109 protein-coding genes and 2 tRNA genes (1 of these 111 running past the window's edge) are annotated in these 111,737 nt (G+C 60.3%); 65 read left to right on the top strand and 46 right to left on the bottom strand.

Translation table 11 applies throughout. From position 1 onward, the window contains the following. From Q0887_RS11240 to Q0887_RS11255, 4 genes are all read right to left on the bottom strand, one after another. The coding region (locus Q0887_RS11240) for a hypothetical protein (RefSeq protein WP_299195381.1) at positions 1-339 on the bottom strand (339 nt) is incomplete at its 3' end. Continuing rightward, complete coding sequence (gene pgmG, locus Q0887_RS11245) at positions 329-1,777, bottom strand: phosphoglucomutase/phosphomannomutase PgmG (RefSeq protein ID WP_299195384.1); 1,449 nt, start codon at positions 1,775-1,777, stop codon at positions 329-331. The genes Q0887_RS11240 and pgmG, both read right to left, overlap by 11 nt. Positions 1,778-1,854: 77 nt before the next feature. Then, entirely contained in the window at positions 1,855-2,169 is a 315-nt protein-coding gene (locus Q0887_RS11250) for a molecular chaperone DnaJ (protein ID WP_299195386.1), read from the bottom strand. 3 nt (positions 2,170-2,172) lie between these two features. Further along, complete coding sequence (locus Q0887_RS11255) at positions 2,173-2,982, bottom strand: division plane positioning ATPase MipZ (protein ID WP_299195389.1); 810 nt, start codon at positions 2,980-2,982, stop codon at positions 2,173-2,175. Positions 2,983-3,100: 118 nt separating this feature from the next. Between Q0887_RS11255 and panC the strand changes: the two genes are divergently transcribed. The 4 genes from panC to Q0887_RS11275 all read left to right on the top strand — a co-directional run bounded on the left by panC (position 3,101) and on the right by Q0887_RS11275 (position 6,590). Beyond that, on the top strand, positions 3,101-3,967 hold the full coding sequence (panC, locus tag Q0887_RS11260; RefSeq protein ID WP_299195392.1) for a pantoate--beta-alanine ligase: 867 nt from the start codon (positions 3,101-3,103) through the stop codon (positions 3,965-3,967). Between the two features lie 22 nt (positions 3,968-3,989). Then, positions 3,990-5,042 carry a DUF475 domain-containing protein gene (locus Q0887_RS11265; RefSeq protein ID WP_299195394.1) on the top strand — a complete coding sequence of 351 codons (1,053 nt, stop codon included), beginning with the start codon at positions 3,990-3,992 and terminating at the stop codon, positions 5,040-5,042. Positions 5,043-5,084: 42 nt separating this feature from the next. Beyond that, positions 5,085-5,158, top strand: a tRNA-Gly gene (locus Q0887_RS11270). 202 nt (positions 5,159-5,360) lie between these two features. Then, the gene (locus Q0887_RS11275; protein ID WP_299195396.1) at positions 5,361-6,590 is read left to right on the top strand and encodes an integrase arm-type DNA-binding domain-containing protein; all 1,230 of its coding nucleotides are present in this window, start codon (positions 5,361-5,363) and stop codon (positions 6,588-6,590) included. A 582-nt stretch (positions 6,591-7,172) separates the two neighbouring features. Here the strand turns inward: Q0887_RS11275 and Q0887_RS11280 are convergent. After that, entirely contained in the window at positions 7,173-8,546 is a 1,374-nt protein-coding gene (locus Q0887_RS11280; RefSeq protein WP_299195399.1) for a methyl-accepting chemotaxis protein, read from the bottom strand. Between the two features lie 140 nt (positions 8,547-8,686). After that, positions 8,687-9,325, bottom strand: a complete 639-nt coding sequence (locus tag Q0887_RS11285; protein WP_299195402.1) for a TetR/AcrR family transcriptional regulator — start codon at positions 9,323-9,325, stop codon at positions 8,687-8,689. Positions 9,326-9,508: 183 nt separating this feature from the next. Here Q0887_RS11285 and Q0887_RS11290 point away from each other — a divergent pair, with 183 nt between their 5' ends. The 3 genes from Q0887_RS11290 to Q0887_RS11300 are packed head-to-tail and all read left to right on the top strand — an operon-like array spanning position 9,509 to position 11,961. Beyond that, the gene (locus Q0887_RS11290) at positions 9,509-10,774 is read left to right on the top strand and encodes a cytochrome P450 (RefSeq protein WP_299195405.1); all 1,266 of its coding nucleotides are present in this window, start codon (positions 9,509-9,511) and stop codon (positions 10,772-10,774) included. Between the two features lie 10 nt (positions 10,775-10,784). Continuing rightward, the gene (locus Q0887_RS11295; protein WP_299195408.1) at positions 10,785-11,108 is read left to right on the top strand and encodes a 2Fe-2S iron-sulfur cluster-binding protein; all 324 of its coding nucleotides are present in this window, start codon (positions 10,785-10,787) and stop codon (positions 11,106-11,108) included. Continuing rightward, complete coding sequence (locus Q0887_RS11300; protein WP_299195410.1) at positions 11,080-11,961, top strand: acyl-CoA thioesterase domain-containing protein; 882 nt, start codon at positions 11,080-11,082, stop codon at positions 11,959-11,961. The genes Q0887_RS11295 and Q0887_RS11300 overlap by 29 nt, the downstream gene beginning before the upstream one ends. Positions 11,962-12,120: 159 nt before the next feature. Here the strand turns inward: Q0887_RS11300 and Q0887_RS11305 are convergent, their stop codons facing one another. Next, the gene (locus tag Q0887_RS11305; protein WP_299195413.1) at positions 12,121-12,594 is read right to left on the bottom strand and encodes a MarR family transcriptional regulator; all 474 of its coding nucleotides are present in this window, start codon (positions 12,592-12,594) and stop codon (positions 12,121-12,123) included. Positions 12,595-12,672: 78 nt separating this feature from the next. Here Q0887_RS11305 and Q0887_RS11310 point away from each other — a divergent pair, with 78 nt between their 5' ends. The 4 genes from Q0887_RS11310 to Q0887_RS11325 all read left to right on the top strand — a co-directional run bounded on the left by Q0887_RS11310 (position 12,673) and on the right by Q0887_RS11325 (position 18,191). Continuing rightward, positions 12,673-13,560: an alpha/beta hydrolase gene (locus tag Q0887_RS11310; RefSeq protein WP_299195416.1), complete on the top strand. Its 888-nt coding sequence runs from the start codon at positions 12,673-12,675 to the stop codon at positions 13,558-13,560. Continuing rightward, positions 13,557-13,970, top strand: coding sequence for a hotdog fold thioesterase (locus Q0887_RS11315; RefSeq protein ID WP_299195418.1), 414 nt, complete (start codon positions 13,557-13,559; stop codon positions 13,968-13,970). The genes Q0887_RS11310 and Q0887_RS11315 overlap by 4 nt, the downstream gene beginning before the upstream one ends. A gap of 77 nt (positions 13,971-14,047) precedes the next feature. Continuing rightward, positions 14,048-15,076, top strand: coding sequence for an efflux RND transporter periplasmic adaptor subunit (locus Q0887_RS11320; RefSeq protein WP_299195421.1), 1,029 nt, complete (start codon positions 14,048-14,050; stop codon positions 15,074-15,076). Position 15,077: 1 nt separating this feature from the next. Further along, positions 15,078-18,191: an efflux RND transporter permease subunit gene (locus Q0887_RS11325; protein ID WP_299195424.1), complete on the top strand. Its 3,114-nt coding sequence runs from the start codon at positions 15,078-15,080 to the stop codon at positions 18,189-18,191. Between the two features lie 171 nt (positions 18,192-18,362). Here the strand turns inward: Q0887_RS11325 and Q0887_RS11330 are convergent, their stop codons facing one another. Beyond that, the gene (locus tag Q0887_RS11330) at positions 18,363-18,995 is read right to left on the bottom strand and encodes a tyrosine-type recombinase/integrase (protein WP_299195427.1); all 633 of its coding nucleotides are present in this window, start codon (positions 18,993-18,995) and stop codon (positions 18,363-18,365) included. 715 nt (positions 18,996-19,710) lie between these two features. On the opposite strand from Q0887_RS11330, the gene cysD reads away from it, so the two are divergent. The 3 genes from cysD to Q0887_RS11345 are packed head-to-tail and all read left to right on the top strand — an operon-like array spanning position 19,711 to position 23,281. After that, complete coding sequence (gene cysD, locus Q0887_RS11335; RefSeq protein WP_299195429.1) at positions 19,711-20,622, top strand: sulfate adenylyltransferase subunit CysD; 912 nt, start codon at positions 19,711-19,713, stop codon at positions 20,620-20,622. Further along, on the top strand, positions 20,622-22,532 hold the full coding sequence (cysN, locus tag Q0887_RS11340; RefSeq protein ID WP_299195432.1) for a sulfate adenylyltransferase subunit CysN: 1,911 nt from the start codon (positions 20,622-20,624) through the stop codon (positions 22,530-22,532). Before cysD ends, cysN begins: the two co-directional genes overlap by 1 nt. Further along, the gene (locus Q0887_RS11345) at positions 22,529-23,281 is read left to right on the top strand and encodes a 3'(2'),5'-bisphosphate nucleotidase CysQ (RefSeq protein ID WP_299195435.1); all 753 of its coding nucleotides are present in this window, start codon (positions 22,529-22,531) and stop codon (positions 23,279-23,281) included. The genes cysN and Q0887_RS11345 overlap by 4 nt, the downstream gene beginning before the upstream one ends. Here the strand turns inward: Q0887_RS11345 and Q0887_RS11350 are convergent. The 8 genes from Q0887_RS11350 to pepN form a co-directional block, all read right to left on the bottom strand. Continuing rightward, on the bottom strand, positions 23,261-23,878 hold the full coding sequence (locus Q0887_RS11350) for an OmpA family protein (protein ID WP_299195437.1): 618 nt from the start codon (positions 23,876-23,878) through the stop codon (positions 23,261-23,263). The two genes, Q0887_RS11345 and Q0887_RS11350, sit on opposite strands and share 21 nt — an antisense overlap. A gap of 17 nt (positions 23,879-23,895) precedes the next feature. Further along, positions 23,896-25,764 carry a sodium:proton antiporter gene (locus tag Q0887_RS11355; protein ID WP_299195439.1) on the bottom strand — a complete coding sequence of 623 codons (1,869 nt, stop codon included), beginning with the start codon at positions 25,762-25,764 and terminating at the stop codon, positions 23,896-23,898. 78 nt (positions 25,765-25,842) lie between these two features. Beyond that, positions 25,843-26,379 (bottom strand): adenine phosphoribosyltransferase, encoded by a 537-nt coding sequence (locus tag Q0887_RS11360; RefSeq protein ID WP_299196736.1) that lies wholly within the window; start codon positions 26,377-26,379, stop codon positions 25,843-25,845. A gap of 119 nt (positions 26,380-26,498) precedes the next feature. Then, entirely contained in the window at positions 26,499-27,347 is an 849-nt protein-coding gene (locus Q0887_RS11365) for a cytochrome c1 (protein ID WP_299195441.1), read from the bottom strand. Positions 27,348-27,395: 48 nt separating this feature from the next. Then, positions 27,396-28,694, bottom strand: a complete 1,299-nt coding sequence (locus tag Q0887_RS11370) for a cytochrome b/b6 (RefSeq protein WP_299195443.1) — start codon at positions 28,692-28,694, stop codon at positions 27,396-27,398. Between the two features lie 60 nt (positions 28,695-28,754). Next, positions 28,755-29,318 carry a ubiquinol-cytochrome c reductase iron-sulfur subunit gene (gene petA / locus Q0887_RS11375; protein ID WP_299195445.1) on the bottom strand — a complete coding sequence of 188 codons (564 nt, stop codon included), beginning with the start codon at positions 29,316-29,318 and terminating at the stop codon, positions 28,755-28,757. 243 nt (positions 29,319-29,561) lie between these two features. After that, a complete protein-coding gene (gene pgeF / locus Q0887_RS11380) occupies positions 29,562-30,347 on the bottom strand; it encodes a peptidoglycan editing factor PgeF (protein WP_299195447.1) in 786 nt (261 codons plus the stop codon). Beyond that, positions 30,340-32,973, bottom strand: coding sequence for an aminopeptidase N (pepN, locus tag Q0887_RS11385; RefSeq protein ID WP_299195449.1), 2,634 nt, complete (start codon positions 32,971-32,973; stop codon positions 30,340-30,342). Before pepN ends, pgeF begins: the two co-directional genes overlap by 8 nt. A 53-nt stretch (positions 32,974-33,026) precedes the next feature. Between pepN and Q0887_RS11390 the strand changes: the two genes are divergently transcribed. Further along, positions 33,027-33,809 (top strand): SDR family NAD(P)-dependent oxidoreductase, encoded by a 783-nt coding sequence (locus Q0887_RS11390; protein WP_299195451.1) that lies wholly within the window; start codon positions 33,027-33,029, stop codon positions 33,807-33,809. Here Q0887_RS11390 and Q0887_RS11395 read toward each other — a convergent pair. Both Q0887_RS11395 and Q0887_RS11400 read right to left on the bottom strand, forming a co-directional pair. After that, entirely contained in the window at positions 33,792-34,691 is a 900-nt protein-coding gene (locus Q0887_RS11395; protein ID WP_299196737.1) for a DMT family transporter, read from the bottom strand. The two genes, Q0887_RS11390 and Q0887_RS11395, sit on opposite strands and share 18 nt — an antisense overlap. Positions 34,692-34,708: 17 nt before the next feature. Beyond that, complete coding sequence (locus tag Q0887_RS11400; RefSeq protein WP_299195453.1) at positions 34,709-35,719, bottom strand: beta-eliminating lyase-related protein; 1,011 nt, start codon at positions 35,717-35,719, stop codon at positions 34,709-34,711. 50 nt (positions 35,720-35,769) lie between these two features. Here Q0887_RS11400 and Q0887_RS11405 point away from each other — a divergent pair, with 50 nt between their 5' ends. Next, complete coding sequence (locus Q0887_RS11405) at positions 35,770-36,075, top strand: GNAT family N-acetyltransferase (RefSeq protein WP_299195455.1); 306 nt, start codon at positions 35,770-35,772, stop codon at positions 36,073-36,075. On the opposite strand, the gene Q0887_RS11410 is transcribed toward Q0887_RS11405, so the two are convergent. Genes Q0887_RS11410 through Q0887_RS11420 form a run of 3 tightly spaced genes read right to left on the bottom strand, consistent with a single transcriptional unit; the run spans position 36,072 to position 39,535 of the window. Next, a complete protein-coding gene (locus Q0887_RS11410; RefSeq protein ID WP_299195457.1) occupies positions 36,072-37,610 on the bottom strand; it encodes a PH domain-containing protein in 1,539 nt (512 codons plus the stop codon). The genes Q0887_RS11405 and Q0887_RS11410 overlap by 4 nt on opposite strands. Then, the gene (locus Q0887_RS11415) at positions 37,607-38,329 is read right to left on the bottom strand and encodes a PH domain-containing protein (RefSeq protein ID WP_299195459.1); all 723 of its coding nucleotides are present in this window, start codon (positions 38,327-38,329) and stop codon (positions 37,607-37,609) included. The genes Q0887_RS11410 and Q0887_RS11415 overlap by 4 nt, the downstream gene beginning before the upstream one ends. A 36-nt stretch (positions 38,330-38,365) precedes the next feature. After that, positions 38,366-39,535, bottom strand: coding sequence for an acyl-CoA dehydrogenase family protein (locus Q0887_RS11420; protein WP_299195461.1), 1,170 nt, complete (start codon positions 39,533-39,535; stop codon positions 38,366-38,368). Between the two features lie 111 nt (positions 39,536-39,646). Here Q0887_RS11420 and Q0887_RS11425 point away from each other — a divergent pair, with 111 nt between their 5' ends. Both Q0887_RS11425 and Q0887_RS11430 read left to right on the top strand, forming a co-directional pair. Beyond that, positions 39,647-40,294, top strand: a complete 648-nt coding sequence (locus Q0887_RS11425; protein WP_299195463.1) for a glutathione S-transferase family protein — start codon at positions 39,647-39,649, stop codon at positions 40,292-40,294. Continuing rightward, positions 40,294-41,073, top strand: a complete 780-nt coding sequence (locus Q0887_RS11430; protein ID WP_299195465.1) for an SDR family oxidoreductase — start codon at positions 40,294-40,296, stop codon at positions 41,071-41,073. Before Q0887_RS11425 ends, Q0887_RS11430 begins: the two co-directional genes overlap by 1 nt. Positions 41,074-41,081: 8 nt before the next feature. On the opposite strand, the gene Q0887_RS11435 is transcribed toward Q0887_RS11430, so the two are convergent. Together Q0887_RS11435 and Q0887_RS11440 are read right to left on the bottom strand one after the other, a co-directional pair. Next, positions 41,082-42,401 (bottom strand): MFS transporter, encoded by a 1,320-nt coding sequence (locus Q0887_RS11435; protein ID WP_299195467.1) that lies wholly within the window; start codon positions 42,399-42,401, stop codon positions 41,082-41,084. Next, positions 42,373-43,152, bottom strand: a complete 780-nt coding sequence (locus tag Q0887_RS11440; RefSeq protein ID WP_299195469.1) for an SDR family oxidoreductase — start codon at positions 43,150-43,152, stop codon at positions 42,373-42,375. The genes Q0887_RS11435 and Q0887_RS11440 overlap by 29 nt, the downstream gene beginning before the upstream one ends. 134 nt (positions 43,153-43,286) lie before the next feature. Between Q0887_RS11440 and Q0887_RS11445 the strand changes: the two genes are divergently transcribed. The 3 genes from Q0887_RS11445 (at position 43,287) to Q0887_RS11455 (ending at position 48,710) form a co-directional block, all read left to right on the top strand. Further along, the gene (locus Q0887_RS11445; RefSeq protein ID WP_299195472.1) at positions 43,287-44,600 is read left to right on the top strand and encodes an SRPBCC family protein; all 1,314 of its coding nucleotides are present in this window, start codon (positions 43,287-43,289) and stop codon (positions 44,598-44,600) included. Between the two features lie 273 nt (positions 44,601-44,873). Next, on the top strand, positions 44,874-47,348 hold the full coding sequence (locus tag Q0887_RS11450; protein ID WP_299195474.1) for a TonB-dependent receptor: 2,475 nt from the start codon (positions 44,874-44,876) through the stop codon (positions 47,346-47,348). A 132-nt stretch (positions 47,349-47,480) separates the two neighbouring features. After that, positions 47,481-48,710 carry an aromatic ring-hydroxylating dioxygenase subunit alpha gene (locus Q0887_RS11455; RefSeq protein WP_299195476.1) on the top strand — a complete coding sequence of 410 codons (1,230 nt, stop codon included), beginning with the start codon at positions 47,481-47,483 and terminating at the stop codon, positions 48,708-48,710. 6 nt (positions 48,711-48,716) lie between these two features. Here the strand turns inward: Q0887_RS11455 and Q0887_RS11460 are convergent, their stop codons facing one another. Genes Q0887_RS11460 through Q0887_RS11470 form a run of 3 tightly spaced genes read right to left on the bottom strand, consistent with a single transcriptional unit; the run spans position 48,717 to position 50,920 of the window. Next, positions 48,717-49,487, bottom strand: coding sequence for a glucose 1-dehydrogenase (locus tag Q0887_RS11460; RefSeq protein ID WP_299195478.1), 771 nt, complete (start codon positions 49,485-49,487; stop codon positions 48,717-48,719). Then, positions 49,488-49,973, bottom strand: a complete 486-nt coding sequence (locus Q0887_RS11465; RefSeq protein WP_299195480.1) for a nuclear transport factor 2 family protein — start codon at positions 49,971-49,973, stop codon at positions 49,488-49,490. Beyond that, positions 49,973-50,920 carry an NmrA family NAD(P)-binding protein gene (locus Q0887_RS11470; protein WP_299195482.1) on the bottom strand — a complete coding sequence of 316 codons (948 nt, stop codon included), beginning with the start codon at positions 50,918-50,920 and terminating at the stop codon, positions 49,973-49,975. The genes Q0887_RS11465 and Q0887_RS11470 overlap by 1 nt, the downstream gene beginning before the upstream one ends. A 126-nt stretch (positions 50,921-51,046) precedes the next feature. Between Q0887_RS11470 and Q0887_RS11475 the strand changes: the two genes are divergently transcribed. Further along, complete coding sequence (locus Q0887_RS11475) at positions 51,047-52,048, top strand: NADP-dependent oxidoreductase (RefSeq protein ID WP_299195484.1); 1,002 nt, start codon at positions 51,047-51,049, stop codon at positions 52,046-52,048. Continuing rightward, entirely contained in the window at positions 52,045-52,596 is a 552-nt protein-coding gene (locus Q0887_RS11480) for a nuclear transport factor 2 family protein (RefSeq protein WP_299195486.1), read from the top strand. Before Q0887_RS11475 ends, Q0887_RS11480 begins: the two co-directional genes overlap by 4 nt. A 103-nt stretch (positions 52,597-52,699) precedes the next feature. On the opposite strand, the gene Q0887_RS11485 is transcribed toward Q0887_RS11480, so the two are convergent. Next, positions 52,700-53,116, bottom strand: coding sequence for a PaaI family thioesterase (locus Q0887_RS11485; RefSeq protein WP_299195488.1), 417 nt, complete (start codon positions 53,114-53,116; stop codon positions 52,700-52,702). 89 nt (positions 53,117-53,205) lie between these two features. Here Q0887_RS11485 and Q0887_RS11490 point away from each other — a divergent pair, with 89 nt between their 5' ends. Together Q0887_RS11490 and Q0887_RS11495 are read left to right on the top strand one after the other, a co-directional pair. Continuing rightward, positions 53,206-54,786: a fatty acid--CoA ligase gene (locus Q0887_RS11490; RefSeq protein WP_299195489.1), complete on the top strand. Its 1,581-nt coding sequence runs from the start codon at positions 53,206-53,208 to the stop codon at positions 54,784-54,786. Between the two features lie 86 nt (positions 54,787-54,872). Next, positions 54,873-55,265: a DoxX family protein gene (locus Q0887_RS11495; RefSeq protein WP_299195491.1), complete on the top strand. Its 393-nt coding sequence runs from the start codon at positions 54,873-54,875 to the stop codon at positions 55,263-55,265. A 77-nt stretch (positions 55,266-55,342) separates the two neighbouring features. On the opposite strand, the gene Q0887_RS11500 is transcribed toward Q0887_RS11495, so the two are convergent. Then, entirely contained in the window at positions 55,343-55,867 is a 525-nt protein-coding gene (locus Q0887_RS11500) for a nuclear transport factor 2 family protein (protein WP_299195492.1), read from the bottom strand. Positions 55,868-55,960: 93 nt separating this feature from the next. Between Q0887_RS11500 and Q0887_RS11505 the strand changes: the two genes are divergently transcribed. Continuing rightward, complete coding sequence (locus Q0887_RS11505; RefSeq protein WP_299195494.1) at positions 55,961-57,226, top strand: cytochrome P450; 1,266 nt, start codon at positions 55,961-55,963, stop codon at positions 57,224-57,226. A 105-nt stretch (positions 57,227-57,331) separates the two neighbouring features. Here Q0887_RS11505 and Q0887_RS11510 read toward each other — a convergent pair whose 3' ends face one another. Then, positions 57,332-58,951: an FAD-dependent oxidoreductase gene (locus Q0887_RS11510; RefSeq protein WP_299195496.1), complete on the bottom strand. Its 1,620-nt coding sequence runs from the start codon at positions 58,949-58,951 to the stop codon at positions 57,332-57,334. Positions 58,952-59,054: 103 nt separating this feature from the next. Here Q0887_RS11510 and Q0887_RS11515 point away from each other — a divergent pair, with 103 nt between their 5' ends. The 3 genes from Q0887_RS11515 to Q0887_RS11525 all read left to right on the top strand — a co-directional run bounded on the left by Q0887_RS11515 (position 59,055) and on the right by Q0887_RS11525 (position 60,755). Further along, positions 59,055-59,843 (top strand): SDR family NAD(P)-dependent oxidoreductase, encoded by a 789-nt coding sequence (locus Q0887_RS11515; RefSeq protein WP_299195498.1) that lies wholly within the window; start codon positions 59,055-59,057, stop codon positions 59,841-59,843. Positions 59,844-60,013: 170 nt separating this feature from the next. After that, a complete protein-coding gene (locus Q0887_RS11520; RefSeq protein ID WP_299195499.1) occupies positions 60,014-60,313 on the top strand; it encodes a hypothetical protein in 300 nt (99 codons plus the stop codon). Positions 60,314-60,395: 82 nt separating this feature from the next. Continuing rightward, positions 60,396-60,755, top strand: coding sequence for an STAS/SEC14 domain-containing protein (locus Q0887_RS11525; protein WP_299195501.1), 360 nt, complete (start codon positions 60,396-60,398; stop codon positions 60,753-60,755). A 3-nt stretch (positions 60,756-60,758) separates the two neighbouring features. On the opposite strand, the gene Q0887_RS11530 is transcribed toward Q0887_RS11525, so the two are convergent. Continuing rightward, a complete protein-coding gene (locus tag Q0887_RS11530; RefSeq protein WP_299195503.1) occupies positions 60,759-61,568 on the bottom strand; it encodes an SDR family oxidoreductase in 810 nt (269 codons plus the stop codon). 120 nt (positions 61,569-61,688) lie between these two features. Here Q0887_RS11530 and Q0887_RS11535 point away from each other — a divergent pair, with 120 nt between their 5' ends. Next, positions 61,689-62,102: a nuclear transport factor 2 family protein gene (locus tag Q0887_RS11535; protein ID WP_299195505.1), complete on the top strand. Its 414-nt coding sequence runs from the start codon at positions 61,689-61,691 to the stop codon at positions 62,100-62,102. A 19-nt stretch (positions 62,103-62,121) separates the two neighbouring features. Beyond that, positions 62,122-62,463: a putative quinol monooxygenase gene (locus Q0887_RS11540; protein WP_299195507.1), complete on the top strand. Its 342-nt coding sequence runs from the start codon at positions 62,122-62,124 to the stop codon at positions 62,461-62,463. A gap of 25 nt (positions 62,464-62,488) precedes the next feature. On the opposite strand, the gene Q0887_RS11545 is transcribed toward Q0887_RS11540, so the two are convergent. Further along, positions 62,489-63,490: an NADP-dependent oxidoreductase gene (locus Q0887_RS11545; protein WP_299195509.1), complete on the bottom strand. Its 1,002-nt coding sequence runs from the start codon at positions 63,488-63,490 to the stop codon at positions 62,489-62,491. A 117-nt stretch (positions 63,491-63,607) separates the two neighbouring features. Between Q0887_RS11545 and Q0887_RS11550 the strand changes: the two genes are divergently transcribed. The 13 genes from Q0887_RS11550 to Q0887_RS11610 all read left to right on the top strand — a co-directional run bounded on the left by Q0887_RS11550 (position 63,608) and on the right by Q0887_RS11610 (position 76,298). Beyond that, positions 63,608-65,758 carry a molybdopterin-dependent oxidoreductase gene (locus Q0887_RS11550; RefSeq protein WP_299195511.1) on the top strand — a complete coding sequence of 717 codons (2,151 nt, stop codon included), beginning with the start codon at positions 63,608-63,610 and terminating at the stop codon, positions 65,756-65,758. Between the two features lie 30 nt (positions 65,759-65,788). After that, positions 65,789-66,802 carry an NADP-dependent oxidoreductase gene (locus Q0887_RS11555; RefSeq protein ID WP_299195513.1) on the top strand — a complete coding sequence of 338 codons (1,014 nt, stop codon included), beginning with the start codon at positions 65,789-65,791 and terminating at the stop codon, positions 66,800-66,802. After that, positions 66,799-67,575 (top strand): ThuA domain-containing protein, encoded by a 777-nt coding sequence (locus tag Q0887_RS11560; RefSeq protein WP_299195515.1) that lies wholly within the window; start codon positions 66,799-66,801, stop codon positions 67,573-67,575. Before Q0887_RS11555 ends, Q0887_RS11560 begins: the two co-directional genes overlap by 4 nt. Further along, positions 67,572-67,952: a limonene-1,2-epoxide hydrolase family protein gene (locus Q0887_RS11565; RefSeq protein WP_299195517.1), complete on the top strand. Its 381-nt coding sequence runs from the start codon at positions 67,572-67,574 to the stop codon at positions 67,950-67,952. The genes Q0887_RS11560 and Q0887_RS11565 overlap by 4 nt, the downstream gene beginning before the upstream one ends. Positions 67,953-68,058: 106 nt before the next feature. After that, positions 68,059-69,309 carry a cytochrome P450 gene (locus tag Q0887_RS11570; protein WP_299195519.1) on the top strand — a complete coding sequence of 417 codons (1,251 nt, stop codon included), beginning with the start codon at positions 68,059-68,061 and terminating at the stop codon, positions 69,307-69,309. Between the two features lie 9 nt (positions 69,310-69,318). Further along, positions 69,319-70,407 carry an acyl-CoA dehydrogenase family protein gene (locus Q0887_RS11575; protein ID WP_299195521.1) on the top strand — a complete coding sequence of 363 codons (1,089 nt, stop codon included), beginning with the start codon at positions 69,319-69,321 and terminating at the stop codon, positions 70,405-70,407. A gap of 11 nt (positions 70,408-70,418) precedes the next feature. After that, on the top strand, positions 70,419-70,841 hold the full coding sequence (locus tag Q0887_RS11580; RefSeq protein WP_299195523.1) for an OB-fold domain-containing protein: 423 nt from the start codon (positions 70,419-70,421) through the stop codon (positions 70,839-70,841). After that, the gene (locus tag Q0887_RS11585) at positions 70,838-72,010 is read left to right on the top strand and encodes a thiolase family protein (RefSeq protein ID WP_299195525.1); all 1,173 of its coding nucleotides are present in this window, start codon (positions 70,838-70,840) and stop codon (positions 72,008-72,010) included. Before Q0887_RS11580 ends, Q0887_RS11585 begins: the two co-directional genes overlap by 4 nt. Positions 72,011-72,019: 9 nt before the next feature. Next, the gene (locus tag Q0887_RS11590; RefSeq protein WP_299195527.1) at positions 72,020-72,781 is read left to right on the top strand and encodes a glucose 1-dehydrogenase; all 762 of its coding nucleotides are present in this window, start codon (positions 72,020-72,022) and stop codon (positions 72,779-72,781) included. Positions 72,782-72,883: 102 nt separating this feature from the next. Further along, a complete protein-coding gene (locus tag Q0887_RS11595; RefSeq protein ID WP_299195529.1) occupies positions 72,884-73,639 on the top strand; it encodes a ThuA domain-containing protein in 756 nt (251 codons plus the stop codon). 2 nt (positions 73,640-73,641) lie between these two features. Further along, the gene (locus Q0887_RS11600; RefSeq protein ID WP_299195531.1) at positions 73,642-74,850 is read left to right on the top strand and encodes an acyl-CoA dehydrogenase family protein; all 1,209 of its coding nucleotides are present in this window, start codon (positions 73,642-73,644) and stop codon (positions 74,848-74,850) included. A gap of 42 nt (positions 74,851-74,892) precedes the next feature. Further along, the gene (locus tag Q0887_RS11605; RefSeq protein WP_299195533.1) at positions 74,893-75,795 is read left to right on the top strand and encodes an SDR family oxidoreductase; all 903 of its coding nucleotides are present in this window, start codon (positions 74,893-74,895) and stop codon (positions 75,793-75,795) included. Between the two features lie 26 nt (positions 75,796-75,821). After that, a complete protein-coding gene (locus Q0887_RS11610) occupies positions 75,822-76,298 on the top strand; it encodes a hypothetical protein (protein ID WP_299195535.1) in 477 nt (158 codons plus the stop codon). Positions 76,299-76,303: 5 nt separating this feature from the next. Here the strand turns inward: Q0887_RS11610 and Q0887_RS11615 are convergent, their stop codons facing one another. Continuing rightward, complete coding sequence (locus Q0887_RS11615; RefSeq protein ID WP_299195537.1) at positions 76,304-77,917, bottom strand: AMP-binding protein; 1,614 nt, start codon at positions 77,915-77,917, stop codon at positions 76,304-76,306. Positions 77,918-78,048: 131 nt separating this feature from the next. Here Q0887_RS11615 and Q0887_RS11620 point away from each other — a divergent pair, with 131 nt between their 5' ends. Further along, positions 78,049-78,858 carry a LuxR C-terminal-related transcriptional regulator gene (locus tag Q0887_RS11620; RefSeq protein WP_299195538.1) on the top strand — a complete coding sequence of 270 codons (810 nt, stop codon included), beginning with the start codon at positions 78,049-78,051 and terminating at the stop codon, positions 78,856-78,858. Positions 78,859-79,146: 288 nt separating this feature from the next. Here Q0887_RS11620 and Q0887_RS11625 read toward each other — a convergent pair whose 3' ends face one another. Then, positions 79,147-79,683 carry a VOC family protein gene (locus tag Q0887_RS11625; RefSeq protein WP_299195540.1) on the bottom strand — a complete coding sequence of 179 codons (537 nt, stop codon included), beginning with the start codon at positions 79,681-79,683 and terminating at the stop codon, positions 79,147-79,149. Between the two features lie 108 nt (positions 79,684-79,791). On the opposite strand from Q0887_RS11625, the gene Q0887_RS11630 reads away from it, so the two are divergent. Genes Q0887_RS11630 through Q0887_RS11640 form a run of 3 tightly spaced genes read left to right on the top strand, consistent with a single transcriptional unit; the run spans position 79,792 to position 82,451 of the window. Then, positions 79,792-81,219 (top strand): aromatic ring-hydroxylating dioxygenase subunit alpha, encoded by a 1,428-nt coding sequence (locus Q0887_RS11630; RefSeq protein ID WP_299195543.1) that lies wholly within the window; start codon positions 79,792-79,794, stop codon positions 81,217-81,219. A 9-nt stretch (positions 81,220-81,228) separates the two neighbouring features. Then, complete coding sequence (locus tag Q0887_RS11635) at positions 81,229-81,981, top strand: SDR family NAD(P)-dependent oxidoreductase (RefSeq protein WP_299195546.1); 753 nt, start codon at positions 81,229-81,231, stop codon at positions 81,979-81,981. 38 nt (positions 81,982-82,019) lie between these two features. Continuing rightward, positions 82,020-82,451 (top strand): hypothetical protein, encoded by a 432-nt coding sequence (locus Q0887_RS11640; protein WP_299195549.1) that lies wholly within the window; start codon positions 82,020-82,022, stop codon positions 82,449-82,451. Here Q0887_RS11640 and Q0887_RS11645 read toward each other — a convergent pair. From Q0887_RS11645 to Q0887_RS11675, 7 genes are all read right to left on the bottom strand, one after another. Further along, complete coding sequence (locus tag Q0887_RS11645) at positions 82,448-83,368, bottom strand: NmrA family NAD(P)-binding protein (RefSeq protein ID WP_299195552.1); 921 nt, start codon at positions 83,366-83,368, stop codon at positions 82,448-82,450. The two genes, Q0887_RS11640 and Q0887_RS11645, sit on opposite strands and share 4 nt — an antisense overlap. A gap of 254 nt (positions 83,369-83,622) precedes the next feature. Continuing rightward, positions 83,623-84,009, bottom strand: coding sequence for a nuclear transport factor 2 family protein (locus tag Q0887_RS11650; RefSeq protein ID WP_299195555.1), 387 nt, complete (start codon positions 84,007-84,009; stop codon positions 83,623-83,625). A gap of 10 nt (positions 84,010-84,019) precedes the next feature. Beyond that, entirely contained in the window at positions 84,020-84,250 is a 231-nt protein-coding gene (locus Q0887_RS11655; protein ID WP_299195557.1) for a lipoyl domain-containing protein, read from the bottom strand. Next, complete coding sequence (locus Q0887_RS11660; protein WP_299195560.1) at positions 84,251-85,237, bottom strand: pyruvate dehydrogenase complex E1 component subunit beta; 987 nt, start codon at positions 85,235-85,237, stop codon at positions 84,251-84,253. It lies immediately after the preceding gene. Further along, entirely contained in the window at positions 85,237-86,205 is a 969-nt protein-coding gene (locus tag Q0887_RS11665) for a thiamine pyrophosphate-dependent dehydrogenase E1 component subunit alpha (protein WP_299195562.1), read from the bottom strand. The genes Q0887_RS11660 and Q0887_RS11665 overlap by 1 nt, the downstream gene beginning before the upstream one ends. 32 nt (positions 86,206-86,237) lie before the next feature. After that, positions 86,238-87,002, bottom strand: coding sequence for an SDR family oxidoreductase (locus Q0887_RS11670; protein ID WP_299195564.1), 765 nt, complete (start codon positions 87,000-87,002; stop codon positions 86,238-86,240). A gap of 349 nt (positions 87,003-87,351) precedes the next feature. Then, positions 87,352-87,426 (bottom strand) — tRNA-Thr (locus Q0887_RS11675). A gap of 90 nt (positions 87,427-87,516) precedes the next feature. Between Q0887_RS11675 and Q0887_RS11680 the strand changes: the two genes are divergently transcribed. The 11 genes from Q0887_RS11680 to Q0887_RS11730 are packed head-to-tail and all read left to right on the top strand — an operon-like array spanning position 87,517 to position 97,707. Further along, entirely contained in the window at positions 87,517-87,663 is a 147-nt protein-coding gene (locus tag Q0887_RS11680) for a hypothetical protein (RefSeq protein WP_299195567.1), read from the top strand. Between the two features lie 56 nt (positions 87,664-87,719). After that, positions 87,720-88,406: a 2,3-diphosphoglycerate-dependent phosphoglycerate mutase gene (gene gpmA, locus Q0887_RS11685; RefSeq protein ID WP_299195569.1), complete on the top strand. Its 687-nt coding sequence runs from the start codon at positions 87,720-87,722 to the stop codon at positions 88,404-88,406. 9 nt (positions 88,407-88,415) lie between these two features. After that, complete coding sequence (gene purE, locus Q0887_RS11690) at positions 88,416-88,898, top strand: 5-(carboxyamino)imidazole ribonucleotide mutase (RefSeq protein WP_299195571.1); 483 nt, start codon at positions 88,416-88,418, stop codon at positions 88,896-88,898. Beyond that, positions 88,898-89,992, top strand: coding sequence for a 5-(carboxyamino)imidazole ribonucleotide synthase (locus Q0887_RS11695; protein WP_299195573.1), 1,095 nt, complete (start codon positions 88,898-88,900; stop codon positions 89,990-89,992). The genes purE and Q0887_RS11695 overlap by 1 nt, the downstream gene beginning before the upstream one ends. Then, the gene (locus Q0887_RS11700; protein ID WP_299195576.1) at positions 89,989-90,510 is read left to right on the top strand and encodes a dihydrofolate reductase; all 522 of its coding nucleotides are present in this window, start codon (positions 89,989-89,991) and stop codon (positions 90,508-90,510) included. The genes Q0887_RS11695 and Q0887_RS11700 overlap by 4 nt, the downstream gene beginning before the upstream one ends. Next, entirely contained in the window at positions 90,510-91,718 is a 1,209-nt protein-coding gene (locus Q0887_RS11705; protein ID WP_299196738.1) for a dipeptidase, read from the top strand. Before Q0887_RS11700 ends, Q0887_RS11705 begins: the two co-directional genes overlap by 1 nt. Then, positions 91,718-92,641 (top strand): bifunctional riboflavin kinase/FAD synthetase, encoded by a 924-nt coding sequence (locus tag Q0887_RS11710; RefSeq protein WP_299195579.1) that lies wholly within the window; start codon positions 91,718-91,720, stop codon positions 92,639-92,641. Before Q0887_RS11705 ends, Q0887_RS11710 begins: the two co-directional genes overlap by 1 nt. Further along, positions 92,638-93,690 (top strand): glycerophosphodiester phosphodiesterase family protein, encoded by a 1,053-nt coding sequence (locus tag Q0887_RS11715; protein ID WP_299195581.1) that lies wholly within the window; start codon positions 92,638-92,640, stop codon positions 93,688-93,690. The genes Q0887_RS11710 and Q0887_RS11715 overlap by 4 nt, the downstream gene beginning before the upstream one ends. Positions 93,691-93,731: 41 nt before the next feature. Then, positions 93,732-96,752 carry an isoleucine--tRNA ligase gene (locus tag Q0887_RS11720; protein ID WP_299195585.1) on the top strand — a complete coding sequence of 1,007 codons (3,021 nt, stop codon included), beginning with the start codon at positions 93,732-93,734 and terminating at the stop codon, positions 96,750-96,752. Beyond that, the gene (gene lspA, locus Q0887_RS11725) at positions 96,749-97,294 is read left to right on the top strand and encodes a signal peptidase II (RefSeq protein WP_299195588.1); all 546 of its coding nucleotides are present in this window, start codon (positions 96,749-96,751) and stop codon (positions 97,292-97,294) included. The genes Q0887_RS11720 and lspA overlap by 4 nt, the downstream gene beginning before the upstream one ends. Positions 97,295-97,296: 2 nt before the next feature. Continuing rightward, positions 97,297-97,707, top strand: a complete 411-nt coding sequence (locus Q0887_RS11730; protein ID WP_299195590.1) for a DUF3035 domain-containing protein — start codon at positions 97,297-97,299, stop codon at positions 97,705-97,707. Positions 97,708-97,827: 120 nt separating this feature from the next. Here Q0887_RS11730 and Q0887_RS11735 read toward each other — a convergent pair whose 3' ends face one another. Further along, positions 97,828-99,141, bottom strand: a complete 1,314-nt coding sequence (locus Q0887_RS11735; RefSeq protein WP_299195594.1) for a hemolysin family protein — start codon at positions 99,139-99,141, stop codon at positions 97,828-97,830. A gap of 195 nt (positions 99,142-99,336) precedes the next feature. Between Q0887_RS11735 and Q0887_RS11740 the strand changes: the two genes are divergently transcribed. Further along, positions 99,337-100,032, top strand: coding sequence for an OmpA family protein (locus tag Q0887_RS11740; RefSeq protein WP_299195597.1), 696 nt, complete (start codon positions 99,337-99,339; stop codon positions 100,030-100,032). A 52-nt stretch (positions 100,033-100,084) separates the two neighbouring features. Here the strand turns inward: Q0887_RS11740 and Q0887_RS11745 are convergent, their stop codons facing one another. Next, a complete protein-coding gene (locus Q0887_RS11745) occupies positions 100,085-100,870 on the bottom strand; it encodes a 3'(2'),5'-bisphosphate nucleotidase CysQ (RefSeq protein ID WP_299195600.1) in 786 nt (261 codons plus the stop codon). A 127-nt stretch (positions 100,871-100,997) separates the two neighbouring features. Here Q0887_RS11745 and sucC point away from each other — a divergent pair, with 127 nt between their 5' ends. Then, positions 100,998-102,212: an ADP-forming succinate--CoA ligase subunit beta gene (gene sucC / locus Q0887_RS11750; RefSeq protein WP_299195603.1), complete on the top strand. Its 1,215-nt coding sequence runs from the start codon at positions 100,998-101,000 to the stop codon at positions 102,210-102,212. On the opposite strand, the gene Q0887_RS11755 is transcribed toward sucC, so the two are convergent. Then, positions 102,209-103,108, bottom strand: a complete 900-nt coding sequence (locus tag Q0887_RS11755; protein ID WP_299195606.1) for a DUF6265 family protein — start codon at positions 103,106-103,108, stop codon at positions 102,209-102,211. The genes sucC and Q0887_RS11755 overlap by 4 nt on opposite strands. 152 nt (positions 103,109-103,260) lie before the next feature. Here Q0887_RS11755 and Q0887_RS11760 point away from each other — a divergent pair, with 152 nt between their 5' ends. From Q0887_RS11760 to Q0887_RS11775, 4 genes are all read left to right on the top strand, one after another. Beyond that, complete coding sequence (locus tag Q0887_RS11760) at positions 103,261-104,007, top strand: electron transfer flavoprotein subunit beta/FixA family protein (protein WP_299195609.1); 747 nt, start codon at positions 103,261-103,263, stop codon at positions 104,005-104,007. Positions 104,008-104,036: 29 nt separating this feature from the next. Further along, positions 104,037-104,969, top strand: coding sequence for an electron transfer flavoprotein subunit alpha/FixB family protein (locus tag Q0887_RS11765; RefSeq protein ID WP_299195611.1), 933 nt, complete (start codon positions 104,037-104,039; stop codon positions 104,967-104,969). Between the two features lie 69 nt (positions 104,970-105,038). Next, positions 105,039-105,947 (top strand): energy transducer TonB, encoded by a 909-nt coding sequence (locus Q0887_RS11770; protein ID WP_299195613.1) that lies wholly within the window; start codon positions 105,039-105,041, stop codon positions 105,945-105,947. Positions 105,948-105,981: 34 nt separating this feature from the next. Continuing rightward, complete coding sequence (locus Q0887_RS11775; protein WP_299195615.1) at positions 105,982-106,866, top strand: TonB family protein; 885 nt, start codon at positions 105,982-105,984, stop codon at positions 106,864-106,866. Positions 106,867-106,871: 5 nt separating this feature from the next. Here Q0887_RS11775 and Q0887_RS11780 read toward each other — a convergent pair whose 3' ends face one another. The 3 genes from Q0887_RS11780 to Q0887_RS11790 all read right to left on the bottom strand — a co-directional run. Continuing rightward, a complete protein-coding gene (locus tag Q0887_RS11780; RefSeq protein ID WP_299195617.1) occupies positions 106,872-107,357 on the bottom strand; it encodes a flagellar biosynthesis repressor FlbT in 486 nt (161 codons plus the stop codon). A gap of 75 nt (positions 107,358-107,432) precedes the next feature. Then, positions 107,433-108,653 (bottom strand): DUF445 domain-containing protein, encoded by a 1,221-nt coding sequence (locus tag Q0887_RS11785; protein WP_299196739.1) that lies wholly within the window; start codon positions 108,651-108,653, stop codon positions 107,433-107,435. Between the two features lie 160 nt (positions 108,654-108,813). After that, positions 108,814-111,737: the 3' portion of an efflux RND transporter permease subunit gene (locus tag Q0887_RS11790; protein ID WP_299195620.1), read on the bottom strand. 619 nt of this gene lie beyond the right edge of the window; only the last 2,924 of its 3,543 coding nucleotides appear in the window; its start codon lies beyond the right edge, outside the window; the stop codon is at positions 108,814-108,816.

Below are 111,737 nucleotides of genomic sequence, written 5' to 3' on the forward strand. Positions count from 1 at the left end.
TTCGGGTTCGGGTTCGGGTTCGGGTTCGGGTTCGGGTTCGGGTTCGGGTTCGGGTTCGGGTTCGGGTTCGGGTTCGGCAGTTGGCTGGACTTGAGGAGGTTCGGGATCAAGCGTCGTCTCGCAGGCCCCGCCTTCGCGCGCCAGTTGACGCTGCATTTCCGAGGCCAGAAACAGCGCCTTGCCGCGCGCCGAAGTCAATTCGGCAAAGGCCGAGATCCGCGCTGCCCCCGCATCCAGTTCGGCCTTGCGCGCCTCATAGGCGGCATGGATAGCCGCCTTGTCCGAGGTCTCGGCAAGGCCCAGCGCGGACCAGGGCCAGTCTTGCGGATTAATGTCCAACGCTCTCCCCGCGTTCCAATCCGGACAGCGCAAGCTGCTCGTCGATCTGTGCGAGCAGCCGCTCCAGACCCTCTGGCGTTTCGCTTTCAGCGCGTGCGACCAGCACGTCCTGCGTGTTCGAGGCGCGCAGCAGCCACCAGCCGTCTTTTGTGTTTACGCGCACGCCGTCAGTGGCGTTGACCTCTTCGACCTCGGGGCCGGGATTGGTGGTCAAGCGCTCGCTGACTTCAGCGATGGCGGCAAATTTGCGCGCCTCATCAACCTGAAAACGCATTTCGGGCGTGTTGAGCATATCAGGCATGTCGGAACGGAGCTGCGTCACCGATTTGCCCAGCCGCGCCGATGCCGCGAGCAAGCGAACCCCTGCGTAAAGCGCGTCGTCAAACCCGTAATAGGTGTCGGCAAAAAACACATGCCCGCTCATTTCACCTGCTAGCGGCGAGGCGGTTTCCTTCATTTTGGACTTAATTAGCGAGTGGCCGGTCTTCCACATCAAAGGTTTACCGCCATGCGCCGTCACATGGTCAAAAAGCGCGCGGCTTGCCTTCACATCGGCGATAATCGTCGCGCCAGCGTACTTGGACTCTGCGCCGCTAAGTAGATCCTCGGCATAGATCATTAGCAATTGATCGCCCCAGATTACCCGGCCCTCGCCATCAATCGCACCGATCCGGTCGCCGTCTCCGTCAAAAGCCACTCCGAAGTCGAGTCGCTTCTCAGCGACCAGCGCGCGCAGGTCTGCAAGGTTCTCTTCAACGGTCGGATCAGGATGGTGATTGGGAAAATGTCCATCAACTTCAGTGAAAAGCAGATGATGCTCGCCCGGAAGGCGCGCCGCCAGCGCTTCAAGCGCGGGACCGGCAGCGCCGTTCCCGGCGTCCCAACCGACCTTGAGGTCGGAGAGCGCGGCACTGTCGATACCGGCCAGCCCCTCGAGCATACGCTCGACATACTCGCCCAGAATGTCGAGCGAGGCGGTCGAGCCGGCTCCGTCCTCCCAGTCTCCCGTAGCGCCAATCTGGCCGAGGAGCTGGATGTCAGCGCCGAAAAAGGGACGGCCCTGAAACACCATTTTGAAGCCGTTATAATTGGGGGGATTGTGGCTGCCAGTTATCTGAATGCCGCCCTGTACATCTTCGCGTGAGGCTTCCGCGAAATAGAGCATCGGGGTCGCGCCCATGCCAATCCGCAGGACATTGCATCCGCTTGCAGTAAGCCCCTCGACCAGCGCGTGTTCGAGCATGGGCGAACTGACCCGCCCGTCATATCCGACTGCGACTGTCGGGACTCCCTCCGCCCCGGCCTCCGCCTCTGCCCGGCGCAGCAAAGTGCCAAAGCCGCGCCCGATTGCGCGCGCATCATCCGCGCCCAATGTCTCGCCGATGATCCCGCGAATATCGTATTCGCGCAGCACGGTGGGGTCGAAATTGTGAGCCATTCTACTTCCTAAATCTCAATCGCAGATTTCACAGAGCGCATGGAGCCAAAACGCGAATATCCCGCGAAACCGCTATCCTAGTCACTGTCCGAAGGCAGATCGGCAACCCGTGCGGGCAATTCCTCGAGCAACAGGTCGCGCGCGTCATTGGCGTCGTGCACCTGGCTGTTGGTGCCGCCCTTGTCGGGATGCACCATCGCGACAAGGCGTTTGTGCGCCGCCAGGATCTGCTCGCGGGTCGCACCCTGTTCCACCCTCAGCAATTTGCGCGCATTGAAGATCGCCTGATCGCGGGTCGGCCGCGCGGTGAGCGCATGCCACGGCCATTGGCCAAAGGCCCAGCGGAACATCAGGCAACCAGCGGTCAACAGGAATGCAATTTTCAGCAACATGGTTCAGCTAAGCTCCAATGACGGTTGGGACTTCACGAATTCGGGCAGTTTGAGCGCCTTTAGCAAAGAGCGCAATTCCTGCCGCGCAACCAGATGGCTGGTGCCCAAATCGCCCAGATGCCCTTTGTCGAGCAAGGTCAGGCCGGACGGGAACAATTCGCGGTAGATCACGCGTTCCGACAGGCCGTGGGTGACGCGAAAGCCCACCCGCTTTGCCATTTCGGTGAGCGCTTTCTCGATGCGAGCCATGTTACGCGCCTCGGTATAGCCGGTGCGGTTGCGCACGACGATCCAGTCCATTTCGGGGCGCGAACCTTCGATTGTCGCGCGGCTGCGTTTGAGCCGTGCCTCCCAGATCAGCTCTGCAAAGAACGACAGTTTCTGGACCTTGAAGCTTTCCGGATCTACCTGCCCGATCAGATCGAAATCGACAAAGCTGTCATTCATCGGTGTCACCAGCGTATCGGCATTCTCGACTGCGCAGCGGGCCAGCGGATCATCGCGGCCCGGATTGTCGAAAATCAGGAAGTCACAATCGCTTTCCAGCCGCTCAATCGCGACGATGAGCGCCTGCTCGCTGCGGCCCTTGAACACTTCGCAAGCCGGTGTCGGCAGAGTGATGCCGCGCCGCTCCATCGTACGCAGGCGGTTCTCCATATAGCGATGCGTGGTACGCTGGCGCGGATCGAGGTCGAGCACTGTCACCCGCGCGCCCATATAGGAAAGCGCGACCGCAATATGCACCGCAGTTGTCGACTTTCCCGTACCGCCCTTTTCATTGGCGAAGACAATACGATGGGCGGAGCTGGTCATCAGGGTGTTTCTCTGCGTTTGCGGGTGTGTTGGCGAATGGCAGTCAACCGGCTATCGGGCAACGTGCAATCGGCGGACAAATCGCCGAAACGGCAGTTTTATCCAAGGGGAAACACCCGTGCAAACAGCACATACACTCGATGTGTTGAGAAAACTGGTCGCCAGCTTGCGCGAAGATGGAAGCGGTGAGCGCGCGACTATAGGCCTCGTGCCGACAATGGGCGCGCTGCATGAAGGGCATTTGACGCTGGTGCGCCGTGCGCGCGAGCGTTGCGATCACGTCGTCGCCTCGATCTTCGTCAACCCGACCCAGTTCGGCGAAGGCGAAGACCTCGACGCCTATCCGCGCCAGCTCGAAGAGGACGCCGCGATGCTGCAGCGCGAAGGCTGCTCCCTGCTCTGGGCACCCACAGTTGAGGCGATGTATCCGCAAGGCTTCGTCACCAACATTTCTGTCAGCAAAGTGAGCGAGGGCTATTGCGGCGCTGACCGGCCCGGCCATTTCGATGGCGTGGCAACGGTGGTGTGTAAGCTCTTCAACCAGGTTCAGCCCGACATGGCGTTCTTCGGTGAGAAGGACTTCCAACAGCTTGCTGTTATCCGCGCGATGGCGCGTGATCTCGACCTCACTCTCCCGCATGTCCACCAGATCATTGGCGTGCCAACCGTGCGCGAGGCAGACGGGCTCGCCATGTCCAGCCGCAACCGGTACCTATCGAGTGAGCATCGCGCCGCCGCCGCCACGCTGCCGCGCGCGATGAAGGAGGCCATCGCGCGGATTGAGGACGGGCAGGAAGTGCCCCCCACCCTCGCCGCGCTAGAGGACGAACTTCTGAGCGCAGGCTTTGACAGCGTCGATTATGCCGCGCTCGCCGATGCATCTTCCCTTGCTCCGATTGACACACTATCTGGAGCCGCAGCCCGGCTGCTGGTGGCGGCCAGGATCGGCGGCACGCGGCTGATCGACAATATGGCGGCCGGCTGATCGCCCAAGGGAAATACGCGCGATGTTAAAGCATTTCTGGGGCTCGCTCCTGTTTACCGCCGTCTGCCTTGCGCTGGGCGGCTGGTATGGCTGGACAGTACACGGCACGTTTGACGGCATGCTTTCGGTGCTGTGGATCTGCGCGGTCCTTGCAGTGCTCGAAGTCTCGCTGAGTTTTGACAATGCGGCGGTCAATGCCTCGGTTCTCAAAGATATGGACCCGGTTTGGCAGCAGCGATTCCTCACCTGGGGTATTGCCATCGCTGTGTTCGGGATGCGGATAGTATTTCCGATTGTGATCGTCATGGTCGCAGCCTCGCTCGGCCCCGTGGATGCGGTGCGCCTCGCGCTCAGCGATCCGGGCGAATACCAGCGCATCGTCAGCGATGCGCATATCGGATTGATGGGATTTGGCGGCGCGTTTCTCGGCATGGTTGGGCTCAAATTCTTCTTCGACGCCGACAAACACCTGAACTGGATCGAGACCATCGAGCGCCCGCTTGCCAAGGTTGCGAATATCGAGGCGATTTCCATCGGGCTGGTGCTGCTCGCCACATGGGCAACCTCCACCATGCTAGCCGACAGCGACGCGCTGACCTTCATCATTGCGGCGATTGGCGGTTTGCTGACTTATCTCTTCGTCGAAATCGTCAATCACGTCCTCGAACCGCCCACCCCTTCCTCCGGCGATGTTGCCAGAGCGGGCTTCGGCGCGTTTCTCTATCTCGAAGTGCTTGATGCGAGCTTTTCGTTTGACGGCGTCATCGGAGCCTTCGCGCTCACCAACAACCTCATCATCATCGCCATCGGCCTCGGCATCGGGGCGATGTTTGTGCGCTCGATGACGATCTTCCTGGTGCGCAAAGGCACGATGAGCGAATATCGCTATCTCGAACACGGCGCATTCTACGCGATCCTTGCGCTGTCGGTGATCATGTACATCAACACCTTCGCCCATATTCCCGAGGTCATCACCGGCCTGATCGGTGCTGTGCTGATCGGCCTTGCGTTCTGGGCGTCAGTGCGCGCGAACCGGGCGGATGCAAAGGGCGGATCAGGGCAAGCTGCTGCTTGACGAAAGCCAAGCATTGGTGGCAATGGCGCTGCTTCAGAGCGGGCGGGTATAGCATAGTGGTAATGCTCCAGCCTTCCAAGCTGGCTAGAGGGGTTCGATTCCCCTTACCCGCTCCAGCCCTGCCTTCCCAAAACATCCCAGAAACGCTATAAAACCCTTGGAAACCTTACGGTTTCTGGTGTTCGGTTTTCCTGCATCAGCCCGCTTAGTCTCGCTAAATCTCGCTGATTTGGGGGCCACATTGGGGGCCACACAGGTTTCCGCCAATTCGAGTGGCCCCCAATCTGGGGGCCACGTATTGGGTAAGGGTCTGAAATTATGGCACTAACAGATGTTGCAGTTCGCAAGGCTAGGCCGAAGGCGAAAGCCTACAAAATGGGCGATTCGTTAGGGCTCTTTCTTTTGGTTCAGCCAAGTGGCGGCAGATTGTGGCGGCTGAAGTACCGCATTGATGGGCGCGAGAAGAAGCTGGGGCTCGGGACCTACCCGGAAATTGGGCTCGCAGAGGCCCGCAGTAGGCGCGATGCGGCGCGAGAGCAGCTGGCGCAGGGCAAGGACCCATCTCGCGAAAAACAGCGTGAGAAGGCACGTAAGAAGCTCGGTGCGGAGAATACCTTTGCGTCCATCGCCGCTGAGTTCTGTGAGAAGCGCAAACATGATGGCTCACGAGCTTGGGCACCAGCCACGGCGAAGCGCTGCGAATACCTACTATCGGTCCTCAACAGCTCGATAGGCAATCTGCCGATTGCTGATATCGAGCCTGCCGACATCCTCATAGCCGTTCGCCGGATCGAGAGTAAGGGCAAGCTGGAAAGCGCGAAGCGAACCTTGCAGCTGGCAGGTTCGGTCTTCCGCTACGCGGTCGCTACAGCGCGCCTCAAGTCCGATCCGACACGCGACTTGAGAGGCGCGCTGATGAACCCGACCGTGACTCATTATGGAGCGGTGCTTGATCCAACAGGTGCCGGTGAGCTGCTCAGGGCTATCGATGGCTATGAAGGCCAACCTATCACCAAGCTGGCGATGCAGCTTGCTCCGCATGTGTTCGTAAGGCCGGGCGAGCTCCGCCATGCCGAGTGGAGCGAAATCGACTTCGATAAGGCTCTGTGGACGATCCCGGCGAGTAAGACGAAGATGCGTAAGGATCACCTTGTCCCGCTGTCACGCCAAGCCCTTGCGATTCTGGAAGAGGCCTACCGATTGACAGGCCCCGACGGCTATGTGTTTCCGTCAGTCCGAACCCGCAGGCGACCAATGAGCGACAACACCATCAACGCTGGATTGCGCCGCTTGGGCTACACTACCGACGAAATGACCGCCCACGGCTTCCGCGCGATGGCGTCCACCTTGCTGAACGAAAGCGGCAAGTGGAACCCCGACGCAATCGAGCGCGCACTGGCGCATGGCGACAGCGACAAGGTCCGCGCCGCCTACCATCGTGGAGCGCACTGGAAAGAACGGGTGAAAATGATGAAATGGTGGAGCGACTACCTCGATCAGCTCCGCGAAGGCGCGCAAGTGGTGCCGATCAAGACAGCGAAAGGCTGACGGATCGCGCCAAAAATTGCAACTCTTCTACGACCCGTAAGAACAAGGAGAAATATCCCGTGATTACCGATGGTTATCGCATAGTGAGTGGTCTGCGGTTCGGCGCAAACCCGCTCAACTCGCAGGTGGGTTGATTCCGCCCAAACACTATTTCAAAGCAAAACCAATGACTTATCTCCCGAAATCGCGGGGTAGGGTGTGCTCCTGTTTCCAGCGGCACCGTAGGTCCAGTGTTGCTAGACGCAAGATGCTTGGATCTCAATGCGATCCTGCAGGCTGAACCTCAGCCCAGCTGGCGTTGGAGGCTGATACTGGGCCGTTAGCGGAAGGTCCGGTCCCGGCGATCTGAACTTAGAAAGCCGACATTGCACCTGCGACCCAATTGCGGCCACGCGGAAATATTTCTCAATTCGGATGCTTTATTGGAACCTCAATGACACCATCATTCGATTGAATATGTGCTCTGCTGAAAAGACGAGGCGTTTACGGAGCCTCAGCGGCAATCGTCCGAACTAAATTGCTGATTTCAAGTTGCTAGAATTTCGGCGTCGTTGTCGCCGGACTTGGTTGAGACTCCTCGACCTATCCTGCCCGGATATGAGCTAGAAATCCGTTAGCTTTCTCGCGCAGGTCTACCGCCTGAGTATCAAGACGCTCTGCCGAACCAGAAACTTCGTTCGCCGCTTGCTCGGTCGTCTCGCTCGTCTTGCGAACTTCACCGAGAACCTCCGAAGCGGTGTTAGACGCCCGCGCCGCCATGTCGATGCTTCGTGCCAATTCTTTTCCGGCAACGCTTTGTTGATCCACCGCAGCTGCAATGGCCGTGGCGCCTTTTTCGAGATCCACGATTTTGTCTGCAATCATCTCCAGTGCAGCGACACTGGCATCGGTTGAACTGCGCATACCTTGTACCTGAGCGGTGACTCGCTCGGTCGCTGCGGCTGTTTGGGTTGCCAATTCTTTCACCTCACTGGCAACAACCGCGAAACCGCGCCCCGCCTCTCCGCCCCGGGCCGCCTCGATAGAGGCGTTCAAGGCGAGGAGATTGGTCCGCTGGGCAATGCTGCTGATCAGGTCGATAATCTCTTCTACGTGCGCTGCCGATGATGAAAGACCTTTGATTGTTTCATCGGCCTTTTCTGCGGATCGGCTCGCATCGCGTGCGAATTCAGCCGACGTTTCAGCCTGACGGCTGATTTCTCCCATCGACATTGCAAATTCATCAGATGCGGCGGCAGCGGTGGTTGCGCCTTGCATACCCTCGTCCATCGACTTGGTAGCGGAATCGACCTGCGTAAGGGTTTGATCGGCGGACGCTGCCATTTCATTAGCGGTTTGCTGCAATTCTCCTGATGCGACAGCGACAACATCGACAACACCGCCAATCGACTCCTCAAACTGATCCGCAAGCCTGAGAAGTTCCTCTTTGCGCGTATCCTCCGCAGCCTTTCGAGCGGCTTCCTGTTCTGCTCTTGCCGCTTCTTTTTCGGCGTTGAGCGTTTCAACCTTCATTTCAGCGGCGACGAAGGATTCAAGCGCGCGGGCCATCTGGCCAATCTCGTCTTCGCGGCTTGTCTCTCTGACGTTTATATTGCGCTCGCCGAACGATACGCTTTCCATATCCTCTGCCATACTGACGAACGGGTATACGATCCGGCTCAGAATGAATGAAACCGCGCTTAGACACGAGAAGGCGAAAGCCACTGTAACGATAACAATCGCGACCGCAAAATATGTTGAATATTGCGGGTTCATGAGGCCGATTACAGCGATCAAAGCGACCAAAACAAGGCCCCCAACACCAAGCGCCGTGGCAATTTTGGTTTTGATCGCAAACGGTTTGGACATGTACCATTGGTCGACCCGCGCGACCCATCCTGTCGCAGTGAATTCGCTTTCCGCAGCAGAAGTATCTCTGCTTTGTGCAGATAACTCCGATTGCGGCGTCATATCCATCTTGCCCTCCAGCACACCCGTCTCAAACTCGCTCCCCTGCAGTATGAGGGGGTTTGGTTAATTTGTCGTTTCCAAAGTAGACAATCGGAGGGCTGTGTTTGGTAATCGGCCCGGGCTCTCTTCTGTCCAATACAGATTGGCTATTTTATCTGCACATTCATCGCACTGCGGACAAATTGCATCGTAAATGTCTTCATCGCGCTTTTGCTAACCTTCGAAAACTGCATCAATGCCAAGGTATGGCCCCCGCCGATATACAGGCGCGCTGCCGCCATCGTGTTCAATTCACGCGGTAAAGTCCCTTCTCGTTTTCCTCGCGCGAACACGGCTTTGGCGTAGAAATGGAATTGGTCCAAGAGTTCCAAATATCGCGGCCAAACGTCTTGCCGGACGCCGGTACTCCAATCCAGCCAAACTCTGATAAGGTCCGGATTGGCAGAGGCCTCGGCGGCAAAGCGTGTGGCAAGGCGATCTAGCGTAACCTCCACCGAATCGCGTCCGGCCAAGCATGATTCAACCAGCTCCAGCAGATGCGCCTCGACAGCATTCAGAACCGCAAGCTGCAGATCTTCCCTTCGGCGAAAATAAGCATGGACCGTGGAAACTGACGTCCCCGCGCGGTCTGCCACATGAGCGTGGGTTGCTCGCGAAATTCCGTGATCAGCAAAGGCAGTTATTGCACATTGCAACAGCTGCTCCTTTCGCTTTTCAGGTGATAGCCGCTTGCTCCTCTTTCGATCGTTCTTGAAATTCGCCTGTGTGCTCTGGTCGTTACCCACCAACTACTCCGGATCAAATTATTTTGGGACAGTACGTTACTGTGCCCGAAGATAGCAAGGCACCCTTAGGCCAATGCTCGCTGAGCCTACGTCTTATTGACATTTTACTCATTAACGCTGACAAGTTCCTCAACACAGTCGGCACCCGGGATAATTTCCCGACTTTAGGATCGAGGAAAGCCAATGTTACAGACCGCCCAACAAAACCCAGTCGAAGATGTGCCGCTGCCGTCTATCGACGTGAGCAATCCCGACCTGTTTCGCGCTGATACGGTTGGCGAATATTTTAAGCGCCTGCGCGCAGAGGATCCGGTTCACTACTGCGCTGACAGCGCGTTTGGCCCCTATTGGTCGATCACAAAATATAAAGACATTATGCATGTTGATACCCACCATGACATCTTTTCGTCTGCCGCGGGCCTTGGTGGCATCATCATCGATGACAATATTCAGAAAGGTGGTGATGAGGGGGGGCTTGATCTGCCAAACTTCATCGCGATGGACCGCCCACGTCATGATGAACAACGTAAGGCGGTTAGCCCGATCGTAGCACCCGGCAACCTCGCCCTTTTAGAGGGTACTATTCGTGAGCGCGTTGGGACCGTGCTGGACGGCTTGCCAATTGATGAAGAGTTCGATTGGGTTGATCGAGTCTCAATCGAAATTACCACGCAAATGCTGGCTACTCTGTTTGACTTCCCATTCGATGATCGCCGTAAGCTGACCCGCTGGTCAGACGTAACTACCGCTGCACCTGGCGGGGGCCTGATTGATTCATGGGAGCAGCGCACGACTGAATTAATGGAATGCGCGCAGTATTTTCAAACCCTGTGGAATGAACGAGTAAACGCGGATCCGGGCAATGACCTGATCTCCATGTTGGCCCATTCCCCAGCGACCCGAGATATGACCCCGGAGGAGTATCTTGGAAACGTATTGCTGCTGATCGTAGGTGGTAATGACACAACCCGTAATTCGATGACCGGCGGCGTTCTCGCGCTGCATCAGAACCCAGATCAAATGGCCAAGCTGAAGGCCTCTCCAGGGCTAATCGATAAAATGGTGCCTGAAATTATTCGCTGGCAGACACCCTTGGCGCACATGCGCCGAACAGCGAAAGAGGATTCGGTTGTTGGCGGCAAAACTATCCGCAAAGGTGACAAGGTAGTCATGTGGTATTTCTCTGGGAACCGTGATGACGAAGTAATCGATCAACCCGATGAATTCATCATCGATCGTCCAAATCCTCGTCAGCACTTGTCTTTCGGTTTCGGCATCCACCGCTGCGTTGGCAACCGGTTGGCCGAAATGCAACTTAGAATTTTGTGGGAGGAGATACTCAATCGCTTTGACCGCATTGAAGTGATCGGTGAGCCCGAGCGTGTTCAATCGAATTTCGTCCGAGGTTACGCAAAAATGATGGTCCGCGTTCACGAGCGAAAAGGGTAAAGGAATACCAATGCCAGTAGTGAAGTTTATTACCGCTCAAGGTGACGACCATCTTGTCAATGTAGAAGCTAATTTGTCTGTAATGGAGGCCGCCCGAAACAATGGGGTTCCGGGCATCGATGGTGACTGCGGCGGATGTGCAGCTTGCGGCACCTGCCACGTTCATATCGATGCAGCATGGATTGAAAAAACAGGCCATGCGGCAGAAGGTAGCGAAGCCGACATGCTCGAATTCGTAGAAGAAGCAAACGGTCTCAGCCGTCTGGCTTGCCAAGTGGAAGTTACGGAGGATCTCGACGGCCTTATTGTACGATTACCTCTTGCTCAGCATTGATCTGGAATCAATGGCCGGGCAATCTAAATCTCCAAACCAGTTAACTGATGACCCTTTAGTTCGACTTGTAACTCCTTACCAATTGACGCTGGGTATGGAGGTATTGGAAAGCGAAAATGGGCGTTCGATGAGCCGCATGAAGGCCAATCGACGGATTGCGAAAACACTGGATGATCCGCGCCCTGATCCACTAGCTCTCATGGGCTTTATCGACCAAGGTCTATCTCAATCCCTGCAAGGAATGATTGCCCCCGGGATCGGGCTTTCAACTTTTGATTTGCGGATCGGACTCTCATCAGCGGCGGCGATGGGGGACAAGCTGACGCTGACCGCTGAAACCGTGATGGTAGGTAATGCATCTGCGACTGTCACTGGAACTTTGACCAATTCGGCCAACGATATCGTCGGTGTCTCAACGGGGCTATTTCGATTAGGGAGCTACCCAGGAGGGGCTCCGGCTGACCATAATTTAGCTGGCACCTTCGACCCTCAAGATATGCCTGGACCAATGACGCGTAGTTTGGGACTATCGGGCGCAGCAAATTCTCCGCAGATTACCGCGGGAAACCGAGCTATCTTGGGGTGGGAAAGCGGAAATATTGTGCATGGCGGCGTTGTTGCTGCCGCATTGATGGCGGCATGCCAAGGCCGGGTAGCAGACGGTAAGAATTCAAACGGGCAGCAGCTAGAATCGATAGATATTCGTTACTTGCGCCCTGCAATCGGTTCGCGCGATCTATTGACGAGCAGCCATTTTGAACGTGAAGGCAATGCAGCAAGCTTTGTGCGCGCAACGTGCTTTCACGGGCCTGACAAACCGTTGGCAACTGCCATAGCGACATTTGTCCGTTAGCGTATAAGCATTTGCTCTGAGGCGAGGCAGCGGGTTTTGAAAGCCGACAGGCAGCTAGATAGTGTCAGGAGCCGAAAGCACCGCTTCCGCTAACAACCCAGAAGCATAAGTTCACGTAGGCCAGCCCCGCTGGTGGCCACGAACCCTGCCAACCAACGCCTAATCGATATCAAGGTTATCACGCATCTTTGCTAGGGCTTTACCGAAGCGCTCCAGATCATTGAGACCTAAACCAGAGAGCAGTCGTTCGTAGGTAGCGTCTGCCTCTTTGCGCAATGCTGGCAATAACTCGATTGCAGCAGGCAGCAGGTGTACATGCCACACGCGCCGATCATTCTGCGCACTTCGTCGTTCGACTAGCTCCATTTTCTCAAGCCTATCGATTGCCTGACCAATGCTGGCGCGTTCGAGGTCGAGCCGCTTTGCCAGCTGGGTCTGGGTCATTCCGGGTGTCCGGTAAACATAGGCCAAAGTGCGCCATTGCGTGCGAGTGAGGCCAAACTGCTCGACTGAAAAATCAAAGTTGCGCCGCAATCGCGAGGTTACATCCTCTAGCAGAAATACGAAACGATCTGTGTCAGTCAGGAAGCTTTCTGCGGCTGCGTCGGCGTCTTGGTCCAATTTGATTTCCATGCGGGCGACCATACCACCTCATTTAGAAAAATAAAATTCTTTACTGTAAAGTGCATTACAATATAGCGGCTGGCAGTTATGCTGGACAAAGTGCAAACCATTAGAGGCCATGAGTCGATCAAGCTCGCCGCCGAAGTCTCAGGAAGCGCAAGTGCGCCCCCGGTCTTGCTTGCGCATGGCGGTGGACAAACCCGCCGCGCTTGGAAGCGTGTCACCGGCGAACTTGCCTCTGCTGGTTTCCGGGTCATTGCTATTGATTTGCGCGGTCATGGCGACAGCGATTGGTCTCAAGACGGCTCCTATGACCTGCGCGATTTCGCGTCTGACCTCGTTGCTGTAACGTCCCAGCTTGATTGCAAGCCTGCGGTTGTCGGTGCGTCGCTTGGCGGGCTTGCAGGAATGATTGCTGAGGGTGAACTTGCTTCGGGCAGCTTCGCCTCACTCACTCTTGTGGACATAGCGCCCCGGATGGAGCCAAGCGGGGTCATGCGCGTGGTTGGCTTCATGGAGAAGCATATTGATCGCGGGTTTGCGTCCCCGGAAGAAGCGGCAGAAATTATCGCCAGCTACATGCCGCATCGCCAGAAGCGCGGGGCTGGAGGAAACCTTAAACACTATCTGCGGCAAAAAGCCGATGGCCGTTTTTATTGGCATTGGGACCCGCAGTTCATCCGCAACATAATGAACGAAAAGCGATTGGATCCGGGGCATCAAGAAAGACAATTTGAAGGGTTGAGCAAGGCGGCTGCAAATCTGTCACTTCCGCTCCATCTCGTTCGCGGAGGATCGAGCGACCTCGTCTCCGAGGATTCAGTCGCGCACCTGAGAAAAATGGTTCCCCATGCCGAATACACGGACATTGCCGGCGCAACGCACATGGTTGTCGGAGATTCCAACGATGCGTTTTCGGCTGCAATTGTCGACTTTCTCCAACGCCATCATGGCATGGAGGCAAAGGCGACATGACCAAGGAGCCAGTCATTATCGAGCGCGAACAGCTGGAAGAGATGCTGCGCATCGCACCATTTCACCAATGGCTAGGCGTCGAGATCAAGTCATATTCAGCCGATCAGCTTCAGCTCCTAATGCCATGGCGCAATGAGATTGTTTCCAACCCAGTGTTAGGCGCTGCTCACGGGGGTGTTCTGGCGGCTCTTATCGATCTTACCGGACTTTACACTCTCCTTGCGATGGGGGCGAAGGTCAAAGCCACCGCCGATCTCAGGGTTGATTATCATCGCCCTGCCACATCAGGGCCGCTCATTGCGACCGGACGTGTTGTAAAGATTGGGCGGCAGATATCTGTTGCAGACACACACATTACTGGCCCTGACGGCAAGCTCGTAGCAAGTGGCCGAGGTGCCTATACATGCTGAAGTGCGGAGCCCTGTCTTGGCTGGCAATCTGCGCAGTTGCTTTGGCAGCGTGTTCAGACAACTCGGAAACTGTCGATGTGACCGAACCCGCACAATTAGAGCCACGCCAAGTCGAAACGATCATCGTAAGGCCTGAACTCTTGGCTGAGCCGGTAAAGGCGTTTGGCACCATCGCGGCAAAGCAGCGCAGCGCAATTGGTGCATTGGCCGAGGGGCCTGTCGAACGGATATTCGTCAAAGTCGGCGACCGAGTAACACGCGGGCAACCTCTCTTACGGATTCGTCAGGCTGATTATCAAAGGCGCGTCGCAGAAGCTCAGGCGGCAGTTGATCTAACCGAAGCACAGGCGATTGAGGCAGAGCGCCGATATGACCGCGTGATTGCGTTGGCCCCCAGAGGCTTCGTTTCAAAAGCGCAAGTCGACGCTGCCGAAACCGAACTGGCCGTCGCCCGTGCGCAGAAGACCCAAGCCGAGGCCGTTCTTGGAACGGCAAGGCAGGCGCTTAGCGATACGATCACGCGCGCACCTTATGACGGCGTTGTAACCGCAAGACTGGTGGATGAGGGCGTCTATCTCAACAACCGGTTTTCGATGGGCGGGCAATCGGCGGCGCTTGAATTGCAAGAGCTGGGGACTGTCGCTGCTATCGTAAATGCACCGCAGGAATATGTGGACTCATTCCGTCGTAACATGCCCGCTCGCGTGTTTATCGAAGGGTTCGATGAGCCGTTCGATAGCATCGTTTACATCATCAATGATCGCGTCGATCCGGAGAGCCGAATGGTTGAACTGCGGCTTCCGATCAGCAACCCGAATTATCGGATTAGCTCCGGACTAGCTGCGCGCGCTCAAATTGAGGTCCCGCCCGAGCTGTCGATCATACTGCAAAGAACCGCAATTCAAGGCGATAACGCCTCTGCCAATGTTCTGGTGGTCGAGGATGGAAAGGCGCAGCGCCGCGAGATAACCTACGACAGTATCGACCTCGACAGAGTTCGCGTTCGATCGGGATTGAGCGAGGGAGATGAGGTCATACTCAACCCTCCGGCATCCTTGCGCGCTGGCGAGCCAGTCAAGTCGCGCCGCACCGCGAGCGAAAACTAGTATGTGGTTGGCCGACGTTTCAATCCGGCGGCCCGTCTTTGCGACGATGCTCATCGCATCGCTCGTGGTCCTCGGCATTGTCTCATTTGGCCGTCTAGGCGTCGATCTCTTTCCCGAAGTCGAATTTCCTTATGTGTCTGTTACCACCGCTCTGCCCGGCGCTTCTCCGGGAACGGTTGAGACAGAAGTCACCGACATTATCGAGGAGCAGCTCAACACAATATCCGGCCTCAAACAGATGCGATCCATCAGCGCCGAAGGTGTCAGCATCGTCAATCTTGAGTTCGAACTGGAGGAAGATGCGGACCTGAAAGCGCAGGAAGTTCGCGACAAAATCTCTCGCCTCGGTGGCGACCTGCCCGCCGATGCCGAGCCTCCGGTAATCGAAAAAGTTGATCCTGACGCAGCACCAATCCTTTCTGTTCTCCTTTCGGGGGACTTGCCGATCCGTGATTTGACCACCTTCGCCGACGAGGTGGTCAAAGAGCGATTGCAGCGCGTGCCGGGCGTTGGTTCCGTCGAACTGGTTGGGGGGCGCGAGCGCGAGATGCGCATATGGCTTGATCCATCAGCAATGCGAGCCCGCGGGGTCACGGCGGATGATGTACTGTCTGCAATCCAGCGCGAAAACGCAGAGCTGCCGGGCGGGCGGCTGGTTACCGATGGGCGGACCCGGCAATTCGGTATTCGCACATTGGCCGAGGCGGCAAATGCGGCAGAGTTTGCAGCGATCCCTGTCGCCTATCGGCCCAATGGGCAAACGGTGCGGATTGGCGATATCGGGCGCGTAGAAGACGCGGTCGAAGACGAAAACAGCTACGCCCAGCTCGACGGCGAACTTGGCGTGGTGCTCGAAGTGCGTAAGCAGAGCGGCGAAAACACAGTCGCCGTCGCCGAACAGATACGAGCCGAAATTGAGGACATTCAAACCGACGCATCCGAAGGCGTAAACTTTGTCATCGCGCGGGATACCTCGCGGTTTATCGAACAGGCGATTGGGGATGTTCTGTTCGACCTATTTATCGCAGTGCTGTTGGTCGTGGCAGTTACTTTCCTGTTTCTGCTAAGTTGGCGTGCGACGATCATTGTTCTGCTCGCCATCCCGACTTCAATCGTTGCGACCTTTGTTGCATTTGCAGCGTTCGATTTCACCATCAACATGGTGACACTGCTGGCGCTAACGGTCGCGATCGGCCTGTTGGTCGATGATGCGATTGTTGTGGTCGAGGCGGTACAAAATGACGTCGACGAAGGGGTTGAGCCAACAGAGGCAGCGCATTCAGCGACCAAACGCGTGGCGCTGGCAGTCTTGGCCGGAACATTCGCAACGCTGGCGGTGTTTGTGCCGATCGCGTTCATGGAAGGTATCGTCGGTCGCTTCTTCTTCCAATACGGACTTGCAATCGTCTTTTCGGTCAGCGTGTCGATGCTGGTCGCCTTCACGCTGACACCGGCCATGTCGGCTCGGCTACTGCGTCCCGAACATGCCGATAGTGGCTGGCTGGGTAGGATTGAAAACTTCCATGTCGGGATGCGTAAACGCTATGAACAGCTGGTTGGATGGGCGATAGACCGGCGTTATCTGGTGCTCGGAGGCGCGCTCGCCAGCGTGTTTATCGGCGGCCTGTTCGCCTCCCAAGTTCCCAGCACCTTCATGTCGACAACGGATCGCTCTGAATTTCTTGTAACGGTCAAACTGCCACTCGGAACGGGTATTGCGGGTGCGAAGGAAGCTGCGCAGCAAGTCGACATTGCCTTACGAGAGCACCCAGAGGTCGAACTGGTATTTGTGAGTGCAGGCAGCGGAAGCAACCCGAAGGTGCATGAACTCGATATCTATGTTGGCCTCACGCACAAACGCTCCCGTGATCTGTCACAAGATGATCTGATGACATTTGCACGCGACGCGCTTAGCGAAAATGTGCCGAGCGCGCGCGAGATTGCCGTCGAAGAGGTCCCTTGGGTTTCCGGGGCTGGTGTTGGACAGGTCGCCATTGAGCTTATCATCACGGGACGGGATTCAGCCGCAATCAACGACTATGCACAATTGCTCACAGGCGAACTTGCTGCTCAACCCAATTTTGTCGATGTGCGATCAACCTACGAAGGTGGGCGTCCAGAATTGCAAATTGTGGTCGACCGCGACCGCGCGGCAGATTTAGGCATTTCTGCCCGTAGTTTGGCCGCTGCATCCCGCACCCTTATCGGCGGCAGCGATGCGGGGACATTCAACGATAATGAGCGGCGCTACGACGTGCGGGTCCGTCTTGATGAAAGCGCGAGACAAAGCCTTTCCGATGTCGAAATTTTGCCATTGCGAACGGGGCAAGGAACACTGGTCGACCTTGCATCGGTCGCCACAGTTGAGGTGAACCAGAGCGCAGCAGAAATTGAGCGGATCGATCGGTCTCGCCAGATTTCAGTATTGGCAAACACAGCGCCCGGTGTGCCTTTGAGCGTCGCCGTTTCACAGGTTGAAGATTTGCTGGCGGCTAACCCATCGCCCTCTGGAGTGGCCACCCAAATGGAGGGTACCGCACGCCGCTTAGCCGAAACGAGCGAGGCCATCATCTTTGCCTTCGGACTAGCGCTTGTGGCGCTCTACATTGTATTGGCGAGCCAGTTCAACAGCTTCGGTCAGCCGATAATTATCATGCTAACCGCGCCGCTATCATTCTCCGGCGCTTATTTTCTGATGTGGGCAACGGGCGAAGAGATGAGCCTCTTTGCCCAAATTGGAATGATCGCGCTGATGGGTATCGTGATGAAAAACGGTATCCTGTTGGTCGATCTTGCCAATCAGTATCGCGACCGAGGCGACGAGGCCGGTGCTGCGATGCGCAGCGCTGCCCCAGAGCGGTTGCGGCCCGTGCTGATGACAGCGCTGGCCGCAGTCTTCGGAATGTTACCTGTGGCGCTCGCGCAATCCGATGCCGCCGAATGGCGCAACGCAATGGGGTTCATAATCATCGGAGGCCTAACGACCTCGACTTTCCTCACATTGCTCGTCGTACCAGCAGCGTACGCGGCGGCTTCGGACCTCAGCAGCGGAGCAACCAAGCTACGCGTAAAACTAACGAAGCTTTGGTTCATCAGTTCAAGCAATGGGGCCTAGTCACGGACCGCATTGGTTTGTCCGCCTGTACGATTGCCTGAATTGAGATAGCGAATTTGAATGCCCGCAAATGTTTCAGCGAGGCGAACGGTCGTGAGCACAAAGCGGAATTGTCTGCTTCCCACTCCATTTGCGGACGCCAGCCCGATTTCGACTGGCGTCCAACAGCGGTCAAATTTCCGTCTTCTCCGCTAGCGTGAGCGCGTCTTCGATGTCCACGCCAAGATAGCGAACAGTATTCTCAATTTTCGAATGACCCAACAGTATCTGGATTGCTCGTATATTGCCTGTCGCTTTGTAGATAATCGAAGCCTTAGTTCGCCGCAGTGAGTGCGGGCCGTATTCCTCTGGCCGAAGTCCAATAGTCTCAACCCACTCATCTACTAGTCTGGCATATTGACGGGTGCTCAAATGATTTGAGTGGTCGATCCGACTTGGAAACACATATTCCTCAATAGAACCGCCTCGGCGTTCAAGCCACGCGAAAAGACTGTCACGTGCATCCGCCGCGATTTCAATCTGAACGGGCCGCCCTGTTTTGCACTGTGTGATTGCGGCCCGCGTTCGAACGTCAGGCCCACTGACCAGATCCCCAATCTTGAGCTCAACGAGGTCACACCCCCTCAACTTGCTATCGATTGCTAAATCAAAGAGAGCCCGATCACGAATGCGCTGCTCGCGGGCGAGAAAGAACCGGATGGCCCATATCTGTTTCTGTTTGAACGGCCTCTTAGGCCCGATCTTCGCCCCAAAGTTCCAAGGGACGCGGTTTTGGGTTGCAGGATCGAATTGTGAATAAGTCATCTTCATTCTTCTTGGCCGGAATGGCCGCAAAGAATGTCCGCTTTCGGCAACTAAGACTTGGCATCGCTATGTCTGAAACTGGGGCGCAAAGCGGTCATTTGCTGCGCTCAATCGCCGCGCGGCTGTTTCACGGCAGGTGCCGTCCGCAGTGGCTGAGCCGAGAAATCCGCGAACAATTGGTAAACCGCGCGCGGATGGAAATCTGGCGAGCACACCGTACCCCGCGAATTCGGGATGTAAGCTTATGATAATTAATGAAAAAAATGTTTTGGGCGGAAACAACCCGTCTACGAGTTGAGCGGGTTTGCGCTGAGCCGCAGACAACTCAAAGTCCCATAAACACATGAAACTGAATGATAAATTTCGGCTAACGCGCGAGTTGTTTGCGATCCGCGGGATTTCTAATCCTATTGTGCCGTAAGGCCGCGCTCCACTCACATACGAGTTGCCCATCGGAGCGGTGACAATCCGCAGTTTGCAGGCTAACTACGAAGGCCTGAAAAGGACGCAACCGTCCCTCTCAATCCCGGGTTTTTCCACAGAAGCGCAGGCATGTGGGGGCCAGATTGGGGGCCTTTTATTTCTCGAGCTTTGAAAAACAAAATAGGTTCAATTGCTTGTTCGGCCTATTGGCTTCCCCTTACCGCTCCAAACTTCACACCTCCCAATCTTTTCTTGGCTTGTGATCTGGCGCATAGGCGTTAGCTGCAATCCCATGCGTACGCTTACCCATCTGGAACGGCTTGAAGCCGAGAGCATCCACATCTTCCGCGAGGTCGTGGCCGAGGCTGAGAACCCGGTCATGCTCTATTCTGTTGGCAAAGACAGCGCGGTGATGCTGCACATCGCCAAGAAGGCGTTCTACCCCTCGCCGCCGCCCTTCCCGCTGCTCCATGTCGATACGACCTGGAAGTTCCGCGACATGTACGACCTGCGCGAAAAGAGCGCGAAGGATGCGGGGATGGAACTGCTCGTCCATCGCAATCCCGAAGCCGAAGAAATGGGCCTCAACCCGTTCGACCACGGCCCTTTGCACACCGATATGTGGAAGACCGAGGGGCTGAAGCAGGCGCTCGACAAGCACAGTTTCGACGTCGCCTTTGGTGGCGCGCGGCGTGACGAAGAGAAATCGCGCGCGAAAGAACGCGTCTTTTCGTTCCGCACGGCCAGCCATGGCTGGGACCCGAAGAACCAGCGGCCCGAATTGTGGAACCTCTACAATGCGCGCAAGACCAAAGGTGAAAGCATCCGCGTCTTCCCGCTCTCGAACTGGACCGAGCTCGACATCTGGCAATATATCCAGCTGCAAAATATCGAGATCGTGCCGCTCTATTATTCGGCGCGGCGCCCGACCTTCGAATATGAAGGCGGGCTGTTCATGGCGGACGATATTGACCGGCTCGAAAAGGTCATGGGCAAGCGCCCCGAAATTACCGAACGATCAATCCGCTTCCGCACGCTCGGCTGCTTTCCGCTAACGGGCGCGGTCGAAAGCGAGGCGGCGACTCTTTCCGAAATCATTCAGGAAATGCTGCTCACCACGACCAGCGAGCGTGAAGGCCGCGTGATCGACAAGGATGGGGGCAACGCCTCGATGGAGAAGAAGAAGCAGGAAGGGTATTTCTGATGACCGACTCCAGCTTCAAAACCGACGCGCTGATCGCTGAAGATATCGACGCCTATCTCGACGCGCATCAGCACAAGAGCCTGCTCCGCTTCATCACCTGCGGCAGCGTGGATGATGGCAAATCGACCCTGATCGGGCGGCTGCTCTACGATTCGAAGATGATCTTCGAGGATCAGCTCGCCGCGCTCGAAAGCGACAGTGCGAAGCACGGCACGCAGGGCGAAGAAATCGACTTCGCCCTGCTGGTCGATGGCCTTGCCGCAGAGCGCGAACAGGGCATCACGATCGACGTCGCCTATCGCTTTTTCTCGACTGAAAAGCGCAAATTCATCGTCGCCGACACGCCCGGGCATGAACAATATACGCGCAATATGGTCACCGGCGCTTCAACCGCCGATCTAGCCGTGATCCTTGTCGATGCCCGCAAAGGCGTGCTGCAGCAGACGCGGCGGCATTCCTATCTGGCCCACTTGCTCGGCATCAGACATCTGGTTCTGGCGGTGAACAAGATGGATCTGGTCGGTTACGACCAAGGTGTGTTCGACGCGATTGTTGCCGAATACTCCGCCTTCGCCGAAGAAATCGGCATTGAAGGCTTCACCCCGATCCCGATTTCGGGCTTCAAGGGTGACAACATCACTTCTGCCCCATCGGCAAACACGCCATGGTTCAAGGGCCCCGCGCTGATCGAACATCTCGAAACGGTCGAGCTCGCGAACACGGCAGCGCAGGAGCGGAGCTTCCGCATGCCGGTGCAATGGGTCAATCGTCCCAATCTCGACTTCCGGGGTTTTGCGGGTCTGGTCAGCGACGGCACGATTCGGCCGGGCGACACAGTGCGCGTGGTTCCTGCGGGCAAGACCAGCACGGTCAAGAGCATCACCACCTTTGACGGCGAACTCGACGAAGCGGTCGCGGGCCAATCGGTCACGATCTCGCTGGCCGACGAAGTTGATTGTTCGCGCGGCGATGTGATTGCAGCGGCTGACGATCCGCCCGAAGCGTCCGATCAATTCTGCGCGACCATTGTGTGGATGGACGAGACCGCGATGAAGCCGGGGCGCGGATATTGGCTCAAGCTCGGCAGCCAGATGGTCACCGCAACGGTCCAGCCGCCCAAATACGAGGTGGATATGGGCAGCCTCGATCACCTCGCAGCCAAGACGCTGGAACTCAATTCCATTGGCGTCGCCGAATTTTCGACCGACCGTCCGATTACCTTCGAACCCTATGCCAAGAGCCGGCAGCTCGGCGGGTTCATCCTGATCGACAAGTTCACCAATGCGACTGTGGGCGCTGGCATGATCGAATTCTCGCTCCGCCGCGCGCAGAATGTCCATTGGCAACCGACCACGATTACCCGCGACGATCACGCCGCGCTCAAGAACCAGCGCCCGCGTGTTCTGTGGTTCACCGGACTTTCCGGCTCGGGCAAATCGACCATCGCCAACGAGGTTGAGAAACAGCTCGCGCTGATGAACCGCCACACCTTCCTGCTCGACGGCGACAATGTACGCCACGGGCTCAACAAGGATCTGGGCTTTACCGAGACCGACCGGATCGAAAATATCCGCCGCATCGGCGAGGTTGCCAAGCTGATGGCGGATGCGGGTCTGGTGGTGCTGACCGCCTTTATCAGTCCCTTTCGCGCCGAGCGGCAGATGGTGCGAGAGATGCTGCCCGAGGGTGAGTTTATCGAGATCTTCGTCGATACCCCGCTCGAAGTGGCCGAGAGCCGCGATGTAAAAGGCCTCTACAAAAAGGCCCGCAGCGGGGAGCTGAAGAACTTCACCGGAATCGACAGCCCCTATGAAGCTCCTGAAAGCCCCGAAATCCGCGTCAACACAGTGGATATGACGCCAGTTGAGGCTGCGGAATACATCATCAGCCAGATATTGCCGCTCAAGTGAATGTAGCCGACCTCAACGACGCCGAACTGGCAGCGCACCTTGCCGGAATCGCAGGGCGCATCCTTATCGATGTGCGCGATGCGGGTGTGCTTACGGGCAAGGCGCTGGGCAATGCCGGCGATGCGACCGCGAACCAGTTTCTCTGCCACGCGCTTCGCGCAGCACGCCCCGATGACGGCTTGCTCTCTGAAGAGGAAAAGGACGACACCGCACGCCTTGCGCAAAGCCGCGTGTGGATCGTCGATCCGGTGGATGGCACGCGCGAATATGGCGAGAAACGCAGCGATTGGGCAGTGCATGTCGGGCTGTCGGTTGACGGGGCCGCGACCACCGGAGCAGTTGCGCTGCCCGGCCTTGATGGCGGGATCGTCCTTCATACAGGCGCGGTAAAACCGCTACCTGCAGCGGCGAGCAAACCCCGCTTCCTCGTGAGCCGAACGCGCCCTGCGAAAGAGGCGCTTGCTGTTTGCGAGGCGCTGGGCGGAGAGCTTGTTGCGATGGGCAGCGCAGGCGCCAAAGCGATGGCCGTGGTGCGCGGAGAGGCTGAGATCTACCTCCATTCGGGCGGGCAATATGAGTGGGATAGCTGCGCCCCGGTCGCGGTGGCTGAGGCGCATGGATTGCACTGTTCGCGCATCGACGGATCACCGATCCGCTACAACCAGGCGGACACCTATCTGCCCGACCTGCTGATCTGCCGGCCCGAATATGCGGATCGCGTGCTGGAGCTAGTCGCCACTCTCGGTTGACGTCTCGGTTGGGGCTTGGGCCTCCACTGCTTCCTGCGCGGGAGGCACAATCAGAATTTCGACCCGGCGGTTGAGCGCGCGCCCTTCTTCGTTGGGGGAACCATCGGGCAGCGCATTTGGCTCGACCGGATTCTGCTCACCAAACACGATCACGTCGATACGGGTCGAATCGATGCCTGCTGCGACCATCCATTCGGCCACGGCTAATCCGCGCGCTTCAGATGCGCGTGAATTGACAGCGTCGCTACCCCCCGCATCGCTATGCGCTCGCAGGACGATCGGACCGCCGAGTACGATCTGGTCGGAGGCGAGAACTTCGCGCAGGCCCGCCAGCGCAGCTTCGTCCAGCTCGCTCCCGCCTTCGGGGAAGCCGATAGTGACATTGAGCGGTTCGAGCGGGGTACCGATCGCAAGCTCCTGTTCGGCCTCGACATCGGGCCGCAGGATCGAAACCGCCTCGCTTGGCCCACCGGATGGTGTCGCGCCAGCCTCCGGATCAGGCGTGGCTGCTCCTTCATCCTGCTTCACATCGCAGGCCGAAAGAGCAAAAAGTGCTCCTGTCAGAGCCAGTGCGGTGATGAAACGAGGTCTATGCATATTGCTCTCTTCGGTAATCAGGTTGTTTGCGGTTTGGGGGGAGCCGGTCTGGCCCGAACTGTGTCTTCTGCCGCTTGCACTTTGGGCGGGGCAAAGGTGATGATCGTATCGCCCGCGCGTGGCACCGGGCGCACCGCATGAGTGAAGAAGCGCAATGTTCCGCTCTCGCGCACCAGCAACAGCATCGTCGCGCTGTCTGGCAGTTTCTCCTGCGCGTCTTCGAAGTCGAACTCATCGGAGAGCTTGGTTTTCTTGAACATCCAGCCCTGTTGCTGGCGGGTGTTCACATCCGAAACGCCCAACCCTTCTTCAAACAAAGCGCGCCCGCGAATGCTTTCCGGCAAGGAATGGCGGTCTTCTTCGTCCGAAACCTCACCCAGTTGATAGACCATGTCGCGGCCAATCTCATGCGCGAACTCGTTGCAGACGAGCGCGTTGTAAGCCTCGTTCTCGCTCGCGGCGACCAGCACCTGGAATGGAGCAAGGTCGAGATTGTGCTCGGTCGCCTCGTTGAGGATTTCTCCGTGATAGAAGGGCAGACCTTCGCGCCGCGCCGCGCCAAGTCTCTGCCAGCTTTGGTCGACGATCATCACTGGCGTCTTGACCGCCTCCATCTGCTTGGCGAGTGCGATGGTCCACGGGGTCGAGCCCACGATCAGCAGGCCGGGGCGAGAGGTGCCTTTAACGCCCAGCAATTGGGCCGCAATTCCGATGGTAAAGCCATGCGCGATCACCGTAACGACCACGACCGCAAAGCTAAGCCCGATCAGCAGCTGCCCGCCCTCGATCCCCAGATCGCCGAGTCGCAATGCGAACAGGCCGGAAATTGCCACCAGCACGATCCCGCGCGGGGCGATCCAGGCGACAAACAGCCGCTCATTCCACGGCACATCGGTGCCGAGCAGGCTGATGAGCACAGTTGCGGGTCGGACCACGAACAACAACGCAAGCAGGAACAGCATAAAGCGCTGCCCCACCGGCTGCATCGGATTGAGATAGCTGATGTCCTGCGGCGACAGGCTGGAGGCCAGCAGAATGAAAATGCCCGAGACGAGCAGGACCGCGATGTTTTCCTTGAACGGATGGATCGAACGCATGCTCGAAACGTCGCGATTGGCGAGCGTGATGCCCATAACTGTCACGGCCACAAGGCCGGCCTCGTGCTCGATCTGGTTGCTGAACACGAACACCGCGATGACGACAGTGAACAGCACTGGCACTTTCAGATATTCAGGGATCGCGCCGCGCGGGAAGAGATAGGCGATGGCGCGCGCGGCCGCATAGCCAACCAGCCCCGCCAGCACAGCAGCGATGATCAGCGGCGGAACCACATCGACAAGCGAGGCGCCCGGATTGTCCTGCACGAAACGGAAATATTCATAGGCGATCACCGCGCACAAAGCGCCGGTGGGATCGTTGACGATACCTTCCCATTTCAGGATCGAATTGGGGCGCGTCTGGATATTGGCCTGACGCAGCAACGGGATCACCACCGTTGGCCCAGTGACAATCAGGATACCGCCAAACAGCACCGCGACCGGCCAGACCAGCCCTGCAATATAGAACCCCGCCAGCGTACCCAGCGCCCAGCCGACGAGGACGCCAACCGTGGCAAGCCGCATCACCGCCTTGCCCGAATGTCGCAATTCACGCAGGTCGAGGCTCAGGCCTCCTTCGAACAGGATCAGCGCCACGCCGACGCTGATCATCGGGTCGAGCAATTCTCCGAACGCCGCCTCGGGGTCGATCATCCCGGTGATCGGCCCGGCGATGAAACCCGCCGCCAGCATCAGCACAATTGCAGGCCAGCCGGTGCGCCACGCGATCCACTGCGCCCCGATACCCAGAGCGCCGACTGCAGCGATAACAAGTGTTTGCGACGTCATACCTGTCCCAATTGGCTCTATTTCAGCTGCGCGCATTCAGATAGCGCAAGCGGCGAGCCTGTTGGAGTCAGGCCTAGCCTATTCGCCCTCAAAGTCCATCAGCAAGCCAACTTCGACCCCTGCATCGCGCAATTTCGCAGCGCCACCCAGATCGGGAAGGTCGATGACAAACAGCGCATGACCGATCTGGGCTCCAGCACGGCGCAGCAGCTCGGTCGCCGCGAGCGCAGTTCCTCCAGTGGCGATCAAATCGTCCACGATCACAACGTTCTCGCCTTCACGCACTGCACCGGGGTCCATTTCGAGCCGGTCGGTCCCGTATTCGAGCGCATAGTCGATCCCGATTGTCTCGATCGGCAGCTTGCCCGGTTTGCGCACAGGGACAAAGCCGACGCCAAGCTCGACCGCGACAGCCGCGCCAAAGATAAAGCCGCGCGCTTCCATGCCGGCGATTTTCTGTGCGCCTTTCGCACGCGCCATATCCGCGAGGTGACGTACGCTGGCCGCGAAGCCTTCGCCGTGGCCAATCAAGGTGGTGATGTCGCGGAACTGGATGCCCGGTTTGGGAAAGTCCGGCACAGTGCGGATTAGCGATTTGAGCTCGTCTGGTGTCATCACGTCATGCTTCTCCGTCACGCTGCGTCCTTCGTCAAATGCAGAGCGCCCCGCCATCGATGATGATGACGGGGCGCTCTTTGTATTGCGGTGCGGTCAAAAACCTCCGCGAGGGCGGCTTAGTCCTTCTTTGACTTCAACTCGGCCCAGATCTGCTTTTTCGACAAATAAGCGAGACCCGTCGCGAACAGCAGGAAGAGGATCACAAACCAACCCATCTGCTTACGGTGGATCAGCGAAGGCTCGCCCGCCCAGGCCAGGAACGCAGTCACATCGGCTGCCATCTGCTCTGGCGTTGCTGCAGTGCCATCAGCATAGGTCACGCGATCAGGCGTGAGCTGCGGCGCCATAGCGATGTTGATGTTGTAGAAGTGCTCGTTGAAATAGAGACCGTCCGGCGTCTCGAAGTCAGGCGACTTGGCCAGATCTTCCGCAGTGGGCTCAGTGTATCCGAGCATCAGCGAATAGATGTAGTTTACCCCATCCTTGCGCGCCTTGGTGATAAGCGAAAGATCAGGCGGCACAGCGTTGTTATTGGCAGCGCGCGCGGCGATCTCGTTAGGATAGGGCGAAGGGAACTGATCGGTCGGCAGACCCGGACGCGAGGCTGCTTCGCCGGTTTCCTGGTTGATACCGGGAACCGTCCAGCTTGCGGCTTCGGCGCGCACTTCCTCTTCGGTGTAGCCGAAATCTTCAAGGTTGCGGAAAGCGACATATTTCAGACTGTGGCAGGCCGAGCAGACCTCTTTATAAACCTGATAGCCGCGCTGGAGCTGCTGCGTGTCCCAAGTGCCCAACGGCCCTTCGAAGGAGAAGCCGCCTTCAGGCGCAATATTGGCTTCCTGAAAAGCATAATATTCCGGCTTTTCCGGCATGGCGAAGTTAACAAGGCCCGGCACGAGCGACCACAACACCAAAACGGCGGTGAGTCCCAGTCCAGCAAAGATGCCCAGAAGTCGAATGGTCATGACCTAAACTCTTTCTCGTTATCGGGTCAGTTTAACAATTAGCGCGCGTTACTCAGCCGGTTCGGCTTCGGCGTCCTTACCAAGCACCGCTTCGGTGATCGAGAAGGGCAGCGGCTTGGGAACTTCGATCTGGCTGACGATCGGCAGGATCACCAGGAAGTGAAGGAAGTAGTAAGCCGTCGCAATCTGGCTGAGCACGATGAAGGGTTCTTCCGGCTTCGCTCCGCCAAGATAGAACAGGGCGGCCATGCACGGGATCAGGCCGAACCAGAAGAACTTCTTGAACAGCGGACGATAGGCGCCCGAGCGGACCGGGCTCTTGTCGAGCCACGGCAGCAGGAACCACACCAGAATGGCCGAGAACATCGCGATCACGCCAAGCAGCTTGGCCGGGATCAGGATGACATCGGTAAAGGGAATGGTAAGGTCGCCGGTAAAGGCGCGCAGGATCGCGTAGAAGGGATAGAAATACCATTCAGGAACGATCAGCGCCGGTGTTGAAAGCGGGTTCGCTTCAACCCAGTTATCCGGGTGACCCAGCAGGTTCGGGGCGAAGAACACGAACAGCGCGTAGAGGACGAGGAAAACCCCGAGGCCGAAGCCGTCTTTCGCGGTGTAATAGGGGTGGAACGGGATCGTATCGCTTTCGCTCTTTACCTCGATACCCGTCGGGTTGGACGATCCGGGAATATGCAGCGACCAGATGTGCAGGATCACCACGCCAGCGATCACAAACGGCAGCAGGAAGTGCAGCGAGAAGAAGCGGTTGAGCGTCGAATTGTTCGGCGCAAAGCCGCCTACGAGCCAGTTTTGCAGCGGCTCACCGACAACAGGGATCGCTCCAAACAGCCCGGTAATCACCTTCGCGCCCCAAAAGCTCATCTGCCCCCAGGGAAGCACATAACCCATAAAGGCGGTCGCCATCATCAGCAGGAAGATGACAACGCCCAGTAGCCAGATCATCTCGCGCGGGGCTTTGTAGGAAGAGTAATAGAACCCGCGGAAGATATGCAGGTAGATAACCATGAAGAAGAAGCTCGCGCCGTTGGCGTGGGCATATTTCATCAGCCAGCCATATTCGACGTTGCGCATGATGTGCTCGACCTGACCGAAGGCGACTTCGGTATTGGCCGAGTAATGCATCGCTAAGACAACGCCGGTGACGATCTGCAGAACAAGGCAGAACCCGGCAAGCACGCCGAAATTCCACATATAATTGAGATTACGCGGCACCGGATAGCCGGCGCCCACCGCATCATAGACAAGCCGCGGCAACGGCAATTTCTGGTCCATCCACTTCATGAACGGATTTTTCGGTTCGTACTGATTTGCCCAGGCGAAGCTCATATTGCTCTCTTGCTATTGGTCAGCGTTGAATAGTGTAACTGTCAGAAAGGCCCACGCGCATCAGCCGACGCGCAGCACGCCTTCGGACGGGAATGCGAAATCGGGAACTGCGAGGTTCGTCGGCGCAGGGCCTTTGCGGATGCGTCCGGCGACGTCGTAATGCGAGCCGTGGCACGGGCAGAAATACCCGTCAAACTCGCCCTTGTCTTCGCCTTCGCCCGCGCCCAGCGGCACACAGCCGAGGTGGGTGCAAACGCCCAGCTGGACCAGAATGTCTGCATTGCCTTCGCCCAGACGCTCTTCCAGCGTCTGCGGGTCGCGCATATCTGCGCCATCTTCGGCCTTGGCAGCGGTAATCTCTTCAGCCGTCAGGCGCTTCACGAAGAGCGGCTGGTCGCGGAAGGTCGCCTTGATCGACTGACCGGCTTCGATGGTCGAGACATCGACATCGGTGGTCGAAGCTGCAAGCACATCGGCGCTGGGTGCCATCTGGCTGATCAACGGGAAAAGGACCGAAGCCCCGCCGACACCGGCGGTGCTGAGGGCTGCAATATGGATCCAGTCGCGACGACGCACACCGTCTTGGGTGGCGCCTTCCTGGGTACCTTCTGCAGTAGAAGCCATGATGTATTACCCTGCTCGTCGTGCCGCGTTGGATTGCCCCCAGGCGGCTTGCGGTGGAAAGCTTCGGGGCATTTACGCCGCCAAAGCCCGTCTGTTCTAACTCAACATCTGGGCTCTCGGCAAATCGCCGGTTTTGAACCCAATGCGGGCGCCATATACGCCAATTGTGCAAATAGCCAACCGTGTTTTGAGCAAGTTCCGTTCGACTGGCTGCAAGCTGCGTACAAGTGGCGCGCATCTCCCCTAGCGAGGCAAGGCAATTGCGCTGATTTGTCGCCCGTAGGACGGTTCACCGCGCTGGGCGGCGCGTCTGAAGGAATAATACCTAGCTTCCTCGCCAAAAGTGTCGCTCACAAGCGACTCGATCCGTGCAATTCCCGTAGATTCGAGACGGGCGGCGATGTAGCCCGGCAAATCGAAGTGCCAGCGCGTCTTTCCTTCACGCATCGGGGCATCGGCAAAATGCACTTCATCCGCTTCGGTGAAGTTTTCGCGGAAGGCAGCGTCCACCTCGTAACTGCGCTGCGCAATCATCGGACCAAGCGCGGCGGCGATACTGGAGCGTTTGGCACCCAATGCCTCCATCGCGGTGATCGTGTTTTCGAGCACGCCGCTTTGCGCGCCGCGCCATCCGGCATGGGCCGCACCGACAACGCCTGCATTCGTGTCCGCGAAAAGGACCGGGCCGCAATCAGCGGTGACAATGCCGAGCACCACATCGGGCCGGTCGGTCACCAATGCGTCAGCCACTCCGCGCCCTTCAGCAGCGTCGGGCCACAACTTACCTTGCTTGCCCAGAGTTATGACATTGGGCGAGTGAACCTGATGCGGGGCGGCTAGCGGCGCTCCGGGCAGGATCGCGCTGGCAACTGCTGAACGGAAAAGACGGATTTCCTCCTCATCCCCCGGCCCGCCATAGCCAAATTGATGCACTCCGCCCGCAGAGCCGAAAAAGCCATGCGGGACCTCGCCCAGCACCTTCGCACGGGCAATGTCGAAAGGCGTATCGAGAGCGGCCAGTTCAGCCATCGAGGCTCCGGCTCACCTGCTCGAACGTATCGCGTGAAAGGTTGCCGGCAGCGGCGATCCGTTCCAGCTCGGACTTCATCAGCGCCGCACGTCCCGGCTCGATCCGCCGCCAGCGCCCCAGCGGCGAGACAAAGCGCGCCGCCGTCTGCGGGTTGATCGGGTCGAGCGCGAGGATCAGGTCGGCGATCATCCGGTAGCCCTCGCCATTTGCCGCATGGAATGCCTTCGGATTGCCTGCCAAAGCCATGTAGAGCGAGCGCACTCGGTTGGGATTGCTCATGGTGAAGTCGGCGTGCTGCGCCAAAGCTTCGACCTGTGCGAGCACATCAGGGTGGAGCGAAAGCGCCTGAAGCGTGAACCACTTGTCGATCACAAGATCATTGCCGGTGTAGTGATCATAGAAGTCTTGCAGGCGCGCTTCACGCTCCGCCGATTCCAGCCCGCACAACACCATCAGCGCGCCCTGCCGATCAGTCATGTTGTCAGCATTGTCATATTGGCGAGCGGCCACTTCGGCGGCCTTGGCGGGGTCCGAAGCGGCTTGATAGACAAGCACCTGCGTCTTCACCTTGCGCGCTCCGCGTCCTTCGGGATCGCCGAAGGCTGCCTGCGCCGCGCGATCATAAAGCGCGTCGAACTCGCTTGCACATTCGCGCCCGATGGCAGCCTTCAATCCCTCGCGGGCCGCATGGATCGCGCCCGGATCAGCCTTACGCGCTCCGGTGGCCATCACTTCGAACAGATAGGTCTCACTCGGCAGCATCAGCAGCTCGCCGCGCATCGAATCGTCGAGCACCTGGTCGGTGAGGATGGCGCGGAATGCCTCGACAATCGCCTCCTCGCCTTCCCCACCGGCTGAGCCACTGGCCGCATCGACAAGATGGCCAACCGCCAGCTCCTGCACCGCTTCGTAGCGCGCGAAGGGATCATCATCATGCGCGGCAAGGAAGACCAGATCAGCACGGTCAAGCGCGCGCTCGATGATCACAGGCGCGGTGTAGCCGCGATTGATCGAGACAACCGGATCGGGGCCGGCGAGCGGGATGTCGAATGTCTGCTCGGACCGGTCGAGCACAAGCAGCTGCTCATCGCCAACAGCCTCACTCCCGCGCGAATGGACCGCGACGCGCAGGGGGATAGGCATCGGCTGCTTGTCCGGCTGGCCGGGCGTTGGCGGGACGCTCTGAGTCAGATGGAGCCGCAGCATGTCGCCGACCACTTCCTGCCGGACAGTCACGGTCGGAGTGCCCGCTTGGGTGTACCAGTTGCGGAACTGCTTCAGATCAAGCTGGGCCCCATCCTCGATCGCGCGGATGAAGTCCTCGCAGGTCGCCGCCTCGCCGTCGTGGCGCTCGAAATAGAGATCGGTGCCTGCGCGGAACCAGTCGACACCGGCCATACTGCGCATCATGCGGATGACTTCGGCGCCCTTGTTGTAGACAGTCGCGGTGTAGAAATTGCTGATTTCACGGTAACTGTCGGGCCGGATCGGATGCGCCAATGGCCCCGCATCTTCGGGGAATTGAGCCGCGCGCAGGATGCGCACATCCTCGATCCGTTTGACCGCTTCGCCGCGCATGTCCTGGCTGAAAAGCTGGTCGCGCAGCACGGTGAAGCCCTCTTTCAGGCTCAGCTGGAACCAGTCGCGGCAGGTCACGCGGTTGCCCGACCAATTGTGAAAATATTCGTGCGCGATCACGCCCTCGACCGCGTCGAAATCGCCATCGGTCGCGGTGTCGGCATCGGCCAGCACATATTTGGTGTTGAAGACGTTGAGGCCCTTGTTCTCCATCGCCCCCATATTGAAATCGCTCACCGCGACGATGTTGTAGAGGTCGAGATCATACTCGCGCCCGAACGTTTCCTCGTCCCATTTCATCGAGCGGTGGAGCGATTCGAGCGCGTGATCGGTGCGCCCGAGATCTTCCGCGCGCACCCAGATATTGCACTCGACCTCACGGCCAGAGGCTGTTGTGAAGGGCCGCGAATTGGCGACCAGATCGCCTGCAACCAGCGCGAAGAGGTAAGCGGGCTTGGGCCACGGATCGTGCCACTCGGCAAAGTGATCGCCGCCTTCCAGCTCGCCTTCCTCGCCCTTGTTGCCATTGCACAGCAGGATCGGGAACTGCGCCTTGCTCCCGTGCATCCGCACGCTGTAAACCGATAGAACGTCAGGCCGGTCAGGGAAGAATGTGATGCGCCGGAAACCCTCGGCCTCGCACTGGGTGCAGAGCATTCCGTTCGAGGCGTAGAGCCCCATCAGCTGGGTGTTTTGCGAAGGGCGAACGCGTGTCGTGATTTCGACCCTGTGCTTATCGCCGGTGAGCGTGACCAGCAGATCGTCCCCGTCGAGCGCGTGCTCACAAGGCGCGCCATCGACGCTCACCGCAACCAGGTCCAGCCCGTCGCCATTGAGGCGCAATGTCTGGTCCGCCTCGGCAGCCTCGTTGCGTTCCACCTCAAGCACCGACTTCACCAAAGTCTCGTCCAGACCCAGCGCGAAGTCGAGCTGCACCGTGGGAACGTGCCATGCAAACGGCTTGTAATCCTCGCGCCGGATCAGCGGCGGCTCCTTGGGAGTGGGGGCGGCGTCCTCGATGCTGGTTGGGTTTGCTGCAATATCCATGGTCGGTGATTTAGATTGATTTCGCGCCGCGTCCAACCGAATGAGACGCGCAAATGGCGCATTTGTTCATCTTCGGACTGGGATACACGGCGAAACGCATCGCAGCGGCGATGGAAGCGCGCGGCTGGAGCGTGGATGCGACCGGCAGCGCGGGCAATGTGGATTTTGCCGATGGTGCAGCGGTGCGCTCGGCCTTGGGCAAAGCAAGCCATGTGCTCTCCTCCGTCCCGCCGGACCGGTCGAGCGGGCTTGATCCTGTGCTGGAAGCCTTTGGCAGCGAATTGGGCAAGCGGTGGCTGGGCTACCTCTCCTCAACTGGCGTCTATGGCGATGCGCAGGGCGCATGGGTCGATGAAAGCTCGCCGACCGGAACAGGCCGCCGCAATGCACGCTCTGAGGCAGACGCAAAGTGGGTCGAGCTTGGCGCAAGGGTGTTTCGTCTGCCGGGCATTTACGGGCCGGGCCGCAGCGCGCTCGACCGGGTGCGGGAGGGCAAGGCGCGGCGGATCGATATGCCCGGACAGGTGTTCAGCCGCTGTCACGTTGATGACATTGCTAGCGGCGTGGTGGCTGCGCTGACAAGCGACGCGCCCGCGGGCGCATACAATCTCGGCGATGATCTGCCTGCAAGCGGCAATGCAGTGACCGAACAGGCCTGCCGCCTGCTCGGGGCTGAGCCCCCTCCGCTCGAAACTCTGGAAGAAGCGAACCTGTCCGAAATGGCTCGCGGATTTTACTCAGAGAACCGCCGCGTCGCGAACGGCAAGGCCAAGCGCGTGCTTGGCTGGCAGCCGCAAAGTCCCACGTTCGTCGAAGGACTAGCGAGTCTGCTTTGATCGCAGCGCCAGCACCATCCCGATCACCGCGAGCACCATCCCGCCAGCGGTGAGCGCGGTCCATTGATAGCCCTCGAACAAAGTTGAAATCAGCATTGCGACCGAGATCGTCAGGATCGAATTGTAGGCCGTGCGCCCGGCACCGATTTCACGCACAAGGTTATAGTGGAGCGGGAAGGTGATGACCGACCCGATCAGCGCCAGATAGACGATCCCTATCCAGTAATTGCTGCTCGTCGGAAGCGGCGGCGGACCGGCGGTGAGCCATGCAAAGCCAAGGTCGAACAGCGTGCCATAGAGCATCGCCCATGCAAGCAGGCTCACCATCGGCACCCCGCGCCCGGTCGGATTGGCCTGCACCACATTGGCAAAGGACGCCGCCAGAATGCCCAGCAGCGCAAGCCCGATCCCGAGCGCGACATTGCCTCCGACCACGCCCGCATCGGGGTTCGCACTCCATTCGTGAACGAGCAGGAACGAGACGCCAATAATCGCGATCAGGCTGCCGAGCAGAAAGCCGCCCTGCACTCTTTCACCGAGGAAAAACCGCCCGAGCAGAGCGTTGGGCACCATCAGCAGTCCGAACATCATGGCGACGATGCCCGAGGTCACATAAAGCTCAGCGTGATAGACGAAGAGGAAGTTGCCGCTGAACTGGAAGACACCCACCAACGCCGCGAGCCTGTGCTCCGGCGCGATGAGGATCAGCCGCCGTTTCATCAGGAACGCCACCAAAAACAGTGCAGGCGTCGCGAGCGCGAAGCGGTAGAACACTGACCATGCGGCAGGCACGCCATCGATCTGTCCGGTGATGACGAACCAGGTCGAACCCCAGATCGTGCCGGTCAGCACGAAGGGCAGGATTATTCTCCAGTTGAGCATGCTGGTTTGGGTGGCGCTCACAGGCTAGCGATAGCCTTGCCCAAAGCGCTCGCATCTTCGGCGCGCGTGTCCCATGCGGTGACAAAACGCGCGGCGTCCTCGCCCCAGTCGTAGAATGCGAATTTCTGCGCCCGCAAAGCCTCGCGTTCGGTCTCGGTCAGGCGCACAAACAGCTCGTTGGCTTCGACCGGATGCATCAGGCGTTCGGCCCCGCAACCGCTGGCGATTTCCTGCGACGCGGCGTTGGCATGGCGGGCATTGGCGAGCCATAGATCGCCGTCGAGCATGGCGAGGATTTGCGCAGCGAGATAGCGCCCTTTGCACTGCAAATGGCCGCCGCGCTTGCGCCGGTATTTGACCAGATCGGCCTGAGCCGGGTCGAACAGCACCACCGCCTCGGCGCTCATTCCGCCGTTCTTGATGCAGCCAAAGGCAAGGCTGTCGACGCCGTGCGCGGCATCGGCGGCAGAACCGCCCAGAAACGCCGCCGCATTGGCAAAACGCGCGCCGTCCATATGCAGGCCCAGCCCGCGCGCTTTGGCAAACTCGCTGAGCGCTGCCAGTTCGGCTGGCGAATAGCTGCGACCATATTCGGTCGCCTGCGTGATCGAGATCGCGTGCGGCTGGACCTGATGGACATCATCGCGGATCGGGTCGATCAGCGCGGCGATACCTTCCGGCGTTAGCTTCGCGCCTTCGCCCGCTCCTAGCATCAGCTTTGCGCCGTGAAGATAGAAGCCCGGCGCGCCGCCTTCATCGACTTCGATATGCGCTTCCTCATGGCATACCACCGCCCCATGCGGCTGGACCATGGTGGCAAGCGCGAGGCAATTCGCCGCAGTCCCAGTCGCCACCCACAGACCCGCACATTCGCGCCCAAACAGATCGCTGAAACGTGCGTCCAGTTCGGCGCTCAAAGCGTCGCCATCATAAGGATTGTCGGCGCTGTCCGCCGCCTGCATCGCTGCCCAAATCTTGGGGTGGACCGGCGCGGCATTGTCGGAGAGAAAGGGTTTCAGATCAGTCATCGCGCCCAAGCGTCTAACCGCAACGGCTCCAATGGCAAGAAGGAGCGCAAATGAGCGATCAAAATACTGGCGTCGTGATATCCCATCACGATCACGGCAGCGGCGGCAAATATGTCGCTGATATACCGGGTGAGAAAGCGACCGGAACTCTGGAATGGGAGCCGCAGTCAGATGGCGTTCGGATCGCGACTCACACCATCGTCCCGCCCGAAATCGGCGGGCGCGGGATTGCGGCTCTGCTGGTCGAGCGACTGATCGCCGATGCGCGCGAGCACGGCTTTAAAGTCGTCCCGCAATGTTGGTATGTCGCCAAGAAGTTTGACGAAAACCCCGGTTGGAGCGACCTACGCGCCTAGCCGTTTTCGAGCTGCGAGAAGTCGGTCGCGGCGACCGTTTGCATCACTTTACGACGGACCTCGCGCGCACGATCAACCGGAACGCCGGGGATCGAAAATGTGCCGCCTGCCTGCCCAAGATGGAGCGTTGCATAGCCGCGCAGCCGCGCAATCGGCCCTTGCGCAATCTCGGCCGAGTGCAGCTTCATCCGTGTCGCGATCTGGCTGCTGGGGCTCAGAACACCCTTGGTCGCCATGATCTGCACATCGTCGAGCGCGTGGCGTTTGAATTTCCAGGCAAGCACATTGGCGATCACTGAAAGCCCTGCGAGCACCAGCAGAACGCCTGTCACCAGCATGGTCCATTCGGGCGAGTAAATCGAGGTTGCGACAAAGGCCGCGAGCGCTCCGAACAGGAACCATGCGGCGTCGAAGAACGCACTGTCGACCAGATATTTGTCGCTCGCGCGGTGCCAGTCAGCGTTCTCGTCGGGCAAGCGGAAACCGGCGGTTTCGGCAATCGGCGCGATCTCGTGCAATTTGGCGAAAGGCGCGACCACATGGCTCGCTGCGCCCATATCTTGCGCAAGGCTGACAAAGCTTAGCGAGTGCCAACCAAAGCGATATCGGATCGCGCGCGTGCCGATCTTTACGCCTTGCACACGGTGGATTGGCATCACGACATCGGTCTTGGTCAAAAGGCCGCGGCGGCGGCGGAAACCGCGTGCGGTCCGCTCAAGCAGGAAACCCCATTCGCGGGTGAAGACCCGCACCATTCCGGTAAGGGAGCCGACAAGCAGCAGGACCATAATCCCGCCAATCGCACTCACGAGCTGCGCAACCGGGCCGAGTGAGGAAAGCGCATTGCCTTGCTCTTCGATCACGCTCTCCCACAGATCGAAATCCCAGATCTCGATACCGATCAGCGTGTCCGCATATTGGAACAGACCCGCGAGCACCGCGAAGACCGCGAGCGAAAACTCGAAGATGCCGAATGTGAAGAGCCTGCGCGGGCCCATTGTGAAGAGCGGCTCGCTGTCTTCAGCGGACAACTTTGGCGCTTCATCGCCAGCGGCAACAGTGCCTGCCTCCTCATCGCGGCGCGCGCGCACCAACTGGCGCAGTTCCTCGCCATCGCCTTCGGTCAGGTAGGAGAGGCTCAAATCCTCTCCGCCGCCTGCCCCTGTTTCAAACTTCACCGCGACCAGGCCGAACAGGCGCGGGATCAGTTTTTGCTCAAGGCTCACATCCTGAATCCGCTCATAGGGCACAGAACGCGCGGCGCGGCTGAGCACGCCGCTTTCAACGCGAATATCGGCATCGCCAATAGTGTAGGTGAGCCGTTTCCAACTGATATAGCTGAACAAGGTCGCAGCAGCGATGATCGCAGCGAAGACTGGCAGAGCGACCAGCAGGCCCAGCCCTCCCGATCCGAACATGATCAGAGCCGCCGGTATGATCGCGTTTTGCACACCGGCGAGCATGCCGACAAACACCGTTTTGATATCGGTGTTGCGACCTTCGGGTTTGTCGGGCGTTGCGGGCTGCTCGCTCACATGCTTTCCCGCTTGATATGCGCGCGGATTGCCTCGCGCATCTCGACCGCAAGTTCGTGCCCCAGCCCCGGCAGACGAACCGAGGCATTGTGGCTGCCCGCTGTGTGGAGCGTCATCGTGGCAATGCCGAGCGCGCGTTCGAGCGGGCCCTGATCGACATCGATATGCTGGACGCGGCCAAAAGGCACGATTGTGTCCGAATGCCACCATACGCCGCGCACAACGCGCAGCCGGTCGCGGCTGATCTGGTAGCCGCGCGCATTGTAGCGAGCCACCGGCACGCGAAAACCGATGATGATCGCGATAATCAGCGCGGGTCCGGAAATAATCCCGAACGGCGTATCCAATTCGTTGCGAAGTCCGCCGTCGATGATCAGCGCGGCGATCATGATGGCCAGCCCGGCCAACAGCGCGCCGACGCGCATCACAAGCTTGTAATTGGGATGGAGCAGCGTGAGTTCGCCTTCGTCATCGACCTCGCCGAGTATGGAGGAGCCTTCCGGCGGAGCCTCGGGTCGAGGCGTGTATTGCGCATCGCGCGGATAAGGCGCGGAGGACGTATCATCGGGCTTTGCCGCTTCTTCGGTTGGCGCCTGCCCGGCCGGGGTCTCCCAGCCTTTCGCCCCGCTTTTATGTCCGAACAGATTGCGCGCCTGATCCGGCTGCCTATCAGGCTTGGGAGGCGTATCGGAGGGATCGTCTGGGCCGTTTGTTGTCATGTGTGTTAGATGCGTGGGACAGCCCGCCTGCGCAAGCTATTTTCTTTGGTTGAAGCGTCTTCCCACCATCGCGGCTGCGATATTGGTTTTCTGCACGTCAATCGCTCCGCCCGCGATCCCCCAGGCATAGGCATCGCGCAGGCGCTGTTCCATGCCGTAATCCTTGTGATAGCCGTATCCGCCCATCACCTGCATGCCCAATGCGGTGACTTCGCGAACAATCTCATTGGCAAAGCATTTGGCGACCGAACTTTCATAGACGCTGGGCAAGCCGCCTTCATTCGCGGCGGAATTGGCCGCCGCGCGGTGGATCAGCAGGCGCGCCGCATCGACCTTCATCGCCATCTCGGCGAGCTTCATTTGAACGGCCTGAAAATCGACGATCGGCTTGCCGAATGCCTCGCGCTCCTGCGTGTAGGCAAGCGCCTGTTCTAGCGCGGCGGCGGCGACTGCCATAGACTGGGTCGCATTGCCGCAGCGTTCGAGGCCGAATGCGCTCATCAAACGGCCAAAGCCGCCCGCGCCGACAATGACGTTCTCTTCGCCCACCCGCACATCTTCGATCGAGATGTCAGCAGTGGGAATGCCGCGAAAGCCCATCAGCTCTTCGCGCTTGCCAAAGCTCATGCCTGCCATGTCTTTTTCAAGCAGGATCGCGCCGATGCCCTTGGCACCCGGTTCATCCGAGTAGCGGCAATAGGTGACGTAATAGTCCGAATGCCCGCCGCCCGAGGTCCAGCGTTTGTAGCCGTTGACGACATAGCCATTGCCGTCGGCCCGCGCCGTGGTTTTGAGGTCAGTGAGCGCAGTGCCAGCATCAGGCTCAGACATCGATACCGCGACGATCTTCTCGCCCCTGATGACTTCTGGCAGAATCTTAGCCTTCATCGCATCCGAGCCGAACCGCTCGATCGTGCGCACCGGCCCCGTCAGTGCCTCGAACACCGGAAAGGCGACCGCGTTGGAAACTTGGGCGAACTCCTCAAGCACCAGCAGCGCCTCGACATGGCCAAGGCCCAGCCCGCCATATTCCTCGGGCAGATTGACGCCGAGAAAGCCCATCTCGCCATAGGTGAGCAGCATTTCATGCGGGACGGGGAAGTCTTTCTCCTCCATCTCGCGCGCAAGCTTAGGCAGTTCGGCGCGGGCAAATTTGCGAGCGGTGTCTCGCAGCTCGCGCTGCTCATCGGTCAGTTGGAAGTCCATGAAGTTCTCAATTGCTCGTCACGCATCTTTCGTCCCCTAGCGCATTTGTGAGGGCGACGGGCAAGCACGAATTGCATAGGGTTGCGCGCAAATCCAATCAGGAGAGAGACAATGACGACGCTCCATTCATCCTTGGGACCCAATCCGCGCCTCGTGCGCATGTTCATGGTCGAAAAAGGCCTTGAGGAAGGAAAGGACTTCGAACGCGTCCATTACGACATCATCACGGGCGAAAACCGGCAGGACGCCGAATATTGCGCGAAGAATCCGCAAGGCACCTTGCCGGCGCTCGAACTCGATGACGGCACTTTCCTCACCGAAAGCTGGCCGATCTGCGAATTTATCGAGGAGAACCACGCCTCGCCCAACCTGTTTGGCGAAACCGCCAAAGAGCGCGCCGAAGTGCGCAAATGGGCACGGCTGTTCGATCAGGAAGTGGTCGTGCCGATGACAATGGGATTCCGCGCCACTGGTGGCCGCCCGATGTTCGAGCCGCGCATGGCCGTGGTCAGCGAAGGCGCGGGCGCTGAGCTTGCCGCAATGTCCGATGACAAATGGCGCTGGTTCGATGCGCAATTGGGGGGCAGCAACCACTTCGCGCTTGGCCGTTTCACCTTTGCCGATCTGCTTGTCTTTGCCTTTGCCAATTTCGGCTTCACCGTGGGGTGGAAACTGCCCGAAGGCACCGACAATCTCGCGCGCTTTGTCGAAACGCATAATGCGCGCCCCTGCGCCGCGATCTGGCAACAGGCGGAGTAATGCCAGACCTGTCGGGCCCGCGACTCGAACGTAAGGTCGCCATCGTCACTGGCTGCGCGAGCGGGATTGGTGCTGCGACAGTCAGGCGACTGCGGGCCGATGGCGCTCAGGTGCTCGGGACCGATGTGAATCCCGATGGCGAGGCGGTATGCGCAGAAGTCGGCGCAAGCTTCGCCGTGCAGGATGTCAGCGACACCGCATTGTGGCCGTCGGTGGTGGGCAACGCGGTCGCAGCTTTCGGCAGGCTCGACATCCTCGTCAACAATGCCGGCGTGGTCAGCCAGGCCTCTATCGAGGACGTGACCGACGAGCTTTGGGACCGCACCTACGATATCAATATCAAGGGCACGATGGCAGGCTGCCGCGCGGCTATTGCTGCGATGAAGGGCAACCCGGGCGGCTCCAAAGGCGCGATCATCAACATCGCCTCGACCTCTGCCATCGGAGCCTTGCCGGGCGATGTGGCCTATTGTTCGAGCAAGGGCGCGGTGCGGGTGCTTACGAAGTCCATCGCGGTCCACTGCGCGAAAGAGGGCTACAATATCCGCTGCAATGCGATTGTGCCGGGCGCGACCGAGACGGGCATTCTCAACAGAGCCGAAGAAGCCATGCCCGGTCTGAAAGCCGCAGTGGCTTCGACTTCACCCCTCAATCGCCTCGCCGATCCGGCAGAGACGGCAGCGGCCATTGCATTCCTCGCGTCTGACGAGTGTCCCTACATGACCGGCGCGGAGATGCTGGTCGATGGCGCCATGATGGCAGTGCATCCGGGGTTCTAGGCCGGTTTCTAGGTCGCCATCCGTGCCAGATACCCGCTTTTGCCCATCTGCGCGGCGGTCCATGCGAACACGGCCATCGCGATCACGCCTGAGACAAGGCACACCGCAAAGACCGATATCGTCAGCGACAGCGCGCCATAAGTCTCGCTGAGCCAGTCGCTCACCCAGCCGATCAATGCGAGGCCCAGCGCCTGCCCGACCAGATTGTTAAAAAACAAAGCGATGGCCACTGCAAAGCCGCGCTGGCCCGGCTCCACTGCCGCCTGAATGCCAGACAGGATCGGCGCCTGACTCATCACATAGATCGCATAAGCAACCGCGAAGAAACCCAGAAAGGGCCAGAATGCGCTCGAAGAAAGGCTAATGGCCAGTGGCAGCACGCAGCCGAGGCTCACGACACCAGGCATCCATGCCCGCCAGCGTTCATCGCGCTTGGTCAGCCAGCCTGCGACATAGCCGCCAAGGATTGGCCCGGGAATTCCTCCGATAAAGAAGGCGAGGCCGAGATACAGCCCGACATCGCCGCTCGAGATGCCGAAATTGCGGATCATCACCGCCGCCATCCAGAAGGCGAGCGCATATCCGATCATGATCTGCACCGCCCAGCCAACCGCCAGCCCCATAAACACACGGTTGCGCGAGAGCGTCTTTGCAGTCTCTAGGAGCGGCTGCTGTTCAATTTTCGCGTCCTTGGGGGCATATCGGCCGCGCCTCGGCTCCCGAATGGTGAAATAGACGATCGCGCCGATCAACATGCCCGGCAGACCCATCAGGACAAAGGCCCAGCGCCAACCGAACATTTCGTTGAGCTGACCGCCGATAATCAGTCCGCCAGCCGTACCCATGGTCGCGCCGATGGTGAGAAAGCCCATGGCCTTGGCCAGTTCCTCGCGCCGGAAGTAATCCGCGACAAGGCTTTGCGATGCGGGGCCGGAGCACCCTTCGCCCACTCCTACGCCCGTCCGGGCAAAGAACAATGTCCAGAAGCCGGTAGCCAGCCCGCATATGGCGGTCAGTCCGCTCCAGAAGGTGATCGCCGCACTGACGATGTTCTTGCGCACGGAGCGGTCAGCCAGCCGCGCGGCGGGGAAGCCGGCAATCACATAGGTGAGCGCAAAGGCCAGACCGCCCAGCAGGCCGATCTGGGTATCGGAAAAGGAAAATTCGGCCTTGATGTCCTCGAGCAGGATCGAAAAGACCAGCCGGTCGGCGATCGAGAACATGCTGACCAGAGTCAGCAGGCCAAGCACATACCAGCGGTAATATCCGCCGGTCGGTGCGTCCTCTGCCTGCGCGGGATCAGTGGTGAGGTCGGGCGTCGAGGCCATTGTCCACCGGTATTGTCAGTCCGTTGAGGAAGCGCGCATCGTCGCTGGCGAGGAACACCACGCAGCCTGCAACATCGCGCGGATGACCGAGCGCATCCGAAGGCAATGGCCCTTCGGGAATATCCATGGGCTGCTGACCCGCACGGCCGGAAACGCCCATCACCATCGGCGTCTCAATCCCGCCCGGCGCCAGCGCATTGCAGCGAATGCCGTAATTCTCGTCCTGACAATACATCGCGATGGAGCGCGTCATTGAGGAGATTGCCCCCTTCGCCGCGGTGTATGCCGGGATATTGCCATATCCCATCAGCGCCGCGGTCGAGGCCATATTGACGATCGCTGAACCCGCTCCGCCATTATCCTTGTGGCGATGCTTCATCAGCGGGAGCGCGTATTTGCAGCCCAGAAATGTGCCGACGACGTGGATATCGAGATGCAGCTTGAAATGATCGAGCGAGCACTCCTCGATGCTTTCAAAGATCACATTGCCGGCATTGTTGACGAGGATGTCGAGGCCGCCATGACGCTCCTTCACCGCGTGCATGACGTCCTGCCACTGCTCTTCGGATGTGACATCGAGCGCCATCGCGTTACCGCCGATCCCGTCAGCGACCTTGTGCGCCAACTCGACCTCGCGGTCGGTCACGATCACTTTCGCGCCCTCGGCCGCCAGCCGTTCGCAATCAGCCTTGCCCAGACCCATCGCTCCGCCGGTCACCAGCGCCACGCGGCCCTCTACCCTTCCCGTCATTACCCTCTCCCAAAGGCTTGTCTTATCCGCGCAGACTAGGTCCGGGGGCGAAGCTGGCCACTACTTAAACCGATGGGAAAAGTGTGAGGTGCGCCCAATCCGCCCTGCGCTACTCTGCATTGCAGGAGACAAGCATGATCGACACCGCCGAAGTCGCACGATTGAAAGCGCTAATGGAGTGGGAGGCAACGCGCCGCTCTCCGCCAGAGGGCTTTCCTCACCTGCCCGACATGCCCGCCGCCCGCTACACCAGCGAGGAATATTACAAGCTCGAACAGGAGCATATCTTCCGCAAGAGCTGGCTGTTTGCAGGTCACATTGACGAGATACCCGAGCCCGGCTGCTATATGCGCTGGCACAATGCGGGCGATCCGATTGTGATTGTGCATGGCATGGATGGGGTGGTGCGCGCCTTCTACAACACCTGCCGCCATCGCGGCGCGCCGGTTGTGACCGAGGACAGGGGCAAGTCCAGCCGGTTGATGTGCTCCTATCACAACTGGACTTACAAGACCGATGGCACGCTCGTCGGTGTGCCCGAGCGGCAGGACTTTCCGCCCGATTTCGACATGAGCTGCCGCGGGCTGATCCCGGTTCGCTGCGAAATGCTAGGCAATGTCATCTTCGTCAATTTCGACGCGGACGCCATGCCGCTGACCGAATGGCTAGGCCCGCTGATGGACGAATGGGACGAGTTTGCCTTCGACAAAATGCGGCTGGCAGCGCGCTATTCGTTCGACCTCAACTGCAACTGGAAGGTCGCGATGGAGGCCAACATGGAAGTTTACCATGTGCCCTTCATCCACCCGACCACGGTCGCACCGCTGGTGGACAGCAAGCGCAACCTCAACACTCTATATCCCAACGGCCATGCGCGTATGCTCGCCCCGCCTCCGCGGCAGACCGACCGCGAGCATGTCCGCGCGGTGGACTCGCCGCCCGAATGGCAACAGATCGAGAGCGTGGGAGAGCTGGGGCGGACCTGCACGCAGAGCTACACTTTGTTTCCCAACTGGGTCTCGCCGCTGTCTAACTATTTCGTGCCGCCGTTGGTGTTCTGGCCAACTTCGCTTGGCACCACCCGGCTCGAACTGGTGACCATGGCGCTCGATTGGGACGCCGATGGTTCGGGGGCTCCGGCACCCGACCTCTGGACCGTTCCCGACGAAAGCCAGCCAAACGGCCGCGACATGAGCCCGATCATCCTTGAAGACACCCAGTTCGGCGAAGCGATCCAGCATTCGATGCAGAGCGCTGCCTTCAAGAGCGTGCCTCTGTCTTATCAGGAAGCGCGCATCTACTCGTTTCACCAGTCTTGCGACCGGATGATCGGGATCGACAATGTGCCCGAAGAGCTTCGGGTCGAGCAGGTGATCGGTGAAGAATGGGTGTGGCCCAACGATCCGCGCACCTCGCAGATGGAGGCCGCGCGCGAAGCTGCCGAATAGGCCCCTTTCAGCGCGCTGCACGCCTTCCGCTTACGTAAGAAGACGCTACGGCATCGGGGAATCGCGCAATATTGTGGCCAAAAGGACGCATTCTGCGATTGTTCCTAGCGCTTTTGCTAGATGAGTGCGGAATCGCTCCTCCATACACTCGGTGGCACTGCTGACGGCCGTGTCACATCCAAGTTTTCGCGGCTCAGGGACTGGGGACAAGGGCAACAGGCTTCGCCAAAACAAAGTCGGTGAGGCACTCGCGCCCGTAAGGGAGAGAGCATGATGACCGCACGTAATAAACGCATTGCTACGAAAGGCCTGCGCCGCACACTGATGAGCGGAGCCGCGATCGCTGCTTTTGCGAGCATGCCGCAAACCGCCTTTGCCCAGGACACCGATACCGACGAGGCTTCGGATGACGATTCCCAAGGGCGCGTGATCATTGTTCAGGCGCGGCGCCAGTCGGAAAGCCTCCAGGACGTTCCGGTCACCGTGACCGCGATTGGCGGTGAGACACTGGAGCGCTACGGCGTCGATCAGGTTGCCGACGTTACGAGCCGCGTGCCGACCCTCAACGTGCAGGTTGGCGGCTCAGGCTCAGGCGGCCAGCTTAGCCTTCGCGGCGTTGGCTCCTCCAACATTTCAGCCTCGTTCGACTCGGCGGTCGCTTTTGACTTTGACGGGGTGCAGGTTTCGACCATGCGCCTTGTGCAGGCAGGCTTTGTCGATACCGCACAGATCGACATTCTCAAGGGCCCGCAATCGCTGTTCTTCGGCAAGAGCGCTTCGGCAGGTGTTTTCTCGATCCGTTCGGCTGACCCGACGCCCGATTGGGAAGTCGGCGCGTCAGCTTCTTACGAATTCGAGGAAAAAGGCTGGACCTATGGCGGCTTCATCTCCGGCCCGCTGAGCGACACATTGGGCATACGCCTTGCGGCCGAGTACAATGACATCGACGAATATGTCGAACTTCAGCCGGGCACTCCTGCGGTCAACCAGTTCCGCACCCAGGAAAACTTCGTTGGCCGTGTTACGCTGGAATGGGAACCGTTCCCTGGCTTCAACGCCAATTTCAAAGCCACCTATGTCCGCAACGAAGGCGATGGCGCCATTGGCCATTCTGATATTGATTGCGGCGCTAACGGAATTGCCGATCCAGTCTTCCTGCTGGGCGGGGGCCTCGTCATTCCGGCAGGCAATGACTGCAACGCCAATGACGGACTCTATTACCTGCCCGACACCGCTCCGCCGCTCGCAGGTTCAGTGCCGACCGCAAGCGGACCGACGCTCGCGGAGGGCTTTAACGGCGTTCCATTCTCTGAAACCGAGCTGTTCTTCGCGCGGCTGAAATTCACCTTTGACCTGACCGACAATCTCCGGTTTGTTTCGACCTCCGGCTTTGTCGATCTCGATGCGACTGACCTCGACAATTATTCCTATGTCGGCATTCTTGGTCCTGGAGTGCCGGGCGGTGTGGGCACCAGCGACCCCCGCAACGCGCTTCAGCAGTTCAGCCAGGAATTCCGCCTGCAGAGCGATTTCGACAACGGGTTCAACTTCATGCTCGGAGCATTCTACGAATCGCGCGAGTTTATCTTCGACACGTCGCAGCAGGCGGTGAACATCTCCTTTGTCGCGCCTGACCCTGTCACCGGCTTCACCTTTGACTGGGACAAGGTCCATGTGACCGACACCGAAGCGGTTTCGCTGTTCGGCAGTGTGATCCTCGACCTTTCCGACCGGCTTGAACTGTCAGGCGGTGTGCGCTGGACCGACGAGAGCAAGACCAACACCATCTCGGTGCCTTATGTCCACGCCTTCCTTTCGGCAGGTCCGGCCTTCATCAATAGCGGGTTCTTCTCTGGCCCGATCGAGTTTTCGGACAGCAACTTCTCGCCCGAAGCGACGATCAAATACGAAGTCACCGATGACTTCAACGTCTTCGCTTCGTTCAAGACCGGCTTCAAGTCGGGCGGTATCGACAACTCGGCGCTACCTTCGGCTTCTCTGCTGGGCTTTGACGATCCCGATCCGGCGGTCCGTCAGGCCACCGCAGATGCGCTGATCTACGGTTCCGAAACCGCAATTGGCGGCGAGATTGGCTTTAAGTCGCAGTTCGATGGCCGCAATGTCACTCTCAATGGCACGATCTTCTACTATGTGTTCGACGATCTGCAGGTACAGAACTTCGACGCTGTGAACATCCAGTTCCAGACGCTCAATGCCGGTGAAGTCACGACCAAGGGTGTTGATGTAAGCTGGAACTGGCGCACCCCGGTCGAAGGCCTGTCGCTTTCGGGCAACCTTGCCTATCTCGACGCATCCTTCACCGATACATTCCAGACCGGAGTTGGTTCAGACGATCTTGATGGCCGCAAGGTGGCCCGCGCGCCGGAATTTTCAGGCAACTTCGCGTTTGACTGGGAGGTGCCGCTGAGCAACTCGCTTGAACTCGGCGTCGGCGGCAATGCGATCTTCTCGGGCAGCTACTTCACCAACGAAGACACGCTGAATGACCTTAGACAGGATAGCTATGTCGCGCTTGATGGCCGCATTTCGGTCGGCGATCCGGACGGCATGTGGCGGCTCGCTCTGGTCGGTGTGAACCTCACTGACGAGATCTGGACCAACACTTCGGGTGGGCGTCCGTTCCTGCCGCCTCCGGGCAATGCCAATGGCATTCCGGCGGGTGACGATCTGGTTGTCACCCAGAACCGCGGCCGTCAGGTCTTTGTCGAGGCGACGTTCAACTTCTGACCAAAACTCCCTTGGGATCGGATCGGGCGGGCCGAAAGGTCCGCCCGTTTCGTTTGCGCCTGCCAAAAACAAGCATTGCCGCACCCCCACATCTCGGCCCATCCTTGGCGAAGAATTTGGAGAGCTTGAAACATGTCGCGCGAAGAACTCATCACGATGACCCGCAGCCTGATCGCTCACGGCGCGGCGGATACGATGGAATATGCCGACGAGATCGTGCGCGTTCCGGCAAGCACCTACACCGATCCCGAATTGTTCGAGGCTGAAAAGCGCAACATCTTTCGCCGCTTGCCGCTGATGGTCGCTCCGTCATGTGAGCTGCCCGAGCCGGGTGATTACAAAGCGATGGACATTTGCGGAGTGCCGCTGCTGCTCACCCGTCAACGCGATGGCAGCGTGGGGGCGTTCCTCAATATGTGCACGCATCGCGGCAATCCGGTCGTCACAGCAGGAACGAGTGGCAATGCCAGCCGTTTCACTTGCGGCTATCACGGCTGGACGTTCAAAAATGACGGCGATCTGGTCGGGGTCGCCAGCCCAAAGGATTTCGGCGCGGTCGACAAGGCTTCGCTCTGCCTCAAGCGCTTTCCCGTCTATGAAAGCGCTGGATTGATCTGGGCGACGCTCGACCAGAATTCCAAGCTGTCCATCGCCGATTATCTCGGCGGCTATGACGACCTGCTCAAGGCCTTCGGTTTCGACGGATGGACCCTGTTCAGCCAGCGTACGCTTGCCGGACCGAACTGGAAGACGGCCTATGACGGCTATCTCGATTTCTACCACTTGCCAGTGCTGCACAAGGACACATTCGGCGCGGACTTCTTCAATCGCGCCAATTACTTCTTCTGGGGCCCGCATCAGCGGCTCTCCAGCCCGTCCAAATTCGCGCAGAAGACCGGCAGCGACGAAATGCTCGACTTGTCGGAGATGAGCGATGACGAGCTGCCCGATGATGCGCTGACGCAGGGCGTGTGGACGATCTTCCCGCATATCTCGATTGCGAGCTTTTATGGCGGCGGACAGCGAGGAGCGATGATCTCGCAGCTGTTTCCGGGCGAGGCGGTGGGCGAGAGCTACACCACCCAGTTCTACGTCATGGAAAACCAGCCCGAAACCGAAGCCGACATCAAGTCAGCGCATGAACAATTCGACTTCCTCGAAGTGGTGGTGCGCGACGAGGATTACGCCACCGGCAAACGCCAGCACCAGGCGTTGCAATCGGGTGAAATGGCTGAAGTGCTGTTCGGCAAGAACGAGCGCGGCGGTCAGGTGTTCCACCAATGGGCAGCCAAGCTCACGCAGGCAAGCGATGAGGAATTGCTGGACATCTTCAGCCCCGCACAGCGCGAAGCCGCAGAGTAATCCCGCCTATTGCGCGGTGTAACCACCGTCCACGACAAATTCCGCGCCCGTGACATAGCTCGCCTCGTCAGATGCGAGGAACAACACGCAATTGGCGATATCCTCAGGCTCGCCCAAACGCCCGACAGGGATGGTGGCCTCGATTGCGGCGTAGTTGTCCGCGTTGTCCTTCAGCCCCGCTTTGGCCATGTTGGTGCGGATGATGCCGGGATGGACGCTGTTCACGCGAATACTATCGGCCGCGGTTTCGAGCGCGACAGACTTGGTCATCATTTTGACCGCGCCTTTGGTGGCCGCATAGGAGGCGCTCCCGCGAAATCCGACGATTCCAGCCACCGATGAAAGGTTGATGATCGAGCCGGGAGTGCCTGCCGCCCGCATGACGCACACCGCTTCCTGTGTGCCCATGAATACGCCCTCGATATTGACCTTGTACTGCCGCCTCAGACCGGCGAGCGCGTCTTCCGCGTCAATCTCGGCCACGTCCAGAATGCCGGCATTGTTCACAAGGATATCGAGCCGCGAATGCTTGGCGAGAATGTCGCCCACAACGCGCCGCCAATCGCTTTGAGACGAGACGTCATGCCTCATCGCTTCTGCTGACAGGTTGCGCTGTGAGAGCAATGCGGCGCTCTCCTCGCACCCATCGGCATCGATATCGCTGAGGATGACAGTAGCGCCTTCCTCAGCCAGCCTTTCGGCAATCGCAAACCCTAAACCTGGACGCGATGCACCGCCTGTGACCAAGGCAATCTTGCCTTCAACTCTGCGTGTCATTCAATCCTCCGGAAACGCGAACGGCCTTGCCACTTCGCTCGGCCCCTTTGCGGTCGGGTTGTCGTTGAGTACCAGCTCGACCAGCGCGGTGTCGAAGAATTCGTGCAGCTCGATAATCTTGCCATCGCGGATGGTCATGATCTGGCAGTAGGTCTGGAGGTATTCATGGCCATTATTGCCCATCCCGCCACCATACATGATCCCGACCGCGCGGTTCTCATCGACGCACATGATCCGCCATTTGCGTGAGAACTGTACCGTTTCAGGCACAAGCTTGCCGACCACGCCATCGGCCACCAAAGGCCCAAAGCATTCCGCCTTGCCCTCCCACCGGCCTGACACCGGCGTCGAACCGAGCAGGTTGAACGCTACATCCTCGCTATGAAGCGCGGCGAGCGTGTCGAAGTCGCCCTCTTCCAGCGCGATGTAGAACTGCTCGGCGACTTTGCGATTGGCGGCAACAACCGCATCCTTGCCCGCCGACATCACCCAAACGCCGGGCGGAAATTGCTCTCACCCCAATCCTGACGCCTGGTCCAGTCGCCCATTGTCTCAAGCTCGCCGTCAAGCTCGGGGAAGCGTTCGTACACATGCTCCATATCAACCTCGAAAGGCCGCGTGGGCGCTTCGTTGTTGTATTCGTAAAACGCCTGTATCCCCTTGGCGAAATCCTCGCGCAGTTCCTCCGGCATGGTGTCACCCGCCGCCTCGACCAGATAGCGCCCGAACTCTTCCGGTGTGCAGGGATCGTAGGTAATGTCCTTGCCCAGCGCGCCCGACAGATATGCAGTCACCTGCTTGCCCACCAGTCGCTCCGGCCCGCCAATATTGAGCCATGCGCCCTCCATGTCGGGGCGTTCAAGGCTGGCGAGCATGAACTTCGCCACATCGTCGAGGCTGATCCAGTTGGCTTGCAGATTGGGGTTGTGCGGATAGACATAGCGCCCCTCATTGACGATGAAAGGCCGCGCCCAATTGGTCAGCAAATTGTCCATGAACAGCACGCTGCCAAACACTGTCCCGGGACAACCGGAACGCCACAACGCGTTGATCCCTTTGGTGTTCTCGCCATAGGTGAAGGGATCACCCGGCCTGTCGGGAATCCAGCTGGAAGTGTTCCACACCAGCCGCTTGACCCCTTCCTCAGCCGCCGCTTTACCCAGCTCTCCGATCAAGACCGCGCGATCGGCGCGGGCCTGCAAGGGGTGGGTGTAAAAGACGTAATCGGTCCCTTCGAGCGCGGGTTTGAAGGAGGAAGGATCGTAGAGGTCCATCGGGCGCACTTCGACCCGTTCGATCCCCTCGATCTTCGCGCCGCCAAACGGATCTTCCTGCCGCGAGATCGCGCGCACATCATAACCCGCCTTCAGGGCCTGTTTGACCTGCGCCATCCCCTGCCTGCCGCTCGCGCCGACTACTGTGATGAGTGCCATGTGATCTCTCCTGATGATTGCGGGAGAGACTAGGAAGACAAGCCGTCACCCGCACCGCGCCAATTTGATAGCGACCTAACAAAAGCGCGGCTTGCCGTAGCGTCCCTCGAACCGGACAACGTGGCCATGAACAATCGTTTCTGGCGCATCGAAAGCCGCCCTAAAGGCAATGATTTCGCAAGCGCGCTGGCGCTGGTCGAGGAGCCTCTGGGCGAGCTGGCCCAGGGCGAAATCCGTATTCGCAACGCTATGCTCTCGATGGATGCAGGCACGCGGATGTGGCTGACGAGCCGCGAAGATGGCTATCAGCCGCCGCTGCCCACCGGCGCTCCGATGACAGGGCTGGTCGTGGGCGAAGTCATAGCCTCGCGCGCGGATGGATTTGCCGAAGGCGATCTGGTGCGAGCTTTCGGAGTGTGGGGAGAAGTGAGCCAAGTCGATGCGGTGATGTCGGGCGCGGTGAAGCTCGATCCTTCGGTCGCGGACCGTCGCGCATGGTTCGGCCCTCTCGGCATGAATGGCTGGACCGCACTGTGGGGCATCGAGCAAACCGGCGCAGCAAAGCCGAGCGAGCGTGTGCTGGTGTCCGCTGCTGCGGGCGCAACCGGAGTGTTGGCAGTGCAGATCGCCAAGCTGCTCGGCTGCGAGGCATGGGGGATTGCGGGCGGCGCGGAGAAATGCCGCTATCTCACGGGCGAACTCGGACTGGATGGAGCCATCGACTACAAGGCGGGCGATGTCGGTGCGCAATTGGACGCAGCAGGGGGTTTCGACGTCTATTTTGACAATGTGGGCGGCGCGCTGCTCGACTCTGTGCTCACCCGCATGAACCATTACGGGCGGATCGCGGTTTGCGGATTGCTCGCCGACTATGGCGGCAACGCGCGCACCACCCCGCGCGAATTTGACCAGATCCTAATGCGGCGCCTGCGGGTTGAGGGGTTCTTCAGTCCGGACTTCATGGACCAAGGCGAACGCCTCACCGCCAGACTGCGCGGCTGGCACGAGGCGGGGGAGCTCACCATGCCGTATGATGTGACACGCGGACTTGAAAACACGCTCACCGCCTATGAAAAGCTCTTTACTGGCGGCAATATTGGCAAGGTAATCGTGGAGCTTGAGAGATGACTGGAACGCTGCAAGACCGCGCGGATATCGCCGACATTATCGCGGCCTATGCCCATGCGATTGACCGGCGGCGATGGTCGATGATGGAGCGGCTGTTCCACGAGAATGCGCAGTTTCAGTTCGGCACGGTCGCCGGAGACTGGCGCGGCTTTGTCGAGCAGGCGCGCGCGATCATCGATCCCTGCCTCGCCACCCAGCACCAGCTGGGCCAGGTGCAGTTCGGTTTTGCCAAAGGACCGGATGGCGAAAGCATCTGCCACACCGAAACCTATATGACCGCAATGCACACGATCCCGGCGGGCTATCCAATCCCCGACGTCTTTCCGGACAAGGGCAAGATCTATTCCGCGGTCATCGCGGGCCGCTATGTCGACCGGTTTGAAAAGCGGGATGGCGAATGGCGGATCGCGCATCGCACGGGCCTCTATGATTGGCGCGAATTCCGCGAAGTTGAAGGGGTGGACCTGTCCCAAATGCCCGAAGGCTCCTGCGGCTATCACGACGAGCGTGACCCTTCGACGCCGGTGGTAGCGCGCTGGCTGGGTTAGGATATCTTGCGGTCAGACCTCCCGCCCCGCCTCCCCACCCGGCCACCAATGTTGCCATAACCTAATGGTGGCCGGGTGGGGAGGCGGGTCGGCGGGTTAGCAATCAAGAACGCCGGATCGCAAACACCCCGTTCATCGTCGCCACCGTCTCTTCCCCGCGCACAATCTCGCCAGACGTATAGGCCGTGCGCCCGCCCATCCGGTCGATCCGCACCCTTGCCTCCAGCCAGTCACCCAGCTTTGCCGCTGTCAGATAATTGACCTGCAATGTGATCGTCGAGGGCGCGAGCCTTGGCCGCTCGGCATCATAGACCGCATGGCTCAGCGCGACATCGGCGAAGGTCGAGATCACGCCACCGTGAGCGCCGTCCTTGTAATTGATATGATGCGGCTCGATCCGCAGGCCCACCAGTTGCGGCTCGCCTTCACGGGGCTGCAAGAAATAGGGCCCGCCATGGTCGAGAAAGCCGGACGAGAATTCGGCGCGCGTGAAGCCTTCGGGCGGTGCAAAGTCTGACATGCGCCTCTTCTACACGCTCAGCAGCGATTGGCTGCGCTATGAATTGTGCCAATCCCCCCTTGTCGCCTGCGCGCCTAGTCTTGCCGACTATGACCCAAGCTCCATCATCCGAACCCGGCTCGTTCTGCGACATTGTCCGCGATCACGCCGCCGCGACGCCTGACACGCCTGCATTCACTTTTGGCGATGAGGTGATCACCTTCGCCGAGCTGGAGAGCGGCGCGAACCGCGTCGCCAATGCGCTCACCGCGCTGGGAGTGACCAAGGGCGAGCGGGTCAGCTTTCTGGGCAAGAACCACCCGCTTTATTTCGAAGCCTTGCTAGGTGCAGCCAAGATTGGCGCTGTCATGACGCCGGTGAACTGGCGGCTCGCCGCGCCGGAAGTCGCCTATATCCTGGGCAATTGTGAAGCACGGGTGGTGTTTGTGGCAGAAGGTTTTGCTGAGATGCTCGAGCGTGTGCGCGGCGATTGCCCGCGCGTCGAACATGTCATCGGGATCGACGCACCCGACCATTCGGGCACCGACTACCGCACCTGGCGCGGTGGCCACCCCGACACGCCCCCTGCCGACGCTCCCGGCCCAAAGGACGATGCGCTTCAGCTCTACACTTCGGGCACCACCGGTCGGCCAAAGGGCGCGGTGATGACCCATGGCTCGATCCTCTCCAGCAGCGATGGCGCAGAGAAACGCGATTGGCAGGAACCGGTTGAAGGCGATGTCACATTGCTGGCGATGCCGTGCTTCCACATTAGCGGCACAGGGACCGGCATTGGCACGATGGTCGCGGGCAGCAATTCGATTGTGCTGCCCGAATATGACCCGACCAAGGCGCTCGACCTGATCGCGAATTTCAACATCTCGAAGATCTTCCTCGTGCCCGCCGCGATCCAGATCCTGCTCAACCATCCGCGTGTGCGCGAGGTCGATTTCAGCCGCCTCAAATACGTGACCTACGGCGCCTCCCCCATCCCGCTGGAACTGATGCGTGAGGCGATGGAGGTGCTGGGCTGCGGCTTTGTCCAGATGTACGGCATGACCGAGACTAGCGGCACGATCGTCGCGCTCGACCCCGAAGACCATGTGCCCGAAGGCTCGCCCCGCATGCGCAGCGTCGGCACGCCGCTGGCAGGCGTCGAGCTCAAAATCATCGACGAGCAAGGCAATGAACTGCCCGCCGACACCGTGGGCGAAATCGCGACGCGCTCCTCTAAAAACATGAGCCGTTACTGGAACAACGCAGAGGCCAGCGCCGAAACCATCGACGCCGATGGCTGGCTGCGCACCGGCGATGCCGGCTATCTCGACGCGGACGGCTATCTCTACATCCACGACCGCGTGAAGGACATGATCATCTCGGGCGGCGAGAACATCTACCCCGCCGAGGTCGAGAATGCGGTCTATGCTCACCCCAAAGTCGCCGATGTCGCGGTGATCGGCATTCCGAGCGAAAAATGGGGCGAGGAAGTGAAGGCCTGCGTGGTGGTCAAGGATGGCCAGACGCTCTCCGAGGCCGACGTGATCGCCCATGCGCGCCAGCATATTGCGGGCTATAAATGCCCGAAATCGGTCGACTTTATCGAGGCGCTCCCGCGCAACCCGTCAGGCAAGATCCTGCGCCGCGAACTGCGCGCGCCCTATTGGGAGGGGAAAGACCGCGCCGTGAACTGAGGTGGGCAATTCGCCATAGCTCTGGCCGAAAGGCCCCGAGACAGAGTATGGCGAACGGACCAGAATAAAAGAGAGGGGACTAACATATGAATTTTCTCGATGGTTTCACCGACAAGGCCTACGCGCTGATGCGCTTTTTTGTGGGCCTGTTCTTTGTCCAGCATGGCACGCAAAAGTTCTTCGATTTTCCCAAGGAAGGCCCGGGAGAACTCTCCCCGCTGCTCCTCGGCGCAGGTGCGATCGAGCTGGTTGGTGGAGTGCTGATTGCAATCGGCCTTCTGACCCGCCCCGCCGCTTTTATCTGCGCGGGCATGTCGGCCGTCGGCTACTGGATGGCCCACGGGCTGAACGATTTCTTCCCGATCAATAATGGCGGCGAATTGATCGCGATCTTCTGCTTTGTGTTCCTTTACATCGCTTGCCGCGGTGCAGGGATCTGGAGCGTCGACAGCATGATGGCCAAGTCCGACGACGGTTAGGCCAAACTTGCGAGGCCGGGCAGATCAAGCTTTTCTGCCCGGCACTCGGCATCTGCCAGGGCCGGACAAGGCCATGGCTAAAGCTTGCGATATTCCGCATGCCCGCCCGCGTCGATCTTCAGCGTTGGTAGCGGGAATTCGGGATCGGGTGCGAAGATCGGCTGGTCTTTGAGCGGTGACTTCCAGTCCACCACATATTTGCGCGCCGAGATACGCCATTTGTCGCCGCCCGCTCCGGCTCGCTTCTCCCACTCATCGAGATAGCGCCCGCCGATCAGGTCGCCCGCAATGCTGCCATCTTCCTGCAAGCGCCCTCCGCCAAAGACGCCGTAGCATTCGCTGCTTGCCGAAGTCGCAGAGTGAAAGCGGATCAGCGGCTGTGACAGCATGTGCCAGCGCCGCGCGAGGCCTCGCTCGGTCTCCATCACCACGGGCAGGAAATCCTCCGCGCGGCCAGTGAAAAAGCCGTATTCGATATGCGCGTCGCTCCAGTAACAGCTCGCTTGGCCCTCTTCATCGAGCCAGTCGAGGGTGCGGCAATAACGCTGGATCACATCGCCGATTTCCTGCCTGTCGATCAGCTCTTGCAGCTTTGCATTCATTGCGCTGGTCCCTCCCCAATCCGCCAGTTGTTCGCAGAACCTATCGGCCCGAACATGCCCCCAACGCCATTCACAGTTTCGGGAGGGACAAGCATGGGCGAGCAGCCGGAAATCAACCTGTTCGACGCGGAGCTGCAACAATGCCCGTATGATGCCTATAAGCAGCTGCGCGACGAAGCGCCGGTCTACAATATTCCCGGCACCGATATGTGGGTTGTCTCGCGTTACGAGCATGTGCGCGAGGTGCTGATGGACCCGCAGCGCTTCCCTTCCTCCGCCGCCGACAGCCAGTTCCGTGCGAGTGCGGGAGACATGGAGCGCGCGCAGATGGTGATGGCGCGCTTCAAGGAGAAAGGCTGGCTGCCCGCGCCGACCCTCAACGGGCGCGATGACCCGAACCACAAGCAGATGCGCGCCATGTTCAATCAGGCGTTCAAGCCGTCGAAGATCAAAGAGATCGACCCCGAGGTCCAAGGCCTCGCTTACGAGCTGATCGACGGCTTTCTGGAGGACGGGCATTGCGAGTGGGTCAAACAGTTCTGCGTGCCGCTGCCACTCTTCATCATTGGCGAGCAGATGGGAGCCAAGCGCGAGGATATGTGGCGGATCAAGCGCTGGACCGATGCCTTCTTCCAGCGCATCTCGCTGATGCTGCCCGCCGACAAACACATGGAAATGGTCGACCGCGAGATCGAGGCGCAGCATTACTTTCAGCCCATATTCGAGCGGCTGCGCGACAATCCCGATGACAGCCTGATCAGCGTGCTGGTCAACACCGTGATCGAGGAATGGGGCCGCCCGCTCACCGATAATGAGCTGCACGCCGAAATGATGGCGGATACGTTCGTGGGCGGCTCGGAAACCACCACCAACGCGCTCGCAGCAGGGATGAAGCTGCTGATCGAGAACAAGGATGTGTGGCGCCAGCTCAAAAGCGATCCGGGTAAATATATGAAGACCTTTGTCGAGGAGGTCGTGCGGCTCGAAAGCCCGGTCCAGTCGCTGATGCGATTTGTGAACGAGGAAACCGAACTGGCCGGGGTGGCGATCCCGAAAGGCGCGATGATCAATGTCCGCTTCGCCGCAGCCAATCGCGACGAGCGCGTGTTCGAATGCCCTGAGAAACTCGATCTCGACCGGCCCAAAGCAGGCGCTCATATGGGGTTCGGCTCAGGGACGCATCACTGCCTCGGCGCGCCGCTGGCAAGGCGCGAGCTGATCTGGGGGTTCACCGCCGTGGTCGACCGGTTCGAGGATATGTGGTTTGCCGAAGGGAAGAACGACTTCGAATATCATCCGCACTTTCTGCTGCGCTCGCTCAAGGAGCTGCACATCGAGTTTGAGCCCTGCAAAGTCTGACTTTCTACTCCGCTCGTGCTGAGCTTGTCGAAGCACCGCACTTCTTCATAGCACCGTGTCAGGAAGCGAAGGACAACCCTTCGACAAGCTCAGGGTGAGCGGTTTTCAACCATTCGCCCGCGCGGCGCTGCGTCCCGCAACATAGCCAAAAGTCAGCGCGGGGCCGAGCGTCCCGCCTGCACCTGCATAGATCCCGCCGGTCGGGCAGGCGATGGCATTGCCTGCACCGTAAAGCCCCGCAATCGGCTCGCCATCATGGCCAAGAATGCGCGCATGGCCATCGGTGCGCGCGCCGCCATTGGTGCCGAGCAGACCCATGCGGATCTCGACCGCGTAGAAGGGCGCGCGCGCGACTTCGCCAAGCGTGACAGCGGTGCCTTCGCGCGAGCGGTCGCCGTAGAAATGGTCATAGGCGCTGGTGCCGCGTTCGAAATCGGGATCGTGGCCTGCCGCGGCGTGCCGGTTGAAGCGGGCGACTGTCCCCGACAGAGCTTCGGCTGGCAGGTCCAGCTTTCCGGCCAGCTCCTCCAGCGTGTCCGCCCGCGCCACCCAGTCCTGCACCGGCTGCCCCGGCAGGCGCGGGCCGATGGGATAGCGCTCGACGTAATTTGCGTCGAAAATCAGCCATGCGGGCAGGTTGGGATAGTCGTAGCTTTGCGGATCAAACTGGTGGAACGCTCCCGCCAGCGCAGAGTAATTCGCGGCCTCATTGCAGAAGCGCTCGCCTGAGCGGTTCACCATCAGCGAATGCGGGACGGTCCGCTCGATCAGAACCGGCGCGGCGCGTTGCTCGCCATCTGGCCACGGATTATCCGGGATCACCAATGTCGGCGCCCACCACCCTTGCGTCATATTGCCGAGCTTCGCCCCGCTTTGCATCGCGAGTTTCAACCCCCCGCCGCGTGCAGTGGGAGGGCTGGCGGGCGCGTCCATCGGACCGCGTAGGAAGGTCTGGCGCATGTCCTCGTCCCACTCGAACCCGCCGGTCGTGATGATGACGCCCGAGCTCGCCGACAGCGAAAAACCTTCGCCGTCCCGCGTTCCTTCGACGCCGGTCACACGGCCCCCATCGCGCACCAACCGCTCGATATCGACATTCAGCACCGGTTCGATCCCGCGTGTCAGGCACGCTTTGAGCAGCCGCGCGACCATCGCCTGACCGAAGCCGCGCTCATTATTCGCCATGCGCCGGCCCAGCTCCTCCGGCTCGACCACGCCGCTGCCGCCGCCCAAAGGCGTCTCGCGCAGCATCATCGGCTTGGGCTCTTCGATTGCGGTAATGCGCGCGGCCCATTCGCCAAGCTCGCCGAGCGCGAACAGGTCGTGGTCGAGCGCGCGGCCTCCTTCGGGCTTGGCCCCCGGGCGGTCGAGGTAATAATCGGGATAGCCATCGAGCAACGCGACCTTCAGCGCGCCCGCATCTTCCAGAAATGCGAGCGCTTCGGCACCCGAGTCGACAAACGCCTCCAGCGTCTCGTCAACCAGATCGCCGTGATCGAGGCTGCGGAAATAGGCGAGCGCTTCGTCGCGGCTGTCGGCCATGCCAGCGGCGCGCTGGCGCGGATTGTCGGCCACCCAGATCACCCCGCCGGATACCGCGCCGGTCCCGCCCACACGGTCGAACTTTTCAAGGATGGTGACCCGCGCGCCCGCTTCGTAGGCGGCCAGCGCGGCGGTCATGCCAGCAGGGCCGCAGCCGAGGATGATGATGTCGGTTTCGCTCATCTGCGCATTAGCGCCTGCCAGCGACCTCCAAGCAATTGCTCATTTTGGCAAGGTGCGCTGCTGCCGCTCTCCCGCTAGGCAGGACATCAAAGGAGAGACGGCCATGAAACTCGAAGGCAAAGTCGCAGCGATTACCGGCGGCACGGCAGGATTGGGACGCGGGATCGCGGAGGCCTTCCTCGCCGAAGGAGCTAAAGTCGCCCTGTTCGCGCGCAACGCCGAGAAAGGCGCACGCGTCATCGAGGAATTGCATGTCGGCCGTCAAGGTGCCGAACGCGCGATCTTCGTTGCCGGAGACGTCATGCAGCAGGCCGATGTCGAAGGGTTCATCGACCAGACCATCGACCATTTCGGCACACTCGACATCCTCGTCAACAATGCGGGCGGTGCGGGCGATTTGCAGCCGCTGGTGCAGCTGTCCGACGAAGCCTTTGACGAGGCGATGAAGTGGAATGTCTATTCAACCTTCTGGGCCTGCCGCCGCGCGCTGCCGGAAATGCTCAAGAAAGGCGACGGGCGGATCATCAATATGAGTTCAATGGAGGGCAAGCACGGCAAGCCGGTCTTCACCGCCTACACCGCCGCCAAGCACGCAGTGAACGGCCTCACCAAGAGCCTCGCACGCGAAGTCGGCGAAGCGGGGGTGACAGTCAATTCGATCTGCCCCGGCCTCGTCGTCACCGACATTATCAAGAATAATGGCCCCGCCACTGCTGAGGCGATGGGCATGGAATTTGACGATATGATCGCGATGTTCGCCTCCGAAGCCGCGATCAAACGCCCCAATACGGTCGAGGAAATCGCCGCGATGGCGCTATTGCTGGCGAGCAAGGAAGGCGCAGGGATCACCGGCGCGATGCTGAGCGTGGATGGCGGCACGGCTCAATTCTAACCGGGTCTGGCCTATTCTGACCACGCGGCAAAGGCGCGCTCTAGGCCGTACCACTATCTCATCATACAATGACGTTGACTTTGACCGGAAGGTAGAGAAGTAATTGCGATATGTACTCCCTTAACGCTTATCGGAATCTGGGCCGGGTAGTGCTTGGTTTCGATGGAGAAATGACGCAGAATCCGGCGCACTTCTTTAGCGAGTTTTCCGCGGCAGCAAACGATGCACGACTTGGCCGCGACGATTGGGATCTGCTGATCGATTTTTCGCAAACCCCGGTTATGCCGCAGGACCGCGCGCAGAACACTGCGCGGATTTTCGCATGGTGTCTCGACAATGCAATTCGCAAGATCGCAGTTGTGACCGCCAATACGACCCAGCGGATGCAAATGCGCCGGGTAACTGAGCGAAGCGAGAAACTGGCATTTTTTGATTCGTCACATGAAGCCGAAACCTGGCTATCCGAATGAACCCGATCCTGCTTGCGGCTTCGTCTGTTTCCCTATTCGCCGCTAAGGTCGTCTTTAGTCAATCTATGTCAAACTAGGTGATATGTATTTCTTTGCCAGCGATCCGAGCAAGCATCGCGTCGAAATCACGTTCGACGGTGATTTTGTGCGAGAACATGACGCGTTCGATGCCCAGCTTCAGATGGCCGCGTTTCAAGTCCGGATGCCTGACGGCTCATTCGACTGCCTGATCGACCTCAGCAAGGCGCCCGTAGCTCCGCAAGAAGTCGCCGCCCGAGGCGGTGACGCGATCCATTGGGCGATCCGCAACGGCCTGCGCAAAGCGGCGTTTGTAACCGGCTCAACCACGGCGCGGATGCAGATGCGCCGGTTAGCCCAGCGCCATGAGAAGGTCGAATATTTCGCCGATCTGGCCGAGGCGCAGCACTGGCTCGAGACTTGAACCTTATTCCTGCATCTTAGCCATCGCTGCGCCCACGGCAGCCTCGATATCCGTCGCCTGCGGATTGCCGCGCAATGTGAGCCCGCCATTGGGCTGGATATTCTGGCCGGTGACAAAAGCATGATCGCCGCACAGCCATAGACAGGCCTGCGCCACATCGTCGGACGTGTTGAGCCGCCCGAGCGGATATTTGGGCATGAACGCATCGACCAGACCCGGCGTCTGGAACGCGCCCGCCGTCATCGGGCTTTCGGTAAAGGCGGGTGAGACGGAATTGGCGCGAATGCCGAGATGGCCGAAATCATTGGCGACGCATTCCACCATCGCCTCGCCTGCGCGCTTGGTGCCTATGTAAGCCGCGTGATTGTTGATCAGCGCCTTGGTAGTGGCCGAGGATAGCGCAATGATCGATCCGCCGGTCGGCGCTTGCTCGCTCATCACTTTGACAAAGGCTTGCAGGAAGTGGTGCGTGCCTTTGAATTGCAGATCGGTGATCGCGTCGAGATCTTGCTGGCTCGTTTCAAGCAGGTTGGAAAGCAGGCCCCAACCCACGCAATTGATGGCGGCGTCGACGCGGCCATATTCGCCGCGCGCCTTGTCTGCCATCGCGTGGACCTGTTCGTGGCTCGTAATGTCGCACAGCGCATAAGTCCCGCCGATCTCCCCTGCAATTTGCGCGAGCGGCTCTTCTTTGCGGCCCGCGACCATCACCTTTGCGCCTTCGCTGGCGAACAGCCGCGCGATGACCTGCCCCATATTGCCGCTGCTCGCCGCGCCTAGAATGACTGCGCTCTTGCCTTCGAGTTGTCCCATGGAAGTTCTCCTGTGTTGGCATGGACCTAACACGGCTCGCACCGTTCCTACCCTTCACAAAAGTGTCCATTGTCGCATCGGCCCCACGCTCCGATAGCGATGCACAAAGGAGAGCTGCAAATGTTCACAGGACCAATTGAGGATCGCCTTGCGATTCGCGAGCTGCACGAAACCTATGGCGACGGCGTTGTCCGTTTCGACAAGGAAACCTGGGGCTCGGTCTGGGCTGATGATGCCGACTGGGACTTTATGGGCATGGAGCTGAAAGGGCGCGAGGCAATCGTTGAAGTCTGGCTCGGCGCGATGGCGAATTTCGATGCGGTCAGCTTTCAATGCGTGCCAGCCTCGATAGAGGTCGATGGGACACGCGCCACATCGCGGTGCCAGACTCAGGAAGTCCTCAAAGGCAAGGACGGCTCGACCCGGATGCTCGGGGGACTCTACACCGATGAGCTAGAAAAACGTGATGGCAGCTGGGTCTACACCAAGCGCGCTTTTCAAGTGATCGCCGAATACAACCCGCCCGCAGAATGATTGACGGAGAAAAATACCCATGGCCAAAGTCGTAATCGCAGCGCAAATTGACCTCGACCCCGCCCAGCGCGAGGAAGCGCTGCGCAGCGCCAAGCCCCATATCGATGCCGCGCTCGCGCAGGACGGGTGCAACCACTACGAATGGAGCGCGGATGGCAACAATCCCGCCCGCGTCAATGTGTTCGAGGAATGGGAAAGCGAGGAAGCGCTCGCCTACCACTTTGCCAATGATGCCTATGCGGGCATGCGCGACCATATCGGCACATTCGGCCTGAACGGCGCGGCCAGCAAGAAGTATCGCGTCGAAGCCGAAGCTCCGGTTTACAATGCCGAAGGTCAGGCAACCGAAAGCTTCGACTAGGGGCTTTTGCCCGCGCTTTTGACAGCTACAGTTTCAGCATCTGTTTGCCGCGATTCTGTCCGGTAAACAGCCGCTGGAGCGTGTCGGGCGCATTCTCGAAGCCGTGCTGGATATCTTCCTGATATTTCAGGCGACCATCTTCGACGAAGCCCTCTAGCCGCTTGCGGATGCCGGGAAATTCACCCGCCCAGTCAAGCACGATGAAGCCTGCCATGCTTCCGCGCCGGAAGACGAGGTTGAAATAGTTCTCCGGCCCAGCGGGCAGATTGCCCGTCTCGTAACGGCTGATCCCGCCGCAGATCACCACGCGTGCACCGGTGGCGATGCAGGCGAGCATGTCGTTGAGGATCGCGCCGCCGACATTGTCGTAGATCACGTCCACGCCCTTGGGGCACAGCTCGCGGATCTGCTGCTTCACATTGCCTGCCTTGTAGTCGATCGCGGCGTCATAGCCCGCTTCCTCGACCAGCCATTTGCACTTGTCCGGACCGCCAGCGATCCCGACCGCGCGGCATCCCGCGATCTTGGCGAGCTGGCCGACAATACTCCCCGTCGCGCCTGCCGCGCCTGATACCAGCACAGTGTCGCCCGCCACCGGCTTGCCCACTTTGAACAGCCCGCAATAGGCCGTCATGCCCGTGGTGCCCAAGACCGATAGAACGGCGGTGGGCGAAAGGTCGGTTTCGACCTTGGTCAGCTCCTTGCCGTCATGGACGACATATTCGCTCCAACCGGTGGAGCCGAAGACGAAGTCGCCCACCGCGAAACGTCCGCCATTGCTCTCGACCACTTCACAAATGCCGCTGCCGCGCATCACATCGCCGATATTCATCGGGGCGACGTAATCGGCGATATTCTCCATCCAGCCTTTCTGCGCAGGGTCAAAGCCGAGATAGCGTGTCGCCAGCACCATCTCACCCGGACCAGCGTCGGGCAGCTGGGTTTCGACCAGTTTGAAATCATCCTCGACAATGCCGCGCCCCCGCGGATGTCCGTTCAAAAGCCATTGGCGGGTGGTGGTGGGCATCGGAATTCTCCTCTTGTCGCGTCCCTAATGGGCATCTGCCGCCCGCGCCTCCACGCATAAAAGTGTCAGTCGCTGCGCTGTGTGCCTCTGGTATCCTCCTCAATGAGGAGAACACCTATGGGCGTCGAGACACACAAGACATTCTGCCGTTTCTGCCATGCGAACTGCGCGATGGAAGTGGATGTCGAAGTCACTGATCAGGGGCGCAAAGTGGTGGAGGTGCGCGGCGATCCCGACGACCCGGCCTATGGCGGCTACACCTGCATGAAAGGGCGCGAACTGCCCGATTCGCACAATGCCGAGCACCGGCTACATCACAGCCTCGTGCGCGGCGAGGATGGCGAGTTTCGCGAGATGGCGATGGGTGAAACGCTTGAGCATGTGGCGTCCGAACTGCGCCGGATTATCGACAAGCACGGCCCGCATTCGGTCGCGGTGTTCATGGGCTCGGGCGGCTTCCAGAACAGCTCCGCCATGGCCGCCTCGCTCAGCTTCGCGCAGGCCATTGGCAGCCGCAATTTCTACACTTCGGTTACGCTCGACCAGCCGGCCAAGGTCTTCACCACCATGCGTTATGGCAAATGGATGGCGGGGCCGAATACGTTTTCGGAGAGCGATGTCGCCTTCTTCATCGGCAACAATCCGATCGTCTCGCATTATGCGCCTGTGGGCGGGGTTCCGCCCTTCAGCCCTTCACGCCGCATCCGCGACCGGCAGGCAGAAGGCATGAAGTTGATCGTCGCCGATCCGCGCGAAAGCGATGTGGCGCGGCTTGCCGATATCTATCTGCCAGTGAAGCCGGGCGAAGACCCCGCGCTGCTCGCCGGGATGCTCAACGTCATTATCGAAGAGGGGCTTTACGACCGCAATTTCGTCTCAGCCCATGTCGACGGGTTTGACGCGCTTGCGGAGGCGGTGAAGCCGATGACGCCCGAAGTCGCGGCTGAGCGTGCGGGTGTCGAGGCCGACCAGCTCATCGCCGCCGCGCGGCTGTTTGCAGGCGGCTCAAAAGGTTGCGCTGTCACCGGCACTGGTCCTGAAATGGCTGGCAATGGGACGCTCACCGAATATCTGGTTGTCTGCCTCAACACGATCTGCGCGCGCTTCAAGCAAGAGGGCGAAAAAGCCGCGATTCCCGGTGTCTTCACCACACCGCAAGGCCCGCGCCGTGCGCAGGTCGCTCCGCCCGTGCCGATGTTCGGCGCCGAAGGCATGCCCACATCGCGCTTTCGCGGGCTGGGGCACCTCGGCTGGGAGATGCCATGCAACGTCCTCGCCGATGAAATCCTTACGCCCGGCGAAGGTCAGGTGCGCGCGCTGATCTCGGTCGGCGGCAATCCGGTTGTCGGCTTCCCCGACCAGGTGAAAATGGCCCGCGCGCTCGATGATCTCGACATGTTCGTCCAGATCGATCCGTGGATGAGCGCCAGTGCCAAGCGTGCCGATGTCGTGCTCGCCCCGTCACAGTGCCTTGAACGCGAGGACATCACCAACCTTTCCGAATGGTGGCACGAAACGCCCTATGCGCGCTATGTCGAGGCGGTGGCGACCCCGCCGGGCGACGTGATCGACGAATATGAAATGTTCTGGACGCTAGCCAACCATCTGGGCGTAACCATGCAGCTTGCCGGTGGCCCGCTGCCGATGGATCGCAAACCGACGAAGGAAGAATTCCTCGACCTGATGACCGCCGGTTGCCTCGTTCCGCCCAGTCAGGTGCGCAAGGATGTGGCCAAGGCAGACGGCGATGCGGTGGTTTACGATCACCTCCATCCCGATGTGGAGCCGGTCGAGGAAAGCGAGTTTCACCGCTTCGACCTTGCCGTGGACGCAATGCCTGCAGAGATTACGCGCTATGCTGGCAACGCGCCGGTGCGCGAGGGTTTCGACTTCAAACTCATCAGCCGCCGCTCGAAAACGCGTTTCAACTCGATCGGGCATCCGCTCAAGAAGTTGCAGGAAAAGACCACCACCAACCCCGCCTATATCCATCCCGAGGATATTACCGCACTCGGACTTGAGGAAGGCGGCATTGTCGCGATCACCTCTCCCCATGCGACCATTCACGGCGTCGTGAAAGCGAGCGACAAGGTCAGACGCGGCCTCGTGTCGATGGCGCATGCTTACGGCGATGTTGACGCGACCAAGGAGGACGTGCGCGAGCGGGGCTCATCAACCAACCGGCTGACCAGCGAGGTGGTCGATTACGACCCGATCACCGGCCAAAGCCTGCAAAGCGCGATCCCTGTAAAACTGGTCGCGGCCTGATGCCCATTCTCACAATGCGAAGGACTTTCCATGCCCGATAACCGGCGCTTCCTCCTCCAGCGTCGCCCCGATGGCGAGCCGGTTCCCGAAGACTTCGAGCTCGTCACCGAGCCGGCACCCGAGCTGGCCGAGGGGCAGTTCCTGATCCGCAACCACTACGCCTCGCTCGATCCGGCGATGCGCGGGTGGATGGACGCGGGCGGGAATTACATGCCCCCGGTGCCGCTGGGCACCGCGATGCGCGCCAGCACAATCGGCGTGGTCGAGGAAAGCCGCGCTGACGGGTTCGAGGAAGGCCAATGGGTCATGGGCCTCAACGCGCTGGAGGATTATTCGGTCGGCGAAGTGGGCGGGTTCACCCAGCCGATCGACCCGGACCTTGTGCCTAAGATCACCAATTACCTCTCGATCTTCGGCGCAGTCGGCATGACCGCCTATTTCGGCTTCCTCGAAGTGTGCGAGCCGAAAGAGGGTGAAACTGTGCTGGTTTCGGGAGCAGCGGGCGCGGTTGGCTCGCTCGTCGGGCAACTTGCCAAGATCCACGGCTGCCGCGCAGTTGGCATTGCCGGCGGTCCGGAGAAATGTGCGCGTTTGACCGAGAAATACGGCTTCGACGCGGCCATCGACTATCGCGGGAAGGACGAAGCCGCACTCACCAAAGCCATCGCCGAAGCTGCGCCGAACGGCGTGGACGTTATCTTCGAGAATGTCGGCGGGGCGATCCTCGATGCGGGGTTAATGAACCTCAACCTGTACGCGCGCGTCGGGCTGTGCGGGCTTATCAGCGAATACAACACCGAGGCCGTCGGCGCGCGCAATCTGTGGAACCTCATTGTGACCCGCTCCTCGATCCGCGGCCTGCTGGTGATGGATTTCGTCGAGCGCTTCGGCGAAGGCGCGGCCAAGATGGGCGAATGGGCGGCTGCCGGAAAGCTCGCAATCGACGAGCATGTCGATGAGGGGCTGGAAGGCGCTTATGACAGCTTCATGCGCCTGTTTGCAGGAACCAATGACGGCAAGATGATCCTCAAGATCGCCGAATGAGCAAGTCGCTGCTCGTCCTTTCGGGAGGCCATCCTTACGAGGCCGAACCGTTCGAGCAGCTGATCCATTCGCTTGGCGATTGGGACGTCACGCATCTGGTCCATCCGGAAGCCGAAGAGGCGGTCGGCGAGGGCGCGGCCAAAGATGCCGACGCACTGCTGTTCTATGACATGGGCGGCTACATCTTTGCCGATGACTGGGTGACGTCACGCCCGCCATCCGAAGCCTATCGCCGCGCGATTATCGACCGCTTTGCCAGCGGGCGCGGGGCGGTGGCGATGCATCATGCGCTCGCCGGATGGGCGGACTGGCCCGAGTGGCATGACATGCTGGGCGGGCGCTTTCTCTACACGCCCGGCAAAGTGCGCGGGGCACCCTCTCCCGACTCAGGTTATCGCCATGACGTCGACTATACCGCGCAGGTGGTTGCCGATCACCCCGTCACCGCCGGACTTCCCGCCGAGTTCCCCATGTGCGACGAGCTCTATCTCGCCCATGTGTTCGAGGATGACGTCACGCCGCTGATCCGCTCCAGCCACACCTTCACACGCGACAATTTCTACTCCGCCACGCTCGCCATTTCGGGCACGCTCTATTCGAACGAGGGCTGGGAGCATCCCGATGGCAGCAACCTCGTCGCGTGGCACAAGCAGGTTGGAGCCGCCCCGTTGGTCTATCTCCAGTTCGGCGATACACCCGAAACCTATGCCAACCCGCATATGCGCAAAGCGCTATCCAACGCCCTTCATTTCATTGCCGGAGAGACGCCATGACACCGATTGAAACGATAGAAGCCTTCATCGCCGCTTGGGACGAATATGATCTGGAGAAGATCTACTCCTTCATGGCCGACGATATCGAGTGGACCGATCTGCCGCTTTCGACCGTCAATGGGATCGACCAAGTGCGCGCCAAGATGGATAAGTTTCCCGGCGTCGAGGCCTGCGGTTTCGACACTCACCACATCGCCGCCAATGGCAATGTGGTGCTGACCGAGCGCACCGACTGGTTCGAGATGAAGGGCAGGAAGCGCGTGATCCGCGTGATGGGCACATTCGAGCTCAACGATGAAGGCAAGATTCAGCGCTGGCGCGATTACTTCGACAGCGCCGAATTTGTGCGCGAGTTCGGCGATCTGGCCGAAGGGTAAAGCGCTCTCGAAAGCGTTAGCGCCCTAACACATTCGCGCATCGCTTCGCGCCCACGGCTGCGGCTAGGCTTACACCCGTAATTTCCAAGGGATCGGAGCCCTCCAGATGAACAAGCCCGAAGCGATCAAGGACACCAGCGTCTTCGCACCCGAAACGCTGCTCGATCCGTTCGACTATTACCGCGCAATCCACGATGCCGGGATCACGATCGAGCATCTGCCCGAGATGAACACTTACGTCGTCTACAGCTACGACCTGTGCAACGAGGCGAACGGCAAACCCGAAGTGTTCTCGAACGACTTCACCGTATTGATGGGCGCCGAAGATGAGGAGATTCAGGAGATCCTCAAGGACGGCTGGGACAACCCGCCCACGCTCCTTACCGCCGATGCGCCGGTCCACACCCGCAATCGCAAGCTCGTCAATCTCGCATTCTCCGCCCCGCGCGTGAACGCGATCGAGGCCGATATGCGCGCCAAGTCGATCGAGTTGATCAAGACGTTGGAACAAAAGGGCGAGGCGGAATTTGTCGAGGAGTTTGCGATCCCGCTGCCGGTTGCGATGATCGCGCAGCAGATCGGGCTGGATAACGATCCCAAACAGGTCAAGGCATGGTCCGACGCTGCTGTCGACCGTTTCAGCCAGATGGTCAGCCGCGAACGCCAGCTTGAATGCGCGCGCGCCTTTGTCGAATACCAGAAATATATGAAGGGCAAGATCGAGGATCGCCGCGCAAATGGCGGCGATGATCTGCTCACCGATCTGGTCGAAGCGCGAGTCGAAGGGGAAACCCCGCTCACCGATGAAGAGATCATGTCGATCATGCAGCAATTCATGGTCGCGGGGAACGAGACGACGACCTCGACAATCGCTGGCGGACTGCTCCAGTTGATCCGCAATCCCGACCAGATGGCCAAGGCCAAGGCTGCTGCCGGTGGGCGCGATCCCAAGCTGATCGGCAACCTCGTCGAAGAGGCGCTGCGATACGAAACGCCCACGGCGGGCATGTGGCGGATCGTCAAGGAAGACACCGAGCTGGGCGGCCAAGCCATTCCGGCGGGCGCGGTGGTGCAGCTGCGCTATGCCGCAGCCAATCGCGATCCGAAGAAGTTCGAGAATCCGGACAAGTTCGATATCGAACGCAAGAATGCCCGCGCGCATCAGGCGTTTGGCAAGGGGCCGCATATGTGCGTCGGCAATATGCTCAGCCGCAAGGAAATGCTGGTCGCTTTTGACGAGCTGCTTGAACGACTCGACAATTTCGAAGTTGCCGATGAGGACGGGATCAAGGTGCTTCCCAACATCCTGCTGCGCGGGGTGATCCGCCTGCCGATCACATTCTCCAAGGCAGGGTAAGAGAGCGCCATGAACTTCGATCTTTCCGAAGAGCAGGAACTGTTCCGCAGCTCGGTCGAGCGCTTTTGTGCGCCTATCGATGTCGAAGCGCGGCGCAGATTGCGCCTTTCGCCGACCGGATATGACCGCAACCGCTGGAGCCAGCTTGCCGAATTGGGCCTGATCGCGCTCGCCGCGCCTGAAGAGGCTGGCGGCATGGGCGGTTCGAATGTCGATCTGGCGCTGGTCGCAGAGGCTCTCGGCAAGGCCAATTCGCCTGACCCGCTGCTCGAGCACGGCGTGCTGCCTGCCCTGCTTTTGGCGCGCGGGGGAGCCGGCGACACGGTGGAATCGGTGCTGAGCGGCGAGAGCATCGTCAGCCTCGCATGGGCCGAACGCGCGCAACGCTATAACCTCGCGCCTGCGCATATGAAGGCAGAGAGCACCGGCGAAGGCTTTGTGCTCACCGGCGAGAAAACATTCGTCATGGGCGCGCTGCTGGCTGACATGTTCATCGTCACCGCCGATCTGGGCGGCGAAACCGGGTGCTTCCTAGTCCCTGCCGATGCCGAAGGCGTCGAAACGCGCGCCTACCGACTTGCAGATGGCAGTATTGCGGGTGAGCTGAAGCTGACGCAGGTCAGGCTCGATGCAGCCGCAAGGCTCGACCTCGACCACACCGCGCTCGAAGCCATTGTCGCCAATGCCCGCCTGCTCGCTGCCGCCGAAATGGTAGGTCTGGGCCAGCGCCTGCTCGACGACACGCTCCAATATGTGAAGGAACGCGAGCAGTTCGGCGTTGCCATCGGTTCGTTCCAGGCGCTCCAGCACCGTCTGGTCGACGCCTATGCCAAGGTCGAGCAATGCCGCTCGATGCTCTACCGTGCCGCGCTCGCCGACCCGTCGCACAGCGCAGAATGGCATCGCGCCACCGCCGGAGCGAAGGCTTTCATCGGCGAGAATGTCGATGCGGTCGCGCGCGAGGCAGTGCAGATGCATGGCGGCATGGGGGTCACCGACGAGCTTGGCATCGGCCATGCGATGAAGCGCGTGATGGTGCTCGCACGGCTGTTCGGCGACACCGACACCGTGCTCGGCGAATATGCAGCTGCGGCCTGAGGGGAACTGAGATGGGACAGAAAATCGACCCCGCTCTTTGGAGCGACGATTCAAAGCCGCATTTGATGGGCGGCAGGCTGCCCTCGGGCGAGATCGTCTTCCCGATGCCGCAAGGCGATGCGGCGAAAGATGTCGAGCCTTACAAGCTCTCGCGCACCGGCACGCTCTGGTCGTGGACCACGCAGGGATTTTTGCCAAAGGAGCCCTATGAAGGCCCCGGTTCCGGCCCCGGCGAAGGCCCGCCCGATTTCCAGCCATTCCTGCTCGGCTATGTCGAATTGCCCGGCGAGGTGATTGTCGAAAGCCGGATCGTCGGAGCGCGGCTCGAAGACCTGTCGCTGGGTATGCCGATGGAGTTCTGCATCGTGCCGTTCAACACCGAACATGACACTTTCGCCTTCCGACCAGCCGCCGCGCAGGAGCAAGCCGCATGAGAGAACCAGTCTATATCATCGGCGCGGGCATCCACCCTTTTGGCCGGACTGACGAACGTTCGGGCCGCGAACAGGGCGTTTTCGCTGTGCGCCAGGCGCTTGCGGATGCAGGGCTCGACTGGGCCGATATGGAATGCGCCTATGGCGGCAGCGCGGCTGCGGGCAATGCCGATATCATGGTCAACGAGCTGGGCCTGACTTCGCTGCCCTTCACCAATGTCGCCAATGGCTGCGCGACCGGCGGCAGCGCGCTGGTTGCCGCACAGCAGGCAATTGCGAGCGGGATGTATGATCTCGCGCTCGCGGTCGGCTTCGACAAGCATCCGCGCGGGGCCTTCAACGCCAAGCCTGCCGATTACGGCCTGCCCGAATGGTACGGCCAGACCGGCATGATGCTGACAACGCAATTCTTCGCGCTCAAGATCCAGCGCTATATGCAATTGCACGGGATCAGCCGGACCACGCTGGGCCGTGTCGCGCAAAAGGCATTCCGCAACGGCGCCAAGACCCCGCATGCCTGGCGGCGCAGCGAGATTGATCTCGAAACGATCATGAACGCGCCGATGATCAACGATCCGCTGACAAAGTTCATGTTCTGCTCGCCCGCAGAAGGCGGCGTCGCGCTGATCCTGGCGAGCGAGAAGAAGGCGCGCGAGATGGGCGCGCTCGACAACAATGCCAGCGTGAAAATCTCCAACATCGCCGTGCGGACCCGTCCGCCTGACTCGTTCGAGGTGTTCCAAGCCGGTGTCAGCGTGAAGGAAGGCGGCAAGCCCACCGTGCTCGCTTCCAAAGCGGCATTCGAAGGCGCAGGGATCGGCCCTGACGAGATCGAAGTCGCGCAATTGCAGGACACCGAAAGCGGCGCGGAGATCATGCACATGGCCGAAAACGGTTTCTGCAAGGATGGCGAGCAGGAAGAATGGCTCGCCAATGGCTGGTCCGAGCAAGGCGGCAAACTGCCGATCAACACCGATGGCGGGTGCCTCGCTTGCGGGGAGCCGATTGGCGCTTCGGGTCTCAGACAGGTTTACGAAAATGTCGAACAGCTGCGCGGGCGCGCGGGCGAACGGCAGGTGCCGGGCCGTGACGGTTCAGGGCCCAAGACCGGCTACAGCCACGTCTATGGCGCGCCGGGCCTTTCGGCAGTGGCAATTCTGGAGCGATAAATGGGCAAGATGAGCAATAAAGTCGCGCTGGTCACAGGCGGCGCGGAAGGGATCGGAGCCAATGTTGGCCGGATGATCGTTGCAGAGGGCGGCAAGGTGCTGCTGTGCGACGTCCAGATCGACAAGGCGCAGGCGCTGGCCGAAGAGCTGGGCGAGAATGCAGCCGCGTTCGAACTCGACGTGCGCGATCTTGGCCAATGGCAAAAGGCGGTGCGCGCGGTTCACGAGCATTTCGGCAAATTGAACGTGCTGTGCAACATCGCAGGCATCTCCGAACCCGGCAACGTTGTCGATGTTGATCTCGACAGCTGGCGGCGCACCATCGAGATCAATCTCGAAGGGCCGTTCTATGGCTGCCGCGCCGCGATCCCCGCGATGGAAGCCAGCGGAGAGCCTTGCGCCATCGTCAATATCGGATCGATGATCGCAATCCGTCCGGCTGCCTTTGTCGCTGCCTATAGTGCTTCCAAAGCGGGTTTGGTTGGCCTTACCCGTTCCATCGCGCTCGATTGCGCCGAACGCGGCCTGCCGATCCGCGCCAACATGGTCCATCCCGGCGCGATCCGCACGCCGATGTATGAGCGCTACAAATTCTCAGGCATGGACGAGCCGGAGAATATTGAGCGCGACTTTGCCGCCACCCACCCGATGAACCGCATCGGCGAACCCGACGAAGTGGCCAAGGCAGTCGTCTTCCTCGCCAGCGACGAAGCAAGTTTCACCACCGGCTGCGACTTCACTGTTGACGGCGGCGGAAGCATCAGGAGCTGATTTTGACCAAGGTACATTCCCACTCGCGGACAACCCCGATGGGCGCAATCGCCGCCGCCGCTGGACACGTCGACGGCGGCGGAAGCATCAGGAGCTAGGGCGATGGCAGAACAACCGGCACAACGCATTGACGCGCATTTCATCGCGGCGGGCAAGTATCACGATATCGACTATCCGCGCCTTGAAGTGCTCAAGCTGCTGGCCGAGCATCCGCATATCCGCACAACGGTTGGCTGCGACTATTCGGGGCTGGAGCGGCTCGACCAGTGCCGCTTCCTCATAACCTATACTTGCGACCTGATGCCGAGTGAGGAACAGGCCAAACAGCTGCGCAGCTGGCTCGAGGCGGGCGGCAAATGGCTCGCGCTCCACGGCACCAATTCGATCCTCGTCTTCACCGAAGACGGTCTGGTCGATGCGCCGGAAAACCGCCCCGACGTCTTCGACATGCTCGGCACCCAGTTCAAGGCGCACCCGCCGATCGGCCAGTTCGAAGTCGAGGTCGTCAACAAGGACCACGAACTCACGCGCGGGATCGAGGATTTCGAGGTCGTAGACGAGCTCTATCTCTCCAAGACCACCGCCGAGATCGACACTTTGATGCAGACCACGTTCGAAGGCGAAGCCACCGGCTTTGTCGAGGGCCAGTGGGAGAAGACCGCCGTGCCGATCCTTTACACAAGAGACATCGGCAAGGGGCGGATCGTCTACAACACGCTGGGCCATTGCCGCGGGCACTATGACCTGCCCGGAATGCAGGATTTTTACCCGCACAAGGAAATGTGCGCGTGGAACTATGATGTGTATTACGACATGCTCCGCCGCAGCATCGGCTGGGCGATGAGAGAGGGTGAATAAGTATGGACATGACCTTCTCACCCGAAGACCTCGCCTTTCGCGAAGAGGTGCGCACATTTCTCGCCGAGAAACTGCCCGACCGGCTGCGCGACGGCGCGCGGCGCACACCTGGCGTGTTTGTCGAGCCTGACATCGGCCTCGAATGGCATCGCACGCTCAATGAGCGCGGCTGGGTCGCGCCGCATTGGCCCAAGGAAGATGGCGGCACAGGCTGGACGCCGGTGCAGAAATTCATCTTTGAAAAGGAATGCGCGCTGGCGGGGGCGCCCGCGCTCTCGATCCTCGGCCTGCGCCTCGTCGGCCCGGTGATCTGCGCTTTCGGCACGCCTGAACAGAAAGAGCGATTCCTCCCGCGCATCCTCAATGCCGAGGATTACTGGTGTCAGGGTTATTCGGAGCCGGGATCAGGCTCCGATCTTGCCTCGCTCAAAACCGCCGCGCGGCGTGAGGGCGACGAATATGTCGTCAACGGCTCCAAGATCTGGACCACCCACGCGCATCACGCCAACTGGATCTTCGCGCTCGTGCGCACCGACAATTCGGGCAAGAAGCAGGCGGGCATCACCTTCCTGCTGCTGCCGATGGATCAGGACGGGATCGAAGTCAGCCCGATCCATTCGATGTCGGGCGATCACGAGGTCAATCAGGTCTTTTTCAGCGACGCGCGCACGCCGGTTGAGAACCGTATCGGCGAAGAAGGCGCAGGCTGGACGATTGCCAAATTTCTGCTCGAAAACGAGCGCGGCGGATCGTGCTTTGCCCCGCGCCTGCTCCAGAGCATCGAGAAATTGCAGGAGCTGGCCCAAACGCAGCCTTCGGGTGTCAACGGCGCGATTGCGCATGATCCGCGCTTCCGCGACCGGCTGGCGCGCGCGCGGCTGGAGGCAGAAGCGCTCGAGTTCACCGAGCTGCGCATTCTCGCCGAACTGGCAAAGGGCCGCGCGCCCGGTCCGCAGACCTCGCTGGTGAAGATGCTGGGGTCGAATATCGGGCAGGAGATCGACACGCTCCGGCTCGAACTGCTCGGCACCGATGCGCTGCAATTGCCGCTCGAACGTCCGCTCTACGGCAACGAAGCGCCCGAACCGGTCGGCAGCGAAATGGCCCAGACCGCGATGGGCCGCTACCTCAACAACCGCGCCGCGACGATCTTTGGCGGGTCGGACGAGGTGCAGAAGAACATTATCGCAAAGACTGTTCTGGGTCTTTGACCCAGAGCCGCCTGCGCTCCCCTCACATGAAAGACTAAACTCATGGACGTTTCGAAACTGATGTTCCGCGAAGGGCTGATGGATGATCAGCGCATCCTCGTCACCGGCGGAGGCACCGGATTGGGCCGCGAAATGGCCGAGGGTTTCCTTAAGCTGGGCGCGACCGTCTACATTTGCGGGCGGCGTCAGAACAAGCTGGATGAGACAGCAGCGGAACTGATGGGTGAACACGGTGGTAAGGTCGTCGCCCATGCCTGCGATATCCGCGACGCCGATGCGATCCATGCGATGGTCGACGCGATCTGGGCGGACGGAGGCGCGCTCACCGGGGTGGTCAACAACGCCGCCGGAAACTTCATCAGCCGCACTGAAGACCTGTCGGTCAACGGGTTCAACGCCATCGCCGATATCGTCATGCGCGGAACGTTCTACGTCACGCTCGACGTGGGCAAGCGGCTGATCGCGGAAGGCAAAAAGGCAAGCTTCCTCTCGATCCTCACCACCTGGGTCTGGTCGGGCAGCGCCTTTGTGGTGCCATCTGCCATGTCCAAAACCGCGATCAATGCCATGACGCAGAGCCTTGCGACCGAATGGGGCCGCTACGGCCTGCGTTTCAACGCGATTGCGCCGGGCCTCTTCCCGACCAAGGGGATGAGCGCGCGGCTGCATCCGGGCGGATCGGGAGGCAATTCGGGCAACAATCTCAATCCAATGGGCCGCGCGGGCGAGATGCACGAACTCGCCAATCTCGCCACCTTCCTGATGGGTCCGGGCGCGGAATATGTGAACGGCCAGACCATCGCGATCGACGGCGCAGGCTATCAGGCCAATGGCGGCACCTTCTACCCCATGCTCGAAGGGCTGGGCGACGCCGAATGGGACCAGATGCGCGCCATGATCAAGGGTACGAACGAGAAGGACAAGGCGGACCGGGCTACCAGCTAGGCGATTGAGGGAGGGTCACAAACAGTATGGGTGACGAGCAGATCGTAATGATCGTAATGATCGCTTCGCCGGTCTTTTTTGTAGTTTGCTGGCTTTTTGCCGGGTGGATGATGCCGCGCTTTATGGGCTGGACGCGGCTGGAAGAGCTCTTCCCGGATCGACCCGAAGATCGCCGCATCGAACGCTTCGGGTTTCAGGCGCTCTATCTGGCCAAACCCGGATCAACCTGGGCCGGAATGTCCTATCGCGGATGTGTCACGCTGGAGGCTTGCGAAACGGGACTGCGGGTGAGCATCTGGAAGCTGTTCCAGCCCTTTTCGCAGCCGATCTTCCTGCCCTGGGGCGATATCGAAGTGGTGACCAAGCGCGTCACAGGCTTCAAAATGTGCGGCCTGAAGGTCGGCCAGCCGCAACCCTTCACGCTCAGCATCATCGCGCGGATCGCGCGGCGCATAGAACTGGCAACCGGCGGACGCTTCAGCCTGCCAGATGATTTGAAATAAGGTGGCTATCCACCCACCTCATCCGCCAGTCTCTGCGCGGTTTTGTAGTCGGGCTTGCCATTGTTGAGCCTTAGCGAGCCATCGGTCAGCACATAGAGGCGCGGGATTTTGTAGCCTGCCAGCCCTTCGCGCGCATGAGCGTCGAGCGCTTCTTCGGACACTGCGCCCTCAGGCCGCACCACAGCCACGACTTTACGCCCGAAACGCGGATCGGGCAGACTTACCACGCGTACGTCTTTCACGCCCGGATGTTCGAGCAGCACCGCTTCGACCTCTTCGGGGAAGACCTTCTCGCCGCCGGTGTTGATGCACATGTTGTCGCGGCCGATGAACTCTAGTCCGCCATCCGCTCCCCAGCGCGCGCGGTCGCCGGTCATCAGCCAGCGCTTGCCGTCAATCACGGGGAAGGTCGCCGCGTTTTTCTCGTCCTCGCCGAGATAGCCCAGCGGCAGCGGCCCGGTGCGCGCGACAATGCCTACGCCGTCCGTGCCTTTCACGATCTCCTGCGAATTCTCGTCGAACAGCTTGGTTTCGCGGCCCGGAAGCGGTTGGAACTTGCCGCCGCCGGTCGATCCTTGCGCGGTGGTTATGACGATACCGGTGCCGCTGCTCTCCGACGACCCGAGCGCGTCAACCACGATCAGCGCGGGGTTGTGCGCGATCAGGCGTTTCTTGACATGTTCGGAGAAGACCGCGCCCGACGATGTCACGCTGCGCAGGCTCGCCAGCACCTCTGCCCCGTCACCGCGCGCATCGAGCCGGTCGGCCAGCGGCAGCGCGAAGGCATCACCGACGATAAACACCCCGCGCGCGCTGAGCCGCTTGATCTCGTCCAACGCAATATCCGCGTCGAACTTTTCATGCGGGAGCAGCGCCAGAGTGCCGCCTTTGAGCAGGTGGATCATGCCGGTGAACTGCCCCGCCCCGTGCATGAGCGGGCTGAGCAGCAGCATGGGCGAAGCGCTGGCCGGATGAACGGGTGTGATCTTGGCGGCCTCTTCGACCTGCGCCGCGAGCGATGTGGCAACGAAGGGCGGCTCGCCAAATCCGCGCTGCCACACCGAAACGCCAAAGGCCTGCCACGCCTCGACCATCGGCCACATCACCGCTTTTGGCATTCCGGTCGTGCCGCCGGTCGCGGTGAGGAACAGCGCCTCTGGGTCGTCATGCGGCGCGAATCCGGCGGGCACGTCGTGGCGGCGCAGCGCCTCCCAGTCCGGACCGCCCACATCAACGGTCAGCGCGCCATCGGGCATCGCCGCCGCGCCGCTCGCTGCAAAGTCGCTTTCGGTGAAGAGCGCCTTCAAACCGAAACGCGCGAAAATGTCCTGCAATTCGCGCGCTTTGTAGTGGTAATTCACATTGACCGGCACCAGCCCCGCCTTGATGCAGCCGAAATAGGCGAGCACGTAATCGGGATTGTTGCGCAGCATCTGGCCGGCAATGTCGCCCGGCTGAAAACCGCGCTTCAGCAAGCCCGCTGCAATCGCATCGCTCTCGGCATCCAGTTCGGCCCAGGTGACGATCCGGGCCCCGTGTACCAGCGCAGGCCGGTCCGGCTCGACACCGCCAGCAATCGCCTTGAGCGCCACGCCAAAATTCTCACCCTGCCATGCCATCACGGTCTCCTTGCCCACCAGCCCTAGCCAGCACCAAGCGCCGTTGCCCCTGCGTAAAGTATGAGGCGATTGGGACAAATTGATGTAGGCTGGCGACTCGGGACAGCACAGGGGAAGGGAGAGCCTAAGCCATGGCCGCCAAAGTCGTAGAGCTACGCACGCCGAACGGAAAAGAAAGCCTCGAGCAATTGCTCGAACAGGTCACGATCACCTGTCCCGAGGATATCCACGACGCCGCCGTCAATCTCGCCCGCATCGCGCAGGAACGCGGCATGCAGGTCGCGGTGTGCGACGATATTTCGTCCAAGGAACCGATGATCGATGCCGAGGGGACGATCCTCAACGCTGACATTTTTCGCTGGCTCGATGATGGTGCGCGCTGGTGGGAAGATCACCGTCTTGCGCTCCATTCGCCGCTGCCGCGTGCGTGCCGGTATGAGAGCGAGCCGTTCTGGGTCAATCAGGAGGGCTTCAATCTCAAATGGCCCAATTCCTATCTCGACGAACTGGACCTTACCGAGTTTCATAAGCGCAGCCTGTGCAAGGCGGCGATTGTGATCCCTGTGCATCTGCCCTTTGGCCAGATCAGCGCCAACAGCTTCATCTCGATGGACCGCGAGAAAGAGGATTTGTCGGAGGAATTTGCGCTCTACAGCTCGCTTTTCTCGCAGCTCGTGCGGCGTTTTGTCGCAGGCTATGTGCAAGCGATCCGAACCAAGCGCCGCATCCCGTCCGACTGCGTGTTGTCAAAGCGCGAGGTCGAGTGCCTGCGCTGGGCCGCGATTGGCAAGACCGACAAGGAAATCAGCATGATCCTTGACCGCAGCCACGCCACGATCCGCTATCACATCCACCGCGCAGGCGAGAAACTCGACAGCGTCAACCGCGCGCAGACGATCTTCAAGGCGGGTCAGCTTGGGTATCTGGGGGCCAATTCCTGATTTTCGCTCCCACCTCCGTGGGATCGTCCTCGGTGCTGTTCCTTCGCTCGAAACAAGTTCGAGCTACGGGCACCTGCGGTCGCGCAGTCGCGCTCTGACTGCCGTGACCAGGGTTCGGAGCAAACTTGCTACCGTGTCGCGGAGCACGGCTGCGTAGCAGCCGCAAGCCCGACCGGGCGCCCGCAGCGGGTGCGGCTTGCCGCACGTCTAGCGAGGACGAAGGCGCGGAGGCGCCTTCGCAAACAAGCAACCCCCGCGGGTTCTTGGCGCAACCGTTGCGACCGCTCCCTAACCCAACTTCCTCAGCGGATCACTCCCGTCCCAGCCCTCGCCAGCGGCCTTGATCATCCCAAACAGGTCCGGGCCGTCCGGGTCTTGCTGGAGAATTTCGACCAAGGAGCCGGGGCCTTCTCCCGGATCGACATAAATGACTTTGGTCTTACCCAGCGATCCCTCGATCACCACTTCAGCCCCCTGCTCGCCGCAGACGCGGTAAGCCTCCTCGATGTCGTCGACGAGGATGCAGACGTGGTGCAGGCCTCCCCCCACATCGGCATATTCGCCGCGATAGATCGAGGGGTGGTCATCACGCGGGCGGATCAGTTCGATCTGGATGTCGCCCCAATAGGCCAGCGCGAGGTCGAATACGGCATCGGTGGGCTCACCGCGATATTTCATGCCGTCGAGGTGAATGCTCTCCATCAGGAAGAACGGGCCGACGCCCATCACCTGCGTCCAGTGCGTCACCGCGGCGTCGAAATCATCCGGCACAAAGGCCAGCTGCATCAGCTCACCCAGCTGCGCGATCCCTTTACTACCTGCCATTTCACCCTCTCCAATCCGCTAGTGTGACCTGACGGCAAACCTGTGTGATATTCTCCCCCACGCAAACTGCACAAAGTGCGAGTGAATTGGGATCCACGAGAGGCCACGATGAACGAGATCAAGGACGTTAGCAGAGACGATCGCTGCCCCGGCATCACCTATACCGACATGCTCAATGGCGACACGCGCACGCCGCCCGACTATCTGTTCGAGGAGAGCACCCGCGACATGGGCAACGACCCGCTGACGGTTGATGCCTATATCTCGGAGGACTGGGCGAAGCTCGAACGCGAGAAGATGTGGCCCAATGTCTGGCAGTTCGCCGCGCGCGAAGACGAAATGCCCGATCCCGGCGACACGGTCGTCTATGAGATCAACGACAAGAGTTTTCTGCTGATCCGCCAGAAGGATGGCGGCGTGCGCGCCTTCTACAATGCTTGCCTCCATCGCGGGCGCAAGCTGCGCACCGAATGCGGCCCCTCGGTTCAGCTGCGCTGCCCGTTCCACGGCTTCACCTGGCGCAATGATGGCAGCCTGAAGGAGATCCCCTCGCAATGGGATTTCAAACATCTCGAAGGCAAGGACATGGCCCTGCCCGAAGCCCGCGTTGAGCTGTGGCAGGGCTTTGTGATGATCACCGAGAACCACGATCTGCCCGACTTCAAGACGTGGCTGGGTCCGGCGGCGGAGCATTACGAGGCCTATGATTTCGAGAACCGCTATACCGGCATGTGGATCCGCAAGAAATTCCCGGTGAACTGGAAGGCGACTGCCGAGGCGTTCATGGAAGCCTGGCACTCGATCACCACCCACCCGCAGCTTCTGCCATTCCTCGGCGATGCGAATTCGCGGTATGATCTGATCGGCGATCACTTCAACCGCGCGATTACGCCTTCGGGTGTCCTTTCCCCGCATATGAAGGGCAAGGATTCCAACTATGTGCTGGAGAAGATGAACGAGTTTTCCGGCGGCGCGGATGCGGACACAAACCGCCGCTTTGCCGCAGGCGAGACGACCAGCGATGATTACGATCCCGCCGATCCGCTGGGTGCGCGCAAGATCCTCGCCGAAGCGGGGCGTCAGGGCTTCACCGAGCAATATGGCTATGATTATTCCGAGGCCTCGGACAGCGAGATCCTCGACAATTTCACCTACAATATCTTCCCCAATTTCGCTCCGTGGATCGGCTATCTGCCGACTTTGGTCTATCGCTGGTTCCCCGGCGAGACGGTCGATGAAAGCGTGATGGAAATCCGCCTGCTCTTCCCGACACCCAAAGGCGAAAAGCGCCCTCGCGCGGTTGATCCGGTCGATGTTCCCGATGGCGAGCCATTTGCCTGGGCGGCTGACGTCATGGGTCCTGCTCTCGCCAATGTGTTCGATCAGGACATGGCCAATCTTCCGCATGTGCAAACAGGTATGAAGGCGATGCGCGACGGGTTGATGGAACTAGGCACCTATCAGGACAGCCGCGTGCGCCATTTCCAGCAGACCATGCGCAAATATTTCGATGGCGAGCTGCCCAAGACGGCGTAAGCAATCCGCATGACCATCACAGTCGATCTATCGGGGCGCAATGCGCTCATCACCGGCGCGTCTTCGGGCCTCGGTTCGCGTTTTGGCCGCATCCTCGCCGCCAATGGCGCGAATGTTGCGCTGGGCGCGCGGCGCAAGGAACGGCTCGACGCGCTGGCGTCCGAGATCGGCGCGAGCGCCGCTGCCGTCACCATGGATGTCGCGCGCGAGGCTGATGTGATCGCGGGCTTTGACGCTGCCGAAGAAGCCTTCGGTCCGGTCGATACTGTCATCGCCAATGCCGGCGTCGATGGTGCGGGCATGATGGCGAGCATGAGTGAGGACGAGATCGAGCACACGCTCAATGTGAACCTCAAAGGCGCGATCCTGACCGCGCGCGAAGGCGCAAGGCGCATGATCGCGGGCAAGGTGCCCAATGGCAGGATCGTAATGATTGCCTCGATCACCGCTTTCGAGCCCTCCCCCGGACTCGTCGCCTATTCGGCGAGCAAGGCAGGCGTAGTGCAGGCCGCGCGCAGCATGGCCCGCGAATGGGCGCGCTACGGCATTTGCGTGAACACAATCTCGCCCGGCTATATCCGCACCGCGATCAACGATGAATGGTTCGACACCGATGCCGGCAAGCGGCAGATGAAGAGCTTCCCCAAACGCCGCCTGATGGGCGAAGAGGGGCTCGACGGCGCGGTGCTGCTGCTGTGCTCGGACGCCGCGGAGTTCATCACCGGCAGCGATTTTGTGATGGATGACGGGCAGACGCTCTGACGATTGACTGATTTGCTGTGTTATTATACTAACACAGCATGAAACGCGCGCTCGCAATCGCAATTTGCCTTGTCTTCCTCGTCTCGGGCTTGATCCGCATCGGGGCAGGCATCCTGATGATTGGGCAGGCCGAGGGGTGGTGGATCGCCGATGGTGAAGCGGTCGAGGCACTGGCCGATACACGCCGCTTCTTCGCCGAAGCCAAGGTCAATCTCGTCGGCTTCTCACCAACCGCCTATTTCGGCTACATCCTGTTTATGGGGCTGACGATCAGCCTGGGCGCAATCGGACAAATCTGGCGGAAGCACTGGGGCCTGATCCTGATCTGGGTCTATGTCCTGAGCCACGGCGCGCTGTTCGTGAACTTCTGGACGGTCAATCCGAAGATCTTCGTCTGGGCCGGATCGGTTATGGCGACGTTGGTTCTGATCTGGGCAAATCGCAAGCCTGCTGAGGACAGCCAGCCCTAACCCAGCCCCTCCATCCAGTCCTTGCCTCTCGCCCAGTCGAGATGCGAGGTGTGTTCCATGCCGAGCAGGTCCTTCGCGTGCTGCGGATCGACCACCAGCGGGGAGACTTCGGGCGCGTTGTAGAAGGCGTAGAACTTCGCCATCCCGTCATAGATCGACAGCGGCTGAACCTCGCGCGATCCGGTGACGAGCTCGCTCATCCGCGCGGCGAATTCTTCGGGCAGCAGGCTTTGAAACCGCACCGGTCTGCCGATCGCTTCGGTGAGATTGGCTGCGACTTCATCACCGGTCAGCGCTTGCGGACCGCCTAGCGCAACGTGCTGCCCGTCGGCGGCGTCTGTCTGGAGCGCGCGGCGCATCGCCTGCGCAACATCCTCCAGACACACCCAATTGATCTTGAGCGTCGGACCCGCCGGATAGGCGAAGATGCCGTCGCGCATGATCAGCGGGCGGGTCCACATCCGGTATTGGTTGTCCATGAAAACGGTCGGCTCGATGAAGACGCAGGGGATGCCCGTCTCTTCCAGTGCGCGCTCGATATCGCGCCTGCCATCATGGGCCGACAGATCAAGATCGTGCGGCGCGACATAGCAGGCGGTGTTGAAAACGATCTTTTTCAGCCCTGCGCGCTTTGCCCCTTCGGCGATTTGCTGGCCGAAATGCGCGGCCCTTGCGCGGTCGAACTCGAAGGGCAGGTGGAAGGCGGCGGCGTCCTGTCCGGCAAAGGCGCTCGCCATTGTCTCGGCGTCATTGATGTCGGCATGGACAGTTGGCAGGTCGGGGAAAGGCGTGTCCGCCATCGCATTCTCGCGCCGGACGCCGGCGGTGACTTCAAATCCTGCGCCGAGCAATTCGGCCACCAGCGGCTGCCCCTGATCGGCGGGCGCGCCCAGCACGCAGACTTTCTCGATACTCATTTGACTGGCTGCCTTCCCTTTGGATTTTCCTACATGGTGAGAGCCTGCCATATTCTGCGGCGGCTCTTTGAAATCGTGGTGCAGATCGTCCCGGCACGGGTGACGCGGATCGGCGGGCGCGGTGCAGGCCCGAGATGGCTAAGGTTACACTTCCGTCACTTGAAACTCGCTCTATATCCTTTGAATTCAGGGCTTTGGGCCAAGAGAGAAGTTTTGCAAAAACCGCACTTGCGCGGTCCATGTCGCGCGGTGTTTCAGGCCCTCTCGGCAACTTGGGCGGCGTCGAAATAGTGGATCTTGAGCGACTTCATCTTCCCGTCTTCGAACTCGCCCATCTCGCACACCGTCTGGCTGAAGGCCTCGCTGCCATCCTTAGGCGTCATGGTCAGCGTCAGCACGGTGACGGCGTGGGTGTCTCCGCCGGTGATGTCGTGAATGTCGACCTTGGCCTCGGCCCAGGTGCCATACATCGCCGCCGCGCAGCGTTGCAGCGCGTCTTTGCCGCGCCACTCACCTGCGAAGGGGAGCGAGGCGGCCTCGTAGAGCACGAAGTCGTCGTGGAGCAGGCTTTCCACCTTGTCCCAGTCGCGCGCTCCGGCGGCGGCATAGACAGCAGCCTGGATGTCGCGCGGTGTGCTCACTTGCCCACCCTCACTCAATCGTGCCGATGACTTCGCCGACCTTGTATTTGACGCCCTCTTCACCGGTCGGACGGATCGTGCCCGAGGCCTGCGCCTCGATCTCGACCGTCGTCTTGTCGGTTTCGGCGGTGTAGATGATGTCGCCCTTGGTCACGGCCTCGCCATCGCCGAACATCCACTCGGCAAGGGTGACTTCGGTGGCGCTCATGCCGAGCTTGGGGATGCGGATTTCCTCTGCCATTTACGCCTTCCCCACAGCTGCCTTGATCTGGCCGACGATCTCATCCTTGGTCGGAATCCATGCCTGCTCCAGATGGGTGGCGAAGGGCACGGCGGAGAAGGTCCCGCCGATCCGGCGCACTGGGCCTTTGAGATTGTCCCAGCACTTCTCCTGAATGTTGGCAGCGATCTCTGCGCCCGTGCCAAAGGGACGAACCGCTTCGTGAAGCGTGAGCGCGCGTCCGGTCTTGTTGACCGATGCGAGCACGGTGGCCTCATCGTAAGGCGCGATGGTTCTGAGATCGACGACCTCGACGCTGATCCCTTCCTTCTCCAGCTCGCCCGCGACTTCGAGCGCGTCGAGCACGGTGCGGCCATAGGTGATGAGCGAGATGTCATTGCCTTCCCTCGCCACAGCAGCCTTGCCCAGCGGGACGCGGTAACCGGGGCCGGGGTCTTCGCTGGTAAGGCCGTAGCAAAGGATGTTCTCGATGAAGATCACCGGGTCATTCGCGTCGATGGCAGAGCGCATCAGCCCGCGCGCATCGGCGGCGTTCGACGGGGTGACGACATGGATGCCGGCGACGTGGGCAAACCACGCCTCCAGCATGTCGGAGTGCTGTCCGCCGAAGCCGACACCCACGCCGGTCGTGGTGCGGATCACCAGCGGGCACGGCGTCTGGCCGCCGCTCATAAAGCGCAGTTTGGCCGCGTGGTTGACAATCTGGTCCATGCACACGCCGACGAAGTTCATCAGCATGATCTCGGCAATCGGACGCTGGCCCGCAAGCGCCGCACCCACAGCAGCGCCGATGATCGCGGTCTCGGAGATTGGCGTCGCACGGATGCGGTTCTCGCCATACTTCTCGGTCAAGCCGGAAGTGATCTTGAAGACGCCCCCGCCCTGTTTCGCCGCGACATCCTCGCCGAGGCAGAACACGCCGTCATCTTCGGCCATCGCCTCGTCAATCGCGAGGTTGAGGGCCTGGGTCATGGTGATCTCGGCCATTACGCAGTCTCCTCAAGCACGTCTTTGTAGATCTCGTCCGTATCCGGCAGCGGCGCATCGAGCGCGTGCTGGACAGCCCCTTCGATCTCGGCGTCGATATCCGCCACGATCTTGTCGAGCTCCTCTTCGGTGAACTGGCGGTCCAGCATCACCTGGCGCAGTTTGGGCAGAGGATCCTCGGCAGCCATTTCGGCAAGATGCTCTGGCGGCATGTAAGAGAAGTCGGAGCCGAAGAAGTGGCCCATCATGCGGTAGCACATGGCCTCAACCAGAACCGGTCCCTTGCCGCTGCGTGCGTGTTCAACCGCTTCTTCCATCGCCGGATAGACCGCGTTCACATCGTTGCCATCGACCTTGACGCCCTTCATCCCGTAACCCGCCGCGCGGGACGAGATATCGGGGCTGTCAGTGTGGTCGGCATAGGCGGTGTGTTCGCCGTAGCGGTTGTTCTGGCACAGGAAGACCACGGGCAGCTTGTAAAGCTGGGCCATGTTCATCGCTTCGTGAAAGCCGCCAATATTGGCGGCGCCGTCGCCGAAGCTCACCAGCGTCACGCGCCCATCGCCGTTGTTCTGGCTTGCCATGGCAAGGCCGTTGGCGATCGGCAGGCCGCTGCCAACCACGCCGGTTGTCACCATGATCCCCGTTTCGGGATCGGTGATGTGCATCGTCCCGCCCTTGCCCTTGCAAGTGCCGGTCGCCTTGCCGAGGCATTCGCCCCACCATTTCTCGATCGGGATGCCCTTGGCGGTCTGCTCGCCCTGCCCGCGATAGGTGCACACGACGTAATCGTCATCTTCGAGCGCCGCCATCGCGGCGGCAGAGACAAGCTCCTGCCCGCGCACGCAGTAATACATGACGGCAACCTTGCCCTGCATGAGAAGCTCTCGGAACTTCTCATCGGTACGGTTCACCTTCATCGTGCGGGTGTAAATATCAAGCAGCTTGTCGCGGTCTATCTCGGCCATAGGGTCGGGTCTTCCTCTTGAGGGGGGTAAGCTTAGAACTGCACGCGCTGCGTGAATCCGCCGTCGATCACGACATTCGATCCGGTCATATACGGAACCGCCGGACTGGCGACGAAGACGATCGCATTGGCGACTTCGGTGTCATTGCCAAAGCGGCCCATCGGCATCTTGGCGAGCGTGCCCTGGAACAGTTCGGGCATTGCACCTTCGATCACTTCCCAGTTGCCGCCGGGATAGTAGATCGCGCCGGGCGACACGCAGTTCACGCGGATGCCTTGCGGGGCGAGCGCCTGGGAAAGCTGCGAGCCATAGGTGATCAGCGCAGCCTTGAGTGCGTTGAAGGCCTGCGGTGCGATGAAGGTCTCAAGCGCCGCGGTCGAGCTCATGAAGACAATCGAGCCGCTGTCCGAATTGGCGAGATGCGGGGTGAGTGCCTCGACCCCGTTGACCGCGCCCATAATGTCGAAATCGAGCGCGTTCTGCCAGTCGCCTGTCCCTCCGGTGCCGGACGACGAGGCAGTGTGAATGAAGATATCGCATCCGCCCAGCTCGCCAGCAGCTTTCTCAAGCCATGCTTTATACGCATCGCCGCCATCGTTCATGTCGAAGACCTCGGCGAAGACCTTGCCCGGTCCGGCGGCGTCGATGGCGGCTTTGGCAGCCTCGATCTTGTCTTCCTTGCGGCTGAAAAAGGCGACATCCGCGCCTTCGGCTGCAAACAGTTTGAGCGATGCCAGGCCCAAGCCGTGCGCCCCGCCATTCATAATGACTTTCTTGCCCTTTAGTCCGAGATCCATAGCCGCGCTCTCCATTTCGTGTTCTGCGTGATGGAGAGGGGATAAGGCGAGGCGGGCCTCGGCGCACTCGTCAAAAGTGTGGGTGGTGGGGAGGTAGAGGCTGCGAAGGCAGGGCCAGGGTTCCGTGTTGTTTGTTTGCGAAGGCGCCTCCGCGCCTTCGTCCTCGCTAGACGTGCGGCGAGCCGCTAGCCGCGGCTCGAACTATTCCCGGCCATACTGGCTTGGTCACGGCACTTGGTCACGGCAGTCAAAGCGCGACTGCGCGCCCGCAGCGACGCGCCCGAAGGGCGTGAGAGCGAGGATAGCCAAAGGAGCGGATGCGACTGCCGGCGCTTGAGGCCAACAAAAATGGTGCCGCGAGAGAGAATTGAACTCTCGGCCTCACCCTTACCAAGGGTGCGCTCTACCACTGAGCTACCGCGGCATCCGTTCAAGACGCGCGCCTATCGTTGCGAGCGGCGCTAATGTCAAGCGATGCTTGAAGGCTGGCGCAGATATCGGCAAGGCGTTTCATATGAGTGAAGGAACCGGCAACAAAATGTCGCGCGAAGAGCGAATGGCGGCGAAACTGCGCGAAAACCTGCGGCGCAGGAAGGCGCAGACCCGCGAAATGCGCGAATCGGGGTCTCAAGCGCTTCCCAAATCGGGCGAGCCAAGCTAACCCGCAGCGCTCTTAGTTCGGCGTCCCGGACCGCCCGCTCCCACCACGGAGAAAAAATGCCTAAACTGATCCTCGTCCGCCACGGCCAGAGCCAGTGGAACCTCGAAAACCGCTTCACCGGCTGGTGGGACGTCGATCTCACCGAAAAAGGCGTGGAAGAGGCGAAGGCTGCGGGCGCTTTGATGCTCGAAAAGGGCGTTTTGCCGACAACCTGCTTCACCTCTTTCCAGACCCGCGCGATCAAGACGCTCAATCTGGCGCTCGAAGAGATGAACCGCTTGTGGTTGCCGGTCACGAAGGATTGGCGCCTGAACGAGCGGCATTATGGAGGTCTCACCGGCCTCAACAAGCAGGAAACGCGCGACAGGCATGGCGATGAACAGGTCCATATCTGGCGTCGCAGCTTTGACACGCCGCCGCCGCCGATGGAGGCGGGCAGCGAGTATGATCCGGGTGCCGATCCGCGCTATGACGGGATTGACGTTCCCAATACCGAAAGCCTGAAACTGACGATCGAGCGGGTGCTCCCCTATTGGCATAGCGACATCCTGCCGGTTCTCGCAAGCGGCGAGACGGTGATCATCTCTGCCCATGGCAACTCGCTGCGCGCGCTGGTAAAACACCTCTCGCAAATCTCGGATGAGGACATAACGGGGCTGGAGATTCCCACGGGGCAGCCGATCATCTATGACTTTGACGACAACATGGTGCCGGGCGAACGGTACTATCTTAGAGACAGTTAAGGGGCACCAATGGGAGGAAAAGTCGCCATCGTCATGGGCAGCCAGTCTGACTGGCCAACCATGAAGCTTGCCAGCGCTATACTCGACGAGCTGGAAGTCGAGCATGAGGCGCGGATCGTCTCTGCCCACCGCACGCCTGACCGGATGAGCGCCTTTGCCAAGGGCGCAGAGGGCGAAGGCTTTGATGTGATCATTGCAGGCGCAGGCGGGGCGGCGCATCTGCCCGGCATGATCGCCGCAATGACTCACCTTCCCGTATTGGGCGTTCCAGTTCAGTCCAAGGCGCTTTCGGGCTGGGACAGCCTGCTTTCCATCGTGCAGATGCCCGCGGGCATTCCTGTCGGAACTCTCGCAATTGGCGAAGCGGGGGCGAAGAATGCTGCGCTCATGGCAGCAGCTATCCTGGCTCTGGGTGACGAGGATCTTTCCGAACGCCTGCAAGACTGGCGCGCCGCGCGCAGCGGCGATGTGGCAGAGGTACCGGCAGGCTGATGAATGACACCGCCCCCCTAACCCCCGGCTCGACCATAGGCATTCTCGGCGGCGGTCAGCTTGGCCGGATGCTGGCGATGGCAGCGGTGCAGCTGGGCTATCGCTGCATCGGCTACGCGCCTGCCGGGGACAATGTGGCAGCCGATGTCTGCACCGACTTTTTCGAGAATGGCTGGGGCGATAAGGCCGCGCTCGCTGCCTTTGCCAGCCAGTGCGATGTGGTGACGTGGGAGTTTGAAAACGTCCCTCTGTCAGCAGTTGAGGCGATCCCTGCCGACCTTCTCGCTCCTGATCCCAGGGCGCTCGAAGTGGCGCAGGACCGGCTCAGCGAAAAACGCTTCGTCGAAGAGCTTGGTGCGCGATGCGCCCCCTATGCCCGCGTTGACAGCGAAGACGATTTCGCTCGCGCAATCGACCGCGTCGGCACTCCGGGCATTCTGAAGACCGCGCGCGATGGCTATGACGGCAAGGGTCAATGGCGCATCGCTTCTGCGCATGAGGCCGAAGGGGTTCGTTTTCCGGGGCGTCCGTGCATCTATGAAGGCATGGTTGAGTTTGAGACCGAGTTCTCAGTGATCCTTGTGCGAGGCCGCGAGGGCACCGTCCACTTCTGGGATTCGAGCGCCAACACGCATGAGGGCGGCATGCTCGTCCAGTCGCTGCTGCCCGCTGGTCCCTTGGTCGAAGCGCAGGTCGAAAAAGCGCGCGACATTGCCCGCCAGACTGCCAATGCGCTGGGCTATATCGGTGTGCTGACGCTTGAGTTCTTCGCCACCAAATCCGGACCGGTGTTTAACGAGATGGCGCCGCGCGTCCACAATTCGGGCCATTGGACCATCGAAGGCGCGGCGACGAGCCAGTTCGAGAACCACATCCGGGCGGTTTGCGGCCTGCCTCTGGGCGGCACCGAAACCCGCTTTGCCAGCATCGATATGCGCAACATTGTCGGTGAAGACGCGCTCACCGCGCACACCATCCTGTCCGAACCGGGCGAGCCGCATTTGCACCTCTACGGCAAACGCGAAGCGCGCGATGGCCGCAAGATGGGCCATGTCACGCGGGTTTCGCACGGGGTTTCGCACGAGAAGCCGTGACGCACGAAATCACTCTGATCTATGCGCGCGCCGCCAATGGCGCGATCGGGCATGAGGGTAAACTGCCATGGCACCTGCCTGCCGACCTCAAGCGGTTCAAAGCGCTGACCCTTGGCAAGCCGATGGTGATGGGCCGCAAGACCTTTGAAAGCCTGCCCGGCCTGCTCCCCGGCAGGCGGCACATCGTCCTGACGCGGCGCGAAAGCTGGCAAAGCGACGGTGCCGAAGTAGCCCGATCCGTCGACGAGGCGCTCGTGATGGCGCGTGACGGAAACACGAGCGGCGAGATCATGGTGGTGGGCGGCGCGGCGATCTACGATGTCTTCCGCCCACTCGCCAGCCGCATTGAAGTGACCGAGATCCATCAGGAATTCGCAGGCGACACATTCATGAAGCCGATTGGCGCCGATTGGGAAGTGACAGCACGCGAAGATTATCCCGCTGACGGGGAGCGCCCGGCCTATTCCTTCATCACCTATCACCGCCGCGATGAAGGCTGCGAAGGAAGCGAAGAATGATCCGTAAGGCTTTGCTCGCAGTTCTCGCGCTGCTTTTGATCGCAGCAGCGGCGTTCTTCATCTTTGCCCCCGCTTATGTCGAGCGCGGCGCCAATGTCGTCGATGGCAAGCCGCTGCCCGAAATCTCGCAAGAAGCGCGCGACCTCCACGCCACTTTGACCATTGTCGATCTTCATTCCGATACACTCTTGTGGAATCGCGATATGCTCGATCGCAGCGATTACGGGCATATGGATTTGCCCCGCCTGCAGGACGGCAATGTGGCGCTGCAGATCTTTTCGAGCGTGACCAAATCGCCGCAGAACCAGAATTACGATTCCAACCCGTCCGACACCGACCAGCTTACCGCGCTGGTGGTGGGCCAGTTGCAACCGCTGCGAACATGGAATTCGCTGCTCGAACGCACGCTCTATCACGCCGAAAAGCTGGATCGCGCGGTTGCGCAGTCACCGGCTGGGCTGATCAAGGTTGAAGCTGCTTCTGATCTGGCGCGGCTGCTCGAACTTCGCGGCGCGGCGCAAGACAAGCCAGTGGGCGCGATTTTCAGCGCCGAAGGCCTTCATAGCCTCGAAGGCGACATCGCAAGTCTTCAGCGCGTCTATGATGCGGGTATGCGCATGGCGGGAATTACCCATTTCTTCGACAATGAACTCGCCGGGTCGATGCATGGCGAGGCAAAGGGCGGGCTGACAGATTTCGGGCGCGACGTGATCCGCCAGATGGAGGAAATGGGCATGATCGTCGATATCGCCCATTGCAGCCGCCAATGCGTGACCGAGATTCTCGCCTTGGCGCGGCGCCCCGTAGTGTCGAGCCATGGCGGCGTTCAGGCCACCTGCGCTGTGAACCGCAATCTGTCTGATGAACATATTCGCGGGGTCGCAGCGACCGGCGGGATCATCGGCATCGGCTATTGGGAGGGCGCGGTGTGCGACACCTCCCCTCGCGCAATTGCCCGCGCAATGAAACATGTGCGCGATCTCGTCGGGGTCGAGCAAGTCGCGTTGGGGAGCGACTATGACGGCTCGGTCACCGTCCGATTCGACACGGCGGGGCTGGTCCATGTGACGCAGGCATTGCTGGATGAAGGCTTCACCGAGGACGAAATCCGCGCGGTCATGGGGGGCAATGCGATCCGCGTTATCCGCGAGGGGCTTGTCCCGCTCGCCGACTTGCCTGTGCCTGCCGAAGAAGGCGCGCCTGGCTGATGCGCTGGCTCGATCACCGTGACGACATCACTGAGGCATTACGCGGTGCGGTAATCGCGCTGGGCAATTTTGACGGATTCCATCGCGGCCATCAGGCCGTCGCTGGCGAAGCGATCAATTGGGCACATGCCGAGGGTCGTCCCTCAATCATCGCCACGTTCGACCCGCATCCGGTGCGGTTTTTCAAACCCGACGTTCCACCTTTTAGCCTCACCACACTCGAACAGCGGCAGGAGCTTTACCTTGCCGCCGGTGCAACCGCGATGCTCGTGTTCCACTTCGATGGCGAGCTGGCGGGTACGAGTGCTCAGGACTTTATCGAAAAGATCCTGATCGAGCGCTTCGGTGCCTATGGCGTTGTCACCGGCGCGGACTTCACGTTCGGCCAGGGCGCGAAGGGCAATGTCGAATTGCTCCGCGGTTTTGGGGGCGCTTGCGGCCTCAAATCGCGCGTGGTTGAGGCGGTCGAAAGTGGCGGTGTCATCTCCTCCAGCCGCATCCGCGAAGCCCTGCGCGAAGGCGACCCGCAGCTGGCCAGCGAACTGCTCACCCGCCCCTTCGCCATTCGCGGGATTGTCGAACATGGCGACAAGAACGGGCGAAAGCTCGGTTATCCGACAGCCAATGTCTCGATCGAAAGCTATCTGCGCCCCAAATACGGCGTTTACGCGGTGACCGGCAAAGTGCTGGCGACCGGCGAGGAGTTGAAAGGCGCGGCCAATATCGGCATCCGCCCACAATTCACCCCGCCCAAAGAGCTGCTTGAACCCTATTTCTTCGACTTCTCCGGCGATCTTTACGGGCAGGAAATCGAAGTCGCCTTCCACCACTTCCTGCGCGGCGAGGCGAAGTTTGACAGCCTCGATGCTCTGATGGAGCAGATGGAGCGCGATTGCGAAGAGGCCAAACGGCTGCTTTCATGAGGACAATAGTAAAGTGGTTGGGGCTTGGCATTGCGCTGGCCGTGCTCATCCTGTCGGTCACCAATGCCAGTTGGTTAGCCGCCGACCCGAAGGGCGCGCCAAAGATCATCGCGCATCGCGGGATCTCGCAGGATTTCGACCGCGCGGGCGTTACGCGCCACACCTGCACTGCGACCCGGATCGAGGAGCCGTTTCACACCTATCTCGAAAACACGCGCGCGGGCATCTTGCGCGCGGACAAGATGGGCGCGTGGTACGTCGAGGTTGATGTAGCGCCCACTGCCGATGGCGAAGTGGTGCTGTTCCATGACTGGACGCTCGATTGCCGCACGGACGGCTCTGGCCCGGTTCGCGATGCCACCTTGGCCGAGCTTCAGGCGCTCGATATTGGATATGGCTACACCGCTGATGGCGGCGCGACCTACCCATTGCGCGGAACCGGAATCGGCAAGATGCCGACGCTGGAAGAGGTTGTACGCGCGCTGCCGATCCATGCGAAGCTGATGATCAACTTCAAGTCTGATGATCCCGCAGAAGCCAATCTGGTTGCAGATATCCTAGCCCGGGCTGGCCGCGATCCGGAGGCGAAAGGAGATGCCTTTTACGGGGCGCCCACAGTGACCGCGCGCGTCCGCGAACTCTATCCGGAAAGCTGGGCGTGGAGCCCGGCCGAAGCGCGCCAATGTTCGCAGGACTATGTCACCTATGGCTGGAGCGGTTACTTGCCGGAAAGCTGCCGGGGCAAGACAATGGTCATCCCGCTCAACGCGCAATGGATGTTCTGGGGCTGGCCAAACCGCCTGATCGCGCGAATGGAGGCCTATGGCGGCGAGATTATCGTGACCGGACCCTATGAAAGAGGCGAGCCGAATACCGGCCTCACCCTGCCCGAACAATTCACCGAAATTCCCGATTCCTTCAACGGTTATGTCTGGGTCGAGGACACGTTCAACCTAGCGCCGGCATTGCACTCTAGCGCCGATGACCGCAATCAGGCGGAGATCGATGCAGGCCAAGCGGCACTCGAAAGGCGCAGGGAGGATCAATAAGGGTTCCCCGCGCGCGCGAGATGTCCTAACGGGCACGCCTTATGTCTGACGAAAAGCGCGACTACAGAGACACGGTCTTCCTGCCCAAGACCGATTTTCCCATGAAAGCCGGCCTTCCCGCGAAGGAACCGGGCATTGAGGCGCGCTGGCGCGAGATTGATCTGTATCGCAAATTGCGCGAGGCGCGCGCCGGGCGTGAGAAGTTCATCCTCCACGATGGCCCGCCCTACGCCAATGGCGACATGCATATCGGCCATGCGCTCAACCATATCTTGAAAGACATGGTGTGCCGCACCCAAAACCTGCTCGGCAAAGACGCGCCTTATGTGCCCGGCTGGGACTGCCACGGCCTTCCGATCGAATGGAAGGTCGAGGAGAAATACCGCAAGAAGAAGCTCGACAAGAACGAGGTTCCGGCCAAGGAATTCCGCGCCGAATGCCGCGCCTATGCGCAGCACTGGGTCGACACCCAGCGCGAGCAGCTCAAGCGGCTGGGCATTTTGGGCGACTGGGACAATCCCTATCTCACGATGGATTTTCAGGCCGAGGGCACGATTGTCGCGGAACTGATGAAGTTCGTGGAAGCGGGCAATCTCTATCGCGGATCGAAGCCGATCATGTGGTCGCCGGTCGAGGAAACCGCTTTGGCCGAGGCCGAGGTTGAATATGAAGACCTGACGGACTCGCCGCAGATCGACGTGGCGTTTGAGATCACCGAGAGCGCGGTTCCTGAATTGGTCGGCGCGCATGCGGTGATCTGGACGACGACCCCTTGGACGATCCCGGTCAATCAGGCTTTGGCCTATGGGGCGGATGTTGAATATGCGCACTTCACTTTGATCGCTGACATTTGCGGCGGGCAAGAAGGCAAGAATGGCGGCGAGATCGCCGGAATGGTGAAAGAAGCTTCGAACCGCCTGCACGACGCCGAGCTTCCGTTCGACTGCAAACGGGTCGTGATCGCCAAAGACCTTGTGTCAGCGTTCCTGACGCGCCTGAATGCACTGGCTGCTAGAGTCGACGTAAGTGACCTCGGCGCTGACAAGGCTGAGTTTCGAATCACTGGTGAGCAAATGGGCCAAGGTCGCTCAGCTCCATTCGAACGCATTGTCGAGACAGTCAAAGGCTCCGACCTAGCCGGCACCAAAGCCCGCCACCCGATGCACCATCTCGGCGGATTCTACGCGACTCCGCGCCCCTTCCTCGAAGGTGATTTCGTCACCACCGAGAGCGGCACCGGCCTCGTCCATATGTCGCCCGATCATGGCGAGGACGATTTCGACCTGTGCAAATCGGCAGGTATCAATCCCGTCTTCGCGGTGATGGATGACGGGCGTTACCGCGATGACTGGCTGTGGCTCGGTGCCGACGACATGGGTGAAGACGGCAAACAACGCCGTCGCTCGGTCATCAACAAGCCCTTCAACGCGCCCGACGGGCCGATCTGTTCAGACCTGCGCAAAGCGGGCGCTTTGCTCTCGGCCTCCGCCGATTACGAGCATTCCTACCCGCACTCATGGCGCTCCAAAGCCAAGGTCATCTATCGCTGCACTCCGCAATGGTTCGTACCGATGGACACCGAGCTAGACGGTGGCGGATCACTCCGCAGCCGCGCCATGTCCGAGATCGAGCGCGTGCGCTTTGTCCCAGAGAAGGGCCGCAACCGCATCGGATCAATGGTCGAAGGGCGCCCCGACTGGGTGCTCAGCCGCCAGCGGGCATGGGGTGTGCCGATCACGCTCTTCGTCCGCCCCGACGGCACCTATCTCCAAGACGCCGCCGTAAACGCCCGCATCGTCGAGGCAGTCATGGCCGAAGGCGTCGATGCATGGGAAGAGGCGCGCAAAGCGGAATTCCTCGGCCCCGATCACAACCCCGACGACTACGAGATGGTCACCGACATTCTCGACGTCTGGTTCGATAGCGGCTGCACCCACTCCTTCGTCCTTGAAAGCGGACGCTGGCCGGACCTGCAATGGCCCGCCAACCTCTATCTCGAAGGCAGCGACCAGCATCGCGGCTGGTTCCAGTCCTCGCTGCTGCAAAGCTCCGCCACGCGCGGGCGCGCGCCCTATGACGAAGTGCTGACCCACGGCTTCACCATGGATGCCAAGGGGCGCAAACAGTCCAAATCGCTCGGCAACACCACCGATCCGGTCAAGATGATGGAGCAGACCGGCGCGGATATCATCCGCCTGTGGGCGCTTAGCGTGGACTTCACCGAAGACCACCGGATCGGCGATGAAATCATCAAGGGTGTGGGCGACCAGTATCGCCGCCTGCGCAACACGTTCCGCTATCTGCTCGGCGCGCTCGACGGGTTTATCGGCGATATGAGCGATGGCGGTAAGATTCCTGAGCTTGAACTCTATGTCCTCTCACTGCTGAGCGAGCTGGATGGCAAGCTGCGGCAGGCGGTGAACGATTACGACTTCAACACCTACACGCGCCTGCTGGTCGATTTCTGCAACGAGGATCTCTCTGCGTTCTTCTTCGATATCCGCAAGGACGTGCTCTATTGCGACGGGGCGGATAGCACCGCCCGCAACGCCTATCGCACCGTGCTCGACCTGCTGTTCCACGCGCTGGTCCGCTACGCCGCGCCGGTGCTGGTCTTTACCGCCGAAGAAGTGTGGAAGACCCGCTATCCCGAAGACGATGAGCCTGACGAAAACGGAGATGTCGGCAGCGTCCACTTGCTCGAATGGCCGAGCGTGCCCGCTGTGCCTGCCGACCGCACCAAGTGGGAAGCTTTGCGCGCGCTGCGTGAGCGCGTCACCGAAGCGATCGAGCCGCTGCGCCGCGACAAGGTGATCCGCTCCAGCAACGAAGCGGTTGTTACCGTGCCTGCAAGCGCAGTGCCTGAGGGCGTAACCGACGAACAACTCGCCGAATTGTTCATCACCGGGACAGTGACGCGTGGGCAAGGCGACGAGGTGACCGTCACCAAGTCCTCCGATGCCAAATGCGGCCGCTGCTGGCGCCTGCTTCCCGACGTGGCCGAAGACGGCGAACTGTGCGGGCGCTGCGACAGCGTTGTCAGCGAGATAGATGCAGCATGAGCGATCTTTTCACCCGTAACCGCCTGATCGGACTTGGCTTTGCCGCTTTTCTGTTCGCCATCGATCAGTGGGTGAAGTCCTATATTGTCGGCCCGCTCAATTTGCGAGCTGTGCGCAATATCGAACTGCTACCCTTCTTCGACCTCTCCTATGTCGAGAATCGCGGCATATCACTCGGCATGCTGCAAGCGACCAATATGGAGATGCGCTGGCTGCTGGTGGGCCTCACTGCGTTGATTGCTCTTGTCGTCCTGATCTGGATGATGCGTGAGAAGTTGCTGGGAGATATCCTCGGCCTATCGATGATACTCGGCGGCGCGCTTGGCAATATCGTCGACCGCTACTCATTTGGCTACGTCATCGACTATGCCGATTTCCATATCGGGACTTTCCGTCCCTTCCTCGTTTTCAACATTGCCGATGCTGCTATCACCATCGGTGTCGTCATCATCCTTGCGCGTAGCTTCTTCGTGCGCGACAAGGGCGATGACACAGACACGGATGGCCAGAATGACGATAGCGCCGTCCCTGCGGAGAATTGAATATGCGTAACCTCAAATCCGTCATCCTGCTCGCCTCCGGCTGTGCCATGCTAGCCGCTTGCGGTGGTAGCGGTATCTTCAACCGCGACCGTCCGGATGAGTTTGCGGTGCAACGTCAGGCTCCGCTGGTGGTTCCGCCCGACTTCACGCTGACCCCGCCCGCACCAGGTGCGCCGCGTCCGGCAGAAGGCACCGCGTCTGAGCAGGCGCTGGAAGCTCTGTTTGGCGGTCCGGCCCCGCGCAGCGAGATTGAAACCAGCGCGCTTGATCGTGCAGGCAGCGCGGCTCCGGGCATTCGCTCGCAAATCGGCGATCCGGGCACCAACACTGTCGCCAAGGGTCGCGTAACGCGCGACATCATCGCCGCGCCTGAGGGTGACGGACCAAACGCGCAGACGTTGATTCCTTCTTGATTTGTGTGCGCCCCTCCGGGCGCACTCCTCGGCGCTGTTCCTCCGCTGCGCTACGGGCACCTGCGGACGCGCAGTCGCGCTTGTGGTCGCTACGCGACCGTATGCAACGCCAGACGGGGGCTAGTCTTCGGCTGGCTCTTCTTCGAGCTTTCGGACGAGAATCTTGTCGATCCGGCGATTGTCCATGTCCGCGATCATGAATTCCCAGCCTTGATCGGTGAAGCTCTCGCCTTCGAGCGGGAGCTTTTTCATGACTGACAGCGCATAACCCGCCGCTGTGCCGAATTCGCGGTCCTCGCCATATTCGAGGCCCAGCCTGTCCGCGAGACCGTCTGCCGAGAGCGCGCCTGACACCAGCAGGCTTCCGTCGCTGCAATCGATAATCTGAGGCGAATCGCCCTGATCCTGATCGCTGGCGAAATTGCCCGCGATGGCCGTGAGCAAGTCGACCGGAGTGACGACCCCTTCGAAGTGGCCATATTCGTCATGCACCACCGCCATCGCGATATCGGCCGATTGCAGCACGCGCAGAGCGTCCATTGCGTCAAGCTGGTCTGGTACGACCTCGGCCTTGCGCATCATCGCGCGGATCGAAACCGCCTCGCCCGCGACCAATGCAGCAAGCACTTCGCGCACTTTGACGATGCCGAGAATTGCATCGGGAGAACCTTCGGCCACCGGCAAAAGCGAGTGGGGACTGCCCTCGATCGCGGCTTTGATCTGCGCCTCGTCTGCATCGGCGTCGATCCAATCGAGTTCGGTGCGCGGGGTCATCATCTCGCGCACCGGCCGCTCTGCCAGACGGACAACGCCGGTCAGGATCTGATGCTGGTCATGCTCGATCACACCCGACCGGGTCGCATCGGCGAAGATCATCTGTAATTCCTGCGCGGTAAGCGAGGCCTGACCCTTCTGACGGATGCCGAACAGTGCAATGATAAGTGCGGAAGATTTGTCGAGTACCCAGACGAGCGGCGCAGCAACGCGCGCCAGCACGTCCATCGGACGAGCCATCACCAGCGAGATCGGCACCGCTGTTCGCAAAGCAAGCTGCTTGGGCACAAGTTCGCCAATAACCAGGCTGAAATACGTGGTGAGCGCGATAACCACGGCAAAACCCGCCTCATCTGCAACCTCGATTGGCACTCCCAACAAGACCAAACGTTCACCAACCGGCCCACCAAGGCTAGCTCCCGAATAGGCGCCGGCAATGATGCCGATCAGAGTGATCCCGATCTGGACCGTAGAGAGAAATTTGCCGGGCTCCGCCGCAAGCCGCAGTGCGATCTTCGCTGCCTTGGAACCGCTTTCGCGGTGCGCCTTGAGCGAACTGGTCTTGGCCGAAACAATCGCAAGCTCGGACATGGCGAAGACGCCATTGAGCACGATCAGGCAGGCTATGATAAAAAGGTCGGGCCAGGGAAAAGGTGTCACGCCCAACGCGCTAGCACAATTGGCGCCGCTTGCCAGCTATCGTGCTTTGGGTTTTGCTACGCGGCTCTGCTACGTTACACAAAGTTACCGATCATTCATCGCGCCGCAAATGGCCATGGTTCAGGGGGGTTCGGAACCCAAGCCGATTTTGTCGCTTGGTAAGATGTGAAAAAATTCCAATCGGAGGAAACAATAATGAAAACATCACGCATTCTTCTCTCGGGTACCGCTGCTCTCGCCATGCTTGGCACCAGCGCCTGCGTCACCGACCCCAATACCGGCGAACGCAAGGTATCGCGCACGGCAATCGGTGCGGGACTTGGCGGTACGCTTGGCTATCTGCTCGGCGGCGCGATCGGCGGTAACACCGCACGCATTATCGGCGCAGGGATCGGCGGTTCAGCTGGCGCAGTCGTCGGCAAGCAATTTGATGACCAGATCCGCGAGCTTGACGAAGAGCTCGAGGGAACTGGCGTTGATGTCGAGGAAGTGGGCGATCAGGACGCGATCCTTGTGCGCCTGCCTGACGGAGTGACATTTGCGCGCGGATCAGCCGACATCAATCCCGGCTTCTACGAATCGCTCAATTCTGTTGCCGACAGCCTGATCCGCTATCCCAACAGCCTGATCGACGTCTACGGCTTTACCGATACAACCGGCTCGGACGCTCTCAATCAGCGTCTGTCAGAGCAGCGGGCGCGGTCCGTTGCTGACTATCTCGCGGCGCGCGGTGTAGCGCGGGCGCGTCTCGAAACGCGTGGCTATGGCGAAAGCTATGACTACCTGCGGGTCAAGACCGCCGACGGTGTGGACGAGCCGCTGAACCGCCGGGTCGAAATCAAGATTATTCCGATCAGTCAGGACGACGTAAACGCTGCGCGCGCTCAATAACGGGAATTTGAGACCTGAAATGGAGAGGGCGGTCCCTTGCGGGCCGCCCTTTTCATTTGTTGAGCTTGAGCCGCTCCGCCCGCTCTGCCAGCCGGGCCACCGCGGCGCCGTGAATTTGCGGAGAGGTCACCAGCACGCCGAAATCGCGCGGATCGTGCTTGTTGTAAGCGAGCGGATTGCCGAAGGCGTCGGAGACTTCTGCGCCAGCCTCGCGCGCTATCAGCGTGGCGGCGGCGATATCCCATTCAAAGCCCCAACGCAGAGTCGCAACAAGGTCTGCTCGATTATCGGCCACCATCGCGATTCGCAGCGCGATCGAGTTGGGTTTTTCTACCACGACGAGGTCCGAATCAGCGTCGGGCAGCTGGTCAACCGGCACCCTCGCTCCTGAAAATTCTTGGCGCGAACTGGCGGCCAGCTTGCGGTCATTGAGCGTCGAGCCTTTTCCCGCAACCGAGAACCACTCTTCGTCGCGCGCTGGCGCTGAAAGCATGCCGATCAAGGGTCGCCCGCCGCTGATGAGTGCGACCGAAACCGCCCAGCCTTTGCGCCCGCGCACAAAGTCGCGCGTTCCGTCGATAGGGTCGACCAGCCAGATCAGGTCGCTCTTGGTGCGCTCCTTGTCATCGGCGGTTTCTTCGGAAAGCCATGCGGCGGCGGGCAGCAAGCGGCCCAGCTCGCGCTTCAAGAACACGTCGACAGCAAGATCAGCCTCGCTAACGGGGTTGCCGGGCGTCTTGTCCCAGCTTTCCAGCGCGTGGCCATCACCCGGCCAACGCGCATGGGCAATTCGTCCGGCTTCGCGAACGATCTCTTGAAAGCGGTCCTGATCTATCATTTTTGTGCAATCCTGCGATGCATCCCCCTGTAGCGAGTTTCGACACTTTTCAAGTGCGCCGATCCGTGCTTAGGCCCGCTGCGAACACTTCTCCCCCTAGATTGCACGCACAAGGGATCACGCTGACATGAACGTCCACGAATATCAGGCCAAGGAACTGCTCAAAGAACACGGGATCGCTATCCCCGCCGGTCACGCCGCGCTGACCGTTGAGGAAGCGGTTGCCGGAGCAAAGAAGCTTCCCGGGCCGCTCTATGTTGTGAAAGCGCAGATCCATGCAGGCGGTCGCGGTAAGGGCAAGTTCAAGGAACTGCCCGAGGACGCCAAAGGCGGTGTTCGCCTCGCATTCTCGCTCGACGAAGTGGAAAGCCACGCCAAGGATATGCTCGGCAACACGCTGGTGACGATCCAGACCGGCGCGGAAGGCAAGCAGGTCAATCGCCTCTATGTCACGGACGGCGTCGATATCGAGAGCGAGTATTACCTCGCCATGCTGGTTGACCGCGCAACGGGACGCGTCGCCATGGTCGCATCGACCGAAGGCGGGATGGATATCGAGGACGTAGCGCATGAGACGCCCGAAAAGATCACCACGATCACGATTGATCCCGCGCAGGGCTTCATGCCGCATCACGGCCGCGCGGTTGCTTTCGCGCTGGGCCTGTCGGGTGACCTCAACAAGAAGTGCCAGAAACTCGCCAAGCAGCTTTATGGCGCCTTTACCGCAAGCGATTGCGACATGCTCGAAATCAATCCGCTGGTCGAAACCAAGCCTGATGCAGACGGAAATGCCGACCTGCTGGTGCTCGACACCAAGATGAGCTTTGATTCCAACGCGCTCTATCGCCACCCCGCGATTGAAGCCATGCGCGACGAGACCGAGGAAGACCCGGCGGAAGTCGAAGCATCCGAATACGACCTCGCTTACATCAAGCTCGACGGCAATATTGGCTGCATGGTCAATGGCGCGGGCCTTGCCATGGCGACGATGGACATCATCAAGCTGAACGGTGCGTTCCCGGCCAACTTCCTCGACGTAGGCGGCGGCGCGACCACTGAAAAGGTGACCGCAGCGTTCAAGATCATCCTCAAGGATCCTGCGGTCGAAGGCATCTTGGTCAACATCTTCGGCGGCATCATGAAGTGCGACATCATCGCGAACGGCGTGGTGCAGGCAGCGAAGGACGTGAACCTTCAGGTTCCGCTGGTCGTGCGCCTCGAAGGAACCAACGTCGAGGCGGGCAAGGAAATCCTTGCCAATTCCGGCCTCGCGATTGTTCCTGCCGATGACTTGGGCGACGCTGCGAAGAAGATCGTCGCCGAGGTGAAGAAGGCCGCTTAGCGCGTCGGAAGTGGTTCTGGACGCAACGGCTGGTCGTTCTCATTCATGAATGTCAGCCAGTTGCCCCAGATCACATGTGATCGCTGGTCGTTTAGTGCAATCTGGCAGCCCACCACGTGGGCAGTTCCTGCAGTCCCTCCGTCTGACCAGTTCTCCAAAACGGCAGCGCATTCGCTTGATGCATAGGCTTCAAAGTCGATCTCGCTTTGCCTGATGGCTGAGGTAATTGCAGGATATTCTGAATAGCGTTCCAGCGCCGCTGCCAAGTAGTCAGCTCTCCGTGCCGCTGATTGCTCGAATCGCTCTTCTGCGCATTCATTGACAGTTTGATCGTCTGTGCAAATGCTCGTGCTCGGGTAGTGCGACTGCATCTTGGCGAACTCAAAAAGCAGCTCACTTCCCGAGCTCATCCTTACGGCTGCGACCAGCCCTTTGCCCGGAGCTTCGGGGTCAGCGCAGCGCAGTGTCAGCGCGTGGAAATACGCGGCGCACTGTTCAATCGCGACCAGGCGGAAGGTGAGCATGCCGTCCTTTTCTTCCCAGCCCGTAAGGTCAGCGTTGAAGTGCTTGAGCCGCAGGACGAGCGTGCCGTCCTCTTCCATCAGATAGAGGTGCTCGGTGAACTGGATTTCGCCTTCAGCGGTTTGCTGAACGAACGTGCCAACCATTGTCGGCCCGGTTGGCGGAAGCCAGCTTTCCATCGCGGGAGCGCCGCCAATTCCCTCGCCTGACCACTGGCCGACCAACCAGTCCATCTGTTCGAGCGTCGCCGGGGGCGATTCGAATCCTTCCGCGCCAAGCACAGTCTCGGACCGCTCTTCCAGCGCCATTGCCGGTGCACAAAGCCCGTAAACGCTCATCACCAGAACTGCATACAAAGCGGATCGCTGCATCATCACTCTCCCTTGTACTAAAGATGATGGACGAGACCGCCCGATCTTGGCAAGGCAACGCTTGGAATATGGATAGGAAGCGGTCGGCCGAACTTGACGTTTACGTAAACGCTAGTTAGGTGGGCCGCCATGAGTTACGACAGGAAGGAAGCCGCATGAAAATCCTCGTCCCCGTCAAGCGGGTGATCGACTACAACGTCAAGCCGCGCGTCAAAGCCGACGGCACCGGCGTCGATCTTGCCAATGTCAAAATGAGCATGAACCCGTTTGACGAGATTGCGGTCGAAGAAGCGATCCGTATCAAGGAAGCGGGCAAAGCCGAAGAGATCATCGCCGTCTCGGTCGGCCCGGCAAAGGCGCAGGAAACCCTGCGCACCGCACTCGCCATGGGCGCCGACCGCGCGATCCTTGTCGAAAGTGACGAAGAGGTCGAGCCGCTGGCCGTAGCCAAGATCCTCAAGGCGATTGCCGATGAGGAACAGCCCGGTCTCGTCCTGCTCGGCAAGCAGTCGATCAGCGACGATAGCAACCAGACCGGCCAGATGCTCGCTGCTCTGATGGGCCGTCCGCAAGGCACCTTTGCCAATACGGTCGAAGTTGATGGCGATGCGATCATCGTCAAGCGCGAGATTGATGGCGGTCTTGAAACGGTCAAGCTTACCATACCGGCCATCGTCACCACTGACCTGCGCCTTAACGAGCCGCGCTACGCTTCGCTGCCCAACATCATGAAGGCGAAGAAGAAGCCGCTCGACACAAAGACGCCTGCGGATTTCGGTGTCGATATCGCCCCGCGCCTCACCACCACCAATGTTAGCGAGCCGCCGGTTCGTCAGGCCGGTGAAAAGGTCGAGGATGTCGCCGCGCTCGTCGCCAAGATCAAGGATCTGGGGATCGCGTAAGCGGCCCGGCAGGATAAGGAACAACTCACATGAACACTCTGGTTCTGGTCGAACACGACAACAACACACTCGGCGATGCAACTCTTGCGGTGGTCACTGCTGCGGGCAAGCTGGGTGACGTCACGGCGCTGGTCGTGGGTCACAATTGCGGCGCGGTTGCGGACGCCGCCGCCAAGATCGCAGGCGTCTCCAAAGTGCTGAAAGCGGACGATGCCGCTTATGCCGAAGGTCTCGCTGAAAACGTCGCACCGCTGGTTGCTGGCCTGATGGACAGCCACGATGCGCTGCTCGCACCGGCGACCACTTCGGGCAAGAACATCGCGCCGCGCGTTGCTGCGCTGCTCGACGTAATGCAGATTTCCGACATTCTCTCGGTAGAGGGTCCCAAGACCTTCACCCGTCCGATCTATGCCGGCAATGCCATTGCGACGGTCGAATCTTCCGATCCCAAGCTCGTAATCACCGTACGCGGCACCGCATTTGAAAAGGCGGCGACTGAAGGCGGCTCGGCAGCAATCGAAGACGCAAGCGGTCCGGGCGATGCGGGCCTCTCCAGCTTCGTCAGCCGCGAAGTCGCCGATGGCGGCGACCGCCCCGAACTGACCGCTGCAAAGATCATCGTTTCGGGTGGCCGCGCGCTGAAAGACGCAGAGACATTCGAGCAATATATCAACCCGCTCGCTGACAAGCTCGGCGCAGCAATCGGCGCATCGCGCGCTGCGGTTGATGCAGGCTATGTGCCGAACGACTATCAGGTCGGTCAGACCGGCAAGATTGTTGCACCGGAAGTCTATATCGCAATCGGCATCTCCGGCGCGATCCAGCACCTTGCGGGCATGAAAGACTCCAAAGTCATCATCGCGATCAACAAGGACGAGGATGCGCCGATCTTCCAGGTCGCCGATATCGGCCTAGTCGCGGACCTCTTCAACGCCGTTCCGGAACTGACCGGGGCGCTGTAGCACCCTTTCGAAAAACTCAAGCTTGTCAAAGACCTCCGCCGCGCTAACCTGCGCAGCGGAGGTTTTTTGATGCGCAGAACAATTTACCCCGCCTTGCTCGCCGCTGCTTTAGTCGCAGCTCCGGCAGCAGCAGATGAAGGCGATTACCCCAACGACCTTGCGGCAAACGATGATGCAATCGTGCTTCAGCCAATCTCGCCGTGGAACATTGATTTTGGGGAAAATCGCTGCAGGCTCACACGGGTCTTTGGCTCGGCTGAGGACCAGCATCTGCTCTATTTTGAGCAAGCCGCGCCGGGTAGCAACTTCGGCATGACCCTTGCCGGTTCGCAAGTCCGGCCGTTCACCAATGCCCGGCGCCTCTACATCGGAATGGAGCGCGATGAAACGATGCGGCTGCGTGAACGGTTCGCGCGCGGCGACGTCGCCGGGGTTGGCCCTGCCGTGATCCTGACCAGCATTGGAATCAGCAGCGGGGGGCCAGAAGATACACCACAAGACGCACTCCGATCTGCCGGAATCGATCTTGCCGAAGCGGAAACTGCCGACCGAATTGTGCTCCAACGGTCAGGCAGAGTGCTGTCGTTCGAAACCGGCAATATGATGCCACCGTTCCAGGCGCTTAACACATGCACCAAGGATTTGCTCCGCGATTGGGGCCTCGATCCGGAGCAACACGCCGCCTATTATCCTCCTCGTTGGAGCAATCAGCGCACGCTCGCTCGGCGATTGCAGCAGCAATATCCAAGCGATGCTCTACGCGCAGGAGAGCAAGGGATCTTCCGCCTAAGGGTCATCGTGGAAGCCGACGGCACAGTGTCCGACTGCCATTTGGAGGAGTCGACCGAGATGGACCGGCTTGAATCGCCAGCCTGCCGTGAAATGCGCCGCGCACGCTTCGAACCAGCGAGAGATGTCGAGGGCAATCCAATGCGGTCATTCTACGCCACCACCATCAGCTATTCGCTAGGCGGTTAGAGAACTGACTGTGTATTTCAGAAGCAAAAATCTTATGAACCGAATTTCAATCCTAGCTATTCTTGGCATCGCTGGATTGGCTGCGAGCTCGCCTGCGCCTGCCCACGCCGAAGACGGTCTGACCCTCGAACCCTCCTCCGACTGGCGCTTGCGCGAATATGAAGACCGTTGCCGCGTCAGCCGCAGCTTTGGCGAGGGCGAGGATCGCACGACGCTCTGGATCGAGCAGGGCGGGCAGGAGCCGAACTACAATGTCACTCTGATCGGCAGACCTCTGCGCCACCCTTATGGTGGGGGCGTCCACATTCAGTTCGGCGAGCAGCCAGAGGCTATTCGCAGCTATATCTCGGCTGAATCGAGCAGAGGTAGACCGGTTCTGATGATGTACGGCGTAATGCTCGCGCCGTTAGACCCTGAACTGGAGCGTGGCGAAGATATCGCACCGACCGATCTCGCATTTGACCATGAGCTGGCCGAATCGATCGAAACGCTCCGCATGCGCACGTCGATCGTTGAACCATTAAGGCTGGAATTGGGGCCAATGGGCGAGCCGTTGGCTTTCCTCAATCAATGCGGCTTGAAGATTTCGGCGCTTTTGTCCGAGGCAGGCCGCGCCTTGACGGGTGAGGCAACCCCGCCGATCCCAATTGAATCTGCGCGGGACTGGATTAGGGATGGCGACTACCCGAACTATCTTATCGCCGCGCAGATGCAGGGGAGGCTTACCGTCCGCCTGACCGTTAACGCCGCGGGTCGGCCCAGCTCGTGCTTTGTAACGCAATCAAATAAGCCGCAATTGTTCGACGACGCCGTCTGCCTCAATCTGATGAAGCGAGCCGAGTTCGAACCGGCACGCAATGCGGCGGGCGAGCCGGTGGCGTCCTACTACTTCACCAATGTGACCTTCAGGATGCGCTGATCCGCTTAGCCGTCGGGGTGCGCGGGGAGTTGCGCGATCTCCTGGCGCAACGCATGCGCTCCGCCTCGCTTGCCCGGAATTTTCGCGCGCATGCCGGAGCGTGTCGAGGCTAGCCGCGCTGCACTTTGTGTGGCCTCCTCGATCCTCCCAGAAATTAGCGCCGATGCGCAGAGCGAACATTCCTTTTGCGCGGTGTGTGACCGGTCCTGCGCCACCACTTGCGACAACAGTCGAAACAGCCGGAACCGCTCCTCCTCGAAGCGTGCCTTGCTCATGCTGGCCTCAAGCATCGAGTAATAGAGTTCATCGCGCGGGGCCCTCTCCGAACCGCTTTGGCGCCAAAGCGAGCGGCCGGTGAGGACGTTCCCGCCTGAACCGATCTCCAATGTGCAGGCGGTCGTCGCGGTTACCAGTGCACCGTTGATGACCGCCTGCCCGCCTTGGGACAGGTTGATCCTCTGTGGTTCAGGGGCATGATCGCGCGCTTTCATGGCAATGGGTATAGCGCATGATGCACCCAGAAAGCCCCTTGGTTCACTACGGACCCGTAACCTTACGGCGTCGCGCTATAGGAAACTGGTAATGAAATGGAGCGTCATTCCGACCAACCCGCCTACCAGTGTGCCGTTGATCCGGATGAATTGCAGATCGCGGCCAACGGCGCTCTCGATCCGGCCTGTGACAGTGGTCGCATCCCAGCGCTTCACCGTTTCTGAAACCAGCGTCACAATTTCGGAGCCATAACGGCTCGCCACGCCGACAGCGGTGCGGCGGGCAAAACGGTTGATCTGCAGCTGCAAACGCTCGTCTTTCTTGAGCGCCTCACCCAGATCGGCAAGCAAGCTGCGCATCTCTTCGCCCAGCCCGCTTTCTGCATCGCGCGCTCTGCGGATGAGAGATTGGCGAATGCGTTCCCACACGCCCATCCACCACTCGCTGACTGCCGGGTTCTCCATCAGATCGCGCTTCATTTCTTCCACCCGTTCGCGGGTTGCGGGATCGGTCTGGAGGTCAGTCGCAAGCTTGCGCAGCCCTTCTTCGACCTTGCCGCGCAGCGGATGTTCGGGATCAATCAGCACTTCGGCCAGCAATTTGTAGAGACCGTCGAGCACATTGCCCGAGATCGTCTTGTCGAGCCCAGCCCAGCGCAGCACGCCCGCAACACGTGTATGGATGATGTCGCGGACGGTTTCCTCATTGTCCTCAAGCGTCAGACCGGCCCAGCGGATAAACCCGTCGATCAAAGGCGTATGGCGTTGATCGGCCATCGTGCTTTCGAGCATTCTTCCGGCGAGCGGAGATACGTCGATCTTAGCCAATTGCGAACCAAGCCCCGCGCGCATCTGGTTGCCTAGCCGGTCAGGATCGAGCGATTCGAGCACTTCGGCGAGCAGCTCTGCCGCGCCCCCGGTGAGACGCGAACGCGTGTCAGAGGCCGATTGTTGCGGACTAGCGGCCAGAAAGTCGCCCACAGCCTTTGCCACATTCATGCCCGACATCCGCCGTGCGACGACAGCGGGAGTGAGGAAGTTCTCGCGCAGGAATTGCGCCATCGTATCCGCGATCCGGTCCTTGTTCATCGGGATGATGGCGGTGTGCGGGATCGGAATGCCCAGCGGATGCCGGAACAGGGCGGTCACCGCGAACCAATCGGCCAGTCCCCCGACCATCGCCGCTTCGGCAAAGGCATTGACGTAACCCCAGGCAGGGTGATCACCGAGCAGGCCATGTGTGGTGAAGAACAACACCGCCATCGCCGCCAGCAGACCGGTCGCGGTCCAGCGCATTCTGCGTGCACGGTCCGGGCTCAGCGGCTCGCCGCCGAACCTAAGCGGAACCGTTGCCGCTGGCGGGTTTGGAGATTTGTCAGTCACAGCGTCTATCTGCCGCAATCGGCCCGCGCCGTCACTATCGGAAGGCGCGGTGCCAATCGGCATTGCAGAGATCTTATTCTGCAGGCTCAGCCCCCGGAGGCAGACGGGTTGCGGGAATAGCAGGACCTGCAATTCCTGTGCCGCCATGCCCCGGATAGGGCGTATCGGGGCCGGATTCGGGCGCAGGCGGCACGGGATTGCCGTCGTCACCCGGCTTGTAGGTCAGCAGCTTGCTGCGCAGCCAGGGACCGACGCGGCGTTCGAACCCGTCGGCGAGGCTGAAGCCTGCCGGAACGATGATCAGCGTGAGCAGGGTCGACATGATCAGCCCTCCAATCACCACGATGCCCATCGGCTGACGCCAGGCGCCATCGCCCGAGAGCGAGATAGACGTCGGGATCATGCCTGCCGTCATCGCCACAGTGGTCATCACAATCGGCTGAGCACGTTTGTGCCCGGCTTCCATAATCGCATGGAGCTTGCGTGTGCCCTTGGCCATTTCCTCGATCGCGAAGTCGATGAGAAGGATCGAGTTCTTCGAGACAATGCCCAGCAGCAGCAGGATACCGATATAGACCGGCATGGTCTGCGGCATGCCGACCAGCCACAGCAGCAGAATGCCGCCAAGCGGCGCCAGCAGCAGCGAGGTCATGTTGACCAGTGGGCTCATCAGGCGCTTGTAGAGCAGCACCAGCACGGCGAAGACGAGGAAGAAGCCGGCAATGATCGCGATCATCAGGTTCTGCATCATCTCCTGCTGCCATTCGTCTTCACCCACGACATCGCGGATGACGCCGGTCGGCAGGTCTTGCAGGATCGGGAGCTGATCGACCGCAGCCTGCGCTTCGCCCTTGACCACGCCATTGGCAAGGTCCGCGCCGACCAGAACGCGGCGGTTCTGGTTGTAGCGCTGGATCGCGGTGGGGCCTGAACCGAACGTGATGTCAGCCACGCGGCCCAGCGGCACCGTCCCGCCATTGAGCGTTTGAACCGGCAGGTTCTCAATCGTGGTCAATTGCGAACGCGCATCCTCTGACAGCTTCACGCGGATCGGGATTTGGCGGTCGGAGAGCGAGAATTTCGCAGCATTCTGCTCGATCTCGCCAAGGGTCGCGATGCGTATCGTTTGCGATAGCGCAATTGTGCTCACACCCAGTTCGGCCGCGATCTCTTCACGCGGGGTGATGATGATTTCGGGCCGATTGAGGTCAGCGCTAACACGCGGAGCGACCAGCGTATCAATCGTGCGCATTTGCTCGACAAGCGTTGCGGCGGTCTGTTCTAGCACCGCCGGATCCGACCCCGCCAGCATCACCGTCAGATCGCGGCCAGAGCCAAAGCCGCCGCTCTGCGATTCAAACCGGACACGCGCATCAGGAATGTCCTGAAGCAGCGGGGCGACTTCGCGTTCGAATTCGATCGAAGTGCGCTCGCGATCCTCTTTGAGCGTAATGTAGATATTTGCATTGCCGATCCGCACCCGCTCGAGCATCAGCTCGACTTCGGGCTGCTGCTCGAGAATATCCACCACTTGCTCGGTCACACGTTCGGTTGAGGCGAGCGTCGTGCCGGGGACCATCTCGATATCAACCGTGGAGTTGGCATCGTCGATAGAAGGCTGGAACTGGCCCGGAATCTGAGCGAAAAGCAGGATCGTCACCAAGAACGAGAACCAGCCAACGCCGAGCATCCAGATGCGATGATCGTAAAAGCGCGCGGTCAGGTACTTCATCCCTTGCGAGAAGCTGTTTGCACCGCTTGCAGTCAGTTCGATGATCTTGAACAGCAGCCAGCCAGCTACAAAAGCGGCGATTGACACCAGCACGACCATCACAATCTCGAACAGCTTCGAAACAAGGAAATAAGTCCAAGTGTTGATGTCTTCCGACGCCGCTGCTGCGATCTGCTTGGTGACATCAAACCCACCGATCAGTCCGAAGGTTCCGAACATTCCCATGGCTGTCGCGGCAAGCAGCAACAGTACAACCAGCAGCAGGCCAAAGGAATACAAGACCCGCGAACGCGGGCTCGTCAGGCCTTCGCGCTTCGAATACATGCCGCCGCGATCCAGCGTCCAGGCAAGCACCTTCATATAGCGGTCCATCCACGGGCCTTCGCCGTGCTTGGCGTGGCCGTCCGCTTTCAGGAAATAGGCCGCCATCAGCGGCGTGATCATTCGCGCGACGGCTAGAGACATCAGCACCGCGACCACCACCGTGAGGCCGAAGTTCTGGAAGAACTGCCCCGAAATGCCCGGCATCAGGCCGACTGGCAGGAACACCGCGACGATGCAGAAACTGGTGGCGACCACCGGCAGGCCGATCTCGTCCGCCGCGTCGATTGAAGCCTGATAGGCGGTTTTGCCCATCCGCATATGCCGCACGATATTCTCGATCTCCACGATCGCGTCATCGACCAGCACGCCCGCCACCAGCGCGAGCGCGAGCAGCGAAAGGAAGTTCAGATTGAACCCCATCAGATCCATGAAGAAAAAGGTCGGGATCGCGGAAAGGGGGATTGCGACCGAGGATATAAAAGTCGCGCGCCAATCGCGCAGGAACAGGAACACCACGACCACAGCCAGCAATGCGCCTTCGATCAGCGCCGCCATCGAGCTTGTGTACTGGCTTTCGGTATAGACCACGGTGTTGAACAATGGGATGAAGCGCACCCCTTCATTCTCGGCTTCGATCCGAGTGATCTCTTCCTTGGCCTGATCGAATACGGTGACGTCAGACGCTCCGCGCGCGCGGCTCATATAGAAGTTCACAACCTCCCGGTCGCCAACCTCACTGATCGAGGTGCGCTCGGAAAAACCGTCGCGCACGGTTGCGATGTCGGCAAGGCGGATGGTCCGCCCGCCGCCCAGCTGGATCTGGCGCTGCGAAAGGTCGTAAGCGGTCTCGTTATTGCCCAGCACACGCAGCGATTGCCGCGTCCCGCCCACTTCGGCGAGACCGCCTGCCGCGTCGATATTCGACTGGCGCAGCACGCTGT

It is taken from the genome of uncultured Erythrobacter sp., assembly GCF_947492365.1.
GTDB lineage: Bacteria > Pseudomonadota > Alphaproteobacteria > Sphingomonadales > Sphingomonadaceae > Erythrobacter.

What these genes read in the sequence shown, in the direction of transcription:
- Q0887_RS11775 (WP_299195615.1), top strand. Translation starts at nt 105,982, where the DNA reads ATGAACCGAATTTCAATCCTAGCTATTCTTGGCATCGCTGGATTGGCT.
- Q0887_RS11360 (WP_299196736.1), bottom strand. Translation starts at nt 26,379, where the DNA reads ATGACACCAGACGAGCTCAAATCGCTAATCCGCACTGTGCCGGACTTT.
- Q0887_RS11610 (WP_299195535.1), top strand. Translation starts at nt 75,822, where the DNA reads ATGGGTGACGAGCAGATCGTAATGATCGTAATGATCGCTTCGCCGGTC.
- Q0887_RS11315 (WP_299195418.1), top strand. Translation starts at nt 13,557, where the DNA reads ATGACCAAGGAGCCAGTCATTATCGAGCGCGAACAGCTGGAAGAGATG.
- Q0887_RS11665 (WP_299195562.1), bottom strand. Translation starts at nt 86,205, where the DNA reads ATGGCCGAGATAGACCGCGACAAGCTGCTTGATATTTACACCCGCACG.
- Q0887_RS11710 (WP_299195579.1), top strand. Translation starts at nt 91,718, where the DNA reads ATGCGCTGGCTCGATCACCGTGACGACATCACTGAGGCATTACGCGGT.
- Q0887_RS11575 (WP_299195521.1), top strand. Translation starts at nt 69,319, where the DNA reads ATGAACTTCGATCTTTCCGAAGAGCAGGAACTGTTCCGCAGCTCGGTC.
- Q0887_RS11290 (WP_299195405.1), top strand. Translation starts at nt 9,509, where the DNA reads ATGTTACAGACCGCCCAACAAAACCCAGTCGAAGATGTGCCGCTGCCG.
- Q0887_RS11505 (WP_299195494.1), top strand. Translation starts at nt 55,961, where the DNA reads ATGGGCGAGCAGCCGGAAATCAACCTGTTCGACGCGGAGCTGCAACAA.
- Q0887_RS11640 (WP_299195549.1), top strand. Translation starts at nt 82,020, where the DNA reads ATGAAACGCGCGCTCGCAATCGCAATTTGCCTTGTCTTCCTCGTCTCG.
- purE (WP_299195571.1), top strand. Translation starts at nt 88,416, where the DNA reads ATGGGAGGAAAAGTCGCCATCGTCATGGGCAGCCAGTCTGACTGGCCA.
- Q0887_RS11780 (WP_299195617.1), bottom strand. Translation starts at nt 107,357, where the DNA reads ATGAAAGCGCGCGATCATGCCCCTGAACCACAGAGGATCAACCTGTCC.
- Q0887_RS11525 (WP_299195501.1), top strand. Translation starts at nt 60,396, where the DNA reads ATGTATTTCTTTGCCAGCGATCCGAGCAAGCATCGCGTCGAAATCACG.
- pepN (WP_299195449.1), bottom strand. Translation starts at nt 32,973, where the DNA reads ATGGATATTGCAGCAAACCCAACCAGCATCGAGGACGCCGCCCCCACT.
- Q0887_RS11490 (WP_299195489.1), top strand. Translation starts at nt 53,206, where the DNA reads ATGACCCAAGCTCCATCATCCGAACCCGGCTCGTTCTGCGACATTGTC.
- Q0887_RS11445 (WP_299195472.1), top strand. Translation starts at nt 43,287, where the DNA reads ATGATCGACACCGCCGAAGTCGCACGATTGAAAGCGCTAATGGAGTGG.
- gpmA (WP_299195569.1), top strand. Translation starts at nt 87,720, where the DNA reads ATGCCTAAACTGATCCTCGTCCGCCACGGCCAGAGCCAGTGGAACCTC.
- Q0887_RS11550 (WP_299195511.1), top strand. Translation starts at nt 63,608, where the DNA reads ATGGGCGTCGAGACACACAAGACATTCTGCCGTTTCTGCCATGCGAAC.
- Q0887_RS11695 (WP_299195573.1), top strand. Translation starts at nt 88,898, where the DNA reads ATGAATGACACCGCCCCCCTAACCCCCGGCTCGACCATAGGCATTCTC.
- Q0887_RS11355 (WP_299195439.1), bottom strand. Translation starts at nt 25,764, where the DNA reads ATGACGTCGCAAACACTTGTTATCGCTGCAGTCGGCGCTCTGGGTATC.
- Q0887_RS11325 (WP_299195424.1), top strand. Translation starts at nt 15,078, where the DNA reads ATGTGGTTGGCCGACGTTTCAATCCGGCGGCCCGTCTTTGCGACGATG.
- Q0887_RS11475 (WP_299195484.1), top strand. Translation starts at nt 51,047, where the DNA reads ATGAACAATCGTTTCTGGCGCATCGAAAGCCGCCCTAAAGGCAATGAT.
- Q0887_RS11760 (WP_299195609.1), top strand. Translation starts at nt 103,261, where the DNA reads ATGAAAATCCTCGTCCCCGTCAAGCGGGTGATCGACTACAACGTCAAG.
- Q0887_RS11500 (WP_299195492.1), bottom strand. Translation starts at nt 55,867, where the DNA reads ATGAATGCAAAGCTGCAAGAGCTGATCGACAGGCAGGAAATCGGCGAT.
- Q0887_RS11485 (WP_299195488.1), bottom strand. Translation starts at nt 53,116, where the DNA reads ATGTCAGACTTTGCACCGCCCGAAGGCTTCACGCGCGCCGAATTCTCG.
- Q0887_RS11555 (WP_299195513.1), top strand. Translation starts at nt 65,789, where the DNA reads ATGCCCGATAACCGGCGCTTCCTCCTCCAGCGTCGCCCCGATGGCGAG.
- Q0887_RS11670 (WP_299195564.1), bottom strand. Translation starts at nt 87,002, where the DNA reads ATGGATCTCGGACTAAAGGGCAAGAAAGTCATTATGAATGGCGGGGCG.
- Q0887_RS11600 (WP_299195531.1), top strand. Translation starts at nt 73,642, where the DNA reads ATGGACATGACCTTCTCACCCGAAGACCTCGCCTTTCGCGAAGAGGTG.
- Q0887_RS11595 (WP_299195529.1), top strand. Translation starts at nt 72,884, where the DNA reads ATGGCAGAACAACCGGCACAACGCATTGACGCGCATTTCATCGCGGCG.
- cysD (WP_299195429.1), top strand. Translation starts at nt 19,711, where the DNA reads ATGCGTACGCTTACCCATCTGGAACGGCTTGAAGCCGAGAGCATCCAC.
- Q0887_RS11405 (WP_299195455.1), top strand. Translation starts at nt 35,770, where the DNA reads ATGAGCGATCAAAATACTGGCGTCGTGATATCCCATCACGATCACGGC.
- Q0887_RS11420 (WP_299195461.1), bottom strand. Translation starts at nt 39,535, where the DNA reads ATGGACTTCCAACTGACCGATGAGCAGCGCGAGCTGCGAGACACCGCT.
- Q0887_RS11465 (WP_299195480.1), bottom strand. Translation starts at nt 49,973, where the DNA reads ATGTCGGCGGGCAAGGATGCGGTTGTTGCCGCCAATCGCAAAGTCGCC.
- petA (WP_299195445.1), bottom strand. Translation starts at nt 29,318, where the DNA reads ATGGCTTCTACTGCAGAAGGTACCCAGGAAGGCGCCACCCAAGACGGT.
- Q0887_RS11745 (WP_299195600.1), bottom strand. Translation starts at nt 100,870, where the DNA reads ATGATAGATCAGGACCGCTTTCAAGAGATCGTTCGCGAAGCCGGACGA.
- Q0887_RS11560 (WP_299195515.1), top strand. Translation starts at nt 66,799, where the DNA reads ATGAGCAAGTCGCTGCTCGTCCTTTCGGGAGGCCATCCTTACGAGGCC.
- Q0887_RS11615 (WP_299195537.1), bottom strand. Translation starts at nt 77,917, where the DNA reads ATGGCATGGCAGGGTGAGAATTTTGGCGTGGCGCTCAAGGCGATTGCT.
- Q0887_RS11365 (WP_299195441.1), bottom strand. Translation starts at nt 27,347, where the DNA reads ATGACCATTCGACTTCTGGGCATCTTTGCTGGACTGGGACTCACCGCC.
- Q0887_RS11590 (WP_299195527.1), top strand. Translation starts at nt 72,020, where the DNA reads ATGAGCAATAAAGTCGCGCTGGTCACAGGCGGCGCGGAAGGGATCGGA.
- Q0887_RS11480 (WP_299195486.1), top strand. Translation starts at nt 52,045, where the DNA reads ATGACTGGAACGCTGCAAGACCGCGCGGATATCGCCGACATTATCGCG.
- Q0887_RS11275 (WP_299195396.1), top strand. Translation starts at nt 5,361, where the DNA reads ATGGCACTAACAGATGTTGCAGTTCGCAAGGCTAGGCCGAAGGCGAAA.
- Q0887_RS11720 (WP_299195585.1), top strand. Translation starts at nt 93,732, where the DNA reads ATGTCTGACGAAAAGCGCGACTACAGAGACACGGTCTTCCTGCCCAAG.
- Q0887_RS11400 (WP_299195453.1), bottom strand. Translation starts at nt 35,719, where the DNA reads ATGACTGATCTGAAACCCTTTCTCTCCGACAATGCCGCGCCGGTCCAC.
- pgmG (WP_299195384.1), bottom strand. Translation starts at nt 1,777, where the DNA reads ATGGCTCACAATTTCGACCCCACCGTGCTGCGCGAATACGATATTCGC.
- Q0887_RS11580 (WP_299195523.1), top strand. Translation starts at nt 70,419, where the DNA reads ATGGGACAGAAAATCGACCCCGCTCTTTGGAGCGACGATTCAAAGCCG.
- Q0887_RS11305 (WP_299195413.1), bottom strand. Translation starts at nt 12,594, where the DNA reads ATGGAAATCAAATTGGACCAAGACGCCGACGCAGCCGCAGAAAGCTTC.
- sucC (WP_299195603.1), top strand. Translation starts at nt 100,998, where the DNA reads ATGAACGTCCACGAATATCAGGCCAAGGAACTGCTCAAAGAACACGGG.
- Q0887_RS11535 (WP_299195505.1), top strand. Translation starts at nt 61,689, where the DNA reads ATGTTCACAGGACCAATTGAGGATCGCCTTGCGATTCGCGAGCTGCAC.
- Q0887_RS11510 (WP_299195496.1), bottom strand. Translation starts at nt 58,951, where the DNA reads ATGAGCGAAACCGACATCATCATCCTCGGCTGCGGCCCTGCTGGCATG.
- Q0887_RS11470 (WP_299195482.1), bottom strand. Translation starts at nt 50,920, where the DNA reads ATGGCACTCATCACAGTAGTCGGCGCGAGCGGCAGGCAGGGGATGGCG.
- Q0887_RS11425 (WP_299195463.1), top strand. Translation starts at nt 39,647, where the DNA reads ATGACGACGCTCCATTCATCCTTGGGACCCAATCCGCGCCTCGTGCGC.
- Q0887_RS11495 (WP_299195491.1), top strand. Translation starts at nt 54,873, where the DNA reads ATGAATTTTCTCGATGGTTTCACCGACAAGGCCTACGCGCTGATGCGC.
- lspA (WP_299195588.1), top strand. Translation starts at nt 96,749, where the DNA reads ATGAGCGATCTTTTCACCCGTAACCGCCTGATCGGACTTGGCTTTGCC.
- Q0887_RS11330 (WP_299195427.1), bottom strand. Translation starts at nt 18,995, where the DNA reads ATGACTTATTCACAATTCGATCCTGCAACCCAAAACCGCGTCCCTTGG.
- Q0887_RS11730 (WP_299195590.1), top strand. Translation starts at nt 97,297, where the DNA reads ATGCGTAACCTCAAATCCGTCATCCTGCTCGCCTCCGGCTGTGCCATG.
- Q0887_RS11280 (WP_299195399.1), bottom strand. Translation starts at nt 8,546, where the DNA reads ATGGATATGACGCCGCAATCGGAGTTATCTGCACAAAGCAGAGATACT.
- Q0887_RS11440 (WP_299195469.1), bottom strand. Translation starts at nt 43,152, where the DNA reads ATGACGGGAAGGGTAGAGGGCCGCGTGGCGCTGGTGACCGGCGGAGCG.
- Q0887_RS11785 (WP_299196739.1), bottom strand. Translation starts at nt 108,653, where the DNA reads ATGCGCTGGACCGCGACCGGTCTGCTGGCGGCGATGGCGGTGTTGTTC.
- Q0887_RS11390 (WP_299195451.1), top strand. Translation starts at nt 33,027, where the DNA reads ATGGCGCATTTGTTCATCTTCGGACTGGGATACACGGCGAAACGCATC.
- Q0887_RS11370 (WP_299195443.1), bottom strand. Translation starts at nt 28,694, where the DNA reads ATGAGCTTCGCCTGGGCAAATCAGTACGAACCGAAAAATCCGTTCATG.
- Q0887_RS11585 (WP_299195525.1), top strand. Translation starts at nt 70,838, where the DNA reads ATGAGAGAACCAGTCTATATCATCGGCGCGGGCATCCACCCTTTTGGC.
- Q0887_RS11645 (WP_299195552.1), bottom strand. Translation starts at nt 83,368, where the DNA reads ATGAGTATCGAGAAAGTCTGCGTGCTGGGCGCGCCCGCCGATCAGGGG.
- Q0887_RS11415 (WP_299195459.1), bottom strand. Translation starts at nt 38,329, where the DNA reads ATGACAACAAACGGCCCAGACGATCCCTCCGATACGCCTCCCAAGCCT.
- Q0887_RS11635 (WP_299195546.1), top strand. Translation starts at nt 81,229, where the DNA reads ATGACCATCACAGTCGATCTATCGGGGCGCAATGCGCTCATCACCGGC.
- Q0887_RS11565 (WP_299195517.1), top strand. Translation starts at nt 67,572, where the DNA reads ATGACACCGATTGAAACGATAGAAGCCTTCATCGCCGCTTGGGACGAA.
- Q0887_RS11435 (WP_299195467.1), bottom strand. Translation starts at nt 42,401, where the DNA reads ATGGCCTCGACGCCCGACCTCACCACTGATCCCGCGCAGGCAGAGGAC.
- Q0887_RS11430 (WP_299195465.1), top strand. Translation starts at nt 40,294, where the DNA reads ATGCCAGACCTGTCGGGCCCGCGACTCGAACGTAAGGTCGCCATCGTC.
- Q0887_RS11655 (WP_299195557.1), bottom strand. Translation starts at nt 84,250, where the DNA reads ATGGCAGAGGAAATCCGCATCCCCAAGCTCGGCATGAGCGCCACCGAA.
- Q0887_RS11605 (WP_299195533.1), top strand. Translation starts at nt 74,893, where the DNA reads ATGGACGTTTCGAAACTGATGTTCCGCGAAGGGCTGATGGATGATCAG.
- Q0887_RS11545 (WP_299195509.1), bottom strand. Translation starts at nt 63,490, where the DNA reads ATGCCCACCACCACCCGCCAATGGCTTTTGAACGGACATCCGCGGGGG.
- Q0887_RS11350 (WP_299195437.1), bottom strand. Translation starts at nt 23,878, where the DNA reads ATGCATAGACCTCGTTTCATCACCGCACTGGCTCTGACAGGAGCACTT.
- Q0887_RS11250 (WP_299195386.1), bottom strand. Translation starts at nt 2,169, where the DNA reads ATGTTGCTGAAAATTGCATTCCTGTTGACCGCTGGTTGCCTGATGTTC.
- Q0887_RS11515 (WP_299195498.1), top strand. Translation starts at nt 59,055, where the DNA reads ATGAAACTCGAAGGCAAAGTCGCAGCGATTACCGGCGGCACGGCAGGA.
- Q0887_RS11660 (WP_299195560.1), bottom strand. Translation starts at nt 85,237, where the DNA reads ATGGCCGAGATCACCATGACCCAGGCCCTCAACCTCGCGATTGACGAG.
- Q0887_RS11765 (WP_299195611.1), top strand. Translation starts at nt 104,037, where the DNA reads ATGAACACTCTGGTTCTGGTCGAACACGACAACAACACACTCGGCGAT.
- Q0887_RS11715 (WP_299195581.1), top strand. Translation starts at nt 92,638, where the DNA reads ATGAGGACAATAGTAAAGTGGTTGGGGCTTGGCATTGCGCTGGCCGTG.
- Q0887_RS11520 (WP_299195499.1), top strand. Translation starts at nt 60,014, where the DNA reads ATGACGCAGAATCCGGCGCACTTCTTTAGCGAGTTTTCCGCGGCAGCA.
- Q0887_RS11740 (WP_299195597.1), top strand. Translation starts at nt 99,337, where the DNA reads ATGAAAACATCACGCATTCTTCTCTCGGGTACCGCTGCTCTCGCCATG.
- Q0887_RS11265 (WP_299195394.1), top strand. Translation starts at nt 3,990, where the DNA reads ATGTTAAAGCATTTCTGGGGCTCGCTCCTGTTTACCGCCGTCTGCCTT.
- Q0887_RS11310 (WP_299195416.1), top strand. Translation starts at nt 12,673, where the DNA reads ATGCTGGACAAAGTGCAAACCATTAGAGGCCATGAGTCGATCAAGCTC.
- pgeF (WP_299195447.1), bottom strand. Translation starts at nt 30,347, where the DNA reads ATGGCTGAACTGGCCGCTCTCGATACGCCTTTCGACATTGCCCGTGCG.
- Q0887_RS11680 (WP_299195567.1), top strand. Translation starts at nt 87,517, where the DNA reads ATGAGTGAAGGAACCGGCAACAAAATGTCGCGCGAAGAGCGAATGGCG.
- Q0887_RS11540 (WP_299195507.1), top strand. Translation starts at nt 62,122, where the DNA reads ATGGCCAAAGTCGTAATCGCAGCGCAAATTGACCTCGACCCCGCCCAG.
- Q0887_RS11620 (WP_299195538.1), top strand. Translation starts at nt 78,049, where the DNA reads ATGGCCGCCAAAGTCGTAGAGCTACGCACGCCGAACGGAAAAGAAAGC.
- Q0887_RS11755 (WP_299195606.1), bottom strand. Translation starts at nt 103,108, where the DNA reads ATGATGCAGCGATCCGCTTTGTATGCAGTTCTGGTGATGAGCGTTTAC.
- Q0887_RS11625 (WP_299195540.1), bottom strand. Translation starts at nt 79,683, where the DNA reads ATGGCAGGTAGTAAAGGGATCGCGCAGCTGGGTGAGCTGATGCAGCTG.
- Q0887_RS11395 (WP_299196737.1), bottom strand. Translation starts at nt 34,691, where the DNA reads ATGCTCAACTGGAGAATAATCCTGCCCTTCGTGCTGACCGGCACGATC.
- Q0887_RS11570 (WP_299195519.1), top strand. Translation starts at nt 68,059, where the DNA reads ATGAACAAGCCCGAAGCGATCAAGGACACCAGCGTCTTCGCACCCGAA.
- Q0887_RS11460 (WP_299195478.1), bottom strand. Translation starts at nt 49,487, where the DNA reads ATGACACGCAGAGTTGAAGGCAAGATTGCCTTGGTCACAGGCGGTGCA.
- Q0887_RS11255 (WP_299195389.1), bottom strand. Translation starts at nt 2,982, where the DNA reads ATGACCAGCTCCGCCCATCGTATTGTCTTCGCCAATGAAAAGGGCGGT.
- Q0887_RS11530 (WP_299195503.1), bottom strand. Translation starts at nt 61,568, where the DNA reads ATGGGACAACTCGAAGGCAAGAGCGCAGTCATTCTAGGCGCGGCGAGC.
- Q0887_RS11455 (WP_299195476.1), top strand. Translation starts at nt 47,481, where the DNA reads ATGTCGCGCGAAGAACTCATCACGATGACCCGCAGCCTGATCGCTCAC.
- Q0887_RS11630 (WP_299195543.1), top strand. Translation starts at nt 79,792, where the DNA reads ATGAACGAGATCAAGGACGTTAGCAGAGACGATCGCTGCCCCGGCATC.
- cysN (WP_299195432.1), top strand. Translation starts at nt 20,622, where the DNA reads ATGACCGACTCCAGCTTCAAAACCGACGCGCTGATCGCTGAAGATATC.
- Q0887_RS11450 (WP_299195474.1), top strand. Translation starts at nt 44,874, where the DNA reads ATGACCGCACGTAATAAACGCATTGCTACGAAAGGCCTGCGCCGCACA.
- Q0887_RS11295 (WP_299195408.1), top strand. Translation starts at nt 10,785, where the DNA reads ATGCCAGTAGTGAAGTTTATTACCGCTCAAGGTGACGACCATCTTGTC.
- Q0887_RS11770 (WP_299195613.1), top strand. Translation starts at nt 105,039, where the DNA reads ATGCGCAGAACAATTTACCCCGCCTTGCTCGCCGCTGCTTTAGTCGCA.